The sequence below is a fragment of the Streptomyces sp. NPDC088707 genome, assembly GCF_044752725.1.
Lineage (GTDB): Bacteria > Actinomycetota > Actinomycetes > Streptomycetales > Streptomycetaceae > Streptomyces.
Genome location: NZ_JBIVLV010000003.1, coordinates 1 through 111,874, shown reverse-complemented (window position 1 = coordinate 111,874; position 111,874 = coordinate 1). Strand labels below are relative to the sequence as shown.

At 72.7% G+C, this 111,874-nt stretch carries 107 protein-coding genes and 1 tRNA gene (1 of these 108 cut by a window edge); 67 read left to right on the top strand and 41 right to left on the bottom strand.

The genetic code is table 11. From position 1 onward, the window contains the following. Positions 1-910: the 5' portion of a sensor histidine kinase gene (locus ACIP84_RS11265; RefSeq protein ID WP_401797328.1), read on the bottom strand. Its footprint begins 428 nt before the window's first position; the window shows 910 of its 1,338 coding nt (coding positions 1-910); the start codon lies at positions 908-910; its stop codon lies beyond the left edge, outside the window. A 177-nt stretch (positions 911-1,087) separates the two neighbouring features. Between ACIP84_RS11265 and ACIP84_RS11260 the strand changes: the two genes are divergently transcribed. From ACIP84_RS11260 to ACIP84_RS11240, 5 genes are all read left to right on the top strand, one after another. After that, the gene (locus tag ACIP84_RS11260) at positions 1,088-1,261 is read left to right on the top strand and encodes a hypothetical protein (RefSeq protein ID WP_355962577.1); all 174 of its coding nucleotides are present in this window, start codon (positions 1,088-1,090) and stop codon (positions 1,259-1,261) included. A gap of 83 nt (positions 1,262-1,344) precedes the next feature. Next, on the top strand, positions 1,345-2,547 hold the full coding sequence (locus ACIP84_RS11255) for a DNA polymerase III subunit delta' (protein ID WP_355962580.1): 1,203 nt from the start codon (positions 1,345-1,347) through the stop codon (positions 2,545-2,547). Positions 2,548-2,642: 95 nt separating this feature from the next. Continuing rightward, a complete protein-coding gene (locus ACIP84_RS11250) occupies positions 2,643-4,205 on the top strand; it encodes an alpha/beta hydrolase (RefSeq protein ID WP_401797323.1) in 1,563 nt (520 codons plus the stop codon). Between the two features lie 85 nt (positions 4,206-4,290). Next, positions 4,291-4,364, top strand: a tRNA-Thr gene (locus ACIP84_RS11245). 131 nt (positions 4,365-4,495) lie between these two features. After that, positions 4,496-5,194, top strand: a complete 699-nt coding sequence (locus ACIP84_RS11240; RefSeq protein WP_401797320.1) for a pyridoxamine 5'-phosphate oxidase family protein — start codon at positions 4,496-4,498, stop codon at positions 5,192-5,194. Between the two features lie 66 nt (positions 5,195-5,260). On the opposite strand, the gene ACIP84_RS11235 is transcribed toward ACIP84_RS11240, so the two are convergent. Both ACIP84_RS11235 and ACIP84_RS11230 read right to left on the bottom strand, forming a co-directional pair. Beyond that, a complete protein-coding gene (locus tag ACIP84_RS11235) occupies positions 5,261-6,139 on the bottom strand; it encodes an RNA polymerase subunit sigma-70 (protein WP_401797317.1) in 879 nt (292 codons plus the stop codon). A 38-nt stretch (positions 6,140-6,177) separates the two neighbouring features. Beyond that, positions 6,178-6,558 (bottom strand): DUF6479 family protein, encoded by a 381-nt coding sequence (locus ACIP84_RS11230; RefSeq protein WP_355962605.1) that lies wholly within the window; start codon positions 6,556-6,558, stop codon positions 6,178-6,180. 151 nt (positions 6,559-6,709) lie between these two features. Here ACIP84_RS11230 and ACIP84_RS11225 point away from each other — a divergent pair, with 151 nt between their 5' ends. Together ACIP84_RS11225 and ACIP84_RS11220 are read left to right on the top strand one after the other, a co-directional pair. Continuing rightward, positions 6,710-7,219, top strand: coding sequence for a SigE family RNA polymerase sigma factor (locus tag ACIP84_RS11225; protein ID WP_355962607.1), 510 nt, complete (start codon positions 6,710-6,712; stop codon positions 7,217-7,219). Between the two features lie 113 nt (positions 7,220-7,332). Next, positions 7,333-8,658 (top strand): hypothetical protein, encoded by a 1,326-nt coding sequence (locus ACIP84_RS11220; protein WP_401797314.1) that lies wholly within the window; start codon positions 7,333-7,335, stop codon positions 8,656-8,658. 129 nt (positions 8,659-8,787) lie between these two features. Here the strand turns inward: ACIP84_RS11220 and ACIP84_RS11215 are convergent, their stop codons facing one another. Both ACIP84_RS11215 and ACIP84_RS11210 read right to left on the bottom strand, forming a co-directional pair. After that, positions 8,788-10,479, bottom strand: a complete 1,692-nt coding sequence (locus tag ACIP84_RS11215; protein ID WP_401797311.1) for a bifunctional 3'-5' exonuclease/DNA polymerase — start codon at positions 10,477-10,479, stop codon at positions 8,788-8,790. A gap of 134 nt (positions 10,480-10,613) precedes the next feature. Continuing rightward, positions 10,614-11,858 carry a LuxR C-terminal-related transcriptional regulator gene (locus ACIP84_RS11210; RefSeq protein WP_355962614.1) on the bottom strand — a complete coding sequence of 415 codons (1,245 nt, stop codon included), beginning with the start codon at positions 11,856-11,858 and terminating at the stop codon, positions 10,614-10,616. Positions 11,859-11,999: 141 nt separating this feature from the next. On the opposite strand from ACIP84_RS11210, the gene ACIP84_RS11205 reads away from it, so the two are divergent. Both ACIP84_RS11205 and ACIP84_RS11200 read left to right on the top strand, forming a co-directional pair. Next, positions 12,000-12,971 carry an NADP-dependent oxidoreductase gene (locus tag ACIP84_RS11205; RefSeq protein WP_401797308.1) on the top strand — a complete coding sequence of 324 codons (972 nt, stop codon included), beginning with the start codon at positions 12,000-12,002 and terminating at the stop codon, positions 12,969-12,971. A 113-nt stretch (positions 12,972-13,084) separates the two neighbouring features. Further along, positions 13,085-13,675 carry a GNAT family N-acetyltransferase gene (locus tag ACIP84_RS11200; RefSeq protein ID WP_401797305.1) on the top strand — a complete coding sequence of 197 codons (591 nt, stop codon included), beginning with the start codon at positions 13,085-13,087 and terminating at the stop codon, positions 13,673-13,675. A gap of 640 nt (positions 13,676-14,315) precedes the next feature. Here ACIP84_RS11200 and ACIP84_RS11195 read toward each other — a convergent pair. From ACIP84_RS11195 to ACIP84_RS11185, 3 genes are all read right to left on the bottom strand, one after another. Then, positions 14,316-16,430, bottom strand: coding sequence for an FtsX-like permease family protein (locus tag ACIP84_RS11195; protein WP_401797302.1), 2,115 nt, complete (start codon positions 16,428-16,430; stop codon positions 14,316-14,318). Next, positions 16,424-17,185 carry an ATP-binding cassette domain-containing protein gene (locus ACIP84_RS11190; RefSeq protein WP_401797969.1) on the bottom strand — a complete coding sequence of 254 codons (762 nt, stop codon included), beginning with the start codon at positions 17,183-17,185 and terminating at the stop codon, positions 16,424-16,426. The genes ACIP84_RS11195 and ACIP84_RS11190 overlap by 7 nt, the downstream gene beginning before the upstream one ends. 276 nt (positions 17,186-17,461) lie before the next feature. Beyond that, the gene (locus tag ACIP84_RS11185; RefSeq protein ID WP_401797299.1) at positions 17,462-18,280 is read right to left on the bottom strand and encodes an NAD(P)H-binding protein; all 819 of its coding nucleotides are present in this window, start codon (positions 18,278-18,280) and stop codon (positions 17,462-17,464) included. A gap of 92 nt (positions 18,281-18,372) precedes the next feature. Here ACIP84_RS11185 and ACIP84_RS11180 point away from each other — a divergent pair, with 92 nt between their 5' ends. Together ACIP84_RS11180 and ACIP84_RS11175 are read left to right on the top strand one after the other, a co-directional pair. After that, positions 18,373-18,762 (top strand): helix-turn-helix domain-containing protein, encoded by a 390-nt coding sequence (locus ACIP84_RS11180; protein WP_030323364.1) that lies wholly within the window; start codon positions 18,373-18,375, stop codon positions 18,760-18,762. Then, positions 18,741-19,940 carry a DUF2786 domain-containing protein gene (locus ACIP84_RS11175; RefSeq protein WP_401797296.1) on the top strand — a complete coding sequence of 400 codons (1,200 nt, stop codon included), beginning with the start codon at positions 18,741-18,743 and terminating at the stop codon, positions 19,938-19,940. The genes ACIP84_RS11180 and ACIP84_RS11175 overlap by 22 nt, the downstream gene beginning before the upstream one ends. A 219-nt stretch (positions 19,941-20,159) precedes the next feature. Here ACIP84_RS11175 and ACIP84_RS11170 read toward each other — a convergent pair whose 3' ends face one another. After that, the gene (locus tag ACIP84_RS11170) at positions 20,160-21,047 is read right to left on the bottom strand and encodes a hypothetical protein (RefSeq protein ID WP_401797293.1); all 888 of its coding nucleotides are present in this window, start codon (positions 21,045-21,047) and stop codon (positions 20,160-20,162) included. Between the two features lie 78 nt (positions 21,048-21,125). Between ACIP84_RS11170 and ACIP84_RS11165 the strand changes: the two genes are divergently transcribed. The 5 genes from ACIP84_RS11165 (at position 21,126) to ACIP84_RS11145 (ending at position 26,103) form a co-directional block, all read left to right on the top strand. Beyond that, a complete protein-coding gene (locus tag ACIP84_RS11165) occupies positions 21,126-23,195 on the top strand; it encodes an FUSC family protein (protein ID WP_355962635.1) in 2,070 nt (689 codons plus the stop codon). Between the two features lie 152 nt (positions 23,196-23,347). Next, positions 23,348-24,001, top strand: a complete 654-nt coding sequence (locus tag ACIP84_RS11160) for a hypothetical protein (RefSeq protein WP_401797290.1) — start codon at positions 23,348-23,350, stop codon at positions 23,999-24,001. A gap of 131 nt (positions 24,002-24,132) precedes the next feature. Continuing rightward, the gene (locus tag ACIP84_RS11155) at positions 24,133-24,864 is read left to right on the top strand and encodes a SigE family RNA polymerase sigma factor (protein ID WP_401797287.1); all 732 of its coding nucleotides are present in this window, start codon (positions 24,133-24,135) and stop codon (positions 24,862-24,864) included. Continuing rightward, positions 24,861-25,622 carry a hypothetical protein gene (locus ACIP84_RS11150; protein WP_401797284.1) on the top strand — a complete coding sequence of 254 codons (762 nt, stop codon included), beginning with the start codon at positions 24,861-24,863 and terminating at the stop codon, positions 25,620-25,622. The genes ACIP84_RS11155 and ACIP84_RS11150 overlap by 4 nt, the downstream gene beginning before the upstream one ends. Positions 25,623-25,890: 268 nt before the next feature. Next, positions 25,891-26,103 (top strand): DUF397 domain-containing protein, encoded by a 213-nt coding sequence (locus tag ACIP84_RS11145; RefSeq protein WP_173861569.1) that lies wholly within the window; start codon positions 25,891-25,893, stop codon positions 26,101-26,103. A 128-nt stretch (positions 26,104-26,231) separates the two neighbouring features. On the opposite strand, the gene ACIP84_RS11140 is transcribed toward ACIP84_RS11145, so the two are convergent. Then, positions 26,232-26,729 (bottom strand): ATP-binding protein, encoded by a 498-nt coding sequence (locus ACIP84_RS11140; RefSeq protein ID WP_355962643.1) that lies wholly within the window; start codon positions 26,727-26,729, stop codon positions 26,232-26,234. 306 nt (positions 26,730-27,035) lie between these two features. On the opposite strand from ACIP84_RS11140, the gene ACIP84_RS11135 reads away from it, so the two are divergent. From ACIP84_RS11135 to ACIP84_RS11105, 7 genes are all read left to right on the top strand, one after another. Continuing rightward, a complete protein-coding gene (locus ACIP84_RS11135; RefSeq protein WP_355962645.1) occupies positions 27,036-27,908 on the top strand; it encodes a helix-turn-helix transcriptional regulator in 873 nt (290 codons plus the stop codon). A gap of 101 nt (positions 27,909-28,009) precedes the next feature. After that, a complete protein-coding gene (locus ACIP84_RS11130; protein ID WP_055600855.1) occupies positions 28,010-29,467 on the top strand; it encodes an aldehyde dehydrogenase family protein in 1,458 nt (485 codons plus the stop codon). Between the two features lie 184 nt (positions 29,468-29,651). Continuing rightward, entirely contained in the window at positions 29,652-30,191 is a 540-nt protein-coding gene (locus ACIP84_RS11125) for a DinB family protein (RefSeq protein WP_401797279.1), read from the top strand. Between the two features lie 45 nt (positions 30,192-30,236). Continuing rightward, positions 30,237-30,851 (top strand): PadR family transcriptional regulator, encoded by a 615-nt coding sequence (locus ACIP84_RS11120; protein ID WP_401797276.1) that lies wholly within the window; start codon positions 30,237-30,239, stop codon positions 30,849-30,851. A 133-nt stretch (positions 30,852-30,984) separates the two neighbouring features. Then, positions 30,985-32,046 carry an ATP-binding cassette domain-containing protein gene (locus ACIP84_RS11115; protein ID WP_401797274.1) on the top strand — a complete coding sequence of 354 codons (1,062 nt, stop codon included), beginning with the start codon at positions 30,985-30,987 and terminating at the stop codon, positions 32,044-32,046. Then, the gene (locus ACIP84_RS11110) at positions 32,043-32,807 is read left to right on the top strand and encodes an ABC transporter permease (RefSeq protein ID WP_401797271.1); all 765 of its coding nucleotides are present in this window, start codon (positions 32,043-32,045) and stop codon (positions 32,805-32,807) included. Before ACIP84_RS11115 ends, ACIP84_RS11110 begins: the two co-directional genes overlap by 4 nt. Before the next feature lie 274 nt (positions 32,808-33,081). After that, entirely contained in the window at positions 33,082-34,188 is a 1,107-nt protein-coding gene (locus tag ACIP84_RS11105; RefSeq protein ID WP_401797268.1) for a WD40/YVTN/BNR-like repeat-containing protein, read from the top strand. Between the two features lie 119 nt (positions 34,189-34,307). On the opposite strand, the gene ACIP84_RS11100 is transcribed toward ACIP84_RS11105, so the two are convergent. The 3 genes from ACIP84_RS11100 to ACIP84_RS11090 form a co-directional block, all read right to left on the bottom strand. Then, positions 34,308-35,729 carry a glutamate decarboxylase gene (locus tag ACIP84_RS11100; RefSeq protein ID WP_355962664.1) on the bottom strand — a complete coding sequence of 474 codons (1,422 nt, stop codon included), beginning with the start codon at positions 35,727-35,729 and terminating at the stop codon, positions 34,308-34,310. A 45-nt stretch (positions 35,730-35,774) separates the two neighbouring features. Continuing rightward, positions 35,775-37,061 carry an ion channel protein gene (locus ACIP84_RS11095; protein ID WP_401797265.1) on the bottom strand — a complete coding sequence of 429 codons (1,287 nt, stop codon included), beginning with the start codon at positions 37,059-37,061 and terminating at the stop codon, positions 35,775-35,777. Positions 37,062-37,304: 243 nt separating this feature from the next. Then, positions 37,305-37,673, bottom strand: a complete 369-nt coding sequence (locus tag ACIP84_RS11090; protein WP_355962810.1) for a YbjQ family protein — start codon at positions 37,671-37,673, stop codon at positions 37,305-37,307. Positions 37,674-37,823: 150 nt separating this feature from the next. On the opposite strand from ACIP84_RS11090, the gene ACIP84_RS11085 reads away from it, so the two are divergent. Beyond that, the gene (locus ACIP84_RS11085) at positions 37,824-38,537 is read left to right on the top strand and encodes a DedA family protein (RefSeq protein ID WP_401797261.1); all 714 of its coding nucleotides are present in this window, start codon (positions 37,824-37,826) and stop codon (positions 38,535-38,537) included. A gap of 182 nt (positions 38,538-38,719) precedes the next feature. On the opposite strand, the gene ACIP84_RS11080 is transcribed toward ACIP84_RS11085, so the two are convergent. Further along, positions 38,720-40,327 (bottom strand): threonine/serine exporter ThrE family protein, encoded by a 1,608-nt coding sequence (locus ACIP84_RS11080; RefSeq protein WP_401797258.1) that lies wholly within the window; start codon positions 40,325-40,327, stop codon positions 38,720-38,722. 262 nt (positions 40,328-40,589) lie between these two features. Continuing rightward, positions 40,590-41,081, bottom strand: a complete 492-nt coding sequence (locus ACIP84_RS11075; protein WP_024758444.1) for an inorganic diphosphatase — start codon at positions 41,079-41,081, stop codon at positions 40,590-40,592. 102 nt (positions 41,082-41,183) lie between these two features. On the opposite strand from ACIP84_RS11075, the gene dacB reads away from it, so the two are divergent. The 8 genes from dacB (at position 41,184) to ACIP84_RS11035 (ending at position 50,166) form a co-directional block, all read left to right on the top strand. Next, positions 41,184-42,587, top strand: a complete 1,404-nt coding sequence (dacB, locus tag ACIP84_RS11070) for a D-alanyl-D-alanine carboxypeptidase/D-alanyl-D-alanine-endopeptidase (protein WP_401797255.1) — start codon at positions 41,184-41,186, stop codon at positions 42,585-42,587. 87 nt (positions 42,588-42,674) lie between these two features. Further along, positions 42,675-43,814 carry a zinc-dependent metalloprotease gene (locus ACIP84_RS11065; RefSeq protein WP_401797252.1) on the top strand — a complete coding sequence of 380 codons (1,140 nt, stop codon included), beginning with the start codon at positions 42,675-42,677 and terminating at the stop codon, positions 43,812-43,814. 208 nt (positions 43,815-44,022) lie between these two features. Further along, positions 44,023-45,042 (top strand): tRNA lysidine(34) synthetase TilS, encoded by a 1,020-nt coding sequence (gene tilS / locus ACIP84_RS11060; protein WP_355962677.1) that lies wholly within the window; start codon positions 44,023-44,025, stop codon positions 45,040-45,042. Positions 45,043-45,083: 41 nt separating this feature from the next. Then, complete coding sequence (gene hpt, locus ACIP84_RS11055) at positions 45,084-45,623, top strand: hypoxanthine phosphoribosyltransferase (protein ID WP_355962813.1); 540 nt, start codon at positions 45,084-45,086, stop codon at positions 45,621-45,623. Positions 45,624-45,795: 172 nt separating this feature from the next. Further along, the gene (gene ftsH, locus ACIP84_RS11050) at positions 45,796-47,814 is read left to right on the top strand and encodes an ATP-dependent zinc metalloprotease FtsH (protein WP_355962680.1); all 2,019 of its coding nucleotides are present in this window, start codon (positions 45,796-45,798) and stop codon (positions 47,812-47,814) included. Between the two features lie 100 nt (positions 47,815-47,914). Beyond that, positions 47,915-48,520, top strand: a complete 606-nt coding sequence (gene folE / locus ACIP84_RS11045; RefSeq protein WP_401797248.1) for a GTP cyclohydrolase I FolE — start codon at positions 47,915-47,917, stop codon at positions 48,518-48,520. A 70-nt stretch (positions 48,521-48,590) separates the two neighbouring features. Then, positions 48,591-49,580 carry a hypothetical protein gene (locus ACIP84_RS11040; protein WP_401797245.1) on the top strand — a complete coding sequence of 330 codons (990 nt, stop codon included), beginning with the start codon at positions 48,591-48,593 and terminating at the stop codon, positions 49,578-49,580. Positions 49,581-49,635: 55 nt separating this feature from the next. After that, positions 49,636-50,166, top strand: a complete 531-nt coding sequence (locus ACIP84_RS11035; RefSeq protein ID WP_401797242.1) for an SMI1/KNR4 family protein — start codon at positions 49,636-49,638, stop codon at positions 50,164-50,166. A 12-nt stretch (positions 50,167-50,178) separates the two neighbouring features. Here the strand turns inward: ACIP84_RS11035 and ACIP84_RS11030 are convergent, their stop codons facing one another. From ACIP84_RS11030 to ACIP84_RS11005, 6 genes are all read right to left on the bottom strand, one after another. Continuing rightward, complete coding sequence (locus ACIP84_RS11030) at positions 50,179-50,667, bottom strand: DUF3180 domain-containing protein (RefSeq protein WP_355962687.1); 489 nt, start codon at positions 50,665-50,667, stop codon at positions 50,179-50,181. A gap of 62 nt (positions 50,668-50,729) precedes the next feature. Beyond that, positions 50,730-51,329 carry a 2-amino-4-hydroxy-6-hydroxymethyldihydropteridine diphosphokinase gene (folK, locus tag ACIP84_RS11025; RefSeq protein ID WP_401797238.1) on the bottom strand — a complete coding sequence of 200 codons (600 nt, stop codon included), beginning with the start codon at positions 51,327-51,329 and terminating at the stop codon, positions 50,730-50,732. After that, a complete protein-coding gene (gene folB / locus ACIP84_RS11020; protein ID WP_017240053.1) occupies positions 51,326-51,685 on the bottom strand; it encodes a dihydroneopterin aldolase in 360 nt (119 codons plus the stop codon). The genes folK and folB overlap by 4 nt, the downstream gene beginning before the upstream one ends. Positions 51,686-51,829: 144 nt before the next feature. Further along, on the bottom strand, positions 51,830-52,297 hold the full coding sequence (locus ACIP84_RS11015; RefSeq protein ID WP_355962694.1) for a nuclear transport factor 2 family protein: 468 nt from the start codon (positions 52,295-52,297) through the stop codon (positions 51,830-51,832). Then, on the bottom strand, positions 52,294-53,154 hold the full coding sequence (folP, locus tag ACIP84_RS11010) for a dihydropteroate synthase (RefSeq protein ID WP_355962697.1): 861 nt from the start codon (positions 53,152-53,154) through the stop codon (positions 52,294-52,296). Before folP ends, ACIP84_RS11015 begins: the two co-directional genes overlap by 4 nt. Positions 53,155-53,182: 28 nt before the next feature. Further along, positions 53,183-55,027, bottom strand: a complete 1,845-nt coding sequence (locus ACIP84_RS11005) for a phosphatidylglycerol lysyltransferase domain-containing protein (RefSeq protein ID WP_401797229.1) — start codon at positions 55,025-55,027, stop codon at positions 53,183-53,185. Positions 55,028-55,192: 165 nt separating this feature from the next. Between ACIP84_RS11005 and ACIP84_RS11000 the strand changes: the two genes are divergently transcribed. Continuing rightward, the gene (locus ACIP84_RS11000) at positions 55,193-56,305 is read left to right on the top strand and encodes an alpha/beta hydrolase (protein ID WP_401797226.1); all 1,113 of its coding nucleotides are present in this window, start codon (positions 55,193-55,195) and stop codon (positions 56,303-56,305) included. Between the two features lie 13 nt (positions 56,306-56,318). On the opposite strand, the gene ACIP84_RS10995 is transcribed toward ACIP84_RS11000, so the two are convergent. Then, the gene (locus ACIP84_RS10995) at positions 56,319-57,326 is read right to left on the bottom strand and encodes an ABC transporter ATP-binding protein (protein ID WP_401797223.1); all 1,008 of its coding nucleotides are present in this window, start codon (positions 57,324-57,326) and stop codon (positions 56,319-56,321) included. Between the two features lie 143 nt (positions 57,327-57,469). Between ACIP84_RS10995 and ACIP84_RS10990 the strand changes: the two genes are divergently transcribed. From ACIP84_RS10990 to ACIP84_RS10970, 5 genes are all read left to right on the top strand, one after another. Continuing rightward, complete coding sequence (locus ACIP84_RS10990) at positions 57,470-58,156, top strand: ABC transporter permease (RefSeq protein ID WP_401797220.1); 687 nt, start codon at positions 57,470-57,472, stop codon at positions 58,154-58,156. Between the two features lies 1 nt (position 58,157). Then, positions 58,158-58,859 (top strand): ABC transporter permease, encoded by a 702-nt coding sequence (locus tag ACIP84_RS10985; RefSeq protein ID WP_355962708.1) that lies wholly within the window; start codon positions 58,158-58,160, stop codon positions 58,857-58,859. A 6-nt stretch (positions 58,860-58,865) separates the two neighbouring features. Then, positions 58,866-59,873 (top strand): ABC transporter substrate-binding protein, encoded by a 1,008-nt coding sequence (locus ACIP84_RS10980; RefSeq protein ID WP_355962711.1) that lies wholly within the window; start codon positions 58,866-58,868, stop codon positions 59,871-59,873. Between the two features lie 130 nt (positions 59,874-60,003). Then, a complete protein-coding gene (locus ACIP84_RS10975; protein WP_401797216.1) occupies positions 60,004-61,110 on the top strand; it encodes a hypothetical protein in 1,107 nt (368 codons plus the stop codon). Then, positions 61,107-61,595: a GNAT family N-acetyltransferase gene (locus ACIP84_RS10970; RefSeq protein ID WP_401797213.1), complete on the top strand. Its 489-nt coding sequence runs from the start codon at positions 61,107-61,109 to the stop codon at positions 61,593-61,595. Before ACIP84_RS10975 ends, ACIP84_RS10970 begins: the two co-directional genes overlap by 4 nt. 29 nt (positions 61,596-61,624) lie before the next feature. Here the strand turns inward: ACIP84_RS10970 and ACIP84_RS10965 are convergent, their stop codons facing one another. Together ACIP84_RS10965 and ACIP84_RS10960 are read right to left on the bottom strand one after the other, a co-directional pair. Then, positions 61,625-62,767 carry an NADH-quinone oxidoreductase subunit D gene (locus ACIP84_RS10965; protein WP_401797210.1) on the bottom strand — a complete coding sequence of 381 codons (1,143 nt, stop codon included), beginning with the start codon at positions 62,765-62,767 and terminating at the stop codon, positions 61,625-61,627. A gap of 4 nt (positions 62,768-62,771) precedes the next feature. Beyond that, entirely contained in the window at positions 62,772-63,953 is a 1,182-nt protein-coding gene (locus tag ACIP84_RS10960; protein ID WP_401797207.1) for an SAM-dependent methyltransferase, read from the bottom strand. A 97-nt stretch (positions 63,954-64,050) separates the two neighbouring features. Here ACIP84_RS10960 and ACIP84_RS10955 point away from each other — a divergent pair, with 97 nt between their 5' ends. The 3 genes from ACIP84_RS10955 to ACIP84_RS10945 are packed head-to-tail and all read left to right on the top strand — an operon-like array spanning position 64,051 to position 66,581. Then, positions 64,051-65,259 carry a sensor histidine kinase gene (locus ACIP84_RS10955; protein WP_401797204.1) on the top strand — a complete coding sequence of 403 codons (1,209 nt, stop codon included), beginning with the start codon at positions 64,051-64,053 and terminating at the stop codon, positions 65,257-65,259. A gap of 18 nt (positions 65,260-65,277) precedes the next feature. Beyond that, positions 65,278-65,955, top strand: coding sequence for a response regulator transcription factor (locus ACIP84_RS10950; protein ID WP_073907867.1), 678 nt, complete (start codon positions 65,278-65,280; stop codon positions 65,953-65,955). 14 nt (positions 65,956-65,969) lie between these two features. Continuing rightward, positions 65,970-66,581, top strand: a complete 612-nt coding sequence (locus ACIP84_RS10945) for an AAA family ATPase (RefSeq protein ID WP_401797201.1) — start codon at positions 65,970-65,972, stop codon at positions 66,579-66,581. A 94-nt stretch (positions 66,582-66,675) separates the two neighbouring features. Here the strand turns inward: ACIP84_RS10945 and ACIP84_RS10940 are convergent, their stop codons facing one another. Further along, positions 66,676-67,758 carry a DUF5937 family protein gene (locus tag ACIP84_RS10940; protein WP_355962815.1) on the bottom strand — a complete coding sequence of 361 codons (1,083 nt, stop codon included), beginning with the start codon at positions 67,756-67,758 and terminating at the stop codon, positions 66,676-66,678. A 153-nt stretch (positions 67,759-67,911) separates the two neighbouring features. Between ACIP84_RS10940 and ACIP84_RS10935 the strand changes: the two genes are divergently transcribed. Then, entirely contained in the window at positions 67,912-68,118 is a 207-nt protein-coding gene (locus tag ACIP84_RS10935; protein WP_355962729.1) for a hypothetical protein, read from the top strand. 112 nt (positions 68,119-68,230) lie between these two features. Here the strand turns inward: ACIP84_RS10935 and ACIP84_RS10930 are convergent, their stop codons facing one another. After that, positions 68,231-69,394 (bottom strand): threonine aldolase family protein, encoded by a 1,164-nt coding sequence (locus ACIP84_RS10930; RefSeq protein WP_401797198.1) that lies wholly within the window; start codon positions 69,392-69,394, stop codon positions 68,231-68,233. Between the two features lie 125 nt (positions 69,395-69,519). Between ACIP84_RS10930 and ACIP84_RS10925 the strand changes: the two genes are divergently transcribed. The 10 genes from ACIP84_RS10925 (at position 69,520) to ACIP84_RS10880 (ending at position 78,095) form a co-directional block, all read left to right on the top strand. After that, positions 69,520-70,494, top strand: coding sequence for a Rossmann-like and DUF2520 domain-containing protein (locus ACIP84_RS10925; protein ID WP_037639500.1), 975 nt, complete (start codon positions 69,520-69,522; stop codon positions 70,492-70,494). Next, positions 70,491-71,573: a pantoate--beta-alanine ligase gene (gene panC, locus ACIP84_RS10920; protein ID WP_401797194.1), complete on the top strand. Its 1,083-nt coding sequence runs from the start codon at positions 70,491-70,493 to the stop codon at positions 71,571-71,573. The genes ACIP84_RS10925 and panC overlap by 4 nt, the downstream gene beginning before the upstream one ends. Next, positions 71,570-73,264: an L-aspartate oxidase gene (locus tag ACIP84_RS10915; RefSeq protein ID WP_355962738.1), complete on the top strand. Its 1,695-nt coding sequence runs from the start codon at positions 71,570-71,572 to the stop codon at positions 73,262-73,264. Before panC ends, ACIP84_RS10915 begins: the two co-directional genes overlap by 4 nt. Then, a complete protein-coding gene (nadC, locus tag ACIP84_RS10910; protein ID WP_401797189.1) occupies positions 73,265-74,290 on the top strand; it encodes a carboxylating nicotinate-nucleotide diphosphorylase in 1,026 nt (341 codons plus the stop codon). Then, entirely contained in the window at positions 74,290-75,096 is an 807-nt protein-coding gene (locus tag ACIP84_RS10905) for a type III pantothenate kinase (RefSeq protein ID WP_318210651.1), read from the top strand. Before nadC ends, ACIP84_RS10905 begins: the two co-directional genes overlap by 1 nt. A gap of 520 nt (positions 75,097-75,616) precedes the next feature. Then, positions 75,617-76,195: a hypothetical protein gene (locus ACIP84_RS10900; protein ID WP_355962817.1), complete on the top strand. Its 579-nt coding sequence runs from the start codon at positions 75,617-75,619 to the stop codon at positions 76,193-76,195. Positions 76,196-76,209: 14 nt separating this feature from the next. After that, positions 76,210-76,392, top strand: coding sequence for a hypothetical protein (locus ACIP84_RS10895; RefSeq protein ID WP_355962743.1), 183 nt, complete (start codon positions 76,210-76,212; stop codon positions 76,390-76,392). Positions 76,393-76,547: 155 nt separating this feature from the next. Continuing rightward, positions 76,548-76,997 (top strand): BlaI/MecI/CopY family transcriptional regulator, encoded by a 450-nt coding sequence (locus ACIP84_RS10890; protein WP_401797185.1) that lies wholly within the window; start codon positions 76,548-76,550, stop codon positions 76,995-76,997. A gap of 29 nt (positions 76,998-77,026) precedes the next feature. Next, positions 77,027-77,572 carry an amino-acid N-acetyltransferase gene (locus tag ACIP84_RS10885; protein WP_355962746.1) on the top strand — a complete coding sequence of 182 codons (546 nt, stop codon included), beginning with the start codon at positions 77,027-77,029 and terminating at the stop codon, positions 77,570-77,572. Between the two features lie 187 nt (positions 77,573-77,759). After that, positions 77,760-78,095 (top strand): Lsr2 family protein, encoded by a 336-nt coding sequence (locus ACIP84_RS10880; protein WP_030324199.1) that lies wholly within the window; start codon positions 77,760-77,762, stop codon positions 78,093-78,095. On the opposite strand, the gene ACIP84_RS10875 is transcribed toward ACIP84_RS10880, so the two are convergent. Further along, positions 78,074-78,664 (bottom strand): SCO3374 family protein, encoded by a 591-nt coding sequence (locus ACIP84_RS10875; protein ID WP_401797181.1) that lies wholly within the window; start codon positions 78,662-78,664, stop codon positions 78,074-78,076. The two genes, ACIP84_RS10880 and ACIP84_RS10875, sit on opposite strands and share 22 nt — an antisense overlap. A 494-nt stretch (positions 78,665-79,158) precedes the next feature. On the opposite strand from ACIP84_RS10875, the gene ACIP84_RS10870 reads away from it, so the two are divergent. After that, a complete protein-coding gene (locus tag ACIP84_RS10870; protein ID WP_187621651.1) occupies positions 79,159-81,681 on the top strand; it encodes an ATP-dependent Clp protease ATP-binding subunit in 2,523 nt (840 codons plus the stop codon). An 81-nt stretch (positions 81,682-81,762) separates the two neighbouring features. On the opposite strand, the gene ACIP84_RS10865 is transcribed toward ACIP84_RS10870, so the two are convergent. Further along, positions 81,763-81,894, bottom strand: a complete 132-nt coding sequence (locus ACIP84_RS10865) for a hypothetical protein (protein WP_401797177.1) — start codon at positions 81,892-81,894, stop codon at positions 81,763-81,765. A 734-nt stretch (positions 81,895-82,628) separates the two neighbouring features. Between ACIP84_RS10865 and ACIP84_RS10860 the strand changes: the two genes are divergently transcribed. After that, complete coding sequence (locus ACIP84_RS10860; RefSeq protein WP_355962753.1) at positions 82,629-83,336, top strand: M23 family metallopeptidase; 708 nt, start codon at positions 82,629-82,631, stop codon at positions 83,334-83,336. 52 nt (positions 83,337-83,388) lie between these two features. On the opposite strand, the gene ACIP84_RS10855 is transcribed toward ACIP84_RS10860, so the two are convergent. Continuing rightward, positions 83,389-83,946 carry a TetR/AcrR family transcriptional regulator gene (locus ACIP84_RS10855; RefSeq protein WP_266966748.1) on the bottom strand — a complete coding sequence of 186 codons (558 nt, stop codon included), beginning with the start codon at positions 83,944-83,946 and terminating at the stop codon, positions 83,389-83,391. A 101-nt stretch (positions 83,947-84,047) separates the two neighbouring features. Here ACIP84_RS10855 and ACIP84_RS10850 point away from each other — a divergent pair, with 101 nt between their 5' ends. Next, complete coding sequence (locus ACIP84_RS10850; RefSeq protein WP_401797173.1) at positions 84,048-85,631, top strand: MDR family MFS transporter; 1,584 nt, start codon at positions 84,048-84,050, stop codon at positions 85,629-85,631. Between the two features lie 94 nt (positions 85,632-85,725). On the opposite strand, the gene cseC is transcribed toward ACIP84_RS10850, so the two are convergent. From cseC to ACIP84_RS10820, 6 genes are all read right to left on the bottom strand, one after another. After that, on the bottom strand, positions 85,726-87,042 hold the full coding sequence (gene cseC, locus ACIP84_RS10845) for a two-component system sensor histidine kinase CseC (RefSeq protein WP_355962760.1): 1,317 nt from the start codon (positions 87,040-87,042) through the stop codon (positions 85,726-85,728). 44 nt (positions 87,043-87,086) lie between these two features. Continuing rightward, positions 87,087-87,791, bottom strand: coding sequence for a two-component system response regulator CseB (cseB, locus tag ACIP84_RS10840; RefSeq protein ID WP_355962763.1), 705 nt, complete (start codon positions 87,789-87,791; stop codon positions 87,087-87,089). 43 nt (positions 87,792-87,834) lie between these two features. Beyond that, positions 87,835-88,593, bottom strand: a complete 759-nt coding sequence (locus tag ACIP84_RS10835) for a hypothetical protein (RefSeq protein ID WP_355962766.1) — start codon at positions 88,591-88,593, stop codon at positions 87,835-87,837. Then, positions 88,581-89,153: a SigE family RNA polymerase sigma factor gene (locus ACIP84_RS10830; protein ID WP_073907804.1), complete on the bottom strand. Its 573-nt coding sequence runs from the start codon at positions 89,151-89,153 to the stop codon at positions 88,581-88,583. The genes ACIP84_RS10835 and ACIP84_RS10830 overlap by 13 nt, the downstream gene beginning before the upstream one ends. A 156-nt stretch (positions 89,154-89,309) precedes the next feature. After that, positions 89,310-90,308, bottom strand: a complete 999-nt coding sequence (locus ACIP84_RS10825) for an A/G-specific adenine glycosylase (RefSeq protein ID WP_355962770.1) — start codon at positions 90,306-90,308, stop codon at positions 89,310-89,312. Between the two features lie 33 nt (positions 90,309-90,341). Further along, positions 90,342-91,013, bottom strand: coding sequence for a phosphatase PAP2 family protein (locus ACIP84_RS10820; protein ID WP_355962772.1), 672 nt, complete (start codon positions 91,011-91,013; stop codon positions 90,342-90,344). A gap of 247 nt (positions 91,014-91,260) precedes the next feature. On the opposite strand from ACIP84_RS10820, the gene ACIP84_RS10815 reads away from it, so the two are divergent. Further along, on the top strand, positions 91,261-92,130 hold the full coding sequence (locus ACIP84_RS10815) for a hypothetical protein (RefSeq protein ID WP_355962774.1): 870 nt from the start codon (positions 91,261-91,263) through the stop codon (positions 92,128-92,130). 90 nt (positions 92,131-92,220) lie between these two features. On the opposite strand, the gene disA is transcribed toward ACIP84_RS10815, so the two are convergent. Then, positions 92,221-93,345 carry a DNA integrity scanning diadenylate cyclase DisA gene (disA, locus tag ACIP84_RS10810; RefSeq protein WP_030324225.1) on the bottom strand — a complete coding sequence of 375 codons (1,125 nt, stop codon included), beginning with the start codon at positions 93,343-93,345 and terminating at the stop codon, positions 92,221-92,223. Positions 93,346-93,602: 257 nt separating this feature from the next. Further along, positions 93,603-95,006, bottom strand: a complete 1,404-nt coding sequence (gene radA, locus ACIP84_RS10805; RefSeq protein ID WP_355962778.1) for a DNA repair protein RadA — start codon at positions 95,004-95,006, stop codon at positions 93,603-93,605. A 160-nt stretch (positions 95,007-95,166) separates the two neighbouring features. On the opposite strand from radA, the gene ACIP84_RS10800 reads away from it, so the two are divergent. Beyond that, positions 95,167-96,957 (top strand): BACON domain-containing protein, encoded by a 1,791-nt coding sequence (locus ACIP84_RS10800; protein ID WP_355962780.1) that lies wholly within the window; start codon positions 95,167-95,169, stop codon positions 96,955-96,957. Positions 96,958-97,118: 161 nt separating this feature from the next. Here ACIP84_RS10800 and ACIP84_RS10795 read toward each other — a convergent pair whose 3' ends face one another. Further along, positions 97,119-97,946, bottom strand: a complete 828-nt coding sequence (locus ACIP84_RS10795) for a hypothetical protein (RefSeq protein ID WP_401797165.1) — start codon at positions 97,944-97,946, stop codon at positions 97,119-97,121. A 41-nt stretch (positions 97,947-97,987) separates the two neighbouring features. On the opposite strand from ACIP84_RS10795, the gene ACIP84_RS10790 reads away from it, so the two are divergent. The 4 genes from ACIP84_RS10790 to ilvD all read left to right on the top strand — a co-directional run bounded on the left by ACIP84_RS10790 (position 97,988) and on the right by ilvD (position 102,482). After that, entirely contained in the window at positions 97,988-98,920 is a 933-nt protein-coding gene (locus ACIP84_RS10790) for a Ppx/GppA phosphatase family protein (protein WP_355962784.1), read from the top strand. A 76-nt stretch (positions 98,921-98,996) separates the two neighbouring features. Beyond that, entirely contained in the window at positions 98,997-99,833 is an 837-nt protein-coding gene (locus tag ACIP84_RS10785; protein ID WP_355962785.1) for a sugar phosphate isomerase/epimerase, read from the top strand. Then, positions 99,830-100,441, top strand: coding sequence for a TetR family transcriptional regulator (locus tag ACIP84_RS10780; protein WP_030324233.1), 612 nt, complete (start codon positions 99,830-99,832; stop codon positions 100,439-100,441). Before ACIP84_RS10785 ends, ACIP84_RS10780 begins: the two co-directional genes overlap by 4 nt. Positions 100,442-100,628: 187 nt before the next feature. After that, complete coding sequence (ilvD, locus tag ACIP84_RS10775; protein ID WP_401797160.1) at positions 100,629-102,482, top strand: dihydroxy-acid dehydratase; 1,854 nt, start codon at positions 100,629-100,631, stop codon at positions 102,480-102,482. A 168-nt stretch (positions 102,483-102,650) separates the two neighbouring features. On the opposite strand, the gene ACIP84_RS10770 is transcribed toward ilvD, so the two are convergent. Then, complete coding sequence (locus ACIP84_RS10770) at positions 102,651-104,837, bottom strand: PQQ-binding-like beta-propeller repeat protein (protein ID WP_401797157.1); 2,187 nt, start codon at positions 104,835-104,837, stop codon at positions 102,651-102,653. A 158-nt stretch (positions 104,838-104,995) separates the two neighbouring features. Between ACIP84_RS10770 and ACIP84_RS10765 the strand changes: the two genes are divergently transcribed. The 5 genes from ACIP84_RS10765 (at position 104,996) to proC (ending at position 108,636) form a co-directional block, all read left to right on the top strand. Beyond that, positions 104,996-105,286: an SH3 domain-containing protein gene (locus ACIP84_RS10765; RefSeq protein ID WP_355962794.1), complete on the top strand. Its 291-nt coding sequence runs from the start codon at positions 104,996-104,998 to the stop codon at positions 105,284-105,286. Between the two features lie 34 nt (positions 105,287-105,320). Continuing rightward, positions 105,321-105,860, top strand: a complete 540-nt coding sequence (locus ACIP84_RS10760) for a hypothetical protein (RefSeq protein ID WP_401797154.1) — start codon at positions 105,321-105,323, stop codon at positions 105,858-105,860. Between the two features lie 281 nt (positions 105,861-106,141). Further along, positions 106,142-107,008 (top strand): ABC transporter ATP-binding protein, encoded by an 867-nt coding sequence (locus ACIP84_RS10755; RefSeq protein WP_401797151.1) that lies wholly within the window; start codon positions 106,142-106,144, stop codon positions 107,006-107,008. Beyond that, positions 107,005-107,742 carry an ABC transporter permease gene (locus tag ACIP84_RS10750; protein ID WP_401797148.1) on the top strand — a complete coding sequence of 246 codons (738 nt, stop codon included), beginning with the start codon at positions 107,005-107,007 and terminating at the stop codon, positions 107,740-107,742. The genes ACIP84_RS10755 and ACIP84_RS10750 overlap by 4 nt, the downstream gene beginning before the upstream one ends. A gap of 84 nt (positions 107,743-107,826) precedes the next feature. Further along, entirely contained in the window at positions 107,827-108,636 is an 810-nt protein-coding gene (gene proC, locus ACIP84_RS10745; protein WP_187621621.1) for a pyrroline-5-carboxylate reductase, read from the top strand. Between the two features lie 9 nt (positions 108,637-108,645). Here proC and ACIP84_RS10740 read toward each other — a convergent pair whose 3' ends face one another. Continuing rightward, entirely contained in the window at positions 108,646-109,242 is a 597-nt protein-coding gene (locus ACIP84_RS10740; RefSeq protein WP_401797145.1) for a cysteine hydrolase family protein, read from the bottom strand. Positions 109,243-109,317: 75 nt separating this feature from the next. On the opposite strand from ACIP84_RS10740, the gene ACIP84_RS10735 reads away from it, so the two are divergent. After that, positions 109,318-110,340: a GlxA family transcriptional regulator gene (locus tag ACIP84_RS10735; RefSeq protein WP_401797142.1), complete on the top strand. Its 1,023-nt coding sequence runs from the start codon at positions 109,318-109,320 to the stop codon at positions 110,338-110,340. On the opposite strand, the gene trpS is transcribed toward ACIP84_RS10735, so the two are convergent. Then, positions 110,307-111,305 carry a tryptophan--tRNA ligase gene (trpS, locus tag ACIP84_RS10730; protein ID WP_401797139.1) on the bottom strand — a complete coding sequence of 333 codons (999 nt, stop codon included), beginning with the start codon at positions 111,303-111,305 and terminating at the stop codon, positions 110,307-110,309. The genes ACIP84_RS10735 and trpS overlap by 34 nt on opposite strands. Positions 111,306-111,874: the final 569 nt, after the last annotated feature.

The following is a 111,874-nucleotide window of genomic DNA, read 5'->3' as shown; positions in this document are numbered from 1 at the left end:
GGGCGGCGAGCCGGTCCGGCCCGTCGCCGGGAGCGTGGTCGGCCAGGCCCGTCACGGACACCTGCACCTCCAGGCCGCTGCTCGCGGCGAGGGCCCGCACCGCCCCGGTCAGGCCCCGGTCGGTGAGGATCGGCGGATGGATGCCGCGCACCACGTGCCGCAGCTCGGCCAGCGCCTCCTCGGCCTGCGTCTGCGCGTCGTCGAGAAGCTTCCGCGCGGCCACGGGATCGGAGTCGTACACCCGCTTGGCCAGGCCGATCCGCATGGAGAGGCTCACGAGACGGGCCTGGGTGCCGTCGTGCAGATCGCGCTCGATCCGGCGCAGCTCGGCGCCGTGCGCGGCGATCGCGCCCGCCCGGGTGGCCGTCAGCTCCTCGACCCGGGCGGCCAGCGCGGCGGCCCGCGCGGCCGCGGGGGTCGGCGTGAGCAGCGCGCGCGACCACTCGGCCCCCAGGTCGGCGAGCCGTCCGATCAGCGGCAGGACCACCGGCCGTCGCCCCGCGAGCCCGGTCACCACCCCGTCCACCAGGAGCGCGGGCGGCCACAGCACCAGCGAGGCGCACCAGACCCCCATGCCGTACAGCAGCTGCGCGGCCGCCCAGACCAGGTCCCGCCCCGTGCCCGGATCGGTGACGGCGGTCCGCACGCGCGCGGGGAGGGGGCCGTCGAGCGGCAGATACGCCTCCGGGACGGGCGCGCCGGTCCAGGCGGCGGTCCGGCGCCGCTCCCAGCCCGCCAGGCGGCGCAGCAGCAGCACGCTCTCGGGCAGGACGCCCGCGCCGACGACGGTGGCGGTGAGGAAGGCCGTGAAGAGGGCCAGGCCGGCCATCAGGTAGCAGAGGAGCGCGATCGCGGCCCCGCTCAGGAGATGGAGCGACGCCCGGCCGGATTCCCTGATCGCGTCGCGCATACCCACCAGGTTATGCGGGCGGACCCGAGGGACTCGGTGGAGCAGGCACCACCATCGGTTCGGGGGCGGGCACCGCTGTCCCGGAGCGCCGGGCGGGCCAGGATCGAACCAAGCTTCGTCGGCCGGTCCGACGAAGACCGGACCACCCTCCCCGACTCCCCACCCACGGAGATCACCATGCGTTCCCTGCTCTGGCTGCTGCTCACCGCGAGCGTCCTCGGCAACGCCTACGTCAACACCTTCGCCGGCTGGACCGGAGCCACTCAGATCGCCGCCAGCGTGTGCACCGGCGTGGTACTGCTCGGTTCCGCCGCCGGTCTCTGGCTCACCCGCCCCCGCACCGAGGCCTGAACCGGGCGTACGGCTCCGGCCGCCCGACCGGGGTTGTCAGAGGACTGCCCCACAATGGAGGGCGTACCTGAGGAGGGGCAGACATGGCCGTATGGGACGACCTGGTCGGACAGGCGAAGGTCGAGGAGCAGCTCGCCGCGGCCGCGCGGGACGCCGACGCGCTCGTGACCGCCCATGCCGCCGGCGAGCCCGACCCCGAGGCCTCGACGATGACCCACGCCTGGCTCTTCACCGGCCCGCCGGGGTCCGGGGTCGAGACCGCCGCGCGGGCGTTCGCCGCCGCGCTGCAGTGCGTGAGCCCCGACCGGGCGCTCGGCGGGGCGCCCGGCTGCGGGTTCTGCACCGGCTGCCACACGGCACTGGTCGGCACCCACGCCGACATCACCACGGTCGCCGCCGTCGGTGCCGTGGTCAGGGTCGAGGACATGCGCGATACCGTCCGCAAGTCGTACACCGCGCCCGCGAACGGTCGCTGGCAGGTCATCCTGGTGGCAGACGCCGAGCGGCTGAACGAGAAGTCGGCCAACGCGGTGCTGAAGGCCGTGGAGGAGCCCGCTCCACGCACCGTCTGGCTGCTCTGCGCGCCCTCGATCGAGGACGTGCTGCCCACGATCCGCTCCCGGTGCCGCCACCTGAACCTGCGGACGCCCCCGGTGGACGCGGTCGCCGACGTGCTCGTACGGCGGGACGGCATCGAACCGGAGACGGCCCACGCCGCGGCCCGGGCCACCCAGGGCCACATCGACCGGGCCCGGCGGCTCGCCACCGACGAGCGGGCCCGTGCGCGCAGGGCCGCCGTCCTCAAGGTGCCCCTGCGGGTCCACGACGTCGGCGGCTGCCTGAAAGCCGCGCAGGAGCTGATCGACACGGCGACGGAGGACGCCGACCAGGTGGCGGAGGAGACCGACGCCAAGGAGACCGAGGAACTGAAGGCGGCTCTCGGCGTCGGCCCCGGCGGGCGGATGCCGCGGGGCACGGCCGGTGTGATGAAGGACCTGGAAGCCGACCAGAAGCGGCGCAAGAAGCGCACGCAGATCGACAGCCTGGACCTCGCGCTCACCGAACTGACCGGCTTCTACCGCGATGTCCTGGCGCTGCAGCTGCGTTCGCGCACGGCCCTCGCCAACACGGACGTGCGGGACGCGATCGAGCGGATCGCCCACGACACCACGCCGGAGCGCACCCTGCGCCGGATCGAGGCGGTCCTGGCCTGCCGGGAGGCCCTTGAGCGGCAGGTGGCGCCACTGCTCGCGATGGAGGCGATGACCTTGGCGCTGCGGGACTAGGAATGCTGCGGCGGCGCGGGGGCGGACGGCGTGGACGGGGCGGGGCCGGGAGTCCGATTGGACACGGTGCGTACCGCTCCGGATACGCTCCGGGAATGGACTCCAGGCGCTTGCTCCGTACGTCCGCCACGGCCCTCGCGGCCGCCGGACTGATCCTCTCCGGCTGCTCGGGCGGAAGCGACGCGGCGGCGTCCCGCACCACGGCGGCCGCCCGGCAGGCCTCGCCGTCCTCGTCGCCCTCCGCTTCGTCCGAGGCGCTGAAGAAGTTCTACGGGCAGAAGCCGACCTGGCGCGACTGCGGTGTCACGGGTTTCCAGTGCGCGACCCTGCGGGCCCCGCTGGACTACGCGAAGCCGGACGGGCAGCAGATCGACCTGGCGGTCTCGCGGGTCAGGGCGACCGGCCCCGGCAAGCGGCTCGGTTCGCTCCTGGTCAACCCGGGCGGCCCCGGCGGCTCCGCCGTCGGCTACCTCCAGGGGTACGCGGGCGTGGGCTACCCCGCACCCGTCCGCGCCCGCTACGACATGGTGGCCGTCGACCCGCGCGGAGTCGCGCGCAGTGAGCCGGTCGAGTGTCTGACGGGCCCCCAGATGGACACGTTCACGCAGGTCGACCAGACCCCGGACGACACCGCGGAGGTCAACGCGCTGAGCGCCGCCTTCAAGGCCTTCTCGGCGGGCTGCGCGAAGAAGTCGCGGGCGATCCTGCCGCATGTCTCCACGGTCGAGACGGCCCGTGACATGGACATCCTGCGGGCGGTGCTCGGCGACGAGAAGCTCAACTACGTGGGCGCCTCGTACGGCACGTTCCTCGGTGCCACGTACGCCGAGCTGTTCCCGGACCGGGTCGGCCGCCTCGTCCTCGACGGGGCGATGGACCCGTCGCTGCCGGCGATCGACCTCAACCGCGACCAGACCGCAGGCTTCGAGACCTCGTTCCGGGCCTTCGCCGCGGACTGCGTGACCCAGCCGGACTGCCCGCTGGGCACCGGGTCGGTCGAGGCGGCGGGCGAGGCGCTGAAGAAGTTCTTCCGCGACGTGGACGCCGAGCCGGTGCCCACCGGCGAGAGCCGGGCGCTCGGCGAGTCCCTCGCCACCACCGGCGTGATCGCGGCGATGTACGACGAGGGCGCCTGGCCCCAGCTGCGAGAGGCCCTCACGCAGGCGATCGGCGGCGAGGGCTCGGGCCTCCTGGCGCTGGCCGACAGCTACTACGAGCGGGAGGCGGACGGCACGTACGCCAACCTGATGTTCGCCAACGCGGCCGTGAACTGCCTCGACCTGCCGGCCGCCTACAGGGGTCCCGCCGACGTCTCGAAGGCCGTCCCGTCCTTCGAGAAGGCCTCCCCGGTCTTCGGCAGGGGCCTCGCCTGGGCGGCCCTCAACTGCACCTCCTGGCCGACCCCGCCCACCGGCGGCCCCCACCGGATCACCGCCGAGGGCGCCGCCCCGATCCTGGTCGTCGGCACCACCCGTGACCCGGCCACCCCGTACAAGTGGGCCCAGTCCCTGGCCGGTCAGCTCTCCTCCGGCACCCTTCTCACCTACGAGGGCGACGGCCACACCGCGTACGGCCGGGGCAGCGACTGCGTCGACACGGCGATCAACACCTACCTCCTCGACGGCACCCCTCCCGCCGAAGGAAAGCGCTGCTCATAGGCCCTCTCGGGGGGTGGTCGGAGCACCCCGGGAAACTGTGTAGACTTGGCGTCGCTGCTGCACCCACCATGGGTTCGGACGGCGTGCCGCCTTAGCTCAGTTGGCCAGAGCAACGCACTCGTAATGCGTAGGTCTCGGGTTCGAATCCCGAAGGCGGCTCGGATCAGCCCCAGGACTCACTCGCCGTGACCTGGGGCTTTTTCATGCCCGGATACGGGGATTGCCGTCCGGGGCCCGGAGGTCGTACAACTCCGGAGGATCTTTGCGTCGGGTGAGTACCTGGGGGAAGCATGAGCGGCGGCGGCACGGACACGGTCGGCGGGGACGAGGTGACGGCCGTCACCGAGCGGACCCGGTTGCGGAGGATGCGGGAGCAGGGCAGCCATCGGCGGGCCGATCTGGACGCCGTGCTCGGGGCCGGGTTCCTCTGCCATCTCGGCGTCCCCGTCGACGGGACGACGATGGTGGTGCCCACCGTGTACGGCGTCGAGGGCGACCGGCTGTACCTGCACGGGTCCGTCGCCAGCCGCAGCCTCGTCCAGGCGCCCGACGCCACCGTCTGTGTCACCGTCACCCACGTCGACGGGCTGGTCCTGGCCCGTTCCGTCTTCGAGCACGGGGTGAACTACCGCTGCGCGATGATCTACGGCGTCCCGCGCCTCGTGACCGACCCGGACGAGAAGCTGCGAGGCCTGCGGGCGCTCACCGAGCAGAGCGCCCCGGGGCAGTGGGAGTACGTACGGCAGCCCAGCCGCAAGGAACTGGCGGCGACCGCCGTGCTCGCCCTCGACCTGACCGAGGCGTCCGTGAAGACCCGCGGCGGGCCGCCGGACGACGGTGACTCCGAGGACGCGGCGCTCGGGCTGTGGGCCGGGGTGCTGCCCGTGGTGACCACCTTCGGTGAGCCCGTCACCGATCCCGTGCTGCCCGCCGACGTCGTACCGCCGGCCCATGTGGCATCCCGCGCGGGGCGCGTCCTCGGCGAGTGAGCCGAGAGGGGGAGTGGGCTGGGGAGTGGGCCGGGTCCGCTGTGGTGACCGGAGTGCGGAAGGGGCTCAGAGCTGGAGCCTCAGGCGGCCGAGGTGGTCCGCGTCCGACAGGGCGTCGATCGCCGTGATCCGGTCATCGAGGACGGTGAAGGCGAACACGAGCACGGGGTCGCCCTCCGCCGGCCAGGCCAGCCCCGCCGCCCCGTCCACCAGGGCCCTTCTGGCCGTGCTCACCCGGCGGGCGATCGCCTCCGCGACCGCCCCGGGCCCGTGCGCGGCCGCCGCCCCGGCCCGCTCGGCCGCGGCGTCGGCCCGCAGCACCACGTCGGGGTCGAGGAGCTCGCGCACGGCGGTGGCGTCGCCGCTCCGCGCGGCCGTCAGGAAGGCCGCGACGACGTCCCGCTGGCGGGGCAGGTCCGGCTCCGGCATCTCCTCGGCCTCCCGCAGCCGGTAGCGGGCGCGGCCCGCGAGCTGGCGGGTGGCGGCCGGGGTGCGTTCCACGATCGGGGCGATCCGCTCGTACGGGACGGAGAACTCGTCGTGCAGGACGTACGCGAGCCGTTCCGGGGGTGTCAGTCCGTCGAGGGCCGTCGGTGGGGGCGGTTCCTCGGGCCCGTTCCGGTGGTTCGGCATGCCCGAGGCCCAGGGGTCCCAAGGGTCCCAGGGGTGTTCACGGTGGGTCTCGCGGGACCGGAGCCGGTCCAGGCAGGCGCGGGCGACGGCATCGGTGGGGTCGTACGGGGCCGGGACCGGGCCCGGGGCGATCGGGGGGAGCCGGGGCCAGGTCCTCCGTACGTCCTCCACCGCCTCGTCCGCCTCCTCGGGGGTGCCGAGGAGGCGGTACGCGACGGCCCGCAGGTGCGGTCGGAGCTCCTCGAAGGGAGCTGTGGGGAGGGCTCCCGCGAGCCCTCCCGGGAGCGTTGCGGGGACAGCGTTCTCATCCACGGGGCGTGGCCTCCGTCGGCGAGCAGGGCAGGAGGAGTTCAGTCGCCGTGACCCGTGCCTCCGCTGCCGAAGCCTCCGCTGGAGATCCCGCCCCACTTGCGCTTCTCCTCGGTCGGCGGGTCGGGTGACGCCTCCGAGCCGTCCTTGAGCTGGTAGGGCATGAGCCGGTGTTCGCCGTCGGTGTGCGGCATCTCGGTGGGCCTGCGGTACCCGGACGCCTCGCCCGGCAGGCTGCCGTCGTCCGGCCGGTGCGGCTGCTCCTCCGGCGTGGGCGGATTGGATTCACGGTTGCGGACCCGGAAGCCCAGCCAGAACGCCGCGATCAGTACGGCCACAAGGACGAGGCCGCCCAAGACCTGGCCGAGGCCCGACTGCCAGACTCCCGCGGCCAGGGTCTGGGCTGCGCTGAGAGTGTTCATACTCCAGGATTACCCCTTTTCTCCGCTTTTGGACGCACCTGGCGAAGACGCCTGCAGATTCCCTCGAAGACGCTGAAACATTCTTCCCTCCCCGTCGCGTCAATGAGGTGTACGGCGACCACGCCACGTGACCGCGAGGGAGAGGAGGGGCATGAGAAAGTCCCGCGCGGACGAGTTCCTGGAGTTCGCCGCCGCACGCACGGGCCCGCTGTTCCGTTCGGCATGCCTGCTGACCAGCGGGGACACCCACCTCGCCGAGGACCTCACCCAGGAGACGCTCGGCAGGATGTACGCCCGGTGGGGCCGCATGACCCGGGTAGGGAACCCCGCCGCGTACGCCCAGACCGTGCTCGTCCGCACGTTCCTGAGCCACCAGCGGCGCAGGTCGGCCACCGAGCGCCCCCTCGGCGAGCTACCCGACCGCGCCCCCGACCACGGCGAGGACCCGGCGCTGCGGATCGCACTGCTCGACGCGCTGGCCGGACTCGCCCCCAAGGACCGGGCGGTCGTGGTGCTGCGGTACTGGGAGGACCGCAGCATCGAGGAGACCGCCGACGCCCTGCACGTCAGTTCCGCCGCGGTACGCACCCGCTCCGTACGCGCCCTCGCGAAACTGCGCGAGCGACTCGGCGGCAGCATCACGGAGTTCGCCGCGCGCTGACCGCCGCGGGCCCCCGCCGGCCCCACCACCCCGCCCCCACGGGGTCTTCTCCTCCACGTTTCCCCTTCCACCCCACGCTTCCTCATCCCCCGACCGGAGACGGTGAATTCGACATGCCTCAGAACGAAGACCCCCAGCACGAAGGGTTCGAGGACGAGCTCGGCGCGATCCTGCGCCACACCGGCGACGCCTTCGCCGCCGACGACCGGCGCGAGCTGGTCGAGGGCGGGCTCCGGCGAGGCAGGCGGCGCCTGGTCCGCCGTCGCCTCGCGATGACCGGCGGCGCCCTCGCGCTCGCCGCCGTCGGCATCGGCGGTGCGTACGGCGGCTCGCTGCTGCCGTCCGCCGCGGACGCGCCGGACACCTCCGTGGCGGCCCCGCCCAAGTCCACCGCCACCACCGACCCCGTCCCCGGGAAGCAGCTGCCGGGCGGGGCGAGGATCCCCGTCAAGGACATCGCCGCCGCCCTCAGGGCCAACACCCCGGCGGGGACCTGGGAGATCGACGGCCTCGACGGCTTCGGCCAGTCCGCCGGCGGTGTCTTCGACGACGGCAAAGGCAAGGCCGCCGTCACCGTAGGCCTCTTCCGCACGGGCACCGGCGAGGCGGGCGAGGACCAGGTGGCCTGCCCGGACAAGGTCGCCGTCCCCTACGACGACTGCACCGAGGAGAACCTGGCGGGCGGCTCCCGGCTCATGATCCTCCAGGGGTACGAGTACCCCGACAAGCGCGAGGAGACCAAGGCCTGGCGTGCGGTCCTGCTCACCAAGGACGGCTTCCTGATCGACGTGAGCGAGTACAACGCCGCCGCGGAGAAGGGCGCTCCGGTCAGCCGTGAGAACCCTCCCTTCACCCCCGCGCAGCTCAAGGCACTCGTCACCGCCCCCGACTGGGGTCCGCTGGTCGCGCGGCTGCCCGAGAGCGTGGACATGTCCGGCGGCGGCGAGGGCGGCCAGGGCGGTGGTGCCGGTCAGGGCGGCCAGGACGAGCCCCCGCGGCACGTGGAGCCGAACGGCGCCGCCGTCCAGTCCACCCTGCGCTCCCTCCTGCCCGAGGGCCTGAAGGTCGCCGACAAGGGCGGCGAAGGCGAGTACGCCTACGTGGTCGTCGACGACGGCAAGGGCAGGAGCCTCGTCCAGATCAACGTCCAGCCGAACATGTCGGACGTGGCCGGCGACCTCTTCGGCAGCGGGGACGTCACCACGCTCCCCGACGGCCGCAGGGTCAAGCTCACCCAGCAGCCGGGCGAGAAGGGCGGCGAGGGCGTCGTCTGGTGGACCGCCGACACCATCACCCCGGAGGGCTTCCGGGTCGTCGTGTCCGCCTTCAACGCCGGCACCCAGCACGAGGCGGCCACCCGCGCCGAGCCCACGCTGACGATGCAGCAGCTGAAGTCGATCGCGCTCAGCCCGAAGTGGCAGAAGCTGCCGCTGAAGTAGGCGGCCGGACGGACGAGAGGCCCCGCACGCACAGGCGAGCGGGGCCCCTCCGCTTTTCCCGCGCGGCTACCTCGCGTCCGTGTGCCGCTCAGCCGGGGTCACCTCGCGTCCGTGTGCCGCTCCCCGTCGCTACTTCGCGTCCGCGTACCGCTCCACCGTGGCCACCGTGAACGGGAACCGCACCGGAGTGTCCCCGAACGCGATCCGGCCCGCCTCGTCCCCCGCCGCCCGGATCGCCGCCGTGACCGCCTCCGCCTCCTCCATGGGGCAGTGCACGATCACCTCGTCGTGCTGGAAGAACACCAGCTCCGCCCGCATCCCGGAGAGCGCGCGCCGCAGTGCCGCGAGCATCAGCAGCGCCCAGTCGGTCGCGCTGCCCTGCACCACGAAGTTACGGGTGAACCGGCCCCGCGCCCGCGCGTTCCCGGACGCGTACCCGGGGGTGAACTCGCCTTCCTCCGCCGCCGGTTCGCCACCCTCCTGCGGCAGGCCCGCCTCCTCGTCCTCGCCCGAGCCGACCGCCCGCGGGCTGGTCCTGCCCAGCCAGGTCCGTACGAGCCGGCCCTCCTCGCCCGCCTTCGCCGCCTCGTCGACATAGGCCACCGCGCGCGGGAAGCGGCGCCGCAGCGCCGCCAGGTTCTTCAGGCCGTCGCCGCTGGTCTGCCCGTAGATCGCGCCCAGGAGCGCGATCTTGGCGTGGTCGCGGTCGCCGGAGAAGGCCCGGTCCGAGAGCCGGGTGTAGAGGTCGTCGGGGTGCCCCGCGACCTCCATCAGGCCCGGGTCCCGGGAGATCGCGGCGAGCACCCGCGGTTCCATCTGGTCGGCGTCGGCCACGACGAGACGCCAGCCCTCGTCCGCGACCACCGCGCGCCGGATCACCTTCGGGATCTGCAGGGCCCCGCCGCCGTTGGTCGTCCAGCGTCCGCTGACCGTGCCCCCGGGCAGGTACTCCGGCCGGAAACGGCCGTCCCGCACCCAGTCCTGCAGCCACGACCAGCCGTGCGCCGTCCAGATCCGGTACAGCTTCTTGTACGCGATCAACGGCTTCACCGCCGGGTGGTCGAGCTCCTCCAGCTCCCAGCGGCGGGTCGACCTCAGCCGCACCCCGGCCTGCGCGAAGGCCTTCACCACATCGGCGGGCAGATCCGGCCGGACCCGGCGACCGAAGGCCGCCGACACCTCGTCCGCGAGCTCCGCGAGGCGGCGCGGCTCGCCCCCGCCCGCGTACCGCTCGCCGAGCAGCTCGTGCAGCAGGTCCCGGTGCACGTCCGCCCGCCACGGCAGGCCCGCCCGGTGCATCTCGGCGGCCACCAGCATCCCCGCCGACTCGGCGGCCGTCAGCAGCCGCATCCTGCCCGGGTGCTCCGCCCGCTCGTGGCGGCGCAGCTGCTCCGCGTAGACCGCGAGGAGCGCGTCGAAGGGGACGGAGACGACGGGGCGCGGCTCGAACAACGAGTCCTGCGAACCGGGCTCGGCGCCGCGCTGCGGGGGATCGGGTGGCACCGGGGCGTTGCGCAGGCGCGCCCAGGCCGCCGCCGCGGAACGGGGCTCGCCGAGCCGTCCCTCGTGGCCCAGGAGCAGCTGCTCGGCGTCCTCCATGTCGTAGCACCGCTCGACCCGTACGCCGGCGGCCAGCAGACGGGGGTACACCTCGGCCGTCGACCGCCACACCCAGCGGGCGACCTCGGGCCTGGCGCGCACGGCCGCGACCAGGTCCGGCTCGCGCCGCACGTCTCCGGCGGGCAGCCCGTCGGGGCCGAGGGGGACGAGCAGTGCGCCGTCTCCCTCGGCTTCGGCTGCGAGGGCCCACCGCTCGGTCATGGGTGCGAGTCTGGCACCCCCCACTGACACCCCCCGGCCTCCGCCGCGCCGCCTTTCCCCACACCGTTGTGGGCAGGCGCCCGCCGCTGCGGAACGCCGGCGCGGCCCCCGCCGCGCGGCCCCCGGCGCTGGAGCTACGCCGCCGCGTGGAAGAGGGCCGCCGCCTCGCCCCGGGAGTCGACGCCCAGCTTGTTCAGGATGTTGGCGACGTGGAACTTCACCGTCGACTCGCTGATGTGCAGCTCCTCCGCGATGCGCCGGTTGCGGTGGCCGAGGGCCAGGTGCCGCAGGACCTCCACCTCCCGCTCGCCGAGGCCGGTCAGCGGGTGCGCCGCCTCGACCGGTGCGGCCGGTGCCGCCAGCGGGACCACCGCCGTGATCGTCGTGCCCCAGCCCGGCACCGGGTCCATGTCGAGCCGCCCGCCGAGCACGTCGAGCCGGTCCTTGATCGTGCCCGCGCCCAGGTCGCAGGGGGCGAGCGCGCCCGCCCCGTCGTCCCGTACCGCGACCCGCAGCTCGTGTTCGGTGAGCTGCCAGCCGACGTGGATCCGGTGCACCGACTCCTGTTCGAGGACGATCAGGAGGAGGGACCGGACGATCGCCCGCGCGCTGTGCGCCACGTCCGCCGCGAGCGAGCGGTCCGAGTCGGGCGCGCCCAGGTCGAGCCTGACCTGGCTGTGCCGCAGCATCGGCCGGAGTTCGGCGGCGAGCCGCTCGAAGGCGTCCTGGGCCGGCTCCTCCGCGAGCGCCCGGTCCCGCCGCTGCGCCGCCCGCATCTCGATCAGCGCCGACGCGGCCAGGTCGGTCGCGGTCGCCCGGGCCGTCGTGTCGTCCAGGGCCCGGCTGCGCAGCACCCCGAGGACTCCGGAGAGGGCCGCGGAATGGGTGGCGGTCAGCTCCGCGATCACTCGCGCCCGGGTGTCGGCCGCCGCCCTCGACCGGGCCAGGGCTCCCGGCAGGGCCTCGGTCGCGAACCGGTCGAAGTGACTCGCCACCAGGTCCCACAGGGCCTGCGCCACGGCCAGCTCGGCCTCGCCCGCCGGGGCGCTGCCGTCCTCCCGTACGAGCACGAGGACGGCCCCGCGCACGGTCGCGTGGCTGGTGACGGCGACGACCTCGCGCTCCAGGCCGCCGATCGTCGCCACGCCCTGCCAGGGGCTCCCGGGCACGCCGGCCGCGAGCAGCGGGGCCAGTTCGGAGGCGGTGAGCAGCTCCGTACCGCCGAGGGCCTTGAAGGGGGAGTGGGCGCAGTGGGTGGAGAGTTCGGCCGCGTCCACGTGCGGGACGAGCGGGGCGAGGGCGGCCGAGACCTTGGGGAGGATCTCCCCGAGGGGCTGCCGGATGATCTCGTACGCGGTGGTCAGCGTCTGCGCGTCCATGCGGGGGAGCGTACGCGGGGAGGGGTGGGGAGCGGCCGGTCTTTCGGCCAGGTGGGACTGGCCGTTGGGAGGGCGGGGAGGGGGTGGCCGTGGCCGCAGGCTGGGTCTCGTCGAAGTGAACGGGCGGCTGTGGAGGCTGAGATGGAAGCGATCGTGTACGAGGAGTTCGGCGGTCCCGAGGTGCTGCGCCACACGGCGGGTGCCGCCGTGCCGGAGCCCGGCCCCGGCGAGGTCCGCGTCAAGGTGGCGGCCGTCGGGGTCAACCCGGTGGACTGGAAGCGCCGTTACGGCTGGGTCGAGGAGTTCTACCCGACGACCTTCCCCGCCGTCCCCGGGCTGGAGTTCGCCGGCACCGTCGACAGGCTCGGCGAGGGCGTCACCGGTCTGGCGGTCGGTGACGAGGTCCTCGGCTGGACGAAGACCGGCGCCTACGCCGAGTACGCGATCGCCGACATCGTCGTGCCGAAGCCCGCCGGGCTGCCCTGGGAGACCGCAGCGAGCCTCCCGGTGGCCGGAGAGACGGCCCAGCGGGTCCTCGACCTGCTCGGCGTACGGGCCGGCGAGACGCTGTTCCTGCACGGCGCGGCCGGGGTCGTCGGCTCGGTGGGCGTCCAGCTCGCCGTCGCCGCCGGGGTCACCGTGATCGGCAGCGCGTCCGCGTCCAACCACGCCTACCTGCGGGAACTCGGCGCGATCCCGGTGGCGTACGGGGAGGGCCTGGCCGACCGGGTGCGGGCCGCCGCTCCGGACGGCGTCGACGCGGTCTTCGACGCGGCCGGGCACGGGGTGCTGCCGGTCGCGATCGAGCTCCTCGGCGGGGTGGGGCCCGGCGGGGTGGGGCCCGACGGGGACGGGCCTCACGGGGACGGGGCGGCGAAGGAGCGGATCGTGACGATCGCGGACGCGGACGCGGAGAAGTACGGAATCGTGTTCTCCGGGTCCCTGGGCGACCCCGACGCCGTACGGGCCGGACTCACCGCCCACGCGCGCGGGGCCGCGGCCGGAACCCTCACGGTCCGGCTCGCCGACACGCTTCCCCTGAAGGAGGCGGCGCGGGCCCAGGAGCTGAGCGAATCGGGGCACGTGCGCGGGAAGTTGGTCCTGATCCCGTGACTCATGGGGCTCTCGTGGCTCCTCTTAACTCCCGTGACTCCGGGTGCGTGGTGGGGGAAGGTGGGGCGACCCCTCCGCCGTGAGCGGCGGTCCCGACCTGGAAGGCGACGACGATGTACGCGACACCCCTGGGAGACGACGGCGCGGAGCTGCGCCCGCTCGAACCGTGGCAGGCGGAGGAGTTCCTGGCGCACATGGACCGGGGACGCGAGTTCATCGGCGCGCGCAACGGCCTTCCCGACGTCGTCACCGACCTGGAGTCGAGCCGGGCGTTCCTCCGGCTCTACGCCGAGAAGGTCGCCGCCGACTCGGGCCGCATCCACGGCATCTGGTCCGACGGCACCCTCGTCGGCGCGGTGATCCTCCGGCAGCTGGACACGAAGAACGGCACGGCCGAGGCGGGCTGCTGGCTGGAGCCGGCGGGCGTCGGCAAAGGCCTGGTGACCCGGGCGGCCCGGATGCTCATCGACTGGGCGATCGAGGTGCGCGGGATCCACCGGGTGGAGTGGGTGGTGTCCTCCGACAACGAGCCGAGCATCGCGGTGGCCCGCCGCCTCGGCATGAGCAGGGACGCCGTCCTCAGGGCCAGTCACCCCTACCGTGGCCGGCGTCACGACGAGGAGGTCTGGGCGGTCCTGGCCCCGGAGTGGAGGGCGGCGAAGTCCGCGTCCGTGACGGCGGGGGCAGAGGAGAGCGGGGCCTGAGTCGGGCCCGGGCGGGGATGGGGAGGGCGAGGTCCGAGTCGGGCCCGGGCGGGATGGGGAGGGCGGGGTCCGAGTCGGGCCCGGGCGGGGGCAGGGGCGGCACGGGGGTGCGTCCCGGTCCCTTTCAGCCCGTGTCCGGGTCTCCCTTTCCGTCCGTGTCTAGGTCTCCGTGGGCGCCGTGAGCGGCGCGGCAGGGTGCTCCTCGGGGGCCGGGTGAGGGGTGAAGATGCTCAGTCGGTACGTCGTCGGGTGCGTCGAGCGTCCGCAGAGCATGTCCAGCCTGACCACGTCCCAGTCGAGGCCGGGCTCCTCGGCCCGGAGCCGCCGGAGCTCCGCCTGCCACTCGACTCGTCCTCCGTCGTGTAGCGGAGCTCCCAGCGCCCCGCGTCCGGGCCGAACCGGTCCGCCTCGCCCGAGAGGTCCGCGAGCTCCCGCTGCCGCTGTCTCTGCCGCTTCCGCTGTCCCGGCACAGGACCGATGATCGCCGTCCCCCGTTGCGCCCCGCAAGGCGTTTCACACGGACACACGGACGGGCCGACGGGCCACGGGCTGGCGGACGGGCCGACGGGCTGGACGGCTGGACGGGGCGGTGACCCGGCTCCGACCCCGGTCACCGCCCCGTCCGTCCCACCATCGCCGCTCAGCGCGTCAGGCGCCACGCGGGGAGGGCCGACGCGGCGATCGCGACCGCCGCGCACACGCCCGCCGCCGCGCCGACCGTGCCCCACGGGAGGGCCAGGGACACCGGGGCGGAGAGTGCGGCGAGGCCCGCTCCCAGGGTGCCGAGGACCAGCGCGGTCACCGCGAGGCCGAGCAGGGCGCCGATCGCCACGGCGAGGGTCGCCTCGCCCGTCACCACCCGCAGGATCTGGGCCCGGGTGGCACCGGCGAGCCGGAGGGAGGCCAGTTCTCCGCCGCGTACGGAGGTCGCCATGAGCAGGGTGTTGGCGAGGCCGATCACCGTGTAGACGAGGGCGATGCCGAGGACCAGGACCATGCCGAGCCGGGCCTGCCGGCCGCCGCTCGGCGGGCGCTCGGCCTCGGCCCACGCGTCGGCCGTCCTGACGGTCCCGCCGCTCGCCTCAAGGGCACGCGCCGTGGCCGTACCGCCGCCGCGTGCGTCGATCCGGTCGGGTTCGGAGCCGGGGGCGTTCGCCCGGGTGACGTACGGGCCGTTGTCGCCGGTCCCGAGGGCGAGGACGGCAGCGACCCGGAGCCGTACCGGACCGGTCCCGTCCGCCCGCCAGACCTCGACGGTCTCGCCCACCCGGCGCCGCTCGAACTCCTCGTTGACGACGATCGACCGGTCGTCGAGGTCCCGGGGATCGCCGGCGACCACGGGCAGCCGGGCGAGCTCGGCGAAGGCCGCGGGATCGGTGACCGCCCGCGCCGCGTACTTCACGACGGCCGCGTCCCCGTCCCGTACGAAGACCGAGGTCGGCCCCGTGGGCGAGACGACGGCCCCGGCGGGCGCCGTCACCGGCCGCAGGGCCGGGCCCGCCACGACGTACTCCGCGACCGTCTGCTCGCGCCCCTCGGCGCCCTTCGCGCGCGTGACGCTCGTCGCCGAGCCGAAGAGCGTCCCGGCGAGCGCCACGGTCACGAGGACGGGGGCGGCGACGGCGGCGGTACGGCGGACCGAGGCGGCACTGTTCTCCCGCACCAGCGTCCCCACGGCCCCCCGCAGCCTCAGCAGCCGGGCCACCGGCCGGATCAGCAGCGGGGAGAGCAGCGCGATGCCGGTGATCAGGAGCATCGGGAGGGTCGTGTACGTCTTCCGCTTGAGCAGCGCGGACGGGTCCGTGGCGTACGTCCAGACGAGGAGCCCGAGGCCGCCCAGGAGCAGTCCCGTACCGAGCAGGGCCCGGCCGAGGGGCAGGGTGTCGGCGTCGACGTCCGCCTCGCGGAGCGCGGCCGCCGGGCCGACCTTCCCGGCCCGCCGGGACGCGGCGGTCGCCCCGGCCAGGGCGACCGCCACACCCGTCCAGAACGCGGCGTGGAAGGGCCAGACCGGGCCGCCGACCGTGAACCACGCGGGCGCGAGGCCGCCGTCGACGAGGGTCCGGGCGAGCAGCGGCGCGCCGGCCGCGCCGAGCGCGCACCCGGCGGCGGAGGCGAGGACGCCGAGCGCCGCGGCCTCGGCGAGGAGGAGCCGGCGGATCTGTCCCGGGGTGGCTCCGGCGGTCCTGAGCAGGCCGAACTCGCGGCGCCGCAGGGCGACGGCGAAGGCGAAGGTGGAGGCGACCACGAAGACGGAGACGAAGGCGGTGACGCCGCCCGCGGTGCCGAGGAGGGCGTTGACGCCCACGAGCGCGTCGGCGTCCCGGTCGTGGTCGGGGTCGGCGCGCCGCCGTTCGTCACCGGTGAGGACCTGGGCACGATCGCCCACGAGGGCGCGGACCTCGGCGGCGGGGGCGTCGACGCCGACGGCGTCGGGGCCGCCGGAGGGGGTGACGGTCCAGCGGGTCTCCAGCTCGCGGAGCAGTTCGTTGTCCACAGGCTGTGGACGGTCGAGCCGCTGCGCCACGGACGCGGTTCCGGGTCCGCGCCGTACGTCCAGTGTCAGCCGGTCCTGGCCCTGCACCACGACGGGTGAGGAGGCGAACCGCTGCGGGGAACGCTCGGGCGCGTGGAAGGTCGCGGACAGCCCGAGGCCCATGGTGGCGAGCAGCCCCACGCCGAGGGCGAGGGCGACGAACCCGCCCAGGAAGGAGGCCCAGCGGGCCCGGAGGCCGGAGAGGACGACGGTCAGCACGGGACGCCCCCGGTGGGGGAGGCGACGGCGCCGGCCGGACCCGGCTCCGCCCCCGGCGCGGCCGGACCCGGCTCCGCGACCGGCGCGGCCGTGTTCGGCGTAGTCGTGTGCGCCGGGGGCGTCTCCGGGGTGGTGGTCCGCGCCGCCACCGTTTCCAGCGCGGTCATCCGCGCCGCGACCGTCTCCACCGTCGGGGCCGGAAGCTCGCCCGCCACCCGCCCGTCGACCAGGAAGACCACCCGGTCCGCGCGGGCCGCCGCCACCGGGTCGTGGGTGACCATGACGATCGTCTGGCCCTCCCGGTCGACCAGCTCCCGCAGCATGTCGAGCACCTCGCGGCTCGTCGTCGAGTCGAGCGCGCCGGTCGGCTCGTCGCCGAAGAGAACGGCCGGCCGGGTGATCAACGCCCGTGCGATCGCGACCCGTTGCTGCTGTCCACCCGACAACTCGCCCGGTCTGTGCCGCTCCCGACCCGCGAGCCCGACGCGGGCCAGCGCCTCCCGGACCTCGGCACGGGACGAGCGGCGGCCGGCGAGCCGGAGGGGCAGCGCGACGTTCTGCGCGGCCGTGAGCGAGGGCAGCAGGTTGAAGGACTGGAAGACGAATCCGATCCGGTCCCGCCGCAGCAGGGTCAGCCGCCGCTCGCTCAGCCCTTCGAGGGCGACCCCGCCGACCTCCACCCGCCCGGAGGTGGGCCGGTCGAGCCCGGCCGCGCACTGGAGGAGGGTGGACTTGCCGGAGCCCGAGGGGCCCATGACGGCGGTGAAGGTCCCGGTGCGGAAGTCGAGGTCGACGCCGTCGAGGGCGCGGACGTCCCGGTGGTGCCGGGTGAGCCCGCGGAGTCGTACGGCGGCGGTGAAAGCCGTCGCGGAGGTCGGCGCGGTGCTCGGCGCGGAGGTCGTGGTGGAGGTGGCGGCCGGGGTGTTGGGGAGCGTCGGGGTCATGGCTCAAGCGAACCGTTCTCACGGCCGCCGATCACGACCACTGGCGGGCCTCCCGGGGGTATGCCTGGCCCTACCCCCGAGCCGGGTCTAGCCCTGCCGTACGGCCTTCACGAACACGTCGAGCGCGTCGAGCGGTTCGCGGCCGGCCAGCAGCGCCCGCAGGTCGCTGTCCACCCCCGTACCGTCCATGAAACCGTGGGCGATCGCCGAGTACGTGCTCGCCAGCATCGGCACCTGGAACGGCACCGCCCCGGACGCGGCGATCGCGGCGCGGGCGTCGGCGAGCGTGCCGGGGGCGTACGTGGCGCCCAGGGCCTCCGCGAGGTCGGCGCCGCCGAGGGCGCGCTCGCCGACGAGCTCGTACACCCGGTTCCGGTGGGCGGCCGGGTCCGTCGCGACCGAGACGGCGATGTCGGCGAGGTCCGCGCGGGCGACGGCGGCGAGGCGGCCCTCGCCGAGCGGGCCCGTGATCCGGTTCTCGGCGTCGGGCGCGGCGATCCAGGTCAGGAACTCGGCGTAGAGGCCGTTGCGGAGGATCGTCCAGTCGAGGGTGGCGGAGCCCCGCAGCCGCCGCTCGGTCCAGCGGTGGGCGAGCGCGTACGTGAGGTGGTCGCCGTCGCCGGAGAGGCTGGTGTAGACGACGTGGCGCACGCCCGCCGCCTCCGCGGCCGATATCGCGGCCTCGTGACGGGACACGACCGTGTCGTCCTCCCCGTAACCGGCGGAGACGAGCAGCAGCGTCTCCACCCCGGCGAAGGCGTCCGGCAGTGTCTCGGGCGCGTCGAAGTCGAGGCGGCGGGTGCCGGGCAGCCCCGCGCGCGTACCGAGGACGACGTCCTCGCGACCGGCGAGCCGTTCGGCGACGAGCGAGCCGAGAGCGCCGGATACACCGGTGACGAGCAGCATGTTTTCCCCCTCGGGCCCTGGGGCCGCGGTGACGACGTGGTGGCTGAGACCATCGTGGGGGGACGGGGAAGATCGCGTAAGGAGGCACATTCATGTCCGAGGGGCACACGGAGGTAACCACCGAACCCCTGGTGAGCTGCGCGGAGGACTGCGGGGTACGCGACGTCCAGGACCGGCTCGGCGACAAGTGGACCGTGCACGTGGTCGTCGAACTCGCGGCGGGACCGCGGCGGTTCAGGGAGCTCCAGCGGCTCGTCACCGGGATCTCGCAGCGGATGCTGACCCTGACGCTGCGCCGCCTCGAACGCGACGGACTGGTCTCGCGGACGGTGTACCCGACGACCCCGCCGCAGGTGGAGTACGCGTTGACGGAGACCGGGCACAGCATGACCCACCTGATCAAGCAGCTCGTCGACTGGTCGCTCGACCACCGCTCGGTGATCGCCCGGTCGCGCGAGGCATGGGACACGAGGACGGCGTGAGCACGAGCAGCACCGGCAGCGGTGGCGGCACCGGCAGGACCGGCAGCACGGTCGACAGGGCCTTCGAGGCGCTCTACGCGAGCGACGACGGCTCCCTCGACACGGCGGCGTCGCTGCTGGCCGCCGACCGGGCCGCCGACACGGAACTGGGCCGGCGCGGCGAGGAGTTCGTGCGGACCCTGTGGGAGCGGGGCTGGCAGCCCGCGGACCTCGTACGCATCGCCCGCCGCGATCTCTCCGACGCGCACCTCCGGGTCCTCACCGGCCTGGTCCTGACAGAGACGGCCCGCTACGAGACGCTGCCGCACCGCTGGCGTGCCCAGCTCGACGACCTGGACGCGTCGCCGGGCCGTCCGACGGACCGCTTCTCGTACGCGACGACGGTCCTGGAGCTGTACCGGCTCCTGGTGCGGCTGCCGAGGCTCGACGCGGTCGGCCCGGTGCCGGGGGAGGCGCTGCCGCCGGCGACGGCCGGGGAGCCGCGGATGCTGACCCGGATCCGGGCGCTGCTCGCGAAGGCGGAGGCGACGGGATACCCGGAGGAGGCGGAGGCCCTCACGGCCAAGGCGCAGGAGCTGATGGCGCGGCACAGCCTGGACGAGGCGACGCTCGCGGCGGGGGCGCCGTCGCCGGAGACGCCGGGGGCGGTCCGGATCGGGGTGGAGCCGCCGTACGAGCAGGCGAAGGCGATCCTGCTCGACGCGGTCGCGACGGCGAACCACTGCCGGGCGGTGTGGAACGAGACGTACGGCTTCTCGACGGTGGTCGGCTTCGAGGCGGACCTCGACCCGGTGGAGCTGCTGTACACGTCGCTGCTGGCGCAGGGGACGGCGGCGATGACGCGGGCGGAGGCGGAGCAGCGGGCGGGCGGCCGCAAGCGGACGAAGTCGTTCCGGCAGTCCTTCCTGCTGGCGTACGCGAACCGGCTCGGCGCGCGTCTCGCGGCGACGTCCCGCCGGGTGGCGTCCGAGGCCCCGACCCTCCTCCCGGCCCTCGCCTCCCGGGACCTGGCGGTCACCACCCGCACGGACGAACTCTTCCCGGAGACCCGCGCCACGCGCGTGCGTGCCGCCTGGGACGAGGAGGGCTGGACACACGGCGCCTCGGCGGCGGACCGGGCGGGGCTCGGGCCGGGGCGGCGCGGGGTCGAGGACGGCCGGAGCCGGCCGGGAAGCTGAGGACGGCCCCGACAGGAGCAGGCCGAGTGCGCGGGCGCCTTCCCAGGCCTGCCGCCGTCAGGCCCGGGGTGCGTCGCGGCCCCTCCCCGGGCTGCTCTGCCGGGCTCGGGGTCTGCCCGTGCCCTTCCCCGGCCTGCCACCGTCGGCCCCGGGGCGCGTCGACGCCCCTCCCCGGCCTGCCGCCGTGGACCCGCGCCCGACTCCTCCGGCCCGCCCGCGTCAGCGCCCCTGCCGGGCCCGTCCCTCGGCCGGCAGCGCCCGGCGGGCCAGTCGGACCGCGAACGTCTCCGGGGGCTGCCAGACGTTCCGGTCCTCGTACGGCCAGGCGTAGACCAGGGAGCCGTCGCGGACGCAGTCGAGCAGGCCGGGCGCCGCGAGTTCGTGGGCCGACCACTCGTACAGCCGCTGGAGGCGCGGCACGATCACGCCGAAGTCGACGAGGCGGCCGAAGCCGACCTCGCCGCGCAGATAGGTCCTCACGCTGTCGCGGAGCGGGTACTCGTCGGGGAGCACGCGGGACAGCTGGAGGAAGACCCCGGCCATCCCCAGCCTCGGGTCCCCGAGGAACGGCGCGAGCGGGCGCAGCCGGCCGAGTGAGAGGCCGGGCGCGGCGACGAGGGCGTGGGAGTAGAGCACGCGGCAGAGGACGACGTTCATGAAGAACCGTTCGGCCTCGGTCTCGGCTTCCGCGAGGTCGCGGTGGCCGAGGTAGCCGGCGACCACGCTCCCGTTGTGCGCCCGGTACCAGGCGCGGGCGGTGGGGTAGTGGACGAAGGACAGCCAGTGGTGGACCGAGGGGGACGAGGACCGCCCCGGAAGCCCCCCGCTCAGCCCCACCGCCTCGCCGCCGTCCCGCAGGATGCGCTCGTTCACCGCCCGCCACCACGGGCTTCCGGGCCGGTCGGCGAAGCCCGGCTGGAGCACGCCCCGCCGCAGCTGCCAGCGCATGAACGACATCGCCGCCCGGCGGAACGGCAGGTGCTGGGGCGCCGTGCCGAACGGGCCGTAGTAGCACCGTTCCATCAGAGCCATCCGCCCGGCGGGGTCGTCCCGGACGGAGGCGACCTGCCGCACGGCCCAGTCGGCGGCCGTGACATCGGACGTCATGCGCACAGAATCCCACGCGCGGGATCCCGTGCGCAGGCGGAATGGGCGTTATATCCTGGTCGCGGATACGCTCGGTGCATGAGCTGGCTCCGGGCGTTGAAGGAGACCGCCCGCTCCGGGCTCACCGTCGAGCGGCGGCGGCTCGACCCGGCCATCGCCGCCCGCGCCGCCCTCGGGCTCGCCCTCGTCGTGGGCTTCTCGCTGGCCGTCTTCGGCCCCGCCGTCGCCGCCTCCTCCGCGTTCGGCGCCTTCCAGGCGGCCATCGCGACCTTCCAGCGTTCCTGGCGTCCCCGCCCCACCCTCGCCCTCGCCTCCGGCGCCAGCCTCGCCGTGTCGACCTTCCTCGGCTATCTCGTCGGCGCCGAGGAGATCTTCTTCCTCGCCCTGCTGGTCCTCTGGACCTTCCTCTCGGGCCTCGCCTGGGCCGCGGGGCCCACCGCCGGGATGATCGCCTCCTCCAACGTGGCGATCATGCTGGTGACCGTCACCCTCCCCACCTCCGTCGCCACCGCCGCCGGCCACGCCGTCATGATCTTCGCGGGCGGTGTGGTCCAGGCCGCCCTGGTCGTCGTCCTCCCGGTCCGCCGCTGGGGCGCCCAGCGTGACGCCCTCGCGGACGCGCTCGCCGCGGAGGCGGACTACGCCCGCCGCCTGCGCCACGACCCGGTCGCTCCGTTCGACCCCCTGCCCCTCATGACCGCCCGCAGCGCGGCCGCCGTGACACCCGGCCAGGCCCGTCGCCGCCCTGCGGAGCTCCACGGCGCCCGCGGCCTCGCCGAGCGCATCCGCCCGGTCCTCGCGTCCCTCGCCGACCCGGCCGTCGGCGTCCCGGAGGAAGGCCCGGCACGCGCGCGCGTGCGGGATCTGCTCGGGGCGGCGGGCACCGTCCTGGACGCCGCCGCGCACGCGATCCGGCACGGCGAACCGGCCATCATCCCCGCACCCGCCGTCGCCACCCTCCACGCCCCCGACACCCTCTCGATCCTGCACGGCCCGCCCCGCCGCGCCGCCATCCGCCTCACGGCGCTGCTCGGCGACGTCGTCGACACGGCCGACCCGAGGACGGAGACCTCGGGCCACGGCGCCACACCCCGGGAGCGCCCCACCCTCGTCCGTCTGACCCCGATCGTCGTGGCGAAGGTGCGCGCCGAGCTGCGCCGGGACTCGCCGGTCCTGCGCCACGCGATCCGCGTCTCGGCGGTCACGGCCGCCGGCTACCTGCTGGGCACGGTGCTCCCCCTCGGGCACGGCTACTGGGCGCCGATGGCCTCGGTCATGGTGATGCGCCCGGACTTCTCGCAGACGTACGCGCGCTCGGTGGCGCGGTTCGGCGGCACTCTCGTCGGGGTGGCCCTGGCGACGGCGGTCGTGCAGTCGGCCCACCCGGGCGTGTACCTGTCGGCCGGGCTAGCGGTCGGGTGCGCCTTCGCGATGTACCTGCTCATCCGGACGGGGTATGCCGCCGGTCAGGTCTTCGTCGCCGCGTACGTCGTCTTCCTGCTCGGCATGGAGGGCGTCGGCGTCGGCCAGACCGTACGGGACCGGGTGACGCTGACCCTGCTCGGCGGGGTCCTCGCCATGCTGGCGTACGCCGTCTACCCGGCCTGGGAGACGCCCCGGCTGCGCGGCCGGCTCGCGGACTGGCTGGCGTCCGTCGGCGGGTACGCGGCGGTCGTCGTCGCCCGGTACGCCGACCCGGTCGGTCCCGGCAGCCCCGATGTCCGCGAGGCGCTCCTGAACACCCGCGCGGCCCGCGTCGCCTGGCAGGAGGCGGTGGAGAGGGCGACGCACGAGCCCGTACGGCACCGGGGCCTCTCGCACGCGGCGACCGAACAGGCCGACCACGCGCTCGCGGAGTTCGGGCGGGTGGCGATGCTCATGGAGGCACACCTGCCGGAGCCCGGCGCCCCGCCCGTGCCGGCCGCCGCGACCCTCGCGGAATCCCTGCGGCGGGCGACGGAACGGGGCGCCAAGGACATCCGGGAGCGCAAGGAACCCGGCTGGGACGACCTGCGCGAGACGGTCGACGCGTGGTCCGACGACGCACCGGACCACTTCCTGCTGCACAAGGGCGCGGTCCTCCTCCTGGAGGCCCTGGACGAGGTCACGACGGCCCTGACGGACTCCACGCGGGCGCGTGCGCGGTAGCGCCGCCCGCCCCTCCTGATGACGGCAGGGACACCCGTCCCGTACGAATTTCGCGAGCATGTCATCCGGCACGCGGCCGGGAGGAGTTGGTAGGGGAAGAGGGGCGCGGACGTACGCGGTCCTCCACCGACATCCATCCCAGGAGCACCCGCATGAAGAAGTACTGGCTGGCGGCGGCCGGCGTCGTGGCCGCGGTGGCGATCGCGGCACCGTCGGCCGTCGGAGCGCCCACCGAGACCGCCACCGCCTCCACGGCCTCCACCGCTTCCACGGCCTCCACGGCTTCCACGGGTTCCCTCGCGACCGGCACCGCGGCCCGGACCGAGCCCGCGAAGGTCACCCCGGCCAAGGCCGCCGCGCCCGCTCCGAAGCCGGTCCGTACCGTCCGCCCCGGCCGGCGCGTGGACGCCGGCGGGGGCTTCACCGTGTGGCTGACCCGCGACGGCAAGCACTGGACGGGCCCGGACGGCTACGAGAACTTCCGCAGCGTCGTCGACGGCAACATCGACCGCTCCGAGCCCGGCGTGAGCCACCAGAGCGAGGGCGACGCGACCGGCGTCTTCCACTCCGGCCTCTACTACGGTACCCGCGAGGCGGGCCGCGTCGAACTGAGCGACGACGAGGGCCACAAGACCGTCGCCACCCTGATCGCCCTGCCGGGCCGCCCCGACTGGGGCGTCTGGTACGCCCACACCGTGCCGGTGGACGGGAATGGCGGCAGCAGCCTCGGCGTCACTCTCTACGACCGCGCGGGCAAGCTCCTGGCCGAGCTCCCGGGCTTCGAATTCCCGGCCGGCCGCGGCTGACCCGGGCGGAAACGTGGCGGGGCCCGGCACGGGGCGGGCCCCGCCGCCTCACCCACCCACTCACACCCACCCACTCCGCTCCACGGCTCCGTCGAGCCACCGCCCCCCGACCGATCGCGAGGTCCGACACCGTGCCGCACGAGTCCGTCACCGAGGCCGTCACCGAGGCCGTCGAGGTCGCCGAGCGCACCCGGGTCGCCGCGGTCAGGGCGGGCGCCGAGACCGCCGGGTCGACAGGGACCGCTTGGGCGACCGGGACCACCGGGGCGAGCGAGGCCGCCGGAACGGCCGCGATCACGAGGACGACCGCGACCACGGCGACGACCGCGACCTCCGAGGACGACGGCTTCACCGAGTTCGCCGTCGCCGCCTGGCCGCGTCTGGTGCGTACGGCCCAGCTCCTGACCGGCGACTTCCACGAGGCCGAGGACCTGGTGCAGACGACGCTCGCGAAGGTGTACGCGCGGTGGCGGCGGGTTCCGCGCGGGGAGATCGACCTCTATGTGCGCCGGGCCCTGATCAACAACAACCTCAGCAGGGTCCGCCGGAAGCGGGTCGTCCATCTCCTGACGCCGGTCCTGCCGGAGTCGCTGCGCCACACCTCCGCGGGTCATGCGGAGGCGGTCGAGCAGCGCACCGCGCTCCTCGCCGCGTTAGCCGACCTGACCGCCCGTCAACGCGCGGTCATGGTGCTCCGCTACTGGGAGGATCTGACCGAGCTGGAGATCGCGAGCGTGCTCAACTGCTCGATCGGCACGGTCAAGACCCACGCCCGGCGAGGTCTGGCCGCGCTGCGCGCCCACCCGGGGCTCGTCACCGCCCCGGCCCCGTCTCTCCCCGCCCCTACCGGAGCCCGACGATGACCCCGCCAAGGCCGACGACACCCCCCGACCCCCAGCCCGAACCCCCTCTGCACGCGATGTTCGCGCGGGCCGCCTCGGACATCACCCCCGGGCCGCTCCCGCTGGAGGCCGTCCGGCGTGCGGGCCGGGCGCGACGCCGGCGCCGTACGACCGCGCTGTCGGCCCTCTCGGTGCTCGCGGTCGCGACGTCCGTGGTGGCCGTCGTCGTCGCCCTGACCCCCGTACGCCCGTCCCCGGCGGCCCCGGGACCGGCCCCCGTCGCCGTCCCGCCGACCGTCGTCCCGACCTCGGCGCCGTCGGTCCGCACGAGCGACCCACCGCCGACGCCGGACCCGACCCCGATCAAGGTCGTGGCCTCCGGCGAGCGGGTGAACGCCGGGAAGGGCTGGAAGGTCTGGCTGACGGCGGAGGGCAAGCACTGGGTCGGGCCGGACGGCATCGAGAACGCCCGCAGCGTCACCGACGGCAACATCGACGTGGCGGAGCCGGGCGTGAGCCATCAGAGCGAGGGGAATCCCAAGGGCGCCTTCCACTCGGGGCTCTACTACGGGACCCGCGCGGCGGGACGCGTCGAGTTGAGGAACGCCGACGGCCGCAAGGTCGTCGCCACCCTGCTCGAACTGCCGGGCAGGCCGGGCTGGGGCGTCTGGTACGTGCACACCGGGCCGGGAATGGGCGAAGTCGGCACGGCGCTGTACGACCGGGCGGGCAGACTCCTCTCCGAGCTGCCTCTGATTCCCAGAAGCGACCCCTCCTGAGCGGGGACGGCACGGGGACGGGGGGCGACGGTGGCTTCCCGGTCTTCCCCGCCGCCGATCGAAGATCGGGACCCGTAGGGTGAGGGCGGGCGCGGCGCCGTACTCGCCGGTAGCACGCTCAGTCGCGTAGCCGCTACGCCACCCCCCGTGCACGTGCATCTGCTCATGCATCGGCATATGAACACAGCTATGATCCGAGGAAGTTGACACCTGCACCAAGCAACTCGGGGAGCTACCAGTGCATCATGCGCATCGCGCGTACAACGGCATGGCGGCCACGGAGCTGCGAGGCGTCGTGTGGCAGAAGAGCAGGCACAGCAACTCCCAGGGCTCCTGCGTGGAGTTCGCCAAACTGCCGGGGGGAAACGTTGCCGTACGCAACTCGCGTCACCCCGAAGGCCCCGCCCTCGTCTACACGCCCGCGGAGATAGAGGCGCTCCTCCTGGGTGTCAAGGACGGCGAGTTCGACCACCTGGTGTGAGCGCGGCCGCGAGCGGGCGCGGGTGCGCGGCCCGTCAGGCCCCCGGCCACAGAGATACGAAGGAAGGGCCCCGGCCGATGCGGCCGGGGCCCTTCCTTCGTCATCCGTGCGTACGGAGTGCGGCGCGGCTACTCCGGACCGATCCGGAACAGCGCCCACACCACCTTGCCCCGCAGCGTGCCGGCGAGCGGATGCCACCCCCAGCTGTCGCTGAACGAGTCCACCAGGAACAGTCCGCGTCCCGACTCGGCGGCGAAGTCCTCCTCACCGCCGCGCGCCTCCGGGCTCTCCCCGCTGGGGTCGCGCACAGCGCACACCAGGCGTGAGGACCAGCGCATCAAATGCAGGCGAACCGGTGGATTCTGGCCTTCTTCCTGGGGCGCGTCCGCAGGCACCGCATGGCGCAGCGCGTTGGTGACGAGCTCGGAGACGACCAGGGCCACGTCGTCGAAGCGCTCGGTCAGCTCCCAGCGGTCGAGCGTCGCGCTGGTGAACTTCCGGGCTCCGCGCACGGCTTCGTACCGCGCGGGCAGCGCGCACGAGGCGGAGGTGGAGACGGCGCCGGGATCGATCGGCGGAAGGCCCTGCCGTAACGGCTCGAGCACGGTCGATCCATTCGTCCCCATGCGAGGCACTCCCGGGAATCGCGACTGTGGTGCGACAACACGACAACACGAACGAGTACGCGGCTGCGCGGGGTCCATGCTTCCGAATGCGACCACTGGATGCAAGGGCAGATGCACGTGCACGCGCCGGACCTGTCCGTCCCCGTGCCTAATCTGTGCATAAGTCGTCCGCCGCTGGAGGGGAACTTTCCGCGACTGCCCGGAACTCGCCGTCTTTCCGTAATCGAATGTGTACGCGCTGAAGCGTTTGGTGGCAGAATCCGGGGCTCGACGGGGGCTCGACACCGTAAGGGGAGGCTGGGAGCCGTGACCGCAGGCGAATCGGGCGGAGCGAGCGGGAGTGTGGTGCGGCGCATCCTGCTGGGCTCACAGCTGAGGCGGTTGCGCGAGTCGCGCGGGATCACCCGCGAGGCGGCCGGTTACTCGATCCGCGCGTCCGAATCCAAGATCAGCCGCATGGAGTTGGGACGGGTGAGCTTCAAGGCCAGGGACGTCGAGGATCTGCTCACGCTGTACGGGGTCGGGGACGAGGCCGAGCGCGGCTCGCTCCTCGGGCTCGCCCGTGAGGCCAACGTCGCCGGCTGGTGGCACAGCTTCGGCGACGTCCTGCCGGGCTGGTTCCAGACGTACATCGGCCTGGAGGGCGCCGCGTCCCTCATCCGCGTCTACGAAGTGCAGTTCGTCCACGGCCTGTTGCAGACCGAGGCGTACGCCCAGGCCGTCGTCACCCGGGGCATGCCCGGCGCCCCCGCCGCCGAGATCGACCGCCGCGTCGCGCTCCGCCTCGAACGCCAGAAGGTCCTCGTCTCCGAGCGCGCCCCGCAGTTCCACGCCGTCCTCGACGAGGCCGCGCTGCGCCGCCCCTACGGCGACCGGTCCGTCATGCGGGGCCAGTTGAGGCATCTGATCGAGGTCTCCGAACACCCGGGCGTCACGCTCCAGATCATGCCCTTCAGCTTCGGCGGGCACGCCGGCGAGAGCGGCGCCTTCACGATGCTGAGTTTCCCCGAGTCCGACCTCTCCGACATCGTCTACCTGGAGCAACTCACCAGCGCCCTCTACCTCGACAAGCGCGAGGAGGTCGCCCAGTACCAGCGCGTGATGGAGCGGCTGCAGAAGGACGGGCCGGATCCGGCCGAAAGTCGTGACCTTCTCCGAGGACTCCTCCAACTCATCTGACACATCAGTACGATGACGTGACATCAGTTCCGACGTTTCGGCGTTTCGACGTCACTTCTGTCATCCGTGCGGAAGTAGAGCGGGTAGAGGGGTCTCGATCCATGTCGCACTTCACCGACCTGGCCCACCAGTACATCGACGGCGAGTGGAAGCCCGGCAGTGGCTCGTGGGACATCATCGACTTCAACCCGTACACGGGGGAGAAGCTCGCCTCGATCACCGTCGCCACCGCCGGTGAGGTCGACCGCGCGTACCGCGCCGCGGAGCGCGCCCAGGCCGAGTGGGCCGAGACCAACCCGTACACCCGCCGGCTCGTCTTCGAGCGGGCGCTGCGGATCGTCGAGGACCGCGAGGAGGAGATCGCCGAGACGATCGTCGCCGAGCTCGGCGGCACCCGTCTCAAGGCCGCCTTCGAGCTGCACCTCGCCAAGGAGTTCCTGCGCGAGGCGGTGCAGCTGGCGCTGCGCCCCGAGGGGCGCATCCTGCCGTCCCCGGTCGACGGCAAGGAGAACCGCGTCTACCGCGTCCCGGTCGGCGTCGTCGGCGTCATCTCCCCCTTCAACTTCCCCTTCCTCCTCTCGATCAAGTCGGTCGCGCCCGCGCTGGCCCTCGGCAACGCCGTCGTCCTCAAGCCGCACCAGAACACCCCGATCTGCGGCGGCACCCTCGTCGCCAAGGTCCTGGAGGAGGCCGGTCTGCCGGCCGGTCTGCTGAACGTCGTCGTCACCGATATCGCCGAGATCGGCGACGCGCTCCTGACCCACCCCGTGCCGAAGGTCATCTCCTTCACCGGCTCCGACAAGGTCGGCCGCCACGTCGCCACGGTCTGCGCGCAGAACTTCAAGCACGCCGTCCTCGAACTCGGCGGCAACAGCGCCCTGATCGTGCTCGACGACGCCGACGTGGACTACGCGGTCGACGCGGCCGTCTTCAGCCGCTTCGTGCACCAGGGCCAGGTCTGCATGGCCGCCAACCGGATCCTGGTCGACCGGACGGTGGAGGAGGAGTTCACCGAGAAGTTCGTGGCGAAGGTGAAGACCCTGCGCGTCGGCGACCCCGCCGACCCCGCCACCCACATCGGTCCGCTCATCAACTCCCAGCAGGCGGAGGCCGTCTCCTCGCTCGTCGACCAGACGGTCGAGGCCGGCGCCACGGCGCTCCTGCACGGCACGGTCGACGGCAACCTCGTCTCCCCTTCCGTCCTCACCGGCTTCGCCCCGGACGCCCCGATCCTGGGCCAGGAGATCTTCGGCCCGGTCGCCCTGATCGTCCCGTTCGACGGCGAGGAGGAGGCCGTACGGATCGCCAACGACACCCCGTACGGGCTCAGCGGCGCCGTCCACACGGGGAACGTCGAGCGCGGTGTACGGGTCGCCAAGCGCATCCACACCGGCATGATCCACATCAACGACGGCACCGTGCACGACGAGCCGATCGTGCCCTTCGGCGGCGAGAAGCACTCGGGCGTCGGGCGGCTCAACGGCGAGGCCATGGTGGAGAGCTTCACCACCCAGAAGTGGATCTCGATCCAGCACGGCCGGAGCCGTTTCCCCTTCTGACCCCCTGGGGGAGCCGGCCCCTCGGGGAAGCCCGCCCCTCGGGGAAGCCCGCCCCTCGGGGACCCCTCGGGGAAGCCCCCTGGGGAAATCTCCTCCTGAGGTTCCTTCTTGAGGACACTCCCTGTCCGCAAGTCTCCGTAGCGTGGTCGGTGTCGAGAAGGTTCAACCACGGAAGGCGGACATCATGGTGGCTCTGGTTCCCACGGAGGCTCACGGCGACGAGCGCGGCGCGCTCCTCAACTTCGTCGAGGCCCAGCGCGCCGCGATCCGACGCTCGCTCCTCGGGCTCACCGAGGAGCAGGCGGCGAGTCGCCCCAGCGCCAGCGAGCTCAGCCTCTCCGGGCTGCTCAAGCACGTCGCCGAGGTCGAGCTGAACTGGCTCCGGCTGGCCCAGCAGCGGCCGAACGAGCGGCAGCGCTCGCAGGAGACCTGGGGCGAGGGCTTCCGGCTCGTGGACGGGGAGACGATCCCCGAGATCCTGGACTTCTGGGCGGGCGTGGCGAAGGAGACCGAGGAGTACGTCCGCTCGGTGCCGAGCCTGGACGACACCTTCCCGCTGCCCAAGGCGCCCTGGTTCCCCGAGGACGGGCGGGTCTCCGTCCGCTGGATGCTGCTCCACCTGGTGCAGGAGGCCGGCCGGCACGCCGGGCACGCGGACGTCATCCGCGAGTCCCTGGACGGCAAGGGCTCCTTCGAACTGATCGCGGCGGAGCAGGGGCGGTGACCCCGCGCGCGTACCCTGGTCAAAATTGACTAGGAGGTACGTGGGATGTCGGCGATCCGTCTTCTCGTCCTGGGCGCCGTCAAGCAGCACGGCCGTGCCCACGGCTACCAGGTCCGCAATGACCTGGAGTTCTGGGGCGCGCACGAGTGGTCCCACGCCAAGCCCGGCTCGATCTACCACGCGCTGAAGCAGATGGCGAAGCAGGAACTGCTGCACGCGCACGAGGTGGCGCCGAGCGCGGTGGGCGGGCCGCCGCGCGTCGAGTACGAGCTGACGGAGCGCGGTCTCGAGGAGTACTACGCCCTGCTGCGCGAGGCGCTGACCACGTACGACCAGAAGATGGACGTCCTGTCCGCGGGCATCGGCTTCATCGTGGACCTGCCCCGGGCGGAGGCCGCGGAGCTGCTGCGGCAGCGGGTGCGGGCGCTCGACGAGTGGCGGTCGGCGGTCACGGAGTACTACACGCCCGAGGGCGGCCCCGGTCAGCTCGGGCACATCGGCGAGATCATGCACATGTGGGTCCACTCGGCGGACGCGGGCAAGGAGTGGACGCTCGGCCTGATCGAGCGGATCGAGGGCGGGGCTTATGTGTTCGCGGGCGAGGGCGAGCCCTTCGTGGGCGTGCTCGCGGAGGGCGAGGAGAACCCCTTCGCGACCTGATCGCGGGCAGGCCCGATCGACTCGTCTGAAGCGCCCGGCTAATCAAGTTTGACTAACCCCTCTGGAGGGCATACGTTGCTCCGTCGGTGGCTACTGGTCAAATTTGACTACGATGATTTCCGGAGGAATCGACATGGCAGCGGTGACTGGGGACGCGATCCACGTGGAGGGTGCGCGCAAGCGGTACGGCGAGAAGGACGCCCTCGCCGGCCTCGACCTCTCGGTCCGGCGCGGCACGGTCCACGGCCTGCTCGGGCCCAACGGCGCCGGCAAGACGACGACCGTACGGATCCTGGCCACCCTCCTCCGGCACGACGAGGGCGTGGTGCGGGTGGCGGGGCACGACGTACGGACCGAGGCCCGCGAGGTACGGCGGCGGATCGGACTGCTCGGGCAGCACGCGGCCCTCGACGAGGAGCTGGGCGGCCGGCAGAACCTGGAGATGTTCGGCCGGCTCCACCACCTGGGCGCGCGGCGGGCCGGCACGCGGGCCGACGAGCTCCTGGAGCGCTTCGGCCTCACCGACACCAGCCGCAAGCCGGTCAAGCAGTTCAGCGGCGGGATGCGGCGGCGGCTCGACCTGGCGGCCTCGCTGATCACCGAGCCCGAGGTGCTCTTCCTCGACGAGCCGACCACGGGACTCGACCCACGCGGGCGTGGCGAGGTCTGGGAATCGGTCCGTTCGCTCGTCGGCGGAGGCACCACGGTGCTGCTGACCACGCAGTACCTGGAGGAGGCCGACCAGCTCGCCGACCGGATCTCGGTCGTGGACCAGGGGCGGGTCGTGGCCGACGGCACGGCCGACGAGCTCAAGGCGCGCGTGGGCGTGGACCGCATCGACGTGGTCGTACGGGACGGGGCGCGGCTCGAAGAGGCCGCCGGGCTGCTGCCTGTGCCGCGGGCCGAGGTGGGCGTGGACATCGACCGGCGGCTGCTGAGCGCGCCGGTGGCGGACCGGATGGCCTCGCTCACCGAGACCGTGCGGGTGCTGGCGGCGGCCGGGATCGAGGCGGAGGACATCGCCCTGCGGCGGCCGACGCTGGACGAGGTCTTCCTGCATCTGACGGGGGCGTCGGACGCGTCGGAGGCGGCGGGCGCGGCGGGTGCTGCGAGTGCGACGGGTGCTGCGGGCGCGTCGGGTTCGGCCGGCGCGGGCGCGGCCGGCCCGCGTCAGGACAAGGAGGTGGCGGCATGAGCGCGGCGTACGTGGTGAGCGACTGCTGGACGATGACCCGCCGGGAGCTGGCGCACTGGGCGCGGCAGCCGGTGCAGGTCCTGGTCGGGCTCGTGTTCCCGGTGATGATGCTGCTGATGTTCGGCTATCTGGTCGGCGGCGGGCGGAGCGTCGACGGGGACTACGTGGACTTCCTGGTGCCCGGGATGCTCACGCTGACCATGGTCTTCGGGCTCGAAGGCACCATGACGGCGGTGACGCAGGACCTGAACAAGGGCGTGATCGACCGGTTCCGGTCGATGCCGATGACCGACGGCTCGGTGCTCGTGGGGAGGGCGGCCGCCGACATGCTCCAGTCGGCGGTGGGGCTGCTCGTGATGGTCGGCGTCGGGTACGCGATCGGCTGGCGGTCCGACGGCGGACCGTGGAGCACCCTGGGGGCGCTGGGGCTGCTGCTCCTGCTGCGGTTCGCGATGCTGTGGATCGGGATCTTCCTCGCGCTGGTCGCGGGGCGGGCCGAGCTGGTGCAGGCGGTGCAGATCCTGGTCTGGCCGGTCGGCTTCCTCTCCAACGCCTTCGCCTCGCCGGACTCGATGCCGGGCTGGCTCGGCACGTTCGTGGAGTGGAACCCGATGTCGGCGACGGCGACGGCGGTTCGTGACCTCTTCGGGAATCCGGGCGGCGAGCCGGGGCACGTCTGGGCGGCAGTGGTGTGGCCGCTGGTGCTGCTCGGGGTCTTCTTCCCGCTGGCGGTACGGAAGTTCGGGCGGCTCGGGAAGTAGCCGGGAAACCGGTGGCGCGGAGGTGGGAACCCGAGGGCGGTGAGCGGTGTATTGAAAGCAGCGGTTCACCGCGGACCGTCCGAGGGAGGACAGGGGGAGTGCGATGCGCAGGCCCGTGGGAGGAGTGGCCGGCGCCGTCGTGGCGCTGGTGTTGGTGGTGTTGAGCGGGTGTACGGGGGCGAAGCCGGCTGTGGAGTCGGGCGGTTCGGGGGCCTCGGGGAGCCCGGGAGCTTCGGGGAGTCAGGGCGCTTCGGGAGGGGGAGGCAAGGGGCCGGTGGCGCGTCCGGATCCTGGGCTGTTCGGGGCGCCGCCCCGGATCCCGTCGGCCCCGGGGCTGCCCGGCTGGGCGCACAGTCTGGGCTTCGCGCGGGACGGCAGCGGGTTCGCGCTGCTCGCCTCGTGCGTGAGCGACCCTGCGGCCCCGGAGAACGGCTTCTGCAGGCAGCACGTGGCCGTGCGGGACGCCGGGGCGAGGGAATGGGTGCTGCGGAGGTCCCCGCTGCCGCGGGTGTCGGGGACGGACGGCATATCGGCGAACCTGCTGCCCCTCGGCCCCGGCCGGGCGCTCGTCGAGGAGGGCGGCGCCGGGCCGGGCTCGCGGACCTGGTTCACCGAGGACGGCGGGCGCACCTGGCGGGCGGGCGACCGGCGCACGGTCGGGACGACCCCCGAGATACCCGAGGGGGCGGTGCTCGGCACCGACTGCGCCGAGCCCTCCGCGGCTCTGCCCGAGGACTGCGGGCGGGAGCGGCTCGTGGTGGTCTCGCCGCGGGACGGGCGGCGCCGGGCGCTAGCCCGGGTGCCCCTTCTGGGGGCGCATCCCCGGCCCCAGGAGCAGCCGGAGCCCGACGGGTCCTGGTGGGTCTCGGGCACGGACCCGCTGTCGGGGCGGGCGGCGGTCGCCGTCTCCCGGGACGGGGGGCGTGGCTGGACGGTCAGCAGGCTGCCGAGCCCCGTCGCGAGCCCCGGGTGGCACACGGCGGTGGCGGTGGGCAAAGACGCGGTGTACGCGGCGGAGATGGGGGAACTGGTGGGCGGCGAGCCCGTCAAGAACCCGATGCGGGCGCTGCACCGTTCGGTGGACGGCGGGAGGACCTGGCAGCGGATGTGGACGACGGGGCCGAGCGAGCAGCCCCGCACCTTGCTCGGCCTGCCGGTCCCGGGGCCCGGTGGCCGGGTGGGGATCGGTGCGGAGCTCGCGGGATACGAGAGCGTGGACGGCGGCCGCACGTTCGCCAGGCTCGACGACGGTTCGTACCACACCCGCCGCACCCCGCTGGGCCTGCTGCGCGAGGGGTCCCGCTGCGCGTACGCGCTGACCGCGGACGGGGTGCGCTGGTCGGAGTTCCGGCTGGCCTGCGACGACCCGGCCGGCGACTGACCGATCGGGGTGCCGCAGGCGCCCCGGGGCCCGCGGCTTGTCGGCGGCGGACGGGTGCTCCCGGTGGGGGGAAGGAGGTCGCCGCCGATCCGCGGCGGATCGGCGGCGGACAGGTGCCCCTAGTGGTGGAAGGAGGTCGCCGCGCCTGTGTCCTGGGTGAACGGCTGGGACTGGTTCCGGAGTTCGGGCAGCAGCCGGGTCAGGTCCTCGATGAGGAGTCCGGCGAGGTCGGCGGAGAAGCCGTTGCGGCAGACCACGCGCAGCACGGACAGGTCCTCGCGGTTGGCGGGGAAGGTGTAGGCGGGGACCAGCCAGCCCTGTTCGCGCAGCCGCCGGGAGACGTCGAAGACGTTGAAGGAGGTGACGTCGGGGGCGGTGGTGAAGGCGAAGACGGGCAGTTGGTTGCCGTGGGTGAGGAGCTGGAAGTCGCCCATGGCCTCGATCCGTTCGGCGAGGCCGCGGGCGATGTCGCGGGAGGTCTGCTGCACCGCCCGGTAGCCCTCCCGGCCGAGCCTGAGGAAGGTGTAGTACTGCGCGACGACCTGGGCGCCGGGCCGGGAGAAGTTGAGGGCGAAGGTGGGCATGTCGCCGCCCAGGTAGTTGACGCGGAAGACGAGTTCCTCGGGGAGTTCCTCGGGGGAGCGCCACAGGGCCCAGCCGACGCCCGGGTACACCAGGCCGTACTTGTGACCGGAGGTGTTGATGGAGGAGACGCGGGGGAGCCGGAAGTCCCAGACCAGGTCGTCGTCGACGAAGGGGGCGACCATGGCGCCGGAGGCACCGTCGACGTGGACGGGGATGTCGAGACCGGTGCGTTCCTGGAGGGCGTCCAGGGCGGCGCAGATCTCGGCGACGGGTTCGTAGGAGCCGTCGAAGGTCGAGCCGAGGACGGCGACGACGCCGATGGTGTTCTCGTCGCAGAGCGCGGCGGCGGTCTCGGCGTCGAGATGGAAGCGGTCGCCCTCCATGGGGACGAGCCGGGGCTCGACCTCCCAGAAGTTGCAGAACTTCTCCCAGCAGACCTGGACGTTGACGCCCATGACCAGGTTGGGGCGGGCGGTGCCCGGGTAGCGGTCGGCGTTCCGCTTGGTCCAGCGGCGCTTGAGGGCCATGCCGGCGAGCATGCAGGCCTCGCTGGAGCCGGTGGTGGAGCAGCCGACGGCGGTGGCCGGGTCCGGGGCGTGCCACAGCTGGGCGAGCATGGCGACGCAGCGGCGCTCCAGTTCGGCGGTGCGCGGGTACTCGTCCTTGTCGATCATGTTCTTGTCGCGGCACTCGGCCATCAGGACACCCGCCTGGGGCTCCATCCAGGTGGTGACGAAGGTGGCGAGGTTGAGCCGGGAGTTGCCGTCGAGCATCAGCTCGTCGTGGACGAGCTGGTAGGCGCTCGACGGGGGCAGCGGCCCGTCGGGCAGCCGGTGGTGGGGCGGGGCCTCGGTCATGCCGCCGACCGGGTTGGCGGCCTCCCCGAAGAACGGATTGAGGGCGAGCCGGCGGGTGGGCTCGTCGGGGGAGGCGGCGGGACCCTTGTGGAGCGGCATGGTGACTCCTTCTGTCCGGTGGGGAGGTTCTCCGAGGGGCGGGGGTCAGTGCAGGGACTTGCCCTGGGCGTCGAGTTCGAGCTGGGGGCGGCCGGTGACGATCAGCCAGGCGGGGAGGGAGGCCAGGCAGAGCAGGGCGAACACCGCGGGCGAGGCGGCGAGGACGCCGCCGACGAAGAGGCTGATCCAGCCCTGCCGGGTGGTGGCGAGCAGGACGCCGAGGACGGCGGAGGGGACGGCGACCGCCGGGTGGACCTCGGGGACGAGGGCCTGGGCGAGCAGCCCGAAGGCGGCGCCGATGAAGACGGCGGGGAAGATCCGGCCGCCCCGGAAGCCGCAGGAGGCGGCGACGAGGAGGGCGAGGAGTTTGACCACGGCCATCCTGGCCAGCTCGCCGGAGGACCAACTGCCGACCGAGGAGGTGAGCTCCTTGACCTGCTCCAGGCCCTTGAAGAGGGTCAGGGATCCGCCGAGGGCGCCCAGGAGGCCGAGGACGAGTCCGCCCAGGGGCAGCATGAGCATGGGGTGCCGCAGGCGCCGGAAGGCGGCGTGGACGTAGGGGAAGAGGTAGCAGGAGCCCAGGCCGAAGACGGCCGCGGCGGAGGCGATCACCAGGGCGGCGAGCAGGTCGCCCCAGCCGGGGTCGGTGAGGGGCGGGAGCCCCGTGTCGAAGGTCGGTTCGGCCAGCAGCTGGGTGGTCATGGCGCCGGCGCCGGCGGCGACGAGCGGGGCGAAGAGCCGGTCCCACAGCGAGCCGCGGCCCGGTACGCCGACGAGGGCCTCGGAGATGACGAGGGCGGCGGCCACCGGGGTGCCGAAGAGGGCGCCGATGGTGGCGGCCGAGGCCAGGGAGACCCAGAAGGCACCGGGGACGGTGGGGGCCGCCTTGCGGCCCAGCCAGTAGGCGAGGGCGATGTTGGACGCGATGATCGGGTTCTCGGGGCCGAGGCTGACCCCGCCGGCGAGCGCGAGTGTGCTCGCGAGCAGGAGGCCCGGGATGACCCCGGGGGCGAGCGGCGTCCCCCCGAGGCCCTCGGAGGCCGGGTCGGGACCGGCGTGTCCGGGGACCTTCCAGATGAGGAGGCCCACGGCGATGCCGGCCGCCGTGAGCATGCTGATGATCCAGAGGGAGGAGTAGTCGCCGACGCCGAGGGCGCCCGGCAGGTCGTGCCAGAGGACGTCCTCGAGTTCTTCCGAGAGGGCCTCGATCCCGAGGAACAGCAGGCTGGCCGCCACTCCGACCACGAGCGCGGGGAGCACCTGGGGCAGCAGGACCTGTACCGGGGACGCGTCGCCGGCGGGGGGAGAAGGCGGAGCATGATCGGAGGCCACCGCCCCACCATAAGTGAGCAAATGCCGCACAACATCCCGAGATTCGGGTCGAACGGACGTGCACCTCACACCGCGTCAGGCCCGAGGGCCACGTGCGTACCGACCACGGCGCGATCCACGCGGGCCCGCCCGAGCACCTCCACGCCGCCGTCCGGGCGAACGTGCGACGCCCGGGCACCTGACCCGGGGCCCGGCCTCCGGAGTCCGCCCCCGGAGGCCGGGCCCCGAGGCCGGGCCGCAGGCTCAGGCGTGTGGCGCGATCACCACCGCCGTGCCGTACGCGCACACCTCCGTGCCCACGTCCGCCGCGTCCGTCACGTCGAAGCGGAACATCAGCACGGCGTTCGCGCCACGCGCCCGAGCCTGCTCCACCAGACGTTCCATGGCCTGGTTCCGGGTCTGCACGAGGGTCTTCGTCAGACCCTTCAACTCCCCGCCGACCATCGACTTGAGGCCCGCGCCGATCTGGCTGCCCAGATGGCGGGAGCGGACGGTGAGCCCGAAGACCTCACCGATCACCTGCCGGATCTCGAAGCCCGGCACGTCGTTCGTCGTCACGACCAGTACGTCGGGGTGCGACCCCTGGCCGCCTCCGTACTCCTCGATGCCCATCGGCATACACCTCCTGGCCCACAGCCTCGGGGGAGCGGGCCCTCTCCGCATCCCGTGGGCCCCGGGTGGAACCGGCCGGGTTCAGCTCACGTTGATAGCTTGGGGCCAGCCGTCCCCCATGCCCCCATTGACCGCAGGAGCCCGGAACCCGTGAACACGCTTGCCCTCGGACCGAGCTGGTTGGACCCGGACTATCTGATCCAGACCTTTGGTCCGATCGGTGTCCTGGCCATTGTCTTCGCCGAGTCCGGCCTCCTCATCGGGTTCTTCCTGCCCGGCGACTCGCTGCTCTTCACCACCGGCCTGCTGATCACGACCGGCAAGCTGGACATGCCGCTGTGGCTGATGTGCACGCTGATCGTGGCCGCGGCCGTCCTCGGCGACCAGGTCGGATACCTCTTCGGACGCAAGGTGGGCCCGGCCCTCTTCAAGCGCCCCGACTCGAAGCTCTTCAAGCAGGAGAACGTCGAGAAGGCGCACGACTTCTTCGAGAAGCACGGCCCGAAGTCGCTGATCCTGGCCCGCTTCGTCCCCATCGTGCGGACGTTCACGCCGATCATCGCCGGCGTCAGCCGCATGAACTACCGCCTGTTCATCACGTACAACATCATCGGCGGCGTCCTGTGGGGCGCGGGTGTGACCATCCTCGGCGCCCTCCTCGGCAAGATCGACTTCGTGCACCAGCACATCGAGATGATCCTCGTCGGGATCGTCCTGATCTCCGTCGTGCCGATCGTCATCGAGGTCCTGAGGTCCCGCTCCCAGTCGAAGAAGGAGCAGGCCAGGGGCGACCAGAGCACCCCCGGTGACCACGACGCCCCCGGCACCCCCAACCCGCCCCGCGGCCGGCACGCCAAGCGCTGACCCCCGGACCCGTCCGAAGCACCGGAAGGGCCCCGCACACCCGTGCGGGGCCCTTCCCTGTGCCGTCCCGGTCCGAACGCGGCCCCGGCCGGGCCCCTCACGCTGGCCCGACCGGGGCCCCACGCGGGCCCGTCCCGGTCCATGCACGCGGCCGTCCCCGCGCGGTCCGCCCCGCGCGGGCCCTAGAAGCCCCTGGTCCGCTTGGCCGCGCGACGGGCCGCCGCGGCGCCGGGCGCCTGCATGAAGAGCCGGGCCAATTCGCCTCCCAGGTTCACCCCGATCGCGATCGCCAGAGCGAGGGCCGCCGCCTTCGCCAGCGAGGCGAAGCCCTGGTCCAGGTTGTTCTGCGCGATCGCGAGCACCCCGAAGTACGTCGCCGAACCCGGCAGCAGCGGGCCGATCGCCGCCGTCACGTACGGCAGCGACGAGGTGTGCTCGTAACGGGCGATCAGCTGCCCGAAGAGGCCCACCAGACCCGCCGCCACCGCCGTCGCCATGACCGTCGACCCCTCGGCGGTCACCGCTATCGACGCGTAGATCACCCACGCCACCCCGCCGTTCAGCGTCGCGAAGAGCACCGTCGCCCGCGACTGCTGCAACAGGATCGCGAAGGTCGCGCACAGCACCATCGACGCCAGGATCTGCGTCACCGGCCGCTCCACGGCCCGCAGCGCCCCCTCCGGATTCAGCTGCGCGTCGAACTGCACGGCGATGTACAGCACCGACAGCACGCCCACCACGATCGCGACGAAGAAGTACGCGACCTCCAGGAGCCGCGCCGAGGCCGTGATGTAGAAGCCGGTCAGACCGTCCTGCACCGCCGCCACGAGCGCCCGCCCCGGGATCAGCGCGAACAGACCACCGGTGATCACCGCCGACGGCCGCAGATCCGCGTGCAGCATCGTCAGGAGCACCCCCATCGCCGCCGGCGGCATCGCCGCCACCAGGAACTGGTAGAACTCCGGCATCCCGCGCCCGGCGAACAGCCACGCCAGCCGGTCGCCGAGCACCGCGCCGAGCGCCGCCACGAAGAACACCGTCGGACCGCCGCCCAGCAGCACCGAGGCCGCGCCGGCGAGCACACCCGCCGCCGCCGTCAGGACCCAGCCCGGATACGGGTGCCGGTTGCGCCGTATCTCCGCGAGCCGCCCGTACGCCTCCTCGGGCGTCACCTCGTGCGCCCGCGCGTTGATGTCCGCGAGCAGCGTGTACACCGCCGCGAGCCGCGTGTAGTCCGTGCCCCGGCGCCGTACCGTCCGGTTCGCCGTGATCGGATCGTCCACCAGCGACGGCTGGTACGTGACGGACAACAGGGTGAACGTCACCGTCGGCTCGACCCGGTCGAGACCGTACGAGCGGCAGATCGCGAACATCGCCGCCTCGACGTCCTCCGCGCCCTCCCCGCCCGCCAGCAGCAGCTCGCCGATACGCAGGGTCAGGTCGAGCACACGCGGCACCGAGGGACCGCTCTCGTCCTCCTTGCGCTGCGCCTCGGGCACCGGCCGCTCACCCACCGGCAGCCGCAGCATCGTCCGCATCCGGTCCTGCCACGGCGCGTTCTGCGACAGGCGCACCAACGGCACCCCGTACGCGGGCGTGAAGGCGGGCGGCGAGTTCCTGGCCGTGTACGTGGCGGGCGGCGCGAACGCCGACCCCTCCTGCTCGGCCGGCGGCTCCGCCGTCAGACCCGGCGGAAGGGCGAACTCGGAGGTCGGGTGCTCCTCCTCCGGCGGCGCGGGCTGCTCCACCCCGACCGGCGGCACGAAAGCGCTCCGCGCCTCGTCCGACACCGGCTTCCGATCCTCCGGAGAAGCCTCCCCCGAAACATCTCCCGAGGCCCCTTCCGAAGCCCCCGGAGAGACCTCCGCGGAGACCTCCGCGGAGTCCTCCGCGGAGTCCTCCGCGGAGTCCTTCGAGCCGTCCGGCTCCGCCACCACTCTGTCCGCCTCACTTCCCGGGAACCGTGGATTCCAGTATGAACGTGCGACGGATGTGCGAAAGGCGGTGCACCCAACGGGTGCACCGCCTTCACACGCTCAGAACAGAACCGGCTCAGTGACCGCCCTGCTCCTTGGCACGCGCGTACGACTTCTCGATCTCTTCCTCGGCCTCGGCGCGACCGACCCAGTCGGCGCCCTCGACCGACTTGCCCGGCTCCAGGTCCTTGTAGACCTCGAAGAAGTGCTGGATCTCCAGGCGGTCGAACTCCGCCACGTGGTGGATGTCCCGCAGGTGCTCCATGCGCGGGTCCGTGGCCGGGACGCACAGCAGCTTGTCGTCGCCGCCCGCCTCGTCCGTCATGCGGAACATACCGATCGCGCGGCACTTGATCAGGCAGCCCGGGAAGGTGGGCTCGTCGAGGATGACGAGCGCGTCCAGCGGGTCGCCGTCCTCACCCAGGGTGTTCTCGACGTACCCGTAGTCGGTCGGGTAGGCCGTCGACGTGAACAGACGACGGTCCAGACGGATGCGACCCGTCTCGTGGTCGACCTCGTACTTGTTACGCGATCCCTTGGGGATCTCGATGAGAACGTCGAACTCCACGGGTGGCTCCTCCTGAATCAACACAACTGAATGCTCGCGACGACGCGCGGTGATTAAGTGTCCCTCACGCACGTGTGTGATCGCGAAAGGGGCTGGTCAGCAATGCCCGAGCCGAGGATGTGGCAGCTCACGGCGGGCTCCGCCGCCCTCGGACTGGCCCTGGCCGCCGTGGCGGTGACCACGGCCGGTCCGTGGGACTCGGGTCAGCGTACGGCCGAGCGGGCCCGCGCCGCCGCCCCGGCGGCGGGTGGCGCGCGTCACGCCCCGCCCCCCGCCCCCGCCCCGCCGAAGCGCCCCGCGCCCGCCCCGAGCGCCCCCGGCGTCCTCACCGCCCTGCACGCCCCGGCCCCCGCCGACCGCCCCGCGGACCTCACCGCCCGCCTCGTACCGCTCCTCGCCGACCCCGGGCTCGGCCCGCTGCGCACGGCCTCCGTCGTCGACACCGCCACCGGCAGACAGCTGTACGGCGAGGGCGCCCGCACCCCCATGCCCCCCGCGTCCACGGTCAAGATCGCCACCACCGCCGCCGCGCTCTCCGCCCTCGGCCCCGACCACCGCATCGCCACCACCGTCACCGTCGCCCCCGACGGCCGGACCGTCACCCTCACCGGCGGCGGCGACCCCACACTCGACCCGGCCCGCCTCCAAACCCTCGCGGCCGACACCGCCCGCGCCCTCACCGCGCGCGGCCACACCTCCGTACGCCTCACCTACGACACGAACCTCTACCCGGGCCCCTCGACCCACCCCATCGGCCCCAACGAGAACCTCGCCCCCGTCGTCGCCCTCATGACCGACGAAGGACGACTCGACGACAGCGAGAGCGGCCCCGCACCCCGCACCGGCGACCCCGCCGGCGACACCGCCGCCGCCTTCGCCGCCCACCTCACCGCGGCCGGCATCAAGGTCACCGGCGACCCGGCCCCCGGCCGCACCCCGAAAGCCGCCCCCCTCGCCCGTACCTACTCCGCCCCCCTCGCCGACCTCGTCGAGCGCACCCTCACCCACAGCGACAACGACCTCGCCGAAGCCCTCGCCCGGCAGACCGCCCTCGCCCGCAAGAAGCCCGCGAGTTTCGACGGCGCCGCCCAGGCCGTCCGCGAGGAACTCGCCCGCCTCGGCCTCCCCGTCGCCGGCACCCGCTTCGCCGACGGCAGCGGACTCGACCGCCGCGACCGCGTCTCCGCCGCCCTCCTCACCGGACTCCTCACCCGAGCGGCCGACCCCGCCCGCCCCGCCCTGCGCCCCCTCCTCACCGGACTGCCCGTCGGCGGCTTCACCGGCACCCTCGCCGACCGCTTCGACACCGCACCCGCCACCGAGGGCGCCGGACTCGTCCGCGCCAAGACCGGCACCCTGACAGGCGTCAACACTCTCGCCGGAACCGTCGTCACCGCCGACGGACGCCTCCTCGCCTTCGCGTTCCTCGCCGGCAGCACCCTCTCCCCGTACGAGGCACAGCCCGCCCTCGACCGCCTCTCCGCCGCCCTCGCCGCACAGGACTGACCACCGCCCACCCCGGCACCGCCCCGACCCGCACCGAAGCCGTCCCGAACCCACCCCGAACAGCCTTCGAGACCGTACGGTTGACGCATGACGAGCATCGGTGGCGCAGGCACATCCGGGATGGTCGACTGGAACCTCGCGGTCGCGACCGCGACCCGCCTCGTGCGGCCCGGACCCGAAGTCAGCCGCGACGAGGCCCGCGAGGTCGTCGCCGAACTCCGCAAGCACGCCAAAGCATCGGAGGAACACGTCCGGGCCTACACCCGGATGATCCCCGAGGGCATGGAACTCCACGACACACCCGTCCTCGTCGTCGACCGGGCCGGCTGGATCAAGGCCAACGTCGCCGGCTTCCGCGAACTCCTCACCCCCCTCCTCGGCAAGATGCAGGAACGCCGCTCCAGCACCCCCGGCAACGCCGTCCTCGGCGCCGTCGGCGGCAAGGTCACCGGCGTCGAACTCGGCATGCTCCTGTCGTTCCTCGCCTCCCGCATCCTCGGCCAGTACGAGACCTTCGCCCCCGCCACCCGCGACCTCCCCGCCGGCGCCGACGGCGGCGGACGCCTCCTCCTCGTCGCGCCCAACATCGTCCACGTCGAACGCGAACTCGAAGTCAACCCACACGACTTCCGGCTCTGGGTCTGCCTCCACGAGGAGACCCACCGCACCCAGTTCACCGCCGTCCCCTGGCTCCGCGACCACCTCCAGGGCGAAATCCAGTCGTTCCTCGCCGCCACCGACGTCGACCCCGGCACCGTCGTCGAACGCCTCCGCGAAGCCGCCCAGACCCTCGTCGGCGGCCGCCCCGAAGGCGAGGAGGGCGAACCCGCCCCCTCCTTCGTCGAACTCGTCCAGACCCCCGAACAGCGCGAGATCCTCGGCCGCCTCACCGCCGTCATGTCCCTCCTCGAAGGCCACGCCGACTACGTCATGGACGGCGTCGGACCCCAGGTCGTGCCCTCCGTCGCCGAGATCCGCGAGAAGTTCCAGCAGCGCCGCGCCCGCGGCGCCTCCCGCCTCGACCTCGCCCTGCGCAAGCTCCTCGGCCTCGACGCCAAACTCCGCCAGTACCGCGACGGCGAGCGCTTCGTCCGCGCCGTCGTCGACCAGGTCGGCATGGACGGCTTCAACCGCGTCTGGACCTCGCCCAACACACTCCCCACCAAGACCGAGATCGCCGCTCCCGCCGACTGGATCGCGAGGGTGCACCGTAAGGCAGACTCCTGAGACTGGTGCGGCACACGGCACAGGAACACGTCGCAACACCCCGCCAATCACCCATCCGAGGGACCCTGGGCATGGGGTGAGGCGTGCAATGCTCGGGTAACGGCCGGGTTTCTGTCACCATCGACGCACTCTGAGTGACCGAACCCCCCTTTCCGACCGTTAAGACTCCGACCGAGGCACCCCACCCCATTCACGAAGGGCACCGGACATGGGTCCCCATCCTGCGGTCGCGGCGATACGCCTGGCGGTCCGCCGCGTACTCCACGACGTCCTCACCGAGCACCAGACCGACCCCGCCCCCGCACACGACGCACACACCCCCCTCGTGCTCGTCGCCTGCTCCGGAGGCGCCGACTCCATGGCGCTCGCCTCCGCCCTCGCCTTCGAGGCCCGCAAGCTCCCCGTGCGCGCCGGCGGCATCACCGTCGACCACGGACTCCAGGACGGCTCCGACACCCGCGCGAGCGAGGTCGTCGCACGCATGACCGCCCTCGGCCTCACCCCCTCCGAGGCCGTCGCCGTCACCGTCGGCCGCGAAGGAGGACCCGAGGCCGCCGCACGCGACGCCCGCTACGCGGCCCTCGACGCCGCCGCCGAACGCCACGGAGCCGCCGCGATCCTCCTCGGCCACACCCGCGACGACCAAGCGGAAACCGTCCTCCTCGGGCTCGCCCGCGGCTCCGGCATCCGCTCCCTCTCCGGCATGGCCGCGATCTCCGGCGCCTCCGGCCGCTACCGGCGCCCCTTCCTCCAGCTCGACCGCCAGACCGTCCGCAAGGCCTGCGTCGCACAGGAACTCGCCGTCTGGGACGACCCCCACAACAGCGACCCCGCCTACACCCGCTCCAGGCTCCGCCACGAAGGCCTCCCCGCCCTCGAGAAGGCCCTCGGCAAGGGCGTGGTCGAAGCCCTCGCCCGAACGGCCCAACTCTCCCGCGACGACGCCGACGCCCTCGACACCTGGGCCGCCGACGCCGAGACCCGCGTACGCGACGAGGCGGGCGCCCTGGAGTGCGCCAAGCTCTACGGCCTGCCCCCCGCCGTACGCCGCCGCGTCCTGCGCCGCGCCGTCATCGCCGAGGGCGCACCCGCCGGCTCCCTCTTCGCCCGCCACATCGAAGAAGTCGACCGGCTCATCACCGGCTGGCGCGGCCAAGGGGCCATCAACCTGCCCGGCCGCGTCGAAGCCCGCCGCCAGGGTGGCAGACTGGTCATCCGGCAAGGCTGACGCACGCTGCAACGAAAGTGACCCGGGTGAACGAGAAGGACATGGGCACCGACCTCCAGTCGGTGCTCATCACCAAGGAAGAGATCGACGCCAAGCTGGCAGAGCTGGCCGCGAAGATCGACGCGGAATACGCGGACAAGGACCTGCTCATCGTCGGCGTCCTCAAGGGCGCGGTGATGGTGATGGCGGATCTGGCTCGCGCCCTTTCCACTCCCGTCACCATGGACTGGATGGCCGTGTCCTCCTACGGCGCCGGCACCCAGTCCTCGGGCGTCGTCAGAATCCTCAAGGACCTCGACACCGACATCAAGGGCAAGCACGTCCTGATCGTCGAGGACATCATCGACTCCGGCCTGACACTGTCCTGGCTCCTGTCGAACCTCGGCTCGCGCGAGCCCGCCTCCCTCGAGGTCTGCACGCTGCTCCGCAAGCCCGAGGCCGCCAAGGTCGCGATCGACGTCAAGTGGATCGGTTTCGACATCCCCAACGAGTTCGTCGTCGGCTACGGCCTCGACTACGCCGAGAAGTACCGGAACCTTCCGTTCGTCGGCACGCTCGCCCCGCACGTCTACGGCGGCTGAACACCAGCGCCGTACGGGGAACCCGCACCGCCTTCCCCCCGTTGAACCATGGGAAGGCGGCCGCGGGCGACGATGCTGAGGTACCGTCCGAAGAACAGCTTTTTCACACAGCAGCTCTCACAGCAGCATTTTCCTACGGGCAGGAGGGACGGGGCGTTCTCGCTCCGTATGGATGGACGTGAAGCGATACTTCCGTGGGCCGGTCATGTGGATCGTGCTGGCCGTCCTCGCCGTGGTCGTGCTGATGCAGGTCGTCGGCTCGTCCGAGGGCTACAAGACGGTGGACACCGGCAAGGTCGTCCAGGCGATCGACAAGAACCAGGTCAAGCAGGCAAAGGTCACCACCGGTGACGAGCAGATCATCAAGATCGAGCTCGTCGACGGTCAGAAGATCGACAACAGCAGCAAGGTCCAGGCCAGCTACATCGGCTCCCAGGGCGTCGACGTCGCCGACAAGCTGCAGGAGAAGTTCGAGGCCGGGCAGATCGAGAAGGGCTACACCGTCTCCCCGACGAAGCAGTCGCCCTTCGTCTCGATCCTGCTCTCCCTCCTCCCCTTCGTCCTCATCGTGGTCGTCTTCCTCTTCCTGATGAACCAGATGCAGGGCGGCGGCTCCCGCGTCATGCAGTTCGGCAAGTCCAAGGCGAAGCTCATCACCAAGGACACGCCGAAGACCACCTTCGCCGACGTCGCCGGCTCGGACGAGGCCGTCGAAGAACTCCACGAGATCAAGGAGTTCCTCCAGGAGCCGGCCAAGTTCCAGGCCGTCGGCGCCAAGATCCCCAAGGGCGTCCTGCTCTACGGCCCCCCCGGAACCGGCAAGACGCTCCTCGCGCGCGCCGTCGCCGGCGAAGCCGGAGTGCCGTTCTACTCGATCTCCGGCTCCGACTTCGTCGAGATGTTCGTCGGCGTCGGCGCCTCCCGGGTCCGCGACCTCTTCGAACAGGCCAAGGCCAACGCGCCCGCCATCGTCTTCGTCGACGAGATCGACGCCGTCGGACGCCACCGCGGCGCCGGCCTCGGCGGCGGCCACGACGAGCGCGAGCAGACCCTCAACCAGCTGCTCGTCGAGATGGACGGCTTCGACGTGAAGGGCGGCGTCATCCTGATCGCCGCCACGAACCGCCCCGACATCCTCGACCCCGCCCTCCTGCGCCCCGGCCGCTTCGACCGGCAGATCGCCGTCGACCGACCGGACATGCAGGGCCGTCTGGAGATCCTCAAGGTCCACCAGAAGGGCAAGCCGGTCGCACCGGACGTCGACCTCGGCGCCGTCGCCCGACGCACCCCCGGCTTCACCGGCGCGGACCTCTCCAACGTCCTCAACGAGGCGGCACTCCTCACCGCCCGCAGCGACCAGAAGCTGATCGACAACGCGGCACTGGACGAGGCGATCGACCGAGTGGTCGCGGGCCCGCAGAAGCGGACCCGGATCATGTCGGACAAGGAGAAGAAGATCACCGCGTACCACGAGGGCGGCCACGCCCTCGTCGCGGCGGCCTCGCCGAACTCCGACCCCGTCCACAAGATCACCATCCTGTCCCGCGGCCGCGCCCTGGGCTACACGATGGTCCTGCCGGACGAGGACAAGTACTCGACCACCCGCAACGAGATGCTCGACCAGCTGGCGTACATGCTGGGCGGCCGTGCGGCGGAGGAACTGGTCTTCCACGACCCGACCACCGGCGCCGCCAACGACATCGAGAAGGCCACGGCAACGGCCCGCGCGATGGTCACCCAGTACGGCATGACCGAGCGTCTCGGCGCGATCAAGTTCGGTGGCGACAACACCGAGCCCTTCCTCGGCCGAGAGATGGCGCACCAGCGCGACTACTCGGAAGAGGTCGCGGCGCTGGTCGACGAAGAGGTCAAGAAGCTCATCGAGACCGCGCACAACGAGGCCTGGGAGATCCTCGTCGAGAACCGCGACGTCCTCGACAACCTGGTCCTCGCCCTCCTGGAGAAGGAGACGCTGGGCAAGGAGGAGATCGCCGAGATCTTCACCGCCATCACCAAGCGCCCGGCCCGCCCGGCCTGGACCGGCTCCTCCCGCCGTACCCCGTCCACGCGTCCGCCGGTGCTCTCCCCCAAGGAGCTCGCCCTGACGAACACGGCGAACGGCTCGGCGACCCCCGCGGTCGACACCACGAAGGGCATCGAGATCGCCCCGGTGGACACCCCGGAGGACTGACCGTCCCGCACCCCCGGAATGGCTGCCGCGCCCCCACAGGTTCTAGCCTGTGGGGGCGCGGCATTTCGCGCACATCAGTCAGACGGAACGAGGCACAGAGATGACCGACCCGGTGACGCTGGACGGCGAGGGCACGATCGGCGAGTTCGACGAGAAGCGCGCCGAGGCCGCCGTACGCGAGCTCCTCATCGCGGTCGGCGAGGACCCGGACCGCGAGGGTTTGCAGAAGACGCCTGCTCGCGTTGCGCGTGCGTATCGTGAATTGCTGGGTGGAATGCGACAGGAGCCCGAGGATGTCCTGACCACTACTTTTGATCTCGGGCATGACGAAATGGTGCTCGTGAAGGACATCGAGCTCGTTAGCTTCTGCGAACATCATTTGCTCCCGTTCCACGGTGTGGCTCATGTGGGCTACATTCCGGCCGAGACCGGCAAGATCACGGGTCTGTCGAAGCTGGCGCGTTTGGTCGACGTCTTCGCGCGTCGCCCGCAGGTCCAGGAGCGTCTGACGACGCAGATCGCCGATTCGCTGATGCGGATTCTCGAAGCTCGCGGTGCGATCGTCGTCATCGAGGCCGAGCACATGTGCATGTCGGTGCGCGGCATCCGCAAGCCGGGTGCCAAGACGACGACCTCGGCGGTACGTGGTCAACTTCGTGACGCTAGTACACGCGCTGAGGCCATGTCCCTGATATTGGCTCGCTAGTAGCGGGCTGTCCGTCACGCTCCCTACCGTCCCCGATCAGTGGAACCGATGGCTGATCAAGGGGACCGGTATGGGGTACGGGCTGACCAGCAAGATGCTGGTGAACCTGGTGGGCGGCTGTGCCCAGGCGAAGAACGTCGTCCCGGGCAGCACCCTGTGGACGCTGGACGGGGACCGGACGGTGCAGACCACGGTCGTGGACGTCGCGGCGGTGAAGGCGCGTGCCGCCGTCGACGTGGTCACGGACCACATGACGTTCTCCGCCAGTCCCGACCTGCTGCTGGCCACGCCGGACGGCTGGACGCACGCGGCGGACGCGGCAGGGAAGACGGTTGCCTGGACGCCCGCGCGGAAGCTGCGCCGGGAGCGGCCGGCAATCAGGCCGGGGTACGAGTTCGGCTACCTCGTGGGCGCCACCTGCGCCGACGGCACGGTGGGCAAGAACTACGTGTCGCTGGTCGTGAACGAGGAGCGCTTCGCGGCCCGGTACGCGACCGCACTCACGTCCTGCACTGGGCTCCCCGCCCGCCTTGAGGCTGTGACCCGGCCGTCCGGCTACCTGAAGCGGGACCTGCCTGGTTTCCGTGTACGCGTGGTCTCCTCGTACCTCTCCGACGCGCTGCGGCACTACGTAGGCGGGGACGCTCATCACATGCGGCAGCGCTTCCCCAGGGTCGTCCTGCGGGACCTCGATACGTTCGAAGGTTTCCTCGACGGCTACATCGAAGGTGATGGTTGCCGTCTCAAGCACTGGAACGGGCGCATGATCGCGAGCGCCAATGCTGCCTTCCTGGCCGAACTCGCCCCCATCATCGGGGCGCGCTTCACTCCGAAGGCCCATGGGGCCTCACAGCTCTGCGTATCGGACCGCTGGAGGACACGGGGCACCTTCACTCCCGAGTACCACCCCGTCCGCCCGCCCGAATTCACCTGGATCAAGGTCCAAGAGGTCCGTCCCCGCCCCGCTCTGGGGGCGAAACCCTTCACCTTCTACAGCTACCGGCTCGCCCCGTACCCGACCTTCCTCGTGAACGGGCACCTCGTGCGTGAGCCCTGGTAGTGCCTGGGTCGGGCCGGCGCCCGGTGGTGTCAGTGGCGGCGGCTAGCCTGCGCGGGTGATCGAGACGTTCGGCGGCGACCGCCGCTTTCCTGACGCGTTGGCCGCTGTCGCCCGGGTCGAGTTCGACTACGGCGAAGAGGGCGAGGGCGTCGACTTCGAGCCGTACGACGCCTTCGAGTCCGCCGAGGAGACGACCGACTGGCTCCGGCACTGGACGGGCAACCACGCGCTCGACGGCGGTGACTACCGCGTCTTCGGGCAGGACGGGACCGGCGGTCTCGCGGCGATCTGGTGTGTGCGGCCGGGCCGGCCGCTTGCCGAGCAGCCCGTGGTGTTCATGGGGTCGGAGGGCGAGCGCGGTGTGGTCGCCGGGAACCTGTCCGACTTCCTGTGGGTGCTCGCCGACGGCTACGGGCCGATGGAGGCCGCTCTGTACGTGGAGCGGGAGGCGCGCCCGGATGCGGACCTGGCCGATCTGGCGGGGCGGTACGCGACCACGCCGCGCCGGGGTGCTCGGGAGATCGTCGGGGAGGCGCAGGCCGAGTTCGCGCGTTTCTCGGCGGATCTCGACGCGCTCTGCCGCTGAGTGGGAGGTCCCCTACTGGGCCCGGGCCTTGTCCGGGCCGCTCTCGTCGTCGTCTTCCGGGAGTCTGCAGACGCGCTCCAGGAAGAGGGCGGCCGCGATGACGGCGATGCCCGCCGCTACCGAGAAGGCCGCGTAGAGGGCCTGGTCGCGGCGGGCGGGGACGTCGAGGGAGCCGAGGAGGTAGACGCCCGTGCCGCCGTACATGCCGGCGACGAGGGCGGCCACCAGGGCGCTCGCCTGGCCGAAGACCACCGCGCGGGCGGCCATCAGGGGTTCGACGCCCTTGGCGCCGGGGCGCCGTTCGCGCTGGGCCTTGAGGCGGGCGCGGATGGAGAGGGCGGTCGCGGTGAGGACGGCGGCGATCACGGCGAGGACGATGGGCGCGGCGATCGGCACGCTGGGCAGGGTGCCGACCGCGTCCCAGAGCCGTGCGGCGCCCCAGGAGAGGATGCCGGCCACGAGGAACAGTCCGGCGAGCACTTTCAGCCGCAGTTGTTTCACCGGGTGTCCTTCTCCTGGTCGTCGGGGTGCTCCGCTGTGCGGTCTGCCACGAAGCGTAACGACTACTCGGGCAGACGGAGTTCCAGGTCGGCGCGGCGGGCGATGCCCGCGTCGCCGAGGCCGGCGAGGAGTGCTGCGACGGTGCCGTGGCCGGGGAGCTGGGCCTCGGGGTCCACGTCGTGCCACGGGGCGAGGACGAAGGCGCGCTGGTGGGCGCGGGGGTGCGGGAGGGTGAGGACGGGGTCTTCGGAGACCACGTCGGCGTAGGCGACGATGTCGACGTCGATGGTGCGGGCGCCCCAGCGCTCCTCGCGGACGCGGTGGAAGGCCTCTTCGACGGCGTGGGCGCGCTCCAGGAGGGAGGAGGGCGGGAGTGTCGTCTTCACGAGCGCGACGGCGTTGAAGTACGAGGGCTGGCTCTCGGGGTCGACGCCCCAGGGCTCCGTCTCGTACACGGGGGAGACGGCCTTGACCCGGAGGCCGGGGGTGTCCGCGAGGGCGTCGACGGCCCCCTGGAGGGTCTCCAGGCGGTTGCCGAGGTTGGCGCCGAGGGCCACGACGGCCCAGCGGGGGTTGGACAGCGTCGTGTCGGCGGCGTCGACGGTGGCGACGACGGAGGCCGGTACGGGCTGCACGGTGGGGTCGCTCTGCATCGGCTTCATCGTCGGCTCCGGGTGATCGTGATGGTCACGTCGTCGAACGGCACGGTGATGGGCGCGTCCGGTTTGTGGACGACGACCTCCACCTCTTGTACCCCGGCGTGGCTGAGGCATTGCTGGGCGATGCGCTCGGCGAGCGTTTCGATGAGGTCGACGGGCTCGCCCTGGACGACGTCGACGACCTCTTCGGCGACGATCCCGTAGTGCACGGTCTTCGCCAGGTCGTCGTCGGCCGCCGCCGGGCGGGTGTCCAGGCCGAGGACCAGGTCCACGATGAAGGTCTGGCCCTCCTCGCGCTCCTTGGGGAAGACGCCGTGGTGGCCTCGGGCCTTGAGGCCGCGCAGCGCGACACGATCCACGCGAATCACTCCTGCTGTCGTAGTTCGGTGGCCACGCAGCCGGGTGCGGACGGCCGGGTGTCCAGCATCGAATCTACCTGCGGGGACCGACAGGGCTTGCCTGCGGGGGCCGTGGGCGGGTCCGGGGGGTGGGTGGCGGGGTGGTTACGGGGTGTCGCCGCCGGGCTCTTCGTCCGGTGTTTCCTCGGTGTCGGTGAGGACGGGGGAGGCGTGGTGGGACCAGATGCGCCAGCCGTCGGGTGTGTGGCGGAACACATTGGTGGCGACGACGAGCTGTCCGACGAGGGGGCCGAGCTCGGCGCCGTCCTCGGCGGGGCCGCCGCTGAGGATGTTCTCGGTGCAGGTGACGACGGCGGTGTGGTCGGCGAGGGAGATCTTGAGGTCGGTGAGGAAGAACTGGATGTACTCGGTGTTGGCCATGATCAGGGCGTACGAGCGGAGTACTTCGCCGCGGCCGGTGAGGACGGGCCAGCCGGGGTGGACGCAGGTGATGGGGGTGGCTCCGTCGTCGAGCCAGAGTGCTGAGACGCCTTCGAAGTCGCCGGTCTCCATCGCCTCGTAGAAGGCGGTGTTGGCGGCTTCGACGGCCGCTTCGTCGGCGTTGCGGCTCACGCGGCTCCCTCGACGGCGCGGGCGACGCGTACGGCGTCGGCGGTGGCCCGGACCTCGTGGACGCGGACGGCCCACGCGCCCGCGTGGGCGGCGAGGGCGGAGACGGCGGCGGTGGCGGCGTCGCGTTCGCGGGCGGGCGGGGGTGCGGCGCCTTCGCGGGCGAGGACGTGGCCGAGGAATCGTTTGCGGGAGGCGGCGACGAGGAGGGGGTGGCCGAGGGCGCGGAGTTCGGGGAGGTGGGCGACGAGGGCGAGGTCGTGGGGGGCGAGTTTGGCGAAGCCGAGGCCCGGGTCGACGACGATGCGTCCGGGGTCGATGCCGCCGTCGATGACGGCTTCGAGGCGGGTGCGGAGTTCGCCGACGACCTCGGTGACGACGTCGTCGTATACGGCGAGGCTGTTCATGTCCTGGCTGAATCCGCGCCAGTGCATGACGACGAAGGGGACTTCGGCGGCGGCGACGGCGGGGACCATGGCGGGGTCGGCGAGGCCGCCGCTGACGTCGTTGACGAGGAGGGCGCCGGCTTCGACGGCGCGGGCGGCGACGCGGGCGCGCATGGTGTCGACGGAGACGGTGACGCCTTCGGCGGCGAGGCCGCGGACGACGGGGACGACGCGGCGGAGTTCTTCCTCCTCGTCGACGCGGCTGGCGCCGGGCCGGGTGGACTCGCCGCCGACGTCGACGAGGTCGGCGCCCTCGGCGACGAGGTCGAGGCCGTGTTTGACGGCGGCCGTGGTGTCGAACCAGCGGCCGCCGTCGGAGAAGGAGTCGGGGGTCACGTTGACCACGCCCATGACCGCGCAGCGGTCCCACTCCGGCAGGCCTCGGGCGGTGCCCCGGTCGATCGTCGTCCTCATGCGTCCAGCGTAGGGCCCAGGGGTGGCATCAGGCCGCTCGGACCTCGCGCTCGGCGGGGGCGGGGACGATGTGGGCGCAGGGGCGGGGGGTCGGGGCGGGGCGCTTGCGGGTGAAGGGGCGGGGCAGTGCGAGGCTCACGAAGCCTTCGGCCTGCATGGCGGCGAAGCCGATGCGGGGGAGGTCGCGGCTCTTGCGGTAGACGACGAAGCGGGGTTCCCAGCGGGGTCGGAACTTGGCGTTGAACTTGTACAGCGACTCGATCTGGAACCAGCGGGAGAGGAAGACGAGGAGGCCGCGCCAGACGCGGAGGACGGGTCCGGCGCCGATCTTCTCGCCGCGGGCGAGGGCCGAGCGGAACATGGCGAAGTTGAGGGACACGCGCGCGATGCCGAGGTCGGGGGAGGCCTGGAGGGCGGCGACGATGAGGAGCTCGTTCATGCCGGGGTCGGCGGAGCGGTCGCGGCGCATGAGTTCGAGGGACATGCCGTCCGGGCCCCAGGGGACGAAGTGGATGATCGCCTTGAGGTCGCCGTAGGTGGAGTCGGGCGTGTCGTCCGCGTCGGTCTTGTGGGCGGTCGCTATGACGGCGTCGCCGTCGCCGGGGGCGCCGATGCGGCCGAGGGCCATGGAGAAGCCGCGTTCGGTGTCGGTGCCGCGCCAGTCGGCGGCGGCGCGGCGGACTTGTTCGAGTTCGGCGTCGTCGAGGTCACGGACGCGGCGGACCTGGGTGGTGTAGCCGTTGCGTTCGATGCGTTTGACCATTTGGCGGACGTTGCGCATGGCTCGTCCGGAGAGGGAGAAATCCGCGACGTCGACGACCGCCTCGTCGCCGAGTTCGAGGGCGTCGAGGCCGGTCTCGCGGGTCCAGACCTGGCCGCCGGTCTCGGAGCAGCCCATGACGGCGGGGGTCCAGGAGTGGGCCTTGGCCTCGTCCATGAAGCGTTCGATGGCGCCGGGCCAGGCCTCGACGTCGCCGATGGGGTCGCCGCTGGCGAGCATGACGCCGGAGACGACGCGGTAGCAGACGGCGGCTTTTCCGCTGGGGGAGAAGACGACGCCCTTGTCGCTGCGGAGCGCGAAGTGGCCGAGGGAGTCGCGGCCGCCGTGCTGGTCGAGGAGGGCGCGCAGGCGGACCTCGTCTTCGTCGGTGAGGCGGGCCGCGGGGTGCTCGGGGCGGAAGGCGAGGTAGATGGTGGTGAGGGCGGTGAGCATGCCGAGGGCGCCGAGGGAGTAGCCGACGGTCCAGTCGACGCCGTTGCTGTAGCCGACGGGGCCTTCGACGCCGAAGAGTCCGTACAGGACGTGTTCGAGGCGGTCGGTGAGGCTGGGGCTGCCGATGACGCGGCGGGGGTGGGCGCTGACGATGACGAGGCCGAGGGCGATGGATCCGGCGCCCATGACGACGAAGTTGGCGAGTGCGCGCCAGCGGCTGCGGGGGTCGGGCAGGGCGGCGAACTGGCCGCGGTGGCGTAGGAGGAGTGTGAGGAGTACGAGGGAGAGGAGGGCGCCGAGGACGGAGTGGCGCCAGACGAACTGGGCGAGGGCGCCGAGGGGGAGGAGGACGACGGCGGCGCGCCAGGCGCGGCGCTTGTGGCGCTTGAGGCCGTGGGCGAGGAGCAGGAGGAGGACGCCGGCGCTGAGGGAGAGGGCGGCGGAGAGGGGGCCGAGGGTGCCGGGGAGGACTTCTGCCATGGCGTGCATCCGGCTGGCGCGGAAGCGGGGGAAGACGCCGGCGGCGATGTCGATGAGGCCGATCAGGGTGCAGGCGGTGCCGACGAGCGCGGGGACCTTCTCGGGGCGGGGGCCGCGGAGAATCCGGCGTACTCGAACCGGAACCAATCCTGATTTGTCCCCATCTACTGTGACAGACATGGCTTCCCGTGCTTCCCGTGGTCCTGCGAAGGGTCCTTGACTCCGGTCGGGCCCTGCGGCGCGTTCGGCGGGCCGTTCCGGTTGGTGCGCCTTCTAGGACGGAGCCGTGCGGAGTCGGGTTCATCGGTCCACAGGAAATTCTCAGAAAGAAGGCTCGGTCGTCCCATGGGTCTCACCAGCAACAAAGTCCTCGTGGTGGCGGTCGTGCTTGCCGTGGCGCTGTTCCTCGTCACGGTCTGGGTGTGGCCTCGGCTGGCGCGGCGTGGTTGGCGGGCGGTGGTGGGGCGGATCGGGCTGCTGCTGGTGACGCAGCTGGCGCTGTTCGCCGCGGTGGGCCTGGCGGCGAACCGTTCCTTCCTCTTCTACGGCTCGTGGGCCGACCTGTTCGGGCAGGAGCAGGACATGGGCGTGGTCGTCGACCACGCGGCCGGTTCGAAGGACCTCAAGGTGGTGGGGAAGCAGGGGCTCGACGTGCCGGGCGGCGGCCGTCCGACGACCGCGGGCCAGATACAGAAGGTCGTCGTGGCGGGGGAGCGGTCCGGGATCGTGTCGCCGGCCTATGTGTACCTGCCGCCGGAGTACTTCCAGGCGAAGTACGCCGAGCGCACCTTCCCGGCGGCGGTGGTGCTGACGGGGTACCCGGGCACGGCGGAGAACCTGATCAAAGGGCTGAAGTACCCGAAGACGGCCTACCTCCAGGCGAAGGAGGGCCGGATGCAGCCGATGATCCTGGTGATGCTCCGCCCGACGGTGGCGCCGCCGCGGGACACCGAGTGCGTGGACATCCCGGGCGGCCCGCAGACGGAGACGTTCTTCGCGGAGGACCTGCCGAGGGCGGTCTCGGAGACGTACCGGGTGGGCACGAAGCCCCGCAACTGGGGCTTCATGGGGAACTCCACCGGCGGGTACTGCGCGCTGAAGATCGCCCTGCACCACCCCGACCGGTTCGCCGCCGGAGCGGGATTCTCCGCGTACTACCGGGCGGCGGAGGACGTGACGACCGGTGACCTCTTCCACGGGGACGACGGCCTGCGCAAGCGGGGCGACCTGCTGTGGAGCCTGGACCACCGGCCGCAGGGCGCGTCGTCGTTTCTGGTGACGACGTCGAAGCAGGGCGAGGGCAACCGGCGGGGCACGCTCGACTTCATCAAGAAGGTGAAGAGCCCGGCGAAGGTCTCGTCGATCACGCTGGAGAGCGGCGGCCACAACTTCAACACGTGGAACCGCGAGATCCCGCCGGGTCTGGTCTGGATGAGCGGCAAGCTCAGCGCGACCTGAGTCCGAGCCGCGCTCAGGAGGCCGGGGCCGGGGCGGAGGTCGATGCCCGGCGCAGGGCGCGGTGGACGCCCTCCGGGGTGAGGACGCCGAGCGGGCGGCCGTCGTCGCCGGTGACCGTGAGCCGGCCGGTGTCGTGCTGGAGGAGCACGGCGAGGGCGTCCTTGAGCGAGGTGCCGAGCGGGACGGGGTCGGGGGCGCCGTCCCGGTTCCCGGCCTTGTCGAGCGCCGCGGTGCCTCCCGCCGGTACGGGTTCGAGGTCGGCCTCCGTGACGGGCGTGACCGCGAGCCGCTTCAGGCCGCGGTCGCTGCCGACGAAGTCCGCGACGTACGGGGTGGCGGGGGCGCCGAGGACGGTCGCGGGCGTGTCGAACTGCTCGATGCGGCCCTGGCCGTAGACAGCCATGCGGTCGCCCATGCGGACGGCCTCCTCGATGTCGTGGGTGACGAGGAGGACGGTCTTGCGGACGGTGGCCTGCAGGGCGAGGAACTCGTTCTGGAGGCGCTCGCGGACCACCGGGTCGACGGCGCCGAACGGCTCGTCCATGAGGAGGACCGGCGGGTCCGCGGCGAGGGCGCGGGCCACGCCGACGCGCTGGCGCTGACCACCGGAGAGCTGCGCGGGGTAGCGGGAGCCGTAGACGGCCGGGTCGAGACCGACGAGGTCGAGGAGTTCGGCGGCACGCGCGCGTGCGGCCGCCTTCTTCCAGCCGAGGAGGGCGGGGACGGTCGCGGTGTTGTCGAGGACCGTGCGGTGGGGGAAGAGCCCGACCTGCTGGATGACGTAGCCGATCTTGCGACGCAGGGCGACGGGGTCGACGCCGGCGATGTCCTCGCCGTCGACGAGGACGCGGCCGGAGGTCGGCTCGACGAGCCGGTTCACCATCATCATCGTGGTCGTCTTGCCGCAGCCGGACGGCCCGACCAGGGTGACGAGTTCGCCCTCCGCCACCTCGAACGAGAGGTCGTCGACGGCGGTGGTGCCGTCCGGGTACCGCTTGGTCACGTGCTCGAACCGGATCATGGTTCCCCATTCTGGCCCCTGGACGCCGGGGGTGTGTGAAGGGCGTGTTGCCGCATTGTGGCGGGTCTCGGGGATTGTCGGTGGCGGGGGTTAGGGTCGTCAGACATGCGTTCGGAAGATCGACGAACCGGGGGGAGGGACGGATGAGCGCGCCGAACTGTCTGGTCACGAACGACTGGATCTGCGGTGAGTATCTGCGCACCCGCTCCCGGGAGTTGACCGACGCCACGCTCCAGCATGTGGGAATCACGGTCGTGTCCGTGCTGATCGCGCTCGCCGTCGCGGTGCCGCTCGCGCTGCTCGTCCGGGCCAGGCCCCGCTTCGCGGGCCCCGTCCTCGGACTGACCACCCTGCTCTACACGGTGCCGTCGCTCGCCATGTTCTCCCTGCTGCTGCCCCTGTTCGGGCTCTCGTCGGCGCTCGTGGTCACCGGCCTCGTGCTGTACGCGCTGACGATCCTCGTGCGGAACACGCTGGCGGGACTCGCCGCCGTGCCCGCCGAGACCCGGGAGGCCGCCCGGGGCATGGGGTACGGCTCGCTGCGCCTCCTGTGGCAGGTAGAACTGCCGCTGGCGCTGCCGGTGCTGATGGCGGGGATACGGATGGCGACGGTCTCCACGATCGCGCTGACGACGGTCGGTTCGGTCGTCGGCCGCGGCGGTCTCGGCAATCTCATCGAGGACGCGCTGCCCACCTTCTTCAAGGCGCAGATGCTCGCCGCCTCGGTGCTGTGCGTACTGCTCGCCGTCGCCGCCGACCTGCTGCTCCTGGGACTCCAGCGGCTCCTCACGCCGTGGACCCGGATACGGACCGCGCCGGGAGGTGGGTGAGATGGGCGTAGTGACGGATGCCTGGGGCTGGCTCACCACCGGCGCGCACTGGACGGGCGAGGAGGGCATCGGGCAGCGGCTCGCCGAGCACGTGTACGTGAGCGGGGCGGCGCTGCTGATCGCCGCGGCGCTCGCGCTGCCGCTGGGCCTCTGGCTCGGCCACCTGGGCAAGGGCGGTGCCCTCGCGGTGAACGTGTCGAACGTGGGGCGGGCGATCCCGGTCTTCGCGGTCCTCGCCCTGTTCATGGTGTCCCCCCTGCGGAACGCCGGATACGTGCCGACCGTCGTGGCCCTCGTGCTGTTCGCGATACCCCCGCTCCTCACCAACGCGTACGTGGGGATGCGGGAGGTGGACCCGGCCGCGGTGCGGGCCGCGCGGGGCATGGGGATGACCGGTGCGCAGCTGTTCCGGCAGGTCGAACTGCCGCTGGCCCGGCCGGTGGTGATGACCGGAGTGCGCTCGGCGGCGGTGCAGGTGGTGGCCACGGCGACGGTCGCGGCGATGGTCGGCCAGGGCGGTCTCGGCCGGATCATCACGGCCGGCTTCGCCACGTACGACACGGCGCAGGTCGTCGCGGGCGCGGTCCTCGTGGCCCTGCTCGCCCTCCTGGTGGAGGGCGTCCTGGTGGGCGCGGACCGGCTGCTCTTTCCACGCTTCGAGCGACGGCTCGACCAACGATTCGATCAACTGGGCAAAAGCTGAGTGGGGATGGGTGATCTCGTGAACAGGGTCTCGCGTATCGCGGGCGCGGTGCTGGGGACGGCGGCGCTGACCGTCGCGCTGGCCGCGTGCGGCGGTGACAGCCTGGAGGAGGGCAAGAAGAAGGGCTCCGGAAGCTCCGGGGACGCCGGGAACTCCGGCGGCGCGGAGAAGGGCTCGCTGGTCGTCGGAGCGGCGGCCTTCACCGAGGCCAAGGTGCTCGCCGAGCTGTACGCCCAGGCGCTGCGGGACGCCGGCTACTCCGTATCCATCACCACGGTGAAGAATCGCGAGCTGTACGAGCCCTCGCTGGAGAAGGGCGAGATCGACGTCGTCCCCGAATACGCGGCGACCATCGCGGAATTCCTCAACGCGAAGGTGAACGGGCCGAAGGCGCCCGAGGACAAGCCGGTCGCCTCGGGTGACGCGACGGCCACGGTCGAGGCGCTGCGGAAGCTCGCCGAACCGCGCGGCCTGAAGGTGCTCGCGGTCGGTGAGGCGGTCGATCAGAACGCGTTCGCGGTGACGAAGGAATTCGCCGCGAAGAACAAGCTGAAGACGCTTTCCGATCTCGGCGGTTCGAAGCTGAAGGTGAAGATCGCCGCCGGTGACGAATGCGCGGTGCGGCCGTTCTGCGCGCCCGGCCTGAAGAAGACGTACGGGATCGACGTGACCGGGATCGACCCCAAGGGCGTCGGCACCCCGCAGGCCAAGCAGGCGGTGAAGGACGGGGTGGACCAGCTGGTCCTGACGACCACCACGGACGCCACCGTCGACAGTTACGGCCTGGTCTTCCTGGAGGACGACAAGAAGCTGCAGAACGCCGACAACGTGCTGCCCGTGGTCAACGCCAAGGACGCCGGTTCCCCCGAGATAGCCGCCGCCCTGGACAAGATCACCAAGGTGCTGACCACAGCGGATCTCGCCGAACTCAACCGCAAGGTCGACGCCGAGCGGGCGAAGCCGGAGGACGTCGCCAAGGAGTATCTGGAGACGAAGGGGCTGCTCAACAAGTAGGCATCGGGTGAGGGGCGTCGGCCCGAAACGGAACCGGAACGGTGGATATCCACTTCTGGTGACGAGAAGTGGCCAAGAGATTGCCGGGCCGACACCCCACACGGCGCCTACGCACGGTAAATTTCAGGCCATGCCACGTGGACGCCACCGCCATTCCCCGCCTCTGCACAAGCTGCTGCCGCCCTCCGCGGTCGCCGGCGCCGCGGTCGTGTGTGCCGCGGCCGCCTGGCTGCCCGGTGACCTGGTCGTCGTACGGCTGCTCGCGGCCGCCGCCGCGGCCGCGGCCGTCACCGGTGCCGTCCTCATGCGCAGTTGGGACCGGAGCGCCGGACTGCGGGTCGCCGAGCTCGACCGGGCCCGCACCGCCGACCAGTGGAAGGCCGAGGAGCGGGTCGCCGAGCTGGAGTCCGACCTCGAAGAGGCCCGCGCCCTCCGCTCCCGCCTCGACACGAAGCTCCGCGCCAAGCGGGTCGAGCTGGCCGGGCTCCGCGGCGAGCACGCCGATCTGCTTCGCCGGTACGCCACGGCAGAGACCGAGCGGGCCAGTGCCCTGGAAGGCGCCCGCGTCCTGGCACTGGAGTCGGCGACCGGTACGGCCTCAGGTACGGCCGGCGACGTCAAGGCACTGCCCGCCGGAGGCTCCACGCCCACGCCCGAGGCCTACCGTCGCGCCGCCCAGGCGCTGCGCGACCTCCCGCGCAACGCCGCGGCCCAGCAGGCCCGCCGCACCACCGAGGCCGCCCGCGCGCGCGACCTCGCCGAGCGGGCCCGTGAGACGGAGGAGCCGCAGGGGAAGCACGCGGCGGCCGCCGGAACCGAGCACAGCCGGCCGGCCGCCCCCGCCCTCGCGCTCCCGCCCGCGTCCACGAAGGTCCCGGCGGTGCCGACGGCGTCCGCGATCGTCCCGTACGCGGCCCGCAGGCCCGTCCCGCGGCCCGAGGGCGGCTTCGACTTCTTCGGTACGCAGAAGGCGGCGGCCGCGATCGAGGCGGTGCAGCACACGGACCTCGCCGACGTCGTGGGCGAGGAGGTCCTGGAAGAGGCTCTGGCGACGCAGGCGGCGCTCGGCACCCCGCTGCTCACCCCGGTCAGCCCCACGGGGACGCCGGGCAACCCGCCGGCTCCGGGACAGACGAAGACCCAGGCGCAGGCGGTGGGCCAGGTCATCGACCTGACGGCGCACGACGAGACCGAGCAGCTCGATGTGGCCGAACTGCGCGGAGCGGTGAACTCGTGACGTACCGCCTCACCGACCTCCCGGCCGGTGAGGCCGCCGGTCACCGTGACGAACTGCTCACCCTGAGCGCCCAGGCCTTCTGCGGTGCTCCCTGGCACGAGCCGCCGCTCGGCGCCGTGCGCACCGTGGACCGGCTGCTCGACTCGGCCGCGCGCAGGGACGACTTCACCGCGGTGGTCGCGCTCGACGACGACGGCGCCCTGCTCGGGTTCGCGGCCGGCTGGACCGACACCGTCCTGACCGGCGCCGGGACCGCCTTCGAACTCGCCGAACTCGTCGTCGCCCCCGGTCACCAGGGACGCGGCATCGGCCGCGGCCTCCACGACGCCCTGCTCGCCGCGGGGAGGCCCGGGCCGGCCCTCCTCATGACCCTCGACGTACCGGAACTGACGGACCGGTACGCGCGCTGGGGCTGGACGGTCGTCGACCGGCGCCGCCCCGGCAAGGAGGAGCGGGAGTACGTCGTGATGCGCCGGGAGCGCTGACCCCGGGGCAGGGGTACGGCCGGGCCCCGCTACTTGTCGATGTCGCCGACGACGAAGAACAGCGAGCCCAGGATCGCCACCATGTCCGCGACCAGCGTCCCCGGCAGCAGCTCCACCAGGGCCTGGATGTTGTTGAACGACGCCGAGCGCAGCTTCAGCCGGTACGGGGTCTTCTCGCCCCTGGACACCAGGTAGTAGCCGTTCACACCGAGCGGATTCTCGGTCCACGCGTACGTGTGGCCCTCCGGCGCCTTGAGCACCTTCGGCAGCCGCTGGTTGATCGGCCCCGGCGGCAGCTCCGCCATCCGGTCCAGGCAGGCGTCCGCGAGGTCCAGGGAGTTGTGCGTCTGCTCCAGCAGGCACTCGAACCGGGCCAGGCAGTCGCCCTCCTCGCGCACCGCGACCCGCAGGATGTCCTGGAGCTCCGCGTAGGCCAGGTACGGCTCGTCGCGGCGCAGGTCGAAGTCGACACCCGAGGCGCGGGCGATGGGCCCCGACACCCCGTACGCGTGGACCGCCGCCGGGGACAGCACGCCGACCCCCCGCGTACGGCCCCGGAAGATCTCGTTGCCGAGGACGAGCCGGTCGTACACGTCCATCCGCGAGCGGACGTCGGCGACCGCCTGGCGGGCCCGGCCCAGCCAGCCGGCGGGCAGGTCCTCCTTGAGGCCCCCGACCCGGTTGAACATGTAGTGCATCCGGCCGCCGGAGACCTCCTCCATCACGACCTGGAGCTCCTCCCGCTCCCGGAAGGCGTGGAAGACCGGGGTGATGCCGCCCAGTTCGAGGGGGTACGAGCCGAGGAACATCAGATGGTTGAGGACCCGGTTCAGCTCGGCGAGGAGCGTACGGGTCCACACCGCGCGCTCCGGGACCTCCATGCCCAGCATCCGCTCGACGGCCATGACCACGCCGAGCTCGTTCGAGAAGGCGGAGAGCCAGTCGTGACGGTTGGCCAGCATGATGATCTGCCGGTAGTCCCGCGCCTCGAAGAGCTTCTCGGCACCGCGGTGCATATAGCCGATCACCGGCTCGGCCTGCCGCACGACCTCGCCGTCGAGCACGAGCCGGAGCCGGAGCACACCGTGGGTCGAGGGATGCTGCGGCCCGATGTTCAGCACCATGTCGGTGCTCTCCGCCGCGCCGCCGATGCCGACCGTCGTCTCCGTCATGCGGTCAGTATCCCCCCTGCCCCGGAGGCCTCGTAGCCCCGCCCGGGACCCACCGGGTCAGCCAGAGGAAGTCGCCGAGACCGCCGCGGGCGGTGAGCTCGGCGGCCTCACCGGCGGAGGAGAGGGCACGGACGTACGCGACGGGATCGGTCGAGGCGAGCGAGAGCGGCGGCCGCCCGCCGGACACCCCGAGCCGCCCCAGCGCCTCCCGCTGTGTGACCAGCTCCACCCGGCGCGGCCCGTCCTCGCCGCTGCCGCCGGCTCCGCCGCTGGCGCCTCCGCTGCCGTCGGCTCCGCTGCTGTCGCTGTCGCCTCCGCTGCTGCCGGCTCCACCGCTGTCGCTGTCGCCTCCGCCACCGCCGACGTCCCCGACTGCCGCCGCGCACGCGTCCAGCGCCACGTGCGCCGTCAGGTCGCAGCTGCCGTCCGGCACCGGCGGGACCTCGCGGCCCGCCCGGAAGCCGGTCAGCGAGCCGAAGGGCGGCCGGGCGTCCCGTACGTGCGCGTAGTCCACGGCCACCGCGCGACCCGCCGACAGCGAGGCCACCGCAGACGCCCACGCCTCGTCGCGCGGCCGGCCGATCTCGGCCCGCGCGCCCGGCTCCCGCAGCGGCCACCAGCGGGCCAGCCACTCCGCGTCCGCGCCGGAGACGGGCCCGCCGAGCCGCTCCGCGCCGTCCCCGCGGACCTCCACGTACCGGGCCGTGCCCTCCGCGTCCGCCTCGGCGACGTCGACCGGCACGTTGTCGAGCCACTCGTTCGCGAAGACCAGCCCCCGCACGCCCCGGGGCAGCCGGTCGGTCCACTCGATCCGGGGATCGAGCCCGGCGGGCCGGTCCGCGCGCTCGACGGCGTACGCCCGGACGCTCAGGCCACCCGGGACGGCGCCCGCGCCCCCGCCCGCACGCCCGCGCGGGACGCCGCCGCCGATCGCGGTGAGTACTCCCGTGAGCAGTTCCCCCCGCCCCGCGCCCACGTCGACGAGATCGACCTCGGACGTTCCCAGCTCCTCCGCGACCTCGGCGAGCAGCCGGGCCACCGCCGCCGCGAACAGCGGGGAGGCGTGCACCGAGGTGCGGAAGTGCCCCGCCGGCCCCTCGGGCCGCAGATAGAAGCCCCCGGGGCCGTACAGCGCCCGCTCCGTGGCCTGCCGCCACCCCTGCCACTGACACGTCTCATCCGTCACGCGCCCCAGTCTCCACCTCGGGGAGTACGGGGCCCTCGCCAAGGATCGACCCCACGGTTGATCCCTGCACCTATCTCTCTTCCCTACTCTGGGTGACGTGCAGCGCCTTTACGACTTCATCCGCAGACACCCGACGGGCGTCGACACCTTCTGGGCGGTCGTCCTCCTGGGGTTCTCCATGCTGTGGGTGGTGTCGGCGGGCACCGACTCGGTGCAGGGCCACCCCGTCGGGTACGCCCTCGTGGGTGTGCTCTTCTCCCTGGTCGTGGCCCTGAGGCGGCGCGCCCCGGAGAAGATGCTGGTCCTCACGGTCGGCCTCGGCCTGGCGCAGCTCGCCTTCGGCCTGACGCCGTTCCTGGCCGACTTCGCCATGCTCGTGATCATCTACACCGTCGCCGCGCACGACGGACCCCGCTGGGCGTCCCGGCTCGCGCTGGCCGGCGGACTCTCCGCCGCGACGCTCTCGCAGCTGAGATGGCCGGTGGACGGTCCGCAGTCGGGCGCGGCCCAGGTCTTCTTCACGATCATCATGACCGTGCCGTTCGCGCTCGCCTGGGTCCTCGGCGACTCGCTCCGCACCCGCCGCGCCTACTTCGCGCAGTTGGAGGAGCGGGCCTCCCGCCTGGAGCGGGAGCGCGAGGCCCAGGCCAAGGTCGCGGTCGCCGCCGAGCGGGCCCGGATCGCCCGCGAGCTGCACGACGTCGTCGCGCACAACGTGTCGGTGATGGTGGTGCAGGCCGACGGCGCCGCGTACGTCATGGACTCCTCCCCGGAGACCGCCAAGCAGGCCCTGGACACCATCTCCACCACCGGCCGGCAGGCGCTCGCCGAGATGCGCAGACTGCTCGGCATCCTGCGGACCGGTGAGCACCAGGAGGCCGGGGAGTACGTGCCGCAGCCCGACGTGCAGCAGATCGAGGACCTGGTCGAGCAGGTGCGGGGGGCCGGTCTGACCGTGGACTTCGCGATCGAGGGGAGCCCGCGCCCGCTGCCCAGCGGCGTCGAGCTCACCGCGTACCGGATCGTGCAGGAGGCCCTCACCAACTCGCGCAAGCACGGCGGTCCTGACGTCGGGGCCAGCGTCCGGCTGGTGTACTTCGACGACGGCCTCGGACTGCTCGTCGAGGACGACGGCCGGGGCGCGCCGCAGGAGATGTACGAGGACGGGGGTGCCGACGGCCGGGGCCACGGTCTGATCGGCATGCGGGAGCGGGTCGGCATGGTCGGCGGCACGCTGGACGCGGGCCCGCGTCCCGGTGGAGGCTTCCGGATCAGCGCCCTGCTCCCTCTCAAGCCCGCTCACTGACGACCCCGAAGGAAACTGATGTCCATCCGCGTGATGCTTGTCGACGACCAGGTGCTGCTGCGCACCGGCTTCCGTATGGTGCTGGCCGCCCAGCCGGACATGGAGGTCGTGGCGGAGGCGGGCGACGGGGTCGAGGCGCTGGAGGTGCTGCGTTCGACGGCGGTCGACGTCGTGCTGATGGATGTGCGCATGCCCAAGCTCGACGGGGTGGAGACGACCCGGCGGATCTGCTCCCAGCCGGACGCGCCGAAGGTGCTGATCCTGACCACGTTCGACCTCGACGAGTACGCGTTCTCGGGGCTGAAGGCGGGGGCGAGCGGCTTCATGCTGAAGGACGTGCCGCCGGCGGAGCTGCTCGGTGCGATCCGCTCGGTGCACAGCGGTGACGCGGTGGTGGCGCCCTCGACCACCAGGCGGCTCCTCGACCGCTTCTCGCCGATGCTGCCGTCGTCGGGCAAGGAGCCCGAGCACAAGGAGCTGGGACGGCTCACCGACCGGGAGCGCGAGGTGATGATGCTGGTCGCGCAGGGCCTGTCGAACGGCGAGATCGCGGCCCGGCTCGTCCTCTCCGAGGCGACGGTGAAGACCCATGTGGGCCGCATCCTGACCAAGCTGGGCCTGCGCGACCGGGTCCAGGTCGTCGTTCTCGCGTACGAGACGGGCCTGGTCAGGGCGGGCGGCGGCGCGGCGAACTGAGCGGGGATCCCTCGATGCTGCTGTGGGTCAACGGTCCCTTCGGCGGGGGCAAGACGCAGACCGCGTACGAACTGCGGCGCCGGCTGCCGGGCAGCGTGGTGTGCGACCCGGAGCACATCGGCTTCGGGCTGCACCGGACGCTGCCGCCCGCACTCAGAGGCGACTTCCAGGACCTGCGGGCCTGGCGGCAGGGCGTGCACGAGGTCCTCGACCTGGCCCTGCGGGAGTACGGGGACGGGCCCGTGATCGTGCCGATGACGCTCACCGACCCGGCGTACTTCGCCGAGATCGTCGGCCGGCTGCGCGTGGACCACGGCGCGGACCGGGTCTGCCACGTCGCGCTGCTCGCGGAGCGGGAGACGGTCCTGCGGCGGCTGGTGGAGCGCGGCCTCGGGCGGGGGCTGAAGCGGGAGAGCTTCGCCGTGGCCAAGCTGGACGAGTGCCTGGAGCGCCTGGCGGCCCCCGAGTTCGCCCACCACCTCCGTACGGACCGGCTGACGGTCCCGGAGGTGGCCGACCGGGTCGCGGAGCTGGCCGGACTGCGGCCCGAGCCGGACACGGACGGGCCGTTGCGGCACCGGCTGCGGCGGATCCGGGTGGGCCTCTCCCACCTCCGCTTCGACTGAGGCCTGACAGAGCCGCTGAGGCCCGGCCGAGCCACTGAGGCCTGAGACAGCCGCTGAGGCCTGACAGAGCCGCTGAGGCCCGGCCGGTCACTCCCTAGCGGAGCACGCTCTCCAGGAAGTCGCTGCCGAGGCGGGCGACGACGGCGACGTCCAGCTGGTGCAGCACGTAACGGCCGCGCCGCTGGGTGGTGATCAGACCGGCCTTCTTCATGACCGCGAGGTGGCGCGAGACCTCGGGGGCGCTGATGCCGTACGTGTCGGCCAGCTCGCTCGTCGAGTACGCCCCCCGGGCGAGGCTGCGGCTCAGCCGCATCCGCATCGGGTGGGCGACCGCCTCCATGCGCAGCTTGACGGTGTCGACGGGGGCGCCGCCGCCGAGGTCGCGGGCCGGGACCGGGTACTGGATCACCGGCTGCCAGCCGGGGGCGTGCAGAGCGAAGAGGTGCGGCCAGCCGAAGGCGGTCGGCAGGAACGTCACGCCCGTGCCCTCCGCGTGGGTGCGGCCCTGGAGCAGCTTGTCGACGACGATCCGTGAGCCCGCCTCGTCCTCCTCCAGGACCATCGCGGAGGACGCGTCGGCGACGGCCTCGGCCAGTCCCTTGCGGCGCATCAGCTCCGTCTTGTGGCGGGCGTCGGCGGAGAGCTGGACCCGGACGCGGCGCCAGGTGTCGGCGAAGAAGGCCTCGTCGCAGTCCTCCATGAGCCGCCGGACCCACGCGCGCGTACCGGGCGGATCGGCGAGCATCCGCTCCACGAACGCGGCCTGACGCGGCCCGCGCGCGGCGGCCAGTTCGAGCGCCCGGCGCCGCATCCGCTCGTCGGCGAGCGGCGAGGGGGCGCCGCGCGAGTAGCGGCTGGCGCAGGAGATCTCCAGGGCCGAGCCCACGTACTTCTCGTCGTCCATGCGGTCGAGGTCGTCCAGCTCCTCGGCGAGGGTCGCGCGGGGCTGGGCGGGCAGCAGGAAGTCGGAGCGGGTGGACCGCCACATGAAGTCGGCCTCGTGCAGCCGGTCCGCGAGCTCGGGCTTGAGCGCGGCGGCCGTCGTGGTCGTCCATGCGTGGAGCCTGGCGTGGTGGGCGGGCTCGGCGAGGGCGTGCAGGGCGGCGCCCAGCTCCGCCAGCGGCGAGGGGCAGAAGGTGATCCGCTCGCGCGGCAGTCCGGTGATGTCGATGGTCACGCTCACCCCACCATGGTGGGGGGCGGAGCGGGGGAGGTGTCGCGACGTTTGACGAGGGCCGTCAATCGACGTGACGGCGGGCCCGGGACCGCCGTTTGACGGGAGCCGTCAAACGGCGCGCCAGGTACCTGCGGCCGGGCCCACGGTGAGGGCATGAACGCGCTGCATCAGTACCTCTTCGACACGTACCGCGCCGCCCGGCTCGGTGAGCCGACGCCGCCGGCGCCCGGCACCCACGACGTCGCCGTCCTGCGGTCGGTCCGCGACCGGCGCCGCTTCGAGCGGGTCCTGGCGGGCCGGCCTGCGCGGGGCGGTCTGCGGGCCGCCCTGCGACGCCGGCTGCGCCCGCGCACGCCCTGAACCCCCGCGCACGCCCCGAAGCCCGCCCGCCCGGAACCCCCGCGCACGCCCCTGAACCCCCGCGTACGCCCCGAAGTACGCCCGCCCTGAACCCGAGCGGTCCCCCGCACGCTCAGCCCAGCCGGGACAGGAACTCCCGTACCGCCGCCTTCACGTCCTCCGCCGTCCACTCCAGGCCCGGCCCCGCCACGGTCAGCTCCGTCACGGCGACCCCGGGCGCGGGCGGGCCGCCCGCGCCCGGGGTGAACCAGCGGCGGAAGAGGAGCGTGCCGGTGGCCTCGGTCTGGGCGAGGGACGCCGCCGTGAGACGCTCGGCGTCGTACGGCAGCCAGACCTGGAACTGGTGGGTGTGCGGGGTCTCGGGGTGGACCCGGAACCACCCGGTGTCCGCCTCCGCGAGCGCCTCACGGACCGCGTCGGCCACCACGCGCGCGTGGGCCACGTACGAGGGCAGCCGGGGCAGCTCCTCCTCCAGGCCCCGGAGCGCGGACAGGGCCGCCGGGTACTGCTGGAAGACCTGGCCCCCGTACCGGTGCCGCCACACCCTCGCCTCGGCCATGACGTCCTCGGGTCCGGCGAGCACGGCGCCGGAATGCCCGCCGAGCGACTTGTAGAACGAGAGGTAGACGCTGTCGGCGAGCCCGGCGATCTCCGCGAGCGTGCGGCCGAAATGCGTCGTGCACTCCCAGAGCCGCGCCCCGTCGAAGTGGACCACGGCGTCGCGCTCGCGGGCCGCCTCCACCACCGCGGTCAGCTCCTCCCAGGACGGCAGCACGAAGCCGGCGTCCCGCAGCGGCAGCTCCAGCATCAGCGTCCCGAAGGGCTCCGGGTGGTCCCGTACCTCCTCGGCCGTCGGCAGCCGGGGCGCGTCGGTCGGGTGGACGGTACGGAGCCCGGAGACGGCCCCGAACGCCCCGCTCTCGTGGACCTCGGGGTGGGCGAGCGGGTGGAGGGCGACGACGGGACTGCCGGTCCGCCCGGCCCAGCAGCGCAGGGCCACCTGCTGCGCCATCGTGCCGGTGGGGAAGAAGACCGCGGCGGGGAGGCCGAGCTCCTCGGCGACGCGCCGTTCCAGCTCCTCGACGAGCCCGTCCCCGTAGATGTCGAGCGGCCCCTCGCCGTGGCCGGAGGACTCGGTCCAGTCGGCGAGTTCACGCAGCCGCGCGCCCACCGTGCCGTCCACCTGGGTGCGCCACAGGGTGCGGTCGGCGCCGCCCCAGACCTTCGCCCGGTAGAGCCGGGCCGCTTCCTCGTCCACAGGGTCCACAGGATTCATGCACCGATCATCACACCACCGCCCACACCCTGTGGACAGCCACGGAGCACCACGAAACGCTGGCGTAGCATGACCAGAAATCGTCCGGTACCCGCCGAGGACTGGAACGGAAGGCCGCCCCCACCGTGAACGCATCAGCAGCGCCAGAGCCCCGAGCCGAGGACCGACCCGCCCGGCTCACCGTCGGAGTCGTCGGCGCCGGCCGCGTGGGTCCCGCCCTCGCCGCCGCCCTCCGGCTCGCCGGACACCGCCCCGTCGCCGTCTCGGCGGTCTCCGACGCCTCCCGGCGCCGCGCCGCGGAGCTCCTGCCCGACGTCCCCGTCGTGGAGCCCGCGCGCGTCCTCGCCCTCGCAGACCTGGTCCTGCTGACCGTGCCGGACGACGCGCTGCCCGGTCTGGTCGAGGGCCTCGCCGACACCGGAGCGGTACGGCCGGGACAGCTGATCGTGCACACCTCCGGGCGGTACGGGGCCCGGGTCCTCGACCCCGTCCGGCGCGCGGGCGCCCTGCCGCTCGCCCTGCACCCCGCGATGACCTTCACCGGCACCCCCGTCGACGTCCAGCGCCTGGCCGGCTGCTCCTTCGGGGTCACCGCGCCGGAGGAGCTGCGGCTGGCGGCCGAGGCCCTGGTGATCGAGATGGGCGGCGAGCCCGAGTGGATCGCCGAGGACGCCCGCCCGCTCTACCACGCGGCCCTGGCGCTCGGCGCGAACCACCTGGTCACCCTGGTGGCCCAGTCGATGGAGCTGCTGCACAAGGCCGGGGTCGCCGCCCCCGACCGGATGCTGGGCCCGCTCCTCGGCGCCGCCCTGGACAACGCGCTGCGGTCCGGTGACGCGGCCCTCACCGGCCCCGTCGCGCGCGGGGACGCCGGCACGGTCGCCGCCCACGTCGCCGAGCTGCGCAAGCACGCGCCCGGCACGGTCGCCGGCTATCTGGCGATGGCCCGCACGACCGCCGACCGCGCGCTCGCGCACGGCCTGCTCAAGCCCGAGCTGGCCGAGGACCTGCTGGGCGTGCTCGCCGACCCCTCGGCGGGCGCGACCGGCACCACCGGAGCCGCCGGAGCGGCCGACGGGCCGCAAGGAGACGACCGATGAGCCTGTCCGCCCGTGACCGCGCCGCGAGCGGCCGGCCCGTCCGCCACCAGCCGGCCGAACTCCTGCGCACGGTCGAGGACCTCCACGACGCCGCGGCCCACTTCGGGCCCCCCGGCGGCACCGCCGTGGTCATGACCATGGGCGCCCTCCACGAAGGCCACGCCTCCCTGGTCAGGGCCGCGCGCGAGCGTGTCGGCGACAAGGGCTTCGTCGTCGTCACCGTCTTCGTCAACCCGCTCCAGTTCGGCGCGGGCGAGGACCTCGACCGCTATCCCCGCACCCTCGAAGCCGACCTGGAGGTGGCCTTCGACGCGGGCGCGAGCGCCGTCTTCGCACCCTCCGTCGACGAGGTCTACCCGGGCGGGGAGCCGCAGGTCCGGATCACCGCGGGCCCCATGGGGGAGCTCCTCGAAGGCGCCTCCCGGCCCGGCCACTTCGACGGGATGCTCACCGTCGTCGCCAAGCTGCTCCACCTCACCGCCCCCGACCTGGCCTTCTTCGGGCAGAAGGACGCCCAGCAGCTGGCCCTGATCCGCCGCATGGCCCGCGACCTGAACTTCCGGGTCGAGATCGTCGGCGTGCCGACGGTCCGCGAGACGGACGGCCTCGCCCTCTCCAGCCGCAACCGCTACCTCTCGGCCGACGAGCGCCGGACGGCCCTCGCGCTGTCCGGCGCGCTGTTCGCCGCCCGTGACCGGCTCGCCGCCCAGGAGGCGCTGCGCGCGCGTGCCGCGGCCCTGCCCGGCACCCAGGACCGCGCCGACGCCCTCTCCCGGCTCGGCGAGGCACGGGCCGCCGCCGACGCCCACGCCGTCGCGCAGGCCGCCGAGGGCTGCGCCGCCGGTGCCGTACGGGCCGCGGCCCGTACGGTGCTCGACGACGCGTCGAGGGCCGAGCCGCCGCTCGTCCTCGACTACCTGGCCCTCGTCGACCCGGCCGACTTCACCGAGGTCGCCGACGACCACGACGGGGAGGCGATCCTCGCCGTCGCCGCGCGCGTGGGCGCCACGCGGCTGATCGACAACATCCCCCTCCTCCTCGGAGCCACCATGTCCACCACGTTCGGAGCCACCCAGTGACCGGAATACGGCTGCACGCCCCCGCCCCCGGCTGGGACATCGAAGCCGACGTCGTCGTGGTCGGCTCCGGCGTCGCCGGCCTCACCGCCGCCCTGCGCTGCACCGCCGCCGGGCTCCGCACGGTCGTCGTCACCAAGGCCCGGCTCGACGACGGCTCCACGCGCTGGGCCCAGGGCGGCATCGCCGCCGCCCTCGGCGAGGGCGACACCCCCGAACAGCACCTCGACGACACCCTGGTCGCCGGCGCCGGGCTCTGCGACGAGCGGGCCGTCCACGTCCTCGTCACCGAGGGCCCCGACGCCGTCCGCCGGCTGATCGCGACCGGCGCCGACTTCGACAAGACCGCCGACGGCGAGATCGCGCTGACCCGCGAGGGCGGCCACCACCGCCGGCGTATCGCGCACGCGGGCGGGGACGCGACCGGCGCCGAGATCTCCCGCGCCCTGGTCGAGGCGATACGGGACCGGGGCGTGCGCACCATCGAGCACGCCCTCGTCCTGGACCTCCTGACGGACGCCCAGGGCCGTACGGCGGGCGTGACCCTGCACGTGATGGGCGAGGGCCAGCACGACGGCGTCGGCGCCGTCCACGCCCCCGCGGTGGTCCTCGCCACCGGCGGCATGGGGCAGGTCTTCTCCGCCACCACCAACCCGGCGGTCTCCACCGGCGACGGCGTCGCGCTCGCGCTCCGCGCCGGGGCCGAGGTCTCCGACCTGGAGTTCGTCCAGTTCCACCCCACGGTGCTCTTCCTCGGCGCCGGCTCCGAGGGCCAGCAGCCGCTGGTCTCCGAGGCGGTACGGGGCGAGGGAGCCCACCTGGTCGACGCCGACGGCGTGCGCTTCATGGTCGGGCAGCACGAGCTGGCCGAGCTGGCGCCCCGGGACATCGTCGCCAAGGCGATCACGCGCCGCATGCAGGAGCACGGCACCGAGAACATGTACCTCGACGCCCGCCACTTCGGCGCCGAGATGTGGGAGGAGCGCTTCCCCACGATCCTCGCGGCCTGCCGCTCGCACGGCATCGACCCGGTCACGGAGCCCGTCCCGGTCGCCCCGGCCGCCCACTACGCCTCCGGCGGCGTCCGCACCGACCTGCGGGGCCGGACGACCGTCCCGGGCCTGTACGCCTGCGGTGAGGTGGCCTGCACGGGCGTCCACGGCGCCAACCGGCTCGCCTCGAACTCGCTCCTGGAGGGCCTCGTCTTCGCCGAGCGGATCGCGGACGACGTCATCGCCGCCGCCCCGCGCGTGGCGGGCGCCCCGGTGCCGCACGCGACCCCGGTGACCCTGCCGCTGCCCGTGGCCGGCGCCCGGACCCGCATCCAGCGGATCATGACGGCCGGGGCGGGCGTGCTGCGCTCCGAGGACAGCCTGCGGGAGGCCGCCGAGGCCCTCGACGCGCTGCACAGCGACGCCGTCGCCGGCGGCACCGACGACACCAAGGCGGGCGAGCCGGGCGTGGACTCCTGGGAGACCACCAACCTGCTCTGCGTCTCCCGGGTCCTGGTCGCCGCCGCCCGCCGCCGCGAGGAGACCCGCGGCTGCCACTGGCGCGAGGACCACCCGGACCGCGACGACACGGAATGGCGCAGGCACCTCGTCGTACGCCTCACCCCGGAGCGGACCCTCGACGTCCGGGCGACCGGCACGCATGACTTTCCCCCCACCTCCGAAGCCCCCAGGGAGCCGTAAGTGACCACGCCCGAGGAAGCCCGTCCGAAGCCCGTGGACGTCCCTCTCATCCAGATCAACTCGGTCTCATCCGACGAGGAGGCCGGTGGCTGCGGCGACGGCTGCGGCTGCGGTGGCGGCGGCGAGGAGTTCGAGTGCGGGCTCGACCCCGCGCTCGCCGAGCTGCTCGCGGACGCCGGCCTCGACCCCGTACAGGTCGAGGACATCGCCCACCTCGCGATCGCCGAGGACCTCGACGGCGGCGTCGACGTGACGACCGTCGCGACCGTCCCCGAGGACGCCGTCGCCACCGCCGACTTCACCGTCCGCGAGGCCGGTGTCGTGGCCGGTCTGCGCGTGGCCGAGGCCGTGCTCTCGATCGTCTGCGACGACGAGTTCGAGGTCGAGCGGCACGTCGAGGACGGCGAGCGCGTCGAGGCCGGGCAGGTGCTCCTCAGCGTCACCGCCCGCACCCGCGACCTGCTCACCGGCGAGCGCAGCGCGCTCAACATCCTGTGCCGCCTCTCCGGCATCGCCACCGCCACGCGCGCGTGGGCGGACGCCCTGGAGGGCACGAAGGCCAAGGTCCGCGACACCCGCAAGACGACGCCGGGGCTGCGCGCCCTGGAGAAGTACGCGGTCCGCTGCGGCGGCGGCGTCAACCACCGCATGTCGCTCTCCGACGCGGCCCTGGTGAAGGACAACCACGTGGTGGCGGCCGGCGGCGTGGCCCAGGCCTTCAAGGCCGTGCGCGAGCTGTTCCCCGAGCTGCCCATCGAGGTCGAGGTCGACACGATGCACCAGGTCCGCGAGGTCCTGGACGCGGGAGCCGACCTGATCCTGCTCGACAACTTCACCCCGGCGGAGACCGAGGAGGCCGTCGCCCTCGTCGCGGGCCGTGCCGTCCTGGAGTCCTCGGGCCGGCTCACCCTGGAGAACGCGGCCGCGTACGCCGCGACCGGCGTGGACTACCTGGCGGTCGGCGGCCTCACCCACTCCTCCCCGATCCTCGACATCGGCCTCGACCTGCGCGAGGTGCGGGCCTGATGCTGCTCACCATCGACGTCGGCAACACCCACACGGTCCTCGGTCTCTTCGACGGTGACGAGATCGTCGAGCACTGGCGGATCTCCACCGATCCGAGCCGCACCGCCGACGAGATGGCGGTCCTGCTCCAGGGCCTCATGGGCATGCACCCGCTGCTCGGCGTCGAGCTGAGCGACGGCATCGAGGGGATCGCCATCTGCGCGACGGTCCCCTCGGTGCTGCACGAGCTGCGCGAGGTCACGCGGCGGTACTACGGGGACGTTCCGGCGGTCCTGGTGGAGCCCGGCGTCAAGACGGGCGTGCCGGTCCTCACGGACAACCCCAAGGAGGTCGGCGCGGACCGCGTGATCAACGCGGTCGCCGCCGTCGAGCTCTACGGCGGCCCGGCGATCGTCGTCGACTTCGGCACGGCGACGACGTACGACGCGATCACCACGCGCGGCGAGTACGCCGGCGGTGCGATCGCGCCGGGCATCGAGATCTCGGTCGAGGCGCTCGGGGTCAAGGGCGCCATGCTCCGCAAGATCGAGCTGGCCCGGCCGCGCAGCGTCATCGGCAAGAACACGGTCGAGGCGATGCAGTCCGGCATCGTCTACGGGTACGCGGGCCAGGTCGACGGCGTCGTCGCCCGCATGAAGCGGGAGCTCGTCGGCCCGGGCGGCGACCCGTCAGACGTGACCGTGATCGCGACCGGCGGCCTGGCGCCGATGGTCCTCGCCGACTCCAAGGAGATCGACGAGCACGAGCCCTGGCTGACCCTGATCGGCCTGCGCCTGGTGTACGAGCGGAACGTCTCCCGCATGTGAGCGCCGGGGGCGGCCGTGCCGGCCCCGGCCTCGTCCGACCCCCGCTCCCGCGCCCCAAGGCCGTTGCCCAGGACCTCGCGCCCCGGCCTCCCGGCCGCGCCCCGAGCCCCGGCCGAGCCCGGCCGTGCCGGCCCCCGCTCGGCCATGCCTGACAACCCGCGCCCCGAGCCCCGGCCGAGCCCGGCCCCGGCCCGCCCGGCTCCCGGCCTCCCGGGCCGTGCCGGCCCCCGTGCCCCGGCCGCACCCCCGCCCTGGCCGTGCCCCACCCCGTGTCCGGGCCGTGCCGGCCCCCGGCCCCGCCCGGCCCCCGGCCTCCCGGGCCGTGCCAGCCCCTGGCCCCGGGCCTCCCGGCCGTGCCAGCCCCCGGCCTCCCGGCCACGCCTGGGGACCCGCGCAACGCTCCCGGCCCGGGACCCGGGACCCGGTCGTCGTCGGCGCGCCGGAATGATCGCTAAGAGGAAATTGTCCGATTAGCGCGTATCGTCGGCCCATGCCCACGCCATACGGATCCCGCGGCGGCATGGCGTTCAGCGCGGACGAGCTGCGTGTGCTCCGCCGTGCCCTCGCCGTCGCCCTCCACCCCGCCCCCCTCCAGGACGAGGACGTCCAGGACGCGCTGCTCCTGGCCGAATCCGTGGACGAGGCCGTACGCGAGGCCGGCCGACTGCGCGCCTTCCTCCTCGACGACCTGGCCCGCTACCGCGAGGCGCTGCCCGGGTCGCTCAGCGGCTATCTGGAGCTCCTCCAGGACGCCCTCGCCGCCGGGTACGACCCCGCGGCCGACGACCTCGCCGCCCTGCGCGCGCTGCGCCGCAACCCCGCGGCCGCCGCGCTGCTCGCCCGCTGCCAGATCCTCGCCGAGCGCTCGGTGCGGGCGCGCCTGGCCCGGGTCTCCCAGGCCACCAGCACCCCCGTGGCCGCCACCTCCACGCCCAGGGCCCGGCTGCTCGCCCTCCCCGGCGGGCGCGCCGCGGCCGGCGACCCCAAGCCGACGCCGCCGCCTCCGGCCGAGCGTCCGGTGCCCAAGCCGTCCGAGGTCTTCCCGCCACGCCGGAGGCCGGTACCCCCGCCCCCGCCCGAGGAGCGGGTCGCCGGATAGCTAGTCTGGGCGTCATGGACTACGTATCCGCGCTCGTGCCGCCCGTCGTGATGGCCGTCTTCTTCGCCGCTGTCGTCGCCGTCATCATCAAGAGCCAGGGCGGGCCGAACAAGGCCAAGGAGGACGCGATCGTGGACGCCGCGATCGCCCGCGCCGAGGCCGTGCGCCAGCCGTCGGACAACGGCGGCAGGGACTGAGGTCCACCGCGGACCACGCACCACCGCGGACCACGCACCACCGCAGACCACCGCGGTACCCGGGACGTACGACCCTTCGAGGTCGTACGTCCTTTTTGTTGCGTTTCCTTCCCTCAATGGCCCGTTATTGACTCTTTGCGCACTAAAGTGACGTTGTGCCCCGTCGTTTGGGAGAGCTCGAAGACGCCGTCATGACGCGCGTCTGGCAATGGAACCGCCCGGTGACCGTCCGGGAAGTTCTCGAGGACCTTCAGCAGGAACGGTCCATCGCCTACACCACCGTCATGACCGTCATGGACAATCTCCATCAGAAGGGCTGGGTCCGCAGAGAAGTCGAAGGCCGCGCCTATCGATATACGGCGGTCTCCACCCGCGCCGCATACGCGGCCGCGCTGATGAACGAGGGATGGGCCCAGAGCGACAACCCGGCCGCCGCCCTCGTCGCCTTCTTCGGGATGATGTCGCAGGACCAGCGCGAGGCCCTGCACGACGCCATCCGTATCGTCCAGCGCGACAACCCGCTTCCCCCTTCCGCCCCCGCCGCGCCCGAAGAGGGAACCGGGACGGGCGGAGGGACCGGGGGAACCGGGGCCCAGGAGCGATAACCGCGCCCCGGGGGCGATAGCGTCCCCCCATGTCGCCGTCCGCTTCCCCGGCCGCCTCCGCGGCCTCCGCCAAAGCCGTCACCGTACGCAGGGCGCGTACCGGAGATGTCGCCGCGGTCCGCCGTCTCGTCGATCCCTTCGTCCAGCGCGGGATCCTGCTCGACAAGGCGACCGTCACCCTTTACGAGTCCATCCAGGAGTTCTGGGTGGCGGAACGCGACGAGGACGCCACCGTCGTCGGCTGCGGCGCTCTCCATGTGATGTGGGAAGACCTCGCGGAAGTCCGTACTCTCGCCGTCGATCCCGACTTCAAGGGCGCCGGCGTAGGACATCAGGTGCTGGACAAGTTGTTGCACACGGCCCGATGGCTCGGCGTGCGGCGGGTATTCTGCCTGACCTTCGAAGTCGACTTCTTCGCGAAGCACGGCTTCGTCGAGATCGGTGAGACCCCGGTCGACGGAGATGTCTACAGCGAGCTCCTCCGTTCCTATGACGAGGGAGTCGCCGAGTTCCTCGGTCTCGAACGAGTGAAGCCGAACACCTTGGGCAACAGCCGGATGCTTCTGCACCTGTGACACGGAACGCCGCGGAACCTCGTGGAACGCCGGACGGAACCCCGCGGGGAACCCCGGCGGAACCCTATGTCCGAATCGCGCACGTTTCCCGCGTGGTCGGGGTTCTGAACCTCTGCCAGGGGTTTGTGTTTTTCCGGGAAAAGCGGTTTCCTTTCCGCGTACTGCATTTTCGATGAAAGGAAATCCGGTGGCACAGAAGGTTCAGGTCCTTCTTGTCGACGACCTCGACGGCGTCGAGGCGGACGAGACCGTGACGTTCGCGCTGGACGGCAAGACCTACGAGATCGACCTCACCACCGCCAACGCGGAAAAGCTCCGTGGCCTGCTCGAGCCGTACACCACGAGTGGCCGTCGTACCGGTGGCCGTACCACCGGTGGACGCGGCAAGGGCCGCGCCGTGGCGACGGGCAGCCAGGACACCGCGAAGATCCGCGCGTGGGCCAAGGAGAACGGCATGAACGTGAACGACCGCGGTCGCGTTCCCGCCGACATCAAGGCTGCTTACGAGGACGCGAACCGCTGAGGCGACAGCTGCTGAGCCACCGGCCCCCGGGCCCGGGCACTCAGCAGCCGCACCCGGTGGCACTCCGCCGCGGCGGCGGCCACGAGGCGCACCAGACACGGGGCGGTCCCCTCGCCCCACGGCGCGGACCGCAGCGCCGGCAGCGAGGACTCGACCTCGCGGCCCGGTGCCGGGGGCCGCAGCCACACGGCTGCGCCCGGCGCGCCGGATCCGCCCCGCCCCGGGGGAAGGGGCGCGGTCATCCGGCCGTCGGTGCCCAGCGCGGCGAGGTCCAGCGAGATCCCGCCCCATTCGAGCCAGTCGAGCAGTCCCGGCAGCTCCTCCGCGCTCCCCGCGGCCACGAGCAGCCGCATGCGGCGCCCCAGCAGGGCCACCGGACCCGTCGCCGGGCCCATCCTGCGCAGTACACCGTGGCCGGCCGTCGCGGGCAGCTCCAGGACGTCGAAGCGCAGTCCCGTGACCAGCTGCACCGGCGGGCCGGGCACGGTCGCCCAGCCGAGCCCGTGCTCGTACCACCGTGCGAGACCGCCGTCGATCGGCGTACGGGGAAGCGGGACGCTGAGGGGCATGCCCGGGGAACTCCCGGAGGGGTGCGTTGGTTACGCCCGAGAGGGCGCGACGACGGCCCGGCCCTGCGTTCCCGGTGACGCACGGTCCCCCTCCGAACGCGCAAGGTGTCCGTGATGGGGCGTACGAGTGCATTCGGCAGCGCAAGGGTGTTCGCTGGTAGCGGAGGGAACCGGGGTGCGCCGCATGGACTGTCAGTCCTTACGGGTAAGACATTCCTAGTGGAGAGGGGCGACTCGCGGGCTTCGGCGTCTCACGTTCGCCATCGGCGTACTGATGGCACGGGTAACTACTTGGCCTGCGGGAACATCGTCTCGCACCATCGGGTTGGAGCATTTGTCGGCTGTTCGGCAGCAGGTCTCCCCGCGGAAGAGGGGGTGATCCGGACGGATGTCGGCAGTTGGAATGAGCGGTCCCCGCTTGCGGGACTAAGCTGCGGAAGGACAGGGAGGGGATCGACCCCTAACTGACTGACCGCTCTGAGGAGCGATTAACGATGTTCGAGAGGTTCACCGACCGCGCGCGGCGGGTTGTCGTCCTGGCTCAGGAAGAAGCCCGGATGCTCAACCACAACTACATCGGCACCGAGCACATCCTTCTGGGCCTTATCCACGAGGGTGAGGGTGTCGCCGCTAAGGCCCTGGAGAGCCTCGGGATTTCGCTCGAGGCGGTCCGCCAGCAGGTGGAGGAGATCATCGGGCAGGGGCAGCAGGCCCCGTCCGGGCACATCCCCTTCACCCCTCGCGCCAAGAAGGTCCTGGAGCTCTCGCTCCGTGAGGCCCTCCAGCTCGGCCACAACTACATCGGCACCGAGCACATCCTGCTCGGCCTGATCCGCGAGGGCGAGGGCGTCGCCGCCCAGGTCCTCGTGAAGCTGGGCGCCGACCTCAACCGGGTGCGGCAGCAGGTCATCCAGCTGCTCTCCGGCTACCAGGGCAAGGAAGCCGCCACGGCCGGCGGTCCTGCCGAGGGCACCCCCTCGACGTCCCTGGTCCTCGACCAGTTCGGGCGCAACCTCACCCAGGCGGCCCGCGAATCCAAGCTCGACCCGGTCATCGGGCGCGAGAAGGAGATCGAGCGGGTCATGCAGGTGCTGTCCCGCCGCACCAAGAACAACCCGGTCCTCATCGGCGAGCCCGGCGTCGGCAAGACCGCCGTCGTCGAGGGCCTGGCGCAGGCCATCGTCAAGGGCGAGGTGCCCGAGACCCTCAAGGACAAGCACCTCTACACCCTCGACCTCGGCGCGCTGGTCGCCGGCTCCCGCTACCGCGGTGACTTCGAGGAGCGCCTGAAGAAGGTCCTCAAGGAGATCCGCACCCGCGGCGACATCATCCTGTTCATCGACGAGCTCCACACCCTCGTGGGTGCGGGTGCCGCCGAGGGCGCGATCGACGCCGCCAGCATCCTCAAGCCGATGCTGGCCCGCGGTGAGCTCCAGACCATCGGTGCGACCACGCTGGACGAGTACCGGAAGTACCTGGAGAAGGACGCGGCCCTCGAGCGCCGCTTCCAGCCCATCCAGGTCGCCGAGCCGTCGCTGCCGCACACCATCGAGATCCTCAAGGGTCTGCGCGACCGGTACGAGGCCCACCACCGGGTCTCCATCACCGACGAGGCCCTCGTCCAGGCCGCGACCCTGGCCGACCGGTACATCTCGGACCGCTTCCTCCCGGACAAGGCGATCGACCTGATCGACGAGGCCGGCTCCCGGATGCGCATCCGCCGGATGACCGCGCCGCCGGACCTCCGCGAGTTCGACGAGAAGATCGCCGGCGTCCGCCGCGACAAGGAGTCCGCGATCGACTCGCAGGACTTCGAGAAGGCCGCCTCGCTCCGTGACAAGGAGAAGCAGCTCCTCGCCGCGAAGGCCAAGCGCGAGAAGGAGTGGAAGGCCGGCGACATGGACGTCGTGGCCGAGGTCGACGGCGATCTGATCGCCGAGGTCCTCGCGACCGCCACGGGCATCCCGGTCTTCAAGCTGACCGAGGAGGAGTCCAGCCGCCTGCTCCGCATGGAGGACGAGCTCCACAAGCGCGTCATCGGGCAGAAGGACGCCGTCATCGGCCTCTCGCGGGCCATCCGCCGTACGCGTGCCGGTCTGAAGGACCCGAAGCGCCCCGGTGGCTCGTTCATCTTCGCCGGTCCGTCCGGTGTCGGTAAGACCGAGCTTTCGAAGGCGCTCGCCGAATTCCTCTTCGGCGACGAGGACGCGATGATCTCCCTCGACATGTCGGAGTTCAGCGAGAAGCACACGGTTTCCCGTCTCTTCGGTTCGCCGCCCGGATACGTCGGCTACGAAGAGGGCGGCCAGCTCACCGAGAAGGTGCGCCGCAAGCCGTTCTCCGTCGTCCTCTTCGACGAGGTCGAGAAGGCCCACCCCGATATCTTCAATTCCCTTCTCCAGATCCTGGAGGACGGTCGCCTGACCGACTCCCAGGGCCGGGTCGTGGACTTCAAGAACACGGTCATCATCATGACCACCAACCTCGGGACCAGGGACATCTCGAAGGGCTTCAACCTGGGCTTCGCCGCCCAGGGAGACACGAAGTCCAACTACGAGCGGATGAAGGCCAAGGTCAGCGACGAGCTGAAGCAGCACTTCCGCCCGGAGTTCCTCAACCGTGTGGACGACATCATCGTCTTCCCGCAGCTGACGCAGGATGACATCCTCCAGATCGTCGACCTGATGATCGGCCGCGTCGACGAGCGCCTCAAGGACCGGGACATGGGCATCGAGCTCTCCCAGTCCGCGAAGGAGCTGCTCGCCAAGAAGGGCTACGACCCCGTGATGGGCGCCCGGCCGCTGCGCCGGACGATCCAGCGCGAGATCGAGGACTCGCTCTCGGAGAAGATCCTCTTCGGTGAGCTGCGCCCCGGTCACATCGTGGTCGTGGACACGGAGGGCGAGGGCGACGAGCGCACCTTCACCTTCCGCGGCGAGGAGAAGACGGCTCTGCCGGACGCCCCGCCGATCGAGGCGACGGGCGGCACGGGCCCGAACCTGTCGAAGGACGCGTAACGCTCCGCTGAGCCGGTAGCGCACTGAAGGGGCGGCCCCGGGACCTGAAACGGTCCCGGGGCCGCCCCTTTCGTGTGCCGGTCAGGTGTGGATCGTGACGGTGGGGGCGCGCTGCTCGATGCCGGCGAGCAGGGTGCCGCAGGCGACGGCCGAATCGAGCTGCGGCAGGGACGCCAGTGGCGCGAGGCCGTGGGCCGAGCCGGCGGTACCCATGAGGGCCGGCCGGCGCAGGCCAGGGAAGACCCGTACGACGGTGTCCAGCGGCGCGCTGGGGCCGTCGTGGAAGGAGGCCCAGTACCTTCGCCGACGGAAGCCGCAGCGAGGCGTCAGGCCGTGGCGTAGGTCCGGCCGTGCGGGACCTTCTCCGACCGGACTGCGAGACCCGCCTCCGGACCCCGGCTGACCAGCGGTTTTGCCAGGATCGAGCCGGTCGCGGCCGAGGCGGGGCGCGTGCCGATGAGTGCCGGTTCCCCGCGTGGCCCCCCGTGGTCCCCGAAGCCGTCAGCGGAGTGCGGGACGGGCTTCAGGGCGGCTCGGTTGCGTGACCCAGGTCCCATTGGCGGGCGGTGCCTGGTGACAAGGCGCACAGGGGTTTTGGGGGGTACTAACCGGAATAGTGGCGACCTTTGGTGCTGATTCGGGACGTTCAGGACCGAACCGTCGGGACTTTGGTCCCTGGGGGTCCCGAACCGGACGCCAGACGGCGTTTTGCGCGGTTCCGGCTCCCTGTGACATGCGGATAAACCGGTTCTCTTGTGCCGGTATGTCCGATTTCGAAGGTGGCGTCGTGGGTCGTCAAGAGCGGAACTTCCCCGGAGATCGCTACGACCTGATGTCGTAGATGGGGTGTTTTGGGCTGGATGGGGGTCCGGGTTACCAAGGATGAGCAAGCCCGGCGCAGAGCACCGTTCGCGTCGGGTCCCGTACTTCCCGGAGGTTTCCCCCGTATGTCGAAGCGCATGAACCCCGCCGCCCGTGTCACCGTCGTCGCTCTTGCCGCCGCCGGCCTGGGAGCGACGATGGTGACCGGAGCTGGGTCCGCCTTCGCCGCCGAGGGCAAGGCCGTCACCGCCCCGGTCGCGCTCACCGCGTCCGCCGCCGTCGCCGCCCAGGCCGACGCCCAGGCGCACGTCGCCGCCCAGGTGAAGGCCGCAGCCGCGAAGGCCACGGCCGTCAAGCAGGCCGCCGCCGTCAAGAAGGCCGTCACCGTGAAGCCGGTCGCCGCCAAGAAGGCCGCGGCCTGGGTCAAGCCGGTCACCGCGTACACGCTGAGCGCCAGCTACAACCAGGGCGGCGCCATGTGGGCCCACAAGCACTCCGGCCAGGACTTCGCCGTTCCGGTCGGCACCCCGGTCAAGGCCGCGGGCACCGGCACCGTCGTGAAGGCCGGCCCGAACGGCGGCGGCGACGGCCCCGCGTACGGCAACGCGATCGTCGTCAAGCACGCCAACGGCACGTACTCGCAGTACGCCCACCTGTCGAAGATCAAGGTGCACATCGGCCAGAAGGTCCTCGTCGGTCAGCAGATCGCCCTCTCGGGCAACACCGGCAACTCCTCCGGCCCCCACCTGCACTTCGAGATCCGTACGACCCCGAACTACGGCTCCGCCGTGAACCCGGCCGCCTTCCTGCGGTCCCACGGCGTCTCCATCTGAGCCGTACGAGCAGACTGACCAGTGCGGACAGGCTGAGCCGTACGAACAGACCTCATGAGGCCCGGTGGGCCTGATTGAGCAGATCGAGGGCGACCTCGAGGGTGGCCCTGTGCTTCTCCTCGGGGTCGCCTTCGAGGTTCTGCATGAAGAACGCGCCGGCGTGCAGCGTGAAGATCGCGCTGACGCAGCGCACCTGGTCCACCATCGCGAAGTCCGGCTCCTGGATCAGGCCGGTCAGTGCGAGCATCCGCTCCTTGAAGGTGAGGCCGACGCTGAGCTCGCGGACCGTCGCCTGGTTCTCCTGCATGAAGCGGAAGAGCGGGGCCGCGGCGCGCAGGGCGACCTGGTAGCGGCGCAGCACCTCCTGGCGGGTCTCCAGGGTGCGGGGCTGCTCCTGGGCCCAGGCGATCAGGTCGTCCATGGGCCGGGTCAGGTCCTCGAAGATCCCGACGAGGATGTCTTCCTTGGTCTTGAAGTGGTAGTACAGCGCCGCCTTCGTGACGTCGAGGCGTTCCGCGATCTCGCGCAGGGACGTCTTCTCGTAGCCCTGTTCGGCGAAGAGATCGAGGGCCACGTCCTGGATGCGCTGGCGGGTGTTGCCTCGGGCCATGACTGCCCTCCACTTTCCAAAGAACTTACTTGACGACCGGCAAGTTACGGGTCTACCGTCCCCAGTGTAGTAACTAGCCGGGCGGCAAGTAAGGGAAGAAGATGACGACGCAAGCCACAGCGACACCGGCACAGGGGGAGACGGAACCGCAGCCACGCAGCGTCCGCGTCGTCCTGCTCGCCCTGATGATCGCGATGCTCCTCGCGATGCTGGACAACATGATCATCGGCACCGCGATGCCGACCATCGTCGGCGAGCTCGGCGGCCTGGAGCACCTCTCCTGGGTCGTCACCGCCTACACCCTGGCCACCGCCGCCTCGACCCCCCTGTGGGGCAAGGTCGGCGACATGTTCGGCCGCAAGGGCGTCTTCCTCACCTCGATCGTGATCTTCCTGATCGGTTCGGCGCTCAGCGGCATGGCCCAGGACATGGGCCAGCTCATCGGCTTCCGCACCGTCCAGGGCCTCGGCGCGGGCGGCCTCATGGTCGGCGTGATGGCGATCATCGGCGACCTCATCCCGCCCCGCGAGCGCGGCAAGTACCAGGGCATGATGGCCGGCGTGATGGCGCTCGCCATGATCGGCGGACCGCTGGTCGGCGGCACCATCACCGACCACTGGGGCTGGCGCTGGTCCTTCTACATCAACCTGCCGCTCGGCGCCGTCGCCCTCGCCATGGTCACCACCGTCCTGCACCTGCCGAAGAAGAAGCGCGCCACGGGCACCCGGATCGACTTCCTCGGCGCCGCGCTGCTGACCGTCGGCATCACCGCGATCGTCCTGGTCACCACCTGGGGCGGTACGGAGTACGCCTGGGGCTCGGCCACCATCGTCGGCCTCGCCGTCGGCGGAGCGCTCTCGCTCGCCGCCTTCCTCCGGGTGGAGACCCGCGCGAGCGACCCGATCATGCCGCTGCACATCTTCCGCAGCCGCAACTTCACGCTGATGTCCCTGATCGGCTTCATCACCGGTTTCGTGATGTTCGGTGCGGTCCTCTACCTGCCGATCTTCCAGCAGTCCGTCCAGGGCGCCTCGGCGACCAACTCCGGCCTGCTGCTCCTGCCGATGCTGCTGTCGATGATGGTCATCTCGCTGGTCGTCGGCCGCTTCACCACCAGCACCGGCAAGTACAAGATCTTCCCGATCGTGGGCGGCGCGCTCATGACCGTCGGTCTCTTCCTGCTCTCCACGATGGACACCGACACCTCGCGGCTGATCTCCGGCGTCTACATGGCGGTCCTCGGCGCCGGCATGGGCTTCCTGATGCAGATCACCATGCTGGTCGCCCAGAACAGCGTCGAGATGAAGGACATGGGCGTCGCCTCGTCGTCCACCACCCTCTTCCGGACGCTCGGCTCCTCCTTCGGCGTCGCGATCATGGGCGCGCTCTTCACCAGCCGCGTCCAGGACGAGATGGCGGCGCGCGGCGGATCCGGCCTCACCGAGCGGACCGCCCAGCTCGACGCGGCCAGCCTGGCGAAGCTGCCGGAGGCGCTCCGCGAGGCCTACCAGCACGCGGTCTCGACGGGCACGCACGGCGCTTTCCTGGTCGCCTCCGCGGTCTCCGTCCTCGGCCTGGTCCTCGCCTTCTTCGTCAAGGAGGTGGCGCTCCGCGGCGCCGGACCCGCGCCGGCCGCGAAGGCCGCCGAGGGCGACGACAAGGTGAAGGTCGCCGAGACGGTCTGACCACCTCCTGAGAGGTGCGTGCGTGCGGCGGTGGGGCCGGTCCTGACTCAGGACCGGCCCCACCGCCGTACCACCGCCGCGGCGGCAGGCATGTTCAGTCGGCCGGCCGCAGGATCGGGAAGCTGCCCGTGTTCGTCGGCGCGTGGTCCGGCAGCCACAGCACCGCGATCGCCCCGCCCACCCCGTTCGGCGCCGCCTCGGAGGCCACGTTCCGGAAGGTCAGCCGCGCGCCCAGGACCCGCGCCTGGCCGGACGCGATCGTCAGGCCCAGGCCGTGGCCCTGGCCCGCGCGGTCGCTCGTGCCCGTACGGAAGCGGCTCGGGCCCTCCTTGAGCAGCGCCTCGGGGAAACCGGGACCGTGGTCGCGGACCCGCACTACACGGCCCTCGACGGTGACCTCCACCGGTGGCTTGCCGTGCTTGGCGGCGTTCGCCAGGAGGTTGCCGAGGACGCGCTCCAGGCGCCGCGGGTCGGTGTTCACCCACGAGTCGTGGACGACCCGGACGACCACCTCGGGATCGAGGGCCCGCACCCGCCGCTCCACGAACTCCCCGAGCGCGATCTCCTGGAGCTCCGCCCGCTCCGAGGCGCTGTCGAGCCGGGCCACCTCCAGCACGTCCTCGACCAGCGTCCGCATTGCCTGCGCCCGGTCCCGTACGAGCTCGGTCGGACGTCCCGGCGGCAGCAGCTCGGCCGCCGTGAGCAGCCCGGTCACCGGGGTGCGCAGCTCGTGCGCGATGTCCGCGGTGACCCGCCGCTCGGCCTCGATCCGCTCGTTGAGGGCGTCGGTGAGGGCGTCGACCGCCCACGCCAGGTCGTCGGTCTCGTCCCGTACGACCCCGCCGACGGCCTCCCTGACCCGGACGTCGGTGTTCCCCTGGGCGACCCGGCCGGCCGCGACGGCGGCCTTCCGCAGCCGCCGCGAGAGCTGGCCGCCGATGAGCACGCCGAGGGCGCAGCCGCCGAAGACCACCGAGACCGAGCCGATGACGAGGGCACGGTCCAGATCGTTCATGATCGTCGCGCTGCGGTCGGCGAAGGGGATGTGCAGCGAGAGCACGTCGCCGTTGGCGAGCGGCACCGCGGCCCACACGTCGGGCGGCCCGCCGTGCCGGTGCTCCTGCACGAACGTGCCGCGCCGCTTGTCCCGCATCAGCTGGTCGAGCTGGCTGGGCAGCGACGGGTCGTTGATCTTGGTGCCGAAGCGCGGTTCCTTCGGCTTCGACGTCTCGTACATCCGCTGCGCGAAGAGCAGTCGCTCCATCTGCACCTCGCGCGCGTTGTCGAGCATCGAGATCCGGGCGGCGTTGTGCACGACGATGCTCAGGGTGACCGCGATCAGCGCGCCGACCGCCGCGATGGCCACGGCGATCTTCCAGCGGACGCCGGTACGGAGGGGAAACGGCTTCACCGGTACGTACCCGTCTCGGGGGGTGTCGTGTGGATCATGCCGCCCTAGCTCTTGAGCTTGTAGCCGAAGCCGCGGACCGTCTCGATCCTGTCCTGGCCGATCTTGGCGCGCAGCCGCTGGACGTGGACGTCCACGACCCGGGTGTCGCCGCCCCAGCCGTAGTCCCAGACCCGCTCCAGGAGCTTGTCGCGGGACAGCACGGTGCCCGGCGCCGACGAGAACTCCAGGAGCAGCCGCATCTCGGTCGGCGTCAGCGCGACCGGGGCCCCGCCCTTGCGGACCTCCATGCCGTCGGTGTCGACCTCCAGATCGCCGAAGGCGAGGAGCCCGCCGCCGTCCGGCCCCTCCTCCCCGCGCTCACCGGCGCCGGGACCGCCCGCGTGCCCGAAGCGGCGGAGGACGGCGCGGATCCGGGCCATCAGCACGGCGCCGTCGAAGGGCTTGGTGACGTAGTCGTCGGCCCCGGCCTCCAGGCCGAGGACGACGTCGATCGAGTCGGCGCGCGCCGACAGCATGATCACCGGCACCGTCGACTCGTCGCGGATGCGGCGGCAGAGGCTGACCCCGTCCATGCCCGGCAGCATCACGTCGAGCAGGGCGATGTCCGGCCGCTGCGCCCGGAACGCGTCCAGGCCGGAGAGTCCGTCGGGCATGGCCGTGACCCGGAAGCCGTCCCGCTCGAGGGCGAGCTGGGTGGCCTCACGGATGACATCGTCGTCCTCGACGAACAGGACATGGGTTTCGGCCATCGTGCGTGCCCTTCGGATCTCTCTGCTGGTGGGGGTGTACGGCTCAGTTGGCGGGGGGCTCGCTCGGCGCGGGCTCGACGACCTCGCCGTCGCCGACGGCCCGGCTGTAGTCGTTGTGCACCCAGTCGTGCTGGGTGAACCTGTTCCCCGACCAGCGGTACGTGATCACGTCCTCGCCCGAGGGATACGCGACCGGGTCGCCCTTGGCGTACACCTGCTTGGTGACGACGAGCTCGCCCCGGTCGATCGTGGCGTAGACGGCGGCGTCCTCCGCCATGAACACGTTCTCGTACCCGCCGTTCTGCCTGCGGTAGACGTATGTGCCGATGCCGACGGCATCACCGCAGGTCATCACGTTGACGACGACGTCGGGCGCGGGTGAGTCCGTGAGGTTCCCGTACGAGGCGTCGACCGGGTACGCGTCCGCGACACAGGGCTTCAGATCGGTCTTGAACCGGTCCTCGATCTTCGGATCGGCCTTGAGCAGCTCGATCGGATCGACCCGCTCGGCGGACCGGAGGTCGCCGTCGGCCGAGGGCGAGGGGGTGGGCGCCGCGGCCACGTCCCTGGTGGCGGCCGCCCCCTCGTCCCGGGAGCCGGTGCCGCCGGTGGAACAGGCGGCCATGGACAGCCCGACGGCGACGAGCCCGGCCGTCGCCGTGATGCTCGCCGCCTTGGCGGTACGGCGCCGGCGGCGCCGCCCGGTTCCGTACCGGTCGTCGCCGCCGGGGCCGCCACCGCTGTCGATGTCGCCTTCGCCGTCGTGTCTTCTGCCGTCGGCTTCGCCGTCTAGGCCGCGCACCGCTCCCGCCCCCGTTCGTCGCCTCGTACGCTCGTCCGCTCTCCGGTCCGCCCCAGGGCGCGGGCGTCGAGATCACGGCTCTCCAGCTCCTGGCGGAGCCGGGCGAGCGCCCGGTGGAGCGTCGACTTCACGGTACCGGTCGACATGCCGAGCGCCGCCGCCGTCTCCTCGGTGCTCATCTGTTCCCAGTGCCGCAGGACGACGACGCTGCGCTGCTTCGGCGCGAGGACCTTCAGGATGTCCATGAGGAGGGCCCGGTCGGCGTGCTGTTCGGTCGGGTCGTCGACGCAGGCGTCGGGCAGCTGCTCGGTGGGCACCTCTTCGAGCTTGCGGGAGCGCCACCACTCGGTCCGGGTGTTGATCATGACCCGGCGGAGGTAGGCGTCGGCCAGGGACTTGTCGGCGATGCCGTCCCAGCGGCCGTACGTACGGGCGAGGGCCGTCTGCAGGAGGTCCTGGGCGTCGACGGGGTCGGCCACGAGACGACGTGCACTGCGCAGCAGCGCGTCCTGCCGCGTGCGTACGTACTCCTCGAAATCGAGCACCTCGCCATGCCTCATCCGAACCGCCTCCGAACCCCGTGACCTGCTTCGTTCCTCGTGTCGTCGATGACGCTACGGAGCGGTTGTCACGGGGCTGTGCGGGGCAGCCGTCGGTGGACGCACGGCTACCCATCGGTTGTGTAACAGCGGGATGAGCGGCGGTCGGCGCCCGGATCAGGCGACGGGCAGCCGGTAGAGCCCGTCGTCCAGCGGTTCGACCAGGCCGTCGGCGACCAGGCCGTCAAGGGCCCTGGCCCGCTGCACCGGCTCGTCCCAGACCTTGTCCAGGACCGCCTGCGCCACCGGTTCGGTCGACTCCCGCAGCACCGCCAGGAGCCGCCCCCGGACCTGCCGGTCGGTCCCGGCGTACGTCTGGCCGCGGCGCGGCGGGCCGTCGTGCGCGGGCTTCCCCGAGAGCCGCCAGGCGCACTGCCCGGAGATCGGGCAGCGGCCGCAGTCCTCGTTCTTCGCCGTGCAGACGAGTGCGCCCAGTTCCATGGAGGCGGCGGCCCAGCGGGAGGCCGTCGCCTCGTCCGCCGGCAGGAGCGCGCGGGCCAGCCTGCGCTCCGCGGCCGTCGTCGCGTTCGGCGGGTACTGGACGCCCGACGCCGCCCGCGCGAACACCCGGCGCACATTGGTGTCCAGGACGGCGTGCCGCTGCCCGTACGCGAAGGAGGCCACCGCGGCCGCCGTGTACTCGCCGATGCCGGGCAGCGCGAGCAGCTGCCCGTGATCGCGCGGCACGTCGCCGCCGTGCCGTTCCTTTATGGCCACGGCCGCCGCGTGCAGCCGCAGGGCCCGGCGCGGATAACCGAGCCGGCCCCAGGCGCGGACCGCCTCACCGGGGGCGTCGGCGGCCAGATCGGCCGGGCGCGGCCAGCGCGCGAGCCACTGCTCGTACACCGGGAGCACCCGGACGACGGGCGTCTGCTGGAGCATGAACTCGCTGACCATGACACCCCAGGCCCCGGCCTCGGGGTGGCGCCAGGGCAGGTCGCGGGCGTGCCGGTCGAACCAGGCGAGGACGGGCCCGTGCAGCTCGGCGGGGGGTGTGGGAAGAGCGGGGGCCTCGAAGGCCGCGGAGGCCGCGGGGGCCTCGGCGTCATCCAAGGCCCCGGGGGCTTCGGCGGCGGCGGGGGCGGCAGGCGTGAGAGGAGCGTCGATGGAAGTCATGGCACCTCCGATCCTGGCACGTCCCCGACGCGATCAGTACGCGCCGTGGCGGGCGCGCGGGGGGTCCTCGGCGCGCGCGGGGGCGTGAGCCCGGGGCCCGCGCCCCGCGCACCACACCACGGCCGAGCTCCGGCTCGACCGGGCCGTCTCCACGAGGGCGCCCACCGGCCGCACCGCCGCCCGCATCACGAGGAAGGCGACCAGACCGCCGAGGAGCAGACCGACGGTCACGTCGTGCGGGTAGTGCACGCCGACGAAGACCCGGGAGAACGCCATGAGCAGCGCCATCGGCACGGTCAGCCAGACGATCCCGCGCCAGGAGAGGGCGAGCGCGATGGCGGCCGCACCGGCGATGGCCGAGTGGTTGCTGGGGAAGGACCAGTCGCCGTACGGCGGGCACGTGACGAGCGAATCGGGCGCCCCGAGGACGGCACGGCACGGACGTTCCTCGTCGACCAGCGACTTCAGCGACTCGCTCACCACGTACCCGGTCGCCGTGGCGAGCGGGGCGAGCAGAGCGAGCGCCATCGCCCGGCTCGAACCTTCGCGGGAGCGCCACCAGCCGGCCAGGAACAGCGCGCCGAACAACAGCAGTCCGGCCTCGGTCCAGACCTCGGCGAGCCACTGGAACCAGTGGGGGGTCGCGTGGGCGAAGTCGGCGACATCGAGATAGAGCCGGTCGGAGAGGTCGAGGAGGGTGTTCATGGTGGAAGACGCTAACCGGAATCCGGAGTCCGCCGCCCCGGGCCAACGGCCAGAGCTACCCCCGACGAAAGTGGGGGTGCTCGCGATTCGCTCCGGTTCCCGCCGGTTTCGGGTGGGCCGCGCGAGTTCCGGAGCACCCTTCCGGGAAAAGTTCCCGGAACCGACGGATGTGATCATCGGCAAAACTTGATGTCTCGGGCGGCGGGTGGGGCGGGAGTTGGGCCGGATCTCTCGTAAGGTTCGGGTCGTGGGATCTTTGCGCAATCCGGTCGGGCCGCTTCCCTCCACCATCTACTGGCGACGGAGGGCGGTGGCGGCGTGCCTGGTGGCGCTTCTGGCGCTCCTCGCCGTCTGGGCCGTGACCTCCGGCGGCGGGGGTGGCAAGAAGACGAACGACGGGGCCAACGGCGCCTCTTCCACTCCTCCCTCCATCACTCCGGGCCCCTCGGGCACCGGGGAGGCGATCAGCCAACAGCCGGGCGGGCGCGACGAGTCGGACGACTCCGGCGACAGCGGTGACACCACCGGCGGCAGCGCGGGACCGGGCGACTCGGCCGGCTCCGGCACGGACCCGGGATCGGGCACCGACGCCGGTACGGACGCGGGTACGGCCGCCGGAACCGACGGCGGCGGAAAGAACGGCGACACCGACGGCGCAGGGGGCGACGGAGGCGCGGGCACCGGTGCGGGACAGCAGGTCCCGGCCGACTCCCCGCTCCCGAACTGCCCCGCCGGAGCACTGCAGTTGACGCTCCGCAGCGCCAAGGTCAGCTACGAGGCGGGGGAGAGGCCCCGCTTCCACCTCGTCGCCAGGAACACCTCGAAGGCCGCCTGCAAGGCCGACTTCGGGCCCCGCGCCGCCGTTCTGACGATCAGTGACAAGCAGGACGACGAGGTCTGGTCCTCGGCGGACTGCCCGCGCCCCGGAGACCCGGTCCTGCTGCGCGTCCCCGCGGGCGCCACCGTCACCCACACCGTGGAGTGGGACCGGGGGCGCAGCGCCCCGCAGTGCGCCACCGCCCCGGCGGGCCAGGCCGCCCCCGGCACCTATCTCGTGGAGGCGACGATGCCGGGCGCGAAGGTGCTCCCGGCCTCGTTCACGCTCGCCAAGGACTGACCGGCCGACGCCGGCGAGGTGCCGAGCGGTCGGGGGTCGAGGTGCCGAGCGGCCGAGAGGTCGAGCGGTCGAGGTGTCGAGCGGTCCGTCCTAGACGTACCGCTCCAGGATCGAGGACTCCGCCAGCCGGGACAGGCCCTCGCGCACGCTGCGGGCGCGGGCCTCACCGACGCCGTCCACGGTCTGGAGGTCGTCCACACTGGCCGCGAGCAGCTTCTGCAGCCCGCCGAAGTGCTCCACGAGACGCTCGATGATGGCGCCCGGCAGCCTCGGCACCTTGGCGAGGAGCCGGTAGCCGCGCGGCGAGACGGCCGAGTCCAGGGTCTCGGGCGAACCGCTGTAGCCCAGCGCCCGCGCCACGACCGGCAGTTCGAGCAGCTCGGTGTGGGTCAGCGCGTCCAGCTCGGTGAGCGCCTCCGCGACGGTCCGCGAGCGCTTCGCCGTGGGCTCCGGCACGTAGTCCCGGATGACCAGCTCGCGCTCCGGCTCCACACCCGCGATCAACTCGTCCAGCTGGAGCGAGAGGAGCCGTCCGTCGGTGCCGAGCTCGACCACGTACTCGGCGATCTCGGTGGCGATCCGGCGGACCATCTCGAGCCGCTGCGCGACGGCGGTGACGTCCCGGACCGTGACCAGGTCCTCGATCTCCAGCGCGGAGAGCGTGCCGGCCACCTCGTCGAGCCGGAGCTTGTACCGCTCCAGGGTCGCGAGCGCCTGGTTGGCCCGGGACAGGATCGCGGCCGACTCCTCCAGGACCCGGCGCTCACCGTCCACGTACAGCGCGATCAGCCGCATCGACTGGGAGACGGAGACCACCGGGAAGTTGCACTGCTTGGAGACCCGGTCCGCCGTGCGGTGCCGGGTGCCGGTCTCCTCGGTGGGGATCGAGGCGTCCGGAACGAGCTGCACGCCCGCGCGGTGGATCTTGGTGATGTCCTTGTCGAGGACGAGCGCGCCGTCGAGCTTGCACAGCTCACGCAGGCGCGTGGCGGCGAACTCGACGTCCAGCACGAAACCGCCGGTGCACATCGAATCGACCGTCTTGTCGAGGCCGAGCACGATGAGACCGCCCGTGTTGCCGCGGAGGATCCGCTCCAGGCCGTCACGCAGCGCGGTGCCGGGCGCGACGGCGCTCAGCGCGGCGCGCATCAGCGCTTCGTTGCCGGAGCCCGCGCCGGACTTTCCAGGAGCTGCTGCCCCGTCCTTGGCTGCCACTGCTCTCCTCCGGCTCGTACGGATGGGCGAGACCAGGGCAAAGTCTAGCGACACCACCCCGCCGCCCTCCGCCCCCGACCGATCGCGGTGGTCCGAAAGGCGTCCCCGCCCCGACACGGACCTAACCCTCCGCGTCTTTGCGAAGCGTACGGAGCGAACCGTCCGCACGGTGTGAACATTCGGCGTCGACCGCTCCGGGTCCCTCCGGCCGGGGCCTCCGACGAGGGCCGAGCCGCCCGTACGCGCTGGCGCGTCCCCTACTTCTCCGCCCCCTCCGGCGCCTTCGCGCGGCGGCTGCGCGGGAGCACCCGCAGCGCGTCGCCCATGTCCGCGACCTCCGTCACCTTCATGCCGGGCGGCACCTTGCCCGGGTCCGAGGGGACCAGCGCGTGCGTGAAGCCCAGCCGGTGTGCCTCGGCGAGCCGGCGCTGGACGCCGGTCACCCGCCGGACCTCGCCGGCGAGGCCGACCTCGCCGATCGCCACCAGGTTCTTCGGCAGCGGGGTGTCGCTCGCCGCGGAGGCGAGCGCCAGCGCGATCGCCAGGTCGGCGGCGGGCTCGGTGAGCTTCACGCCGCCCACGGTCGCGCTGTAGATGTCCCGCTTGCCCAGCGCGCTGATCCGGCCTCGCTGCTCCAGGACCGCCAGCATCATCGAGACCCGGGAGGTCTCCAGACCGGAGACGGTCCGGCGCGGGGACGGGATCTGGCTGTCCACGGTCAGCGACTGGACCTCGGCGACCAGCGGGCGGCGGCCCTCCAGGGTGACCGTCAGACAGGTGCCCGGCACGGCCACGTCACGCCGGGTCAGGAAGAGCCCGGAGGGGTCGGCGAGGCCCGTGATGCCCTCGTCGTGGAGCTCGAAGCAGCCGACCTCGTCGGTCGCCCCATACCGGTTCTTCACGCCCCGGACCAGCCGCAGGCGCGCGTGCCGGTCGCCCTCGAAGCTCAGCACGACATCGACCAGGTGCTCCAGGAGCCGGGGGCCGGCGATCGCCCCGTCCTTGGTGACGTGGCCGACGAGGAGCGTGGACATGCCGCGATCCTTGGAGGCCCGGATGAGCGCGCCGGCGACCTCGCGGACCTGGGCCATGCCACCGGGCGCGCCGTCGATCTCGGGGGAGGCGACGGTCTGCACCGAGTCCATGATCAGCAGTGAGGGCTTCACGGCGTCGAGGTGTCCGAGGACGGCCGACAGGTCGGTCTCCGCGGCGAGGTACAGATGGTCGCTGAGGGCGTTGATCCGGTCGGCGCGCAGCCGGACCTGGCTCGCGGACTCCTCGCCGGTGACGTACAGCGTGCGGTGCTCGTCGCTGGCCGCCTTGGCCGCCACGTCGAGCAGGAGCGTGGACTTGCCGACGCCCGGCTCGCCCGCGAGCAGCACGACGGCGCCGGGCACCAGGCCGCCGCCGAGGACCCGGTCCAGCTCGTCGACCCCGGTCGAGCGGGCGGTCGCCTGCCGGCCGTCGATCTGCCCGATGGGGAGTGCGGCGGTGGAGACCCGGCCGGCCGCGGTCGTCCGGACGGCGGGCGCGCCGTACTCCTCGACCGTCCCCCAGGCCTGGCACTCGGGGCAGCGGCCGAGCCACTTGGCCGTCTGCCAGCCGCACTCGGTGCAGCGGTAGGACGGCCGGTCCTTGGTCGATTTCGTACGGGCAGCCATGTCGCCACCGTAGCGGCACCCACCGACAGCCGACGCCGAGTCTCCACCAGCCCACGGAATGTCAGATTCCTGTCCTCTTTCGAGCGATACCTTCACCCGTAAGAATGAGAAGAACGCAACCGGTACGAAAAGCGCCCCCTGTGCTGCCTACGGTCGACCGGTGACGAGCAGCAGGCTGGAATCCCCCGCACGCACCACCGGCGCACACCGCGCCACGGACCAGGGACCGCGCACGCTCGGCCGGAGGCCCCCCGCCCGCTACGAGGCCGCCCTCGACGGTCTCTTCACGTACTGCCTCTCCGTGCTCTGCGACCACGACACGGCCACCGCCGTCCTCGGCGACGTCCTCGCCGTGGCCGAGCGCCACCACGGCCGCTGCCCCTCGGACGAGGACGGCCGTACGGCCTGGCTGTACGCCCTCGCCCGCTGGGCGTGTCTGCGCAGCCTCGGCGAGCAGCGCCGCCGACGCCAGGGCGCCCACACCGGGCGCCCCGCCGTCACCGCCCCCGAGCCGCCCCGGGTCCCCGAGGAGACCGCCGAGCGGCGCCGCACCGAACTCGCCAGGCTCGCCTGGCCCGAGGCCGCCGGCACCACACCCGAGCAGCGCGAGGCCCTGGAGCTGGCCGTACGCCACGGTCTCAGCCACCGCCAGGTCGCCGCCGTGCTCTCCCTCGACCCGCTCGCCGCCCGCGAGCTCCTCGCCACCGCCGGCTGCGAGGTCGAGCGCACCCGCGCCGCCCTCGCCGTCGTCGAGACCGGCAGCTGCCCCACCGTGGCCCGGCTCACCGGCGACCACCAGGTACTCCTGTCGGCCGCCCTGCGGGCGGAACTCGTCCGGCACGTCGACGACTGCCCCCGCTGCCGGAAGGCCGCCGAGCGCGTGGGCGCCGCCGGCCCCTGGCCCGGCGCCGGAGCGCTGCCGCAGGCCCGGCTGCCGCTCGTCGAGGCGCCCAGGGCGGCGGCGTACATGGCGATGCTGCACGTCCCCCGCGCGCGTGCGGGCGCCCCGCGCTTCTCGCCGACCGGCTTCCCGATGGACCCGAAGGACCATGTGGCCCGCCGCGACCGGCTGCGGGCCCGCGCGGTGACGACCACCGTCGTCGCTGCCGTGGTCGCCGCACCCGTCCTCGCCCTGTGGACCTCCTACCGTGGCGCCCCGGTCGCCGACACGAGCGCCCGCGACGGATCCCGGATCAGCGCGCGCGAGGCCGACGAACCGGACGGCCCCGACGGCCGCCCGTACGACCACTACGAGAACGCGGGCAACGCCCGCACCACCCCCGAGCCCCGCTTCACCCGGGGCAGCCGCGCCCCCGACGTCTCGGTCGAGGTGCTCAGCCCCGGCGGCCCCACCGGCCCCGCGGGCCCCGGCGCACCGGGGGACCCCGGCGCCGGCTGGATCACGGTCTCCGCGCGCGGCCACGGCGATCTGACGCTGCTCACGCTCACCGCCTCCGGCGGTTCCCCCGTCGACTGGTCGCTGTGGACGGACGCGCCCTGGCTGTACGTGAGCCGGGCCTCCGGCACCCTCCGCCCCGGCGAGACGCTCACCGTCACCGTCCGCGTCGACCACGGCCGTGAACCGCAGGGCGCGTGGAGCGCCCGGATCGGGGTGAACCCCTCCGGTGCGGTGGTCAGGATCGACGGACGCGGAGAGACCGCGCCGCCGCCGGTCGTCGTCGACCCGGTGACACCCCCGCCGACCACGACCGAGCCCACCACCCCGCCGACGAGCCCGCCCACGACGGAGCCGACCACGCCGCCGCCGACGACGGAGGAACCGCCGCCGACGACCGAGCCGACTGACCCGCCGACGAGCCCGCCGACCACGGAGCCGACCACGCCGCCGCCGACCACGGAGGAACCGCCGCCGACGACGGACCCGGGCCCGACGGAACCGACCACCCCGCCCCCGACGACGGAGGAACCGCCCCCGCCGTCATCGTCCTGAACTCGGCCGGGGCTCCGGACGGGGCCCGTCCAGGACTCCGTCCGGGACTCCGGACAGCGCCCCGGCCGGGACTCCGTCCGGGACTCCGGACGGGGCCCCGGCCGGGACTCCGTCCGGGACGCCCGACAAAACCCCCGGCCCGGCACCGGCGCTTCGAGACGCTAGCGCTTCGGGTCGGCCGGGTGCGGCGCCACCAGCGGCAGCTGCGAGGAGAGCCGCGCCTCGCACAGCCCGGCCAGGACCTCGTACGCCTCCCTGCCCATCATCTCGGTGAGCTCGGGCCGGTACGTGACGTAGACCGGCTCCCCGGCCCCGTGCGCCGACGTCGCCGACGTGCACCACCAGTGCAGGTCGTGACCGCCCGGACCCCAGCCCCGCCGGTCGTACTCACCGATCGACACCTGGAGGACCTTCGTGTCGTCGGGCCGCTCGATCCAGTCGTACGTGCGTCGCACCGGCAGCTGCCAGCAGACGTCCGGCTTGGTCTCCAGCGGCTCCCTGCCCTCCTTCAGGGCCAGGATGTGCAGCGAGCAGCCCGCGCCGCCCGCGAACCCCGGACGGTTCTGGAAGATGCAGGAGCCCTCCCAGCGCCGGGTCTGCCGGTCGCCGTCCTCGTCGAGCTGGGTCCAGCCCGAGTCCGTACCGACGTCGTGGAACTGCCACAGCTCCGGCGTGAGGCGCGCCACGTGCGTCGCGACCCGCTTCTCGTCGTCCTCGTCGGAGAAGTGCGCGCCCAGCGTGCAGCAGCCGTCGTCGGCCCGGCCCGCCTGGATCCCCTGGCAGCCGCTGCCGAAGACGCACGACCAGCGCGAGGTCAGCCAGGTCAGGTCGCAGCGGAAGATCTGCTCCTCGTCGGCCGGGTCGGGAAACTCGACCCACGCGCGCGCGAAGTCGAGGCCCTTCTCGTCCGGCTCCACGCTCCTGCCCTGCTTCTTGGCACTCATGACCGCACTGTCTTTGCCCGGTTTCGCCTTTTTCGTCTTTGGCACAAGTCCAAGCGTATGCGGGTCGGCGCAGTAGCGTTCCGCCCATGAGACTCGGAGTCCTCGACGTCGGTTCGAACACCGTGCACTTCCTGGTGGTGGACGCCCACCCCGGCGCCCGGCCACTGCCCGCCCATTCCCGCAAGGCGGAACTGCGGCTCGCCGAACTTATCGACGAGAAGGGCGCGATCGCGCCCTTCGGCGTCGAACGGCTCATCGCGACCGTCCGGGACGCGCTGCTCGCCGCCGAGGACAAGGGCTGCGAAGAAGTGCTCCCGTTCGCGACCTCCGCGGTCCGCGAGGCGACCAACGCGGACGCCGTCCTCGCGCGCGTGAAGGACGCGACGGGCGTCGACCTCCAGGTCCTCACCGGTGAGGAGGAGGCCCGGCTCACCTTCCTCGCGGCCCGCCGCTGGTTCGGCTGGTCCGCGGGCAAGCTGCTCCTCCTCGACATCGGGGGCGGCTCCCTCGAAGTCGCGTACGGCATCGACGAGGACCCCGGCACGGCGGTCTCCCTGCCGCTCGGCGCGGGCCGGCTGACCTCCGGCTGGCTGCCGGGCGACCCGGCCGACGCCGCCGACGTGAAGGCGCTCCGCCGGCATGTGCGCGCGCAGATCGCCCGTACGGTCGGCGAGTTCAGCCGGGCCGGCCGGCCCGATCACGTCGTGGCCACCTCCAAGACCTTCAAGCAGCTGGCGAGGATCGCCGGCGCCCCCGGCTCGGGCGAGGGCCTGTACGTCGCGCGGGTCCTCACCCGCGCGTCCCTGGAGGAGTGGGTCCCGCGCCTCGCCGGCATGACCGTTCCCGAGCGCGCCGCGCTGCCGGGCGTCTCGGAGGGCCGCGCCGGACAGCTCCTCGCGGGCGCGATGGTGGCGGAGGGCGCGATGGACCTCCTCGGCGTGGAGGAGCTGGAGATCTGCCCCTGGGCCCTGCGCGAGGGCGTCATCCTGCGCCGCCTGGACCACCTGCCGGAGGCATAGGGCGAAACGGCGAGCCCCGGCCGGGCGTGACCGGAACCACCCCCCGGCCCCCCGGCGGGCCCCGTACCCTGTCTCCGTGGCAGAACCAGTGGTGCGCATCCCGGATGCGAAGGTCGCCCTGTCGACGGCCTCGGTCTATCCGGAGTCGACGGCGACGGCCTTCGAGATCGCCGCGCGCCTCGGTTACGACGGTGTCGAGGTCATGGTGTGGACCGATCCGGTCAGCCAGGACGTCGAGGCACTGCGCCGGCTCTCCGACTACCACCAGGTGCCGATCCTGGCCGTGCACGCCCCCTGCCTCCTCATCACCCAGCGCGTCTGGTCCACCGACCCGTGGGTCAAGCTCCAGCGCGCCCGGGCCGCGGCCGAGAGCCTCGGCGCGTCGACGGTCGTCGTCCACCCGCCGTTCCGCTGGCAGCGCCAGTACGCCAAGGACTTCGTCACCGGCATCTGGCGGATGGCGGACGAGACCGACGTGCGGTTCGCCGTCGAGAACATGTACCCGTGGCGGTACAAGGACCGCGAGATGCTCGCGTACGCCCCTGAGTGGGACGTCACCAAGGACGACTACCGGCACTTCACCGTCGACCTCTCGCACACCGCGACCGCCCGCACCGACGCCCTCTCGATGATCGACCGCATGGGCGACCGGCTCGGCCATGTGCACCTCGCCGACGGCAAAGGCTCCGCCAAGGACGAGCACCTGGTCCCGGGGCGCGGCACACAGCCCTGCGCCGAGCTCCTGGAGCGCCTCGCGCGCACCGGCTTCGACGGGCATGTCGTCATCGAGGTCAACACCCGCCGCGCGATGTCAGCCGCCGAACGCGAGGCCGACCTCGCCGAGGCCCTGGCCTTCACCCGGCTCCACCTCGCCTCCGCGGCCCCCCGCCCGTCCCGGGTGCCGCGCCCGTGACCGAACCGGCCCCCCGCAGGCGCGGCCGCCCGTCCCGTACCGAGGAGGAGAGCGGACCGGGCGCGCGGGAGCGGATCCTGGAGGCGGCCCGCGCCCAGTTCGCGGAGCGCGGCTACGACAAGACCTCGGTACGCGGCATCGCCAAGGCGGCCGGCGTCGACGCCGCTCTCGTCCACCACTACTTCGGCACGAAGGACGAGGTCTTCGCGGCGGCGATCGAGGTCTCCTTCGAGCCCGCGGCGGTCGTCCCGGCGATCGTCGGCGGCCCGCGCGAGACCATCGGGGAGCGGCTCGCCCGCTTCTTCATCGGCGTCTGGGAGAACCCGGTCAGCCGCGCCCCGCTCCTCGCGATCGTCCGCTCCGCGCTCACCCACGAGGCGGCGGCCAAGGTGCTCAGGACCTTCGTGCTGCGACGGCTCCTGGAGCGGATCGCGGACGAGCTCGACGTACCGGACCCCCGGTTCCGCGCGGAGCTCGCCGCCTCCCACATGATCGGGATCGCGATCCTGCGGTACGTCATCCAGGTCGAGCCGATGGCCTCGGTGGACCCGGAGGAGATCGTGGCCATGGTGGCCCCGACCCTCCAGCGCTACCTGACCGAGGCCTGAGGCCCACCGGGCGGCACTGACCGAGGCCTGAGGCCCGCCGGGCGGCACTGACCGAGGCCTGAGGCCCACCGGGCCGCCACTGACCGAAAGCTGAACAGTCAGTCCGCCATGCGGACGCGCTGTCCAGATCTTGGTCCGTCGGCGTACGCTCGAAAGCAAGCACCCCCGTCACGAGGAGCGAGCGACGATGCCCGAGCTGAGGTCCCGCACAGTCACCCACGGCCGCAACATGGCGGGCGCACGCGCCCTTATGCGCGCCTCCGGTGTACCCGGCGCGGACATCGGCCGGAAGCCGATCATCGCGGTCGCCAACTCCTTCACGGAGTTCGTCCCGGGCCACACCCACCTGCAGCCCGTCGGGCGGATCGTCTCCGAGGCCATCACGGCCGCCGGCGCCATCCCGCGCGAGTTCAACACGATCGCCGTCGACGACGGCATCGCCATGGGCCACGGCGGCATGCTCTACTCGCTGCCCTCCCGCGACCTGATCGCGGACAGCGTGGAGTACATGGTCGAGGCGCACTGCGCCGACGCCCTGATCTGCATCTCCAACTGCGACAAGATCACCCCCGGCATGCTGATGGCCGCCCTGCGCCTCGACATCCCGACGGTCTTCGTCTCCGGCGGCCCGATGGAGTCCGGCCGGGCGACCCTCGTCGACGGCACGGTCCGCACCCTCGACCTGGTCGACGCGATCTCCGACGCGGTGAACCCGAAGATCTCGGACGAGGACATCGCCCGCATCGAGGAGAACGCCTGCCCGACCTGCGGCTCCTGTTCCGGCATGTTCACCGCCAACTCGATGAACTGCCTGACCGAGGCCATCGGCCTCTCCCTGCCGGGCAACGGCTCGCTGCTCGCCACCCACACCGCCCGCAAGGCGCTGTACGAGAACGCCGCCCGCACGGTCGTCGAGATCACCCGGCGCTACTACGACGAGGACGACGCCTCCGTCCTGCCGCGCTCGATCGCGACCCGCGCGGCCTTCGAGAACGCCATGGCCCTCGACATCGCCATGGGCGGCTCGACCAACACGATCCTGCACCTGCTCGCCGCCGCCCAGGAGGCCGAGCTCGACTACGGCCTGCCGGACATGGACGAGGTCTCGCGCCGGGTGCCCTGCCTGGCCAAGGTCGCCCCGAACGTCGCCAAGGACCGCACGTACTACATGGAGGACGTGCACCGGGCGGGCGGCATCCCGGCCATCCTCGGCGAGCTCTACCGCGCCGGCCTCCTCAACGAGGACGTCCACTCCGTCCACTCCCGCTCCATCAAGGAGTGGCTGGACGCCTGGGACGTGCGCGGCGGCTCCCCGACCGACGAGTCCGTCGAGATGTGGCACGCGGCCCCCGGCTGCGTCCGCTCGGCGACCGCCTTCTCTCAGTCCGAGCGCTGGGAGGCGCTCGACGTGGACGCGGCCGGCGGCTGCATCCGCGACGCGGCCCACGCGTACTCCAAGGACGGCGGCCTCGCCGTGCTGCACGGCAACCTCGCCGCCGACGGGTGCGTCGTGAAGACGGCCGGCGTCGACGAGTCGATCTGGACCTTCGAGGGTCCGGCCGTGGTCTGCGAGTCGCAGGACGAGGCCGTCGAGAAGATCCTGAACAAGCAGGTCACGGACGGCGACGTGGTCGTCATCCGCTACGAGGGCCCGCGCGGCGGCCCCGGCATGCAGGAGATGCTCTACCCGACCTCCTTCCTCAAGGGCCGTGGCCTGGGCAAGACCTGCGCCCTGGTCACCGACGGCCGCTTCTCGGGCGGCACGTCCGGCCTGTCCATCGGCCACGCGTCGCCGGAGGCGGCCTCGGGCGGCACGATCGCCCTCGTCGAGGACGGCGACCGGATCCGTATCGACATCCCGAACCGCTCCATCGAGCTCCTCGTCGACGAGGCCACCCTGGCCGCCCGCCGCGAGGCGCTGAACGGCGTGTACGAGCCGAAGAACCGGACGCGCAAGGTGTCGGCGGCCCTGCGCGCGTACGCGGCGATGGCGACGAGCGCCGACAAGGGCGCGGTCAGGGACGTCTCGAAGCTGGGCTGAACCGGCGGACCGGCGCTGCAGGACCGGCGCTGGTGAACCGGCGTTGCAGGACCGGCACGGTAGGACACAGGACGGCGGGGAGCGGGCGGAGACGCCCGCTCCCCGCCGTCGTTCCTCAGTCGTCGTTCCTCAGTCGTCGTTCCTCGGTCGTCGTTCCTCAGCCGCGGTTCACCAGGAGGCCGGGTCGCGCGCGTCGACCGCGAACACCGATCCGTCCGGGGCCGTGCCGAACACCCGGTCACCGGCGACCACCGGAGCCGGCACCAGGGGCGCGTACTCGAGCCGGCCGTTGAGCAGCCGCGGCCTGGTCTGGCCGATCAGCGACCCGCGTACGGTGTCGACGGCGAGCAGCCGCCCGTCCTGGACGGAGAAGTACAGCCGGTCGCCGGGTCCCATGACCGGCGTGGACACGTTCCCCGCGCCCGTCTCCAGCTCCCACAGCACCCGCCCCTTGGGCGCCGCGGTGTCGAAGGCGGTGAGGTGCCCGTCGGCTTCGAGGAGGTGGACGACCGCGCCGCGCACGGCGACGCCCCGGACGTCCAGCCGGTGGGGCAGGGGCAGCTCGCGCACCGCGCCGCTGCCGGGATCGAGCACGATCAGCCGGTCGAAGAGCGAGGCCTGGTAGCGGGAGGCGAGGAGCACCGAACCGTCGCCGGTGCGGCCCAGCGGGTCGAGGTCGCCCGCCATGTTCCGCTGCCAGGCCTGCTCGCCGGTCCTGGGGTGGATCTCGGCCACGCGCGTGTGCGTCCCGTCGGCCGAGGTCTCGGAGACGGTGAGGAGACCGGACGGTGCGTCGTACGGTCCCTGGCGCGGGACCCCGAAGCCGTCCAGGCCGTGCCGCCAGAGTTCCTTCCCGTCGACGCTGCCGACGGCCCGTACCCCGCCCCGCCCGTCGGTCAGGACGACGGCGGAGCCGGCCGGCGCGTACAGCTCGGGGGGCTTCGACGGTCCGGCGGTCCAGCCGGGGGCGCCGTCGGCGGCCGCGTGGGCCCGCAGCGGGTCCGCCGGGGCGGCCGCACCGACCAGGCCGTCCCCGAGGAGGAAGGGCGCGACGGGCGACTCCGCCTCGACGGGCCCGGTGCGCGACCAGACGACCTTCCCCGTGACGGCGTCGAGCCGGGCCAGGCCGACACCGCGGGCCGCGCAGAACAGCGCGCCGCCGCCGTGGGTGCACGCGGGCGCGGCGGTGGGGCCGTGCATCTGCAGGGTGGTGTGCCAGCCGGTGAAGGCGGTGGCCACCTCGGCTGGCCGGGCGGGGGGCTCGGATCCGCCGCCGGCCGGGGGCCTCGTCGCCGCGTACAGACCGGCCCCGGTAAGGGCGAGCGCGGCGGCGACGGCGAGCGTGAGGCGCGGCCTGAGCCGCACCCGGCCGAGGCGGGGGCGGCGGCGGGGCGGGAGCGGCGTGGTGGCCCGGACGGGCGTGTCCGCGTCCCACGCGGGCGCGGGGCCGGGCTCGCCGTGGGCACGCTCCTCGCCGTGCGGCAGCGCGGGCCGGCGCCGCTGCGCCGGTATGAACGCCTCCGCCGCGTACGAGGGAGGCAGCAGCGCCGCCATGATCTGGTCCGGGGTCGGGCGCTCGCCGGGCTCCTTGGCGAGGCAGCGCGCCACGAGCGGCGCCAGCTCCGCCGGCACACCCGACAGATCGGGCTCGTCATGGACGACCTGGTACGCCACGATGTACGGGCTGTCGGAGTCGAACGGGCCGTGCCCGGTGGCCGCGTGGACCAGGACCGAGCCGAGCGCGAAGACGTCCGCGGCCGGCCCGACCTCGCGCGGCCGCTGGAACTGCTCGGGCGCCATGAACGGCGGCGAGCCGATGAGCTTCCCCGTCTCGGTGTGCAGATCGCTGTCGACGGGCCGCGAGATGCCGAAGTCGATGACCTTGGGGCCGGTGTCGGTGAGCAGGACGTTGCTGGGCTTGAGATCGCGGTGGACGACACCGGCGCGGTGGATGTCGCGCAGGGCCTCGGCGAGCCCGGCGGTGAGCCGGCGCAGCTCGGCCGGGGCCAGCGGGCCGTTCCGCTTCACCTGGTCGGCGAGGGTGGGCCCGGGGACGTAGAGGGTGGCCATCCAGGGGCGTACGGCATCGGGGTCGGCGTCGACGACCGGCGCGGTGAAGGCCCCGCTGACCCGGCGGGCGGCCGCGACCTCCTGGCGGAAACGCGCCCTGAACTCGGGGTCCTCCGCATACCGTGCGTGCACGACCTTGACCGCGAGCCGCAGCCCTGAGGCGGAGGCCGCGAGGTGCACGACGCCCATGCCGCCGGCGCCCAGACATGCCTGGAGGCGGTAGTCGCCCGCGTACTCGGGCTGCTCCGCATTCCGGTCGGCACCGGTATTGCGCAACGGCGGCATCGCCCACCCCCGTGTGATTCCCCGTCACCCGCGCGCACCCCGCGCGAACCCGACGGAGCCTAGTCCATGACCCCCACGAAGTCGGTGGGGCTTGCTAGCCTGCGCGTCGCGGAGAGTGAAACTCGGCGGAGCGCTTTTGCGCCAAGGGGGAGGACAGCATGAGCACGGACGAGAACATGACGACGGCGATGGCGAGCACGGCCACCCGCTACACGGTCGCGCCCGGCTACCGGGTCAATGTGCGCTCGGGCCCGAGCACCCAGTACCCGATCGTCCGGGCGCTGCCGCTCGGCGCCACGGTGGCGATCGCCTGCCAGAAGTACGGCGAGTGGATCAGCGGCCCGTACGGCACCACGAAGATCTGGGACAACATCGCGCCGGGCGAGTACATCTCCGACGCCTACGTCCGCACGGGCAGCGACGGCTTGGTCGCACCGCGCTGCGCCTGAGGCCCTCTCCGTCGCCCCGGGGATAATCGACATCGTGAGCGACGAAGAGCAGACCCCCAGCACCACCGGCGGCCCGGCAGCCGGCCCGACCAGCGGGACTCCTGCCGGGCCTCAGCCCGAGGAGATCCGTTTCTTCGGCACGAGCTGGGTCGACCACAGCGGCACGTACACGCTGCGCCGCGTCGGCCTGGCCGTCGGCTCGCTGGCCGCCGCCGTCGCGGCCTGCTTCGTGCTGCGCTTCGCGTACCAGGGCCTGGAGATCGCGGCCGTCGGCGGCATCGTCAACATGCTGGTCGTCCTCATGTTCGCGGTCTGCAGCGCCATCGCCTTCCGCAAGACCTGGGAGGGCTTCGGCCGCAGGCCCGCCGACCCGGCCCGCGAGGAGTCGCTGCGCAGCCTGAAGGCGATCGGCTTCATCGGCTCGCTCCTCGCCTACTGCGCCCGCTGCTTCGTCGAGGCCCCGGGCGAGAAGCTCCGCCGTGCCGAGTACGACACGGCCCGTGCCCAGTACGAAAAGCGCCGCGGCACCCGTACGGGCAACCCGGCCGCCCGCAAGAAGCCCAAGCGCAAGTAGCCCACGCGCAAGAAGCCCAAGCGCAAGTAGCCCAAGCGCAAGTAGCCCACGCGCCAGGAGCCCACGCGCAAGAAGCCCAAGCGCAAGAAGCCCAAGCGCAAGTAGCCCACGCGCACCCGGCCCCGTGCACCCGGCCCCAGCGCACGTGGCGGGTCGTCGACAGCCCCCGCGAGATCCCTTCTCGCGGGGGCTTCGTCGTTCCCTCCCGGGCCCACCACGACCGCACGCCGGAACCCGCCGGGTGCTTGACGGCCGGGACCGCCGGGAGGACTATTCATCGCATGATGAATTACCCGGCAGGTGAAGCCCCCGACCAGGCCGCAGCCAGGTCCGACACCGCCGTCGCCACGCCCGGCTCACCCCCGCACCACCCCGCCGGCCCGCCCACCGCGGCGATCGCCGCACACGGACTCACCACCGTCCGAGGCGACCGCACCGTCCTGCGCGGCCTCGACTTCACCGTCCACGCCGGCCGCATCACCGGCCTCCTCGGCCCCTCGGGCTGCGGCAAGACCACCCTGATGCGCGCGATCGTCGGCACCCAGGCCAAGGTCGGCGGCACCCTCCAGGTCCTCGGCCACCCCGCCGGCGACCCCACCCTCCGCTCCCGCATCGGCTACGTCACCCAGGCCCCCTCCGTCTACGACGACCTCAGCGTCCGACAGAACCTCGACTACTTCGCCGCCGTCCTCTTCCCCGGCCGCGCCCACCGCCAGGAACGCCGCGCCACCGTCGACCGGGCCATCGACGACGTCGACCTCGCCTCGCACGCCGACTCCCTCGCCGGCCGCCTCTCCGGCGGCCAGCGCAGCCGCGTCTCCCTCGCCGTCGCCCTCCTCGGCACCCCGGAACTCCTCGTCCTCGACGAACCCACCGTCGGCCTCGACCCCGTCCTCCGCCGCGACCTGTGGAACCTCTTCCACCAGATCGCCGCCGACCGCGGCACGACCCTCCTCGTCTCCTCCCACGTGATGGACGAGGCCGAACGCTGCCACCGCCTCCTCCTCATGCGCGAGGGCGAGATCCTCGCCGACGACACCCCCGAGGCCCTCCGCCGCCGCAACGACACCACCACCGTCGAAGAGGCCTTCCTCCGCCTCGTCGACGCCGCCGCCGCCCGAGCCGCCCACGAGGAGCCCCGGTCATGAACCCCGCCCGCACCCTCGCCACCGCCGCCCGCGTCCTGCGTCAGCTCCGCCACGACCCGCGCTCGATCGCCCTGATGCTCCTCGTGCCCTGCGTGATGCTCTTCCTGCTGCGATTCGTCTTCGACGGAAGCCCGGGCACCTTCGACAACACCGGCGCCTCCCTGCTCGGCATCTTCCCGCTCATCACGATGTTCCTGGTGACCTCCATCGCGACCCTCCGCGAACGCACCTCCGGCACCCTCGAACGCCTCCTCGCCATGCCCCTCGGCAAGGCCGACCTCATCGCCGGCTACGCCCTCGCCTTCGGACTCCTCGCCGTCGTCCAGTCCGCCCTCGCCACCGGCCTCGCCGTCTGGTTCCTCGGCCTCGACGTCATCGGCTCCCCCTGGCTCCTCCTCCTGGTCGCCCTCCTCGACGCCCTCCTCGGCACCGCCCTCGGCCTCTTCGTCTCCGCCTTCGCCGCCTCCGAGTTCCAGGCCGTCCAGTTCATGCCGGCCGTGATCTTCCCCCAGCTGCTCCTCTGCGGACTCTTCACCCCACGCGACCGCATGGCCCCCGCCCTCGAAGCGATCTCCGACGTCCTGCCCATGTCGTACGCCGTCGACGGCATGAACCAGGTCCTCCGACACCCCGACGTCACCGGCGACTTCGTCCGCGACGCCCTCGTCGTCGCGGGCTGCGCCGTCCTCGTCCTCGGCCTCGGCGCGGCCACCCTCCGCCGCCGCACCGCGTGACCGCCCCTCGGACACCCGCACACCATGCGGCCCCCCGGTGAAAGGATGACCACACGTACCCCCTCCGGCGAGGTGAACAGAGCCATGACCCAGACCGTCGCAGTCCTCGGCACCGGCAAGATCGGTGAAGCGCTCCTCAGCGGCATGATCCGCGCCGGCTGGCGCCCCGCGAACCTCCTGGTCACCGCCCGCCGCTCCGAACGCGCCGAGGAGCTCCACGCCCGCTACGGCGTCGAGACCGTCACCAACGCCGAGGCCGCCAAGCGCGCCGACACCCTCATCCTGGCCGTCAAGCCCCAGGACATGGGCCGGCTCCTCGACGAGCTGGCCCCCCACGTCGCCGCCGACCGCCTGATCATCAGCGCCGCCGCCGGCATCCCCACCTCCTTCATCGAGGACCGGCTCACCACCGGCACCCCCGTCGTCCGCGTCATGCCCAACACCCCCGTCCTGGTCGACGAAGGCATGTCCGTCATCTCGGCCGGCAGCCACGCCACCCCCGCGCACCTCGCGCACACCGAGGAGATCTTCGGCGGCGTCGGCAAGACCCTCCGCGTCCCCGAGTCCCAGCAGGACGCCGCCACCGCCCTCTCCGGCTCCGGCCCGGCGTACTTCTACTTCCTCGTCGAGGCCATGACCGACGCCGGGATCCTCCTCGGCCTGCCCCGCGCCCAGGCCCACGACCTGATCGTCCAGGCCGCCATCGGCGCCGCCGTGATGCTCCGCGACAGCGGCGAGCACCCCGTCAAGCTCCGCGAGGCCGTCACCTCCCCGGCCGGCACCACCATCAGCGCCATCCGAGAGCTGGAGAACCACGGCGTCCGCGCCGCCCTCATCGCCGCCCTCGAAGCCGCCCGCGACCGCAGCCGCGAACTCGCCTCCGGGAACAGCTGACCCCCGAGGTCACCGGACCCCGACGGACGCCCCCTTCGCGACCTCCTCCGTCGTCACGACCTTCGCGAACCGTCCCCCGTGCAGGGACACGGCCGTCGCCTGCGACAGCTCGTCCGCGCTCCGCGACCAGCCGAACGGCCCCTCCAGATCGAACGTGTGCATCGCGTCCAGCGGGAACACCACCTCGTACCCGAGGTTCCCGCCCATCCGCGCGGTGGTCTCGTTGCACATGTTCGTCTGGATCCCGACGATCACGATCTGCACCACGTCGAGCCCGGTCAGCCACCCGTCCAGCGACGGCTCCCCGTAGAACGCGGAGTTCACGGTCTTCGTCACCAGCAGCTCAGGACCACCGCCCTTGCCGCGCCGCTCCTCGACGAAGTCCTTGAAGTCGTTCCCCTCGTACCCCACCCGCAGCGGCGAACGAGACCCCTCCACCGAGTCGTGCCGCACGAACGCGACCGGCCGTCCCGTCTCCTGCCACAGGTCGATCAGAGCCGCGATGTTCTCCTCTGCGGCCGGATTGTTCCGCTTCCCCCAGAACTCCTCCTCGAAGCCCTTCTGCACGTCGATGACTACCAGCGCTGCGTTCTCGGCGATCTCCATACCCACGATCCTGCCGCCGACCGAGACCCTCTCCCAGAGGGGTGAATGACAGCGATCGATGGTTTACTGCCATCCATGCCGCCTGTGTCGCAGACGCCCGCGCTCCGCCCCCAGCGCATCGCCCTCCTCTCCTTCCCGGGCATCCGAGCCTTCGACGTCTCGGTCGTCACCGAGGTCTGGGGCAGCGACCGCACCCTCCGCGGCGTCCCGCCCTTCGAACTCCGCAGGACGGCCACCGACCCGGACACCCCCATCCCCCTGCGCGGCGGTCTCTCCCTCACCCCCGACCGCCCGCTCAACTGGCTCGACGACCTCACCCCCACCGACCTGGTCCTCGTCCCCGGCATCGAGGACCCCGACGCCGACGTCCCGACCCAGGTCCTCGACGCCCTCCGCCGCGCCCACACCGCGGGCACCCCGGTCGCCTCGCTCTGCGCCGGCGCGTTCGTCCTCGCCCGCGCCGGACTCCTCGACGGCCGCCGCGCCGTCACCCACTGGCACCTGGCCACGACACTCGCCGACCGCCACCCCGCGATCCAGGTCGAACCCGACGCCCTCTTCGTCGAGGACACCGGCGTCTGGACCTCCGCGGGCACCGCCGCCGGTATCGACCTCTGCCTCCACCTCGTCCGCACCGCCCACGGAGCCGAGGCAGCCGCCGCCATCGCCCGCGCGATGGTCACCGCCCCCTTCCGCACCGGCACCCAGGCCCAGTTCATCGAACGCCCCACCCCCCGCGCCGACCGCGACGCCGACGCCCTCGCCGACATCCGCGCCCACGCCATCGCCCACCTCGACGAGCCCCACACCGTCGCGACCCTGGCCGCCCGCGCCGGCATGTCACCCCGCTCCTTCGCCCGCCACTTCCAGGCCACCACCGGAACCACCCCCCTGCACTGGCTCATCACCCAGCGCGTCGCCGCCGCCCAGAAACTCCTCGAACTCACCGACCACCCCCTCCCCGAGGTGGCCCGCCGCGCGGGCTTCGGCAGCGAGGTCACGATGCGCCAGCACTTCGCCTCGCACCTCGCCACCAGCCCACGCGACTACCGCAACGCGTTCCGTCACCCGGCAGGCAACAACCCGATCGCCCGATAGGCCCGGTCCACCACGGGCCGCGCCGTCTCCCGGGCCCGCAGGGCCCCGTCCCGTAGCACCTGATCCACCTGGCCGGGGTCCGCCGCGAGCCCGGCATGCCGCTCCCGCAGGGGCCTCAGCAGCTCGACGACCGCGTCCGCCGTGTCCTTCTTCAACGATCCGTACGTTTCATATACACCGGCCAGCGCCTCGGGGTTCCCACCTGTCGCGGCGGCCAGCAGATCGAGGAGATTCGCGACGCCCGGCCTGCCCTCCCGGTCGTACTCCACGTCCCGCCCGCTGTCGGTCACGGCCCGCATGATCTTCCGCCGCACGGTCTCCGCGTCGTCGAGCAGATAGACGATCCCGGCCCCGTTCGCGTGCGACTTCCCCATCTTCGACGTGGGGTCCTGAAGGTCCATGACCCGCGCCGCCACCTCGGGCCGCGTCGCCCGCGGCACCGTGAACGTATGGCCGTACCGCTGGTTGAACCGCACCGCCAGATCCCGGGTGAGCTCCACATGCTGCGTCTGGTCCTCACCCGCCGGCACCTCGTCGGCCCCGTAAACCAGGATGTCCGCCGCCATGAGCACCGGATAGGTCAGCAGCGACAGCCGCACACCCTCACCCGCGGCCCGCGCCCGGACGCTCTTCTCCTTGTACTGGATCATCCGCCGCAGCTCGCCGTCCGTGGCCGTGCACTCGAGCAGGTACGACAGCCGCGCGTGCTCGTCCACATGACTCTGTACGAACAGGGTGCACCGCCGCGGATCGAGCCCCGCCGCAAGCAGCAGCGTGGCCGCCTGCCGACTGAGCCGCCGCACCCGCGCCGGATCGTGCTCCACGGTCAGCGCGTGCAGATCGACGACGCTGAACAGCGCCTCCGCCTTGTGCTGATCGACCTCGACCCACTGCCGTACGGCCCCGAGGTAGTTCCCGAGCGTCAGATGCCCGGTCGGCTTGACCCCGCTGAAGATCCTCGTCATGGCGTTCGTTCTCCCTCGTCTCCTGAGCGCCGACCCGACGGCCGGCTCCCGGAGGGGGATACGCGAACGGCCGCCGATTCGGCGGCCGCTTGCTGCATGCGCGAGTGGTGGGCCGCCGTCAGGCGGCCCACCACTGGGTGGTGTGCGCACGCGTAGTCATGCGCAGAGACTACGCCCGAGGACCGGGGTTGACACGGGATTGACGGATCCGTAAGGTTCTCCGAGTTGTCCGACGTGAGCACCGACCCCGGTCGGCCCCGGACAGCCATCCCGCAAGATCCACAGAAGCCGATGGCGCTTTGCCGTGCCGTTCTGCTTTCCGTGCGCTTTTGCGAAATGAGGAATCCGCGTTCGAAACCCGAACGCAGCCCCCGATTAGCGTCGGAGGCAGGGAATCCGCTAAAGTCTCACTCGTCGGAACGGCCCAACAGCCGGAAAGACAAATCCCGCTGACTGGGAATCAGACGCCGAAAGGATCTGATAGAGTCGGAAACGCAAGACCGAAGGGAAGCCCGGAGGAAAGCCCGAGAGGGTGAGTACAAAGGAAGCGTCCGTTCCTTGAGAACTCA

Coding starts and splice junctions, on each gene's coding strand:
- ACIP84_RS11260 (WP_355962577.1), top strand. CDS start 1,088: ATGCGTTCCCTGCTCTGGCTGCTGCTCACCGCGAGCGTCCTCGGCAAC.
- ACIP84_RS11255 (WP_355962580.1), top strand. CDS start 1,345: ATGGCCGTATGGGACGACCTGGTCGGACAGGCGAAGGTCGAGGAGCAG.
- ACIP84_RS11250 (WP_401797323.1), top strand. CDS start 2,643: ATGGACTCCAGGCGCTTGCTCCGTACGTCCGCCACGGCCCTCGCGGCC.
- ACIP84_RS11240 (WP_401797320.1), top strand. CDS start 4,496: ATGAGCGGCGGCGGCACGGACACGGTCGGCGGGGACGAGGTGACGGCC.
- ACIP84_RS11230 (WP_355962605.1), bottom strand. CDS start 6,558: ATGAACACTCTCAGCGCAGCCCAGACCCTGGCCGCGGGAGTCTGGCAG.
- ACIP84_RS11225 (WP_355962607.1), top strand. CDS start 6,710: ATGAGAAAGTCCCGCGCGGACGAGTTCCTGGAGTTCGCCGCCGCACGC.
- ACIP84_RS11220 (WP_401797314.1), top strand. CDS start 7,333: ATGCCTCAGAACGAAGACCCCCAGCACGAAGGGTTCGAGGACGAGCTC.
- ACIP84_RS11215 (WP_401797311.1), bottom strand. CDS start 10,479: ATGACCGAGCGGTGGGCCCTCGCAGCCGAAGCCGAGGGAGACGGCGCA.
- ACIP84_RS11210 (WP_355962614.1), bottom strand. CDS start 11,858: ATGGACGCGCAGACGCTGACCACCGCGTACGAGATCATCCGGCAGCCC.
- ACIP84_RS11205 (WP_401797308.1), top strand. CDS start 12,000: ATGGAAGCGATCGTGTACGAGGAGTTCGGCGGTCCCGAGGTGCTGCGC.
- ACIP84_RS11200 (WP_401797305.1), top strand. CDS start 13,085: ATGTACGCGACACCCCTGGGAGACGACGGCGCGGAGCTGCGCCCGCTC.
- ACIP84_RS11190 (WP_401797969.1), bottom strand. CDS start 17,185: ATGGGCCCCTCGGGCTCCGGCAAGTCCACCCTCCTCCAGTGCGCGGCC.
- ACIP84_RS11185 (WP_401797299.1), bottom strand. CDS start 18,280: ATGCTGCTCGTCACCGGTGTATCCGGCGCTCTCGGCTCGCTCGTCGCC.
- ACIP84_RS11180 (WP_030323364.1), top strand. CDS start 18,373: ATGTCCGAGGGGCACACGGAGGTAACCACCGAACCCCTGGTGAGCTGC.
- ACIP84_RS11175 (WP_401797296.1), top strand. CDS start 18,741: ATGGGACACGAGGACGGCGTGAGCACGAGCAGCACCGGCAGCGGTGGC.
- ACIP84_RS11170 (WP_401797293.1), bottom strand. CDS start 21,047: ATGACGTCCGATGTCACGGCCGCCGACTGGGCCGTGCGGCAGGTCGCC.
- ACIP84_RS11165 (WP_355962635.1), top strand. CDS start 21,126: ATGAGCTGGCTCCGGGCGTTGAAGGAGACCGCCCGCTCCGGGCTCACC.
- ACIP84_RS11160 (WP_401797290.1), top strand. CDS start 23,348: ATGAAGAAGTACTGGCTGGCGGCGGCCGGCGTCGTGGCCGCGGTGGCG.
- ACIP84_RS11150 (WP_401797284.1), top strand. CDS start 24,861: ATGACCCCGCCAAGGCCGACGACACCCCCCGACCCCCAGCCCGAACCC.
- ACIP84_RS11145 (WP_173861569.1), top strand. CDS start 25,891: ATGGCGGCCACGGAGCTGCGAGGCGTCGTGTGGCAGAAGAGCAGGCAC.
- ACIP84_RS11140 (WP_355962643.1), bottom strand. CDS start 26,729: ATGGGGACGAATGGATCGACCGTGCTCGAGCCGTTACGGCAGGGCCTT.
- ACIP84_RS11130 (WP_055600855.1), top strand. CDS start 28,010: ATGTCGCACTTCACCGACCTGGCCCACCAGTACATCGACGGCGAGTGG.
- ACIP84_RS11125 (WP_401797279.1), top strand. CDS start 29,652: ATGGTGGCTCTGGTTCCCACGGAGGCTCACGGCGACGAGCGCGGCGCG.
- ACIP84_RS11120 (WP_401797276.1), top strand. CDS start 30,237: ATGTCGGCGATCCGTCTTCTCGTCCTGGGCGCCGTCAAGCAGCACGGC.
- ACIP84_RS11115 (WP_401797274.1), top strand. CDS start 30,985: ATGGCAGCGGTGACTGGGGACGCGATCCACGTGGAGGGTGCGCGCAAG.
- ACIP84_RS11110 (WP_401797271.1), top strand. CDS start 32,043: ATGAGCGCGGCGTACGTGGTGAGCGACTGCTGGACGATGACCCGCCGG.
- ACIP84_RS11100 (WP_355962664.1), bottom strand. CDS start 35,729: ATGCCGCTCCACAAGGGTCCCGCCGCCTCCCCCGACGAGCCCACCCGC.
- ACIP84_RS11090 (WP_355962810.1), bottom strand. CDS start 37,673: ATGGGCATCGAGGAGTACGGAGGCGGCCAGGGGTCGCACCCCGACGTA.
- dacB (WP_401797255.1), top strand. CDS start 41,184: ATGCCCGAGCCGAGGATGTGGCAGCTCACGGCGGGCTCCGCCGCCCTC.
- ACIP84_RS11065 (WP_401797252.1), top strand. CDS start 42,675: ATGACGAGCATCGGTGGCGCAGGCACATCCGGGATGGTCGACTGGAAC.
- tilS (WP_355962677.1), top strand. CDS start 44,023: ATGGGTCCCCATCCTGCGGTCGCGGCGATACGCCTGGCGGTCCGCCGC.
- hpt (WP_355962813.1), top strand. CDS start 45,084: ATGGGCACCGACCTCCAGTCGGTGCTCATCACCAAGGAAGAGATCGAC.
- ftsH (WP_355962680.1), top strand. CDS start 45,796: ATGGACGTGAAGCGATACTTCCGTGGGCCGGTCATGTGGATCGTGCTG.
- folE (WP_401797248.1), top strand. CDS start 47,915: ATGACCGACCCGGTGACGCTGGACGGCGAGGGCACGATCGGCGAGTTC.
- ACIP84_RS11040 (WP_401797245.1), top strand. CDS start 48,591: ATGGGGTACGGGCTGACCAGCAAGATGCTGGTGAACCTGGTGGGCGGC.
- folK (WP_401797238.1), bottom strand. CDS start 51,329: ATGAAGCCGATGCAGAGCGACCCCACCGTGCAGCCCGTACCGGCCTCC.
- folP (WP_355962697.1), bottom strand. CDS start 53,154: ATGAGGACGACGATCGACCGGGGCACCGCCCGAGGCCTGCCGGAGTGG.
- ACIP84_RS11005 (WP_401797229.1), bottom strand. CDS start 55,027: ATGTCTGTCACAGTAGATGGGGACAAATCAGGATTGGTTCCGGTTCGA.
- ACIP84_RS11000 (WP_401797226.1), top strand. CDS start 55,193: ATGGGTCTCACCAGCAACAAAGTCCTCGTGGTGGCGGTCGTGCTTGCC.
- ACIP84_RS10995 (WP_401797223.1), bottom strand. CDS start 57,326: ATGATCCGGTTCGAGCACGTGACCAAGCGGTACCCGGACGGCACCACC.
- ACIP84_RS10990 (WP_401797220.1), top strand. CDS start 57,470: ATGAGCGCGCCGAACTGTCTGGTCACGAACGACTGGATCTGCGGTGAG.
- ACIP84_RS10985 (WP_355962708.1), top strand. CDS start 58,158: ATGGGCGTAGTGACGGATGCCTGGGGCTGGCTCACCACCGGCGCGCAC.
- ACIP84_RS10980 (WP_355962711.1), top strand. CDS start 58,866: ATGGGTGATCTCGTGAACAGGGTCTCGCGTATCGCGGGCGCGGTGCTG.
- ACIP84_RS10975 (WP_401797216.1), top strand. CDS start 60,004: ATGCCACGTGGACGCCACCGCCATTCCCCGCCTCTGCACAAGCTGCTG.
- ACIP84_RS10965 (WP_401797210.1), bottom strand. CDS start 62,767: ATGACGGAGACGACGGTCGGCATCGGCGGCGCGGCGGAGAGCACCGAC.
- ACIP84_RS10950 (WP_073907867.1), top strand. CDS start 65,278: ATGTCCATCCGCGTGATGCTTGTCGACGACCAGGTGCTGCTGCGCACC.
- ACIP84_RS10945 (WP_401797201.1), top strand. CDS start 65,970: ATGCTGCTGTGGGTCAACGGTCCCTTCGGCGGGGGCAAGACGCAGACC.
- ACIP84_RS10935 (WP_355962729.1), top strand. CDS start 67,912: ATGAACGCGCTGCATCAGTACCTCTTCGACACGTACCGCGCCGCCCGG.
- ACIP84_RS10930 (WP_401797198.1), bottom strand. CDS start 69,394: ATGAATCCTGTGGACCCTGTGGACGAGGAAGCGGCCCGGCTCTACCGG.
- panC (WP_401797194.1), top strand. CDS start 70,491: ATGAGCCTGTCCGCCCGTGACCGCGCCGCGAGCGGCCGGCCCGTCCGC.
- ACIP84_RS10905 (WP_318210651.1), top strand. CDS start 74,290: ATGCTGCTCACCATCGACGTCGGCAACACCCACACGGTCCTCGGTCTC.
- ACIP84_RS10900 (WP_355962817.1), top strand. CDS start 75,617: ATGGCGTTCAGCGCGGACGAGCTGCGTGTGCTCCGCCGTGCCCTCGCC.
- ACIP84_RS10895 (WP_355962743.1), top strand. CDS start 76,210: ATGGACTACGTATCCGCGCTCGTGCCGCCCGTCGTGATGGCCGTCTTC.
- ACIP84_RS10885 (WP_355962746.1), top strand. CDS start 77,027: ATGTCGCCGTCCGCTTCCCCGGCCGCCTCCGCGGCCTCCGCCAAAGCC.
- ACIP84_RS10875 (WP_401797181.1), bottom strand. CDS start 78,664: ATGCCCCTCAGCGTCCCGCTTCCCCGTACGCCGATCGACGGCGGTCTC.
- ACIP84_RS10870 (WP_187621651.1), top strand. CDS start 79,159: ATGTTCGAGAGGTTCACCGACCGCGCGCGGCGGGTTGTCGTCCTGGCT.
- ACIP84_RS10865 (WP_401797177.1), bottom strand. CDS start 81,894: ATGGGTACCGCCGGCTCGGCCCACGGCCTCGCGCCACTGGCGTCCCTG.
- ACIP84_RS10860 (WP_355962753.1), top strand. CDS start 82,629: ATGTCGAAGCGCATGAACCCCGCCGCCCGTGTCACCGTCGTCGCTCTT.
- ACIP84_RS10855 (WP_266966748.1), bottom strand. CDS start 83,946: ATGGCCCGAGGCAACACCCGCCAGCGCATCCAGGACGTGGCCCTCGAT.
- ACIP84_RS10850 (WP_401797173.1), top strand. CDS start 84,048: ATGACGACGCAAGCCACAGCGACACCGGCACAGGGGGAGACGGAACCG.
- cseB (WP_355962763.1), bottom strand. CDS start 87,791: ATGGCCGAAACCCATGTCCTGTTCGTCGAGGACGACGATGTCATCCGT.
- ACIP84_RS10830 (WP_073907804.1), bottom strand. CDS start 89,153: ATGAGGCATGGCGAGGTGCTCGATTTCGAGGAGTACGTACGCACGCGG.
- ACIP84_RS10825 (WP_355962770.1), bottom strand. CDS start 90,308: ATGACTTCCATCGACGCTCCTCTCACGCCTGCCGCCCCCGCCGCCGCC.
- ACIP84_RS10820 (WP_355962772.1), bottom strand. CDS start 91,013: ATGAACACCCTCCTCGACCTCTCCGACCGGCTCTATCTCGATGTCGCC.
- radA (WP_355962778.1), bottom strand. CDS start 95,006: ATGGCTGCCCGTACGAAATCGACCAAGGACCGGCCGTCCTACCGCTGC.
- ACIP84_RS10790 (WP_355962784.1), top strand. CDS start 97,988: ATGAGACTCGGAGTCCTCGACGTCGGTTCGAACACCGTGCACTTCCTG.
- ilvD (WP_401797160.1), top strand. CDS start 100,629: ATGCCCGAGCTGAGGTCCCGCACAGTCACCCACGGCCGCAACATGGCG.
- ACIP84_RS10770 (WP_401797157.1), bottom strand. CDS start 104,837: ATGCCGCCGTTGCGCAATACCGGTGCCGACCGGAATGCGGAGCAGCCC.
- ACIP84_RS10765 (WP_355962794.1), top strand. CDS start 104,996: ATGAGCACGGACGAGAACATGACGACGGCGATGGCGAGCACGGCCACC.
- ACIP84_RS10755 (WP_401797151.1), top strand. CDS start 106,142: ATGATGAATTACCCGGCAGGTGAAGCCCCCGACCAGGCCGCAGCCAGG.
- ACIP84_RS10750 (WP_401797148.1), top strand. CDS start 107,005: ATGAACCCCGCCCGCACCCTCGCCACCGCCGCCCGCGTCCTGCGTCAG.
- proC (WP_187621621.1), top strand. CDS start 107,827: ATGACCCAGACCGTCGCAGTCCTCGGCACCGGCAAGATCGGTGAAGCG.
- ACIP84_RS10740 (WP_401797145.1), bottom strand. CDS start 109,242: ATGGAGATCGCCGAGAACGCAGCGCTGGTAGTCATCGACGTGCAGAAG.
- ACIP84_RS10735 (WP_401797142.1), top strand. CDS start 109,318: ATGCCGCCTGTGTCGCAGACGCCCGCGCTCCGCCCCCAGCGCATCGCC.
- trpS (WP_401797139.1), bottom strand. CDS start 111,305: ATGACGAGGATCTTCAGCGGGGTCAAGCCGACCGGGCATCTGACGCTC.